Source organism: Aquibium sp. ELW1220 (assembly GCF_030398385.1).
In the GTDB taxonomy this organism is placed as follows: domain Bacteria; phylum Pseudomonadota; class Alphaproteobacteria; order Rhizobiales; family Rhizobiaceae; genus Aquibium.
In genome coordinates, this window is the sequence record NZ_JAOAOQ010000027.1 from 2,501 (window position 1) to 85,201 (window position 82,701).

Consider the following 82,701-nt stretch of genomic DNA (forward strand, 5'->3'; position numbering starts at 1 on the left):
TCGACGACACAACCGTTGCCGGCGTTGTGACCGTCGACGATCTCGCCAGGCTCTTGCTGTCGCCCTGACAAGCGGGCGGAGCTTCAACGCTTGATCCCGCGGCCCAGAGGGACCGGCGGCTGCGGCCGGGGACCTGGCAGCGTCGATTGCCGCCTTTTCCTGGTTGAGTGGAGCCTGGTCCGGGCAACAAAAAACCCCCGGCTTTTGGCTCGGGGGTTTTTTTATCTGGTTGCGGGGGCAGGATTTGAACCTGCGACCTTCAGGTTATGAGCCATGTCGAACAGATCATGAACAACTGCGCTGGACTGCGTTTTCTTTCGACATTTCCGCCACTTCGCGGCGCTTGCCCTCTGACCATCTTGCGCAGGAACTCGCAAGAAACCGCCGCGAACCTCTCCCTCTTGCTTCCACCATGCTTCCACACGCCGGAGGGTTGATGCATTGGTAGCAGCATGATCTCGGAAAGGCAGCGAGTAGATTTTTGCGAAAACACTCTCGCCCTGGTCTATTGCGTGGCGTGCAACAGCCCGCGGGTAGTAACACCATCAGTTTCAGGATGGAGCGTCGACTTTTCCACGTCGCCCTGCTCGTGTGTCAATCGCCCGACGTCTTTCATTCTCGCCAGGTCAACAGACAGGTCGGATTGCAGCACGCCTTCAATGAGGTATGATGGCCGCATCAGGGGGCTTTGCAAATGTCGAGAGTGGTTTTCGCCGGGCTCGGGGTGGTGACCATGCTCGTAGGAACCGCTGTTGCGGGACCCTTCGAAGATGGTTTTCTTGCTTACGAACGTGGTGACTACACGGATGCAGCGATGTGGTATCGTATTGCAGCCAATCAGGGTGACGCGATTGCTCAATATCATCTCGGTGTGATGTATGAAAATGGGCGTGGCGTCCCTCAAGATTTTCCCGAAGCAATAAAGTGGTATCGCTTATCAGCACAACAAGGCATTGGCCGCGCCCAATATAACCTGGGCATAATGTATGCCAATGGCCAAGGGGTACCATTGGACGATGCTGCTGCATCGAAATGGAAACGCCTGTCCTCTGACCAAAGCGACGCCGAAAACCAGCTTCATCTAGCGTTGATGTATGAAGAGGGGCAGGAAGTTCCACAAGACTACGAACAAGCCGCCAAGTGGTACCGCTTAGCCGCCGATCAAGGGAATGCACTCGCCCAATATAAAGTCGGCTTTATGTATGAGACTGGCCGAGGTGTCCCTCAAAACCATGACGAGGCGGCAAGATGGTATAGGCTATCGGCTGACCAGGGCAATGCACTCGCCCAGTACAACATGGCCCTCTTGTACGAAACCGGGACAGGCGTTCCTCGGGATTATGCCGAAGCAGTGAGGTGGTATCGCTTAGCAGCGGATCAAGGCGATATCTTCGCGCAGTATAATCTCGGTACCAAATATGAAGCAGGCCAAGGCGTTGAAAGAAACGATGTCCTCGCGCACATGTGGTTCAGCTTAGCAGCCGCTCAGGGCGATGCGGATGCGGCTGGGAAGATGTTGATGCTTGCCAGGTGGATGACGCTTGATGAGGTCGCCGAGGCAGAGCGCATGGCCCACGAGTGGGAGGCCGCACGGTAGAGCAGCAGTTACCGACCGATAGCGCACTGGCACAGCAACGGTCTGCCGCCTTCATTTGAATATCGATCCGCCTATGAATTTCTTGCCCGCGTGAACATAGCCAATCTGTTCGTTGCTGCACCGGTTGGGGCACGCCAGTTCCAGCGCCGTTCCCCTGCACGCGGAGAAGATCGCCACCCCTCCAGCGGCAGCCGAACCGGCTTCAACCAGTAGCACTGCCTCCCTGTCGGCGTCCTGCTCACGGCGTTACCAGGACCTCACTTGACGAGCCCCGCCTTTTCCAGCGCCGCGCCCCAGACGGCGCTATCCTTGGTAATGCGGTCGGACAAACTGTCCGGCGAACCACCCTCCGCGCGCCAACCGACTTCCAGCATCTTCTGCTACACCTCGTCGGACCCCAGAATTTTTACAATCTCAGCGTTCAAGCGCGCGATCACATCCGGCTGTGCGTCGGAACTGCCCACCGCGGCGATCCACAGTTCAGCGCGGAAAGTCTCAGGCAATCCCGCATTGCCGGCGATTGTCGGCACCTCTGGCGCCAGCGGAGAGGGCTCGGCGGCGGTAATGCCAAGGATCTTCAGATTACCTGCGCGATACGCTGCGAGGGCGCCGGAGGGCGCCATGAAAGCCATGTCGATTTCCTGCCCCAGGATCGAGTTCGTCGTAAGCGCGATCAGCGCCACACGGTTTTTCCGAGTTGACAGGATCGCCCGCTCACCAGCGAGCCGCCTTGACGCGGTTCGGCATGAAGTGCGATCGGATTGCTACAACGGCCCTGGCGATNGAGTTTTTTGAACTTTTTGCGACGCCGTATGATGATCTAATGAATCGCGCGCGGGTCCGCGAAGCCACGCACCGGCCCCATTGACGCCACACTGCGCGGGGATTGTCCGCACCGAGCGAGGGGGCTCGTTTCGAATCGGGCAGTCACGACCGCGGTCGTTCGGCGGCCTTTCATTGACAGGATGGCTTGTGGCAGGCACTTTCGCTCGCCACGCCATAAGCACTTGAACCGGGGCTCGGGGACAACGCCTGCAGCGATGCATGATTTCAAACAGGCCATCGCCAAGCTCGGCAACGAGCCGCCGCTGACGACCGGCGGCCGTGCGGGTCCGCCCGACCGGCGCGAAATCTCGGCGCGCTGGCTGTCGGGTACCTTCCTGACCGGCGTGACCTCGGCCGTCCTGATGGGCGTGGCGCTGCTGGCCGCGCTCGACGGTCGCGAGCAGTTGGCGACACCTCCGGAGATCGCCGAGGTGGAAGCCATGGCCCGCCCCGGCGCCGGCGACACCGCCAAGGCCGCGCGCGTCGTTCCGACCTCTGCTGTCAACCGGGCGCGCGACAGGCGGCGCATGGAGCTGCCGACCGTCAGCCGGGTCGGCGACCGCGAGGTCGTCCGCACCATGCCTTTCGTGGAACTGCGCATGCCGCTCGCGGCCGCCTATACCACCACGCGCAACTATCCGGCCTTCGATCCGCTGTCGGTCTTCGCGGAAGGTCCAGAACCCCAGGCCCAGCCTGCACTGGCCACGTCGATCGTCTATGACGCCAAGGTCGAGAGCGAGGTGAGCCTCGAGACGGTCGATTTCCCGATCGAGACCGCTGCCTTCGACGAGACGAGCAGCCTGTCGCCGGACGAGGTCGAGGAGGTCGTGCGCACGACCGGTGCCATCCTCACCGACGGAGAAGTGCAGCTCGCCGCGCTGCACTATGTCGATCCGCTGCGTTTCGGCGAATCGGCGGCCACCGCCACGCTCACACAGTCGTACGGCGTGCGCATCGTCCAGGAAAACGTCTCGGTGGCGCATCGCAACGACGACGTCACTGCCGCGCCGAGCTTCGCGGAGGAGATTCTGATCGTCCGCAACGACCGTCCGACGGTCGACGTGCTGGCCGACGCCGGTTTCTCGGGCGACGACGCGGTCGGTATGGCCGAGGCGATCGGCAGGATGATGAACGCTCCGGCGCTGAAACCGGGCACCGTGCTCCGCCTCGGCATCGAAGCGGCCGGCGAGGAGCCGCACATCGTGCGCGCCAGCCTCTATGACCGCCAGACGCACCTCGTCACCATCGCGGTCGACGATCGGATGCAGTTTGTCCCCGCCGACGAGCCGGACAAGAGCGCCGCCGTCATCGCCGCCTTCGACGACGACAGGCCGCCGGTGCGCATGCGCGGCGAGCTCCCGCGCGTCTATGACGGCATCTACCGCGCGGCCTATTCCTACGGCATGTCGAGCGACATGACCAAGCAACTGATACGGCTGGTCGCAGCCGACGTCGACTTCCAGTCGCGGATCAACCCGACCGACGCCATCGACGTCTTCTTCTCGCAGCCGAGCGACGACGATACCGCCTCGGCGGAATCCGAACTCCTTTACGTGCGGGCGAACTTCGGCGGCAACGAGCGCGCCTTCTACCGCTTCCGGATGGCCGACGGCACGGTGGACTATTTCGACGCCGATGGCCGCAGCGCACGCCAGTTCCTGCTGCGCAACCCGCTGCCGAACGGCAAGTTCCGCTCCGGCTTCGGCAAGCGCCGGCACCCGATCCTGGGCTACGTGAAGATGCACACCGGCGTCGACTGGGCCGCACCGACGGGCACGCCGATCATCGCGGCCGGCTCGGGCGTGGTGAAGAAGGCCGGATGGGCCGGCGGATATGGACGCCAGACCATCATCCGCCACGCCAATGGCTACGAGAGCTCCTACAATCACCAGAGCCGCTTCGCCAAGGGCGTCGTCGCCGGTGCGCGCGTCCGCCAGGGTCAGGTCATCGGCTATGTCGGCTCGACCGGCATGTCGACCGGACCGCACCTGCACTACGAACTGCTGGTGAACGGCGCCAAGGTCGATCCGATGCGCGTGCGCCTGCCCAACGGCCGCGCCCTGAAGGACGATGAACTGGTCGCGTTCCAGGCCGAGCGGGAGCGTATCGACGCCCTGCTCTCCACCGGCGTGGGCGGTTCGCTGCGGCTGGCCAGCGCCGCGCGCTGAGCGGGGCGGCCGGACGCGAAAGGGCGGCCGCGAGGCCGCCCCTGTCTCTGCCCGACCCGGCCGCGTCCCGCCGCCCGGTCGATCGGCCGCCGCGGCGGCCGGCACCCGTCAGTCGATGAACTGCACGAAGATCCCGGGCTTGACCATCCTGGCGAGTTCGGTCGCGTCCCAGTTGGTGAGCCGCACGCAGCCATGGCTGTTCGTCTTGCCGATGCGCGACGGCTCCGGCGTGCCGTGGATGCCGTAGGTGGGCTTCGACAGCGCGATCCAGACGGTGCCGACCGGCCCGTTGGGACCGGGCGGAATGGTCAGGACCTTGTCGTTCTCGCCCTGCTTGAAGTTGATCTTCGGATTGTAGGTGTACTGCGGATCGAGCGCGATGCGCTCGACCTTGACCGTGCCGGACGGCGACGGCGTGTCGGTGGAGCCGATCGTCGCCGGATAGGCGGCAACCAGATTGCCGTCGACGTCATAGGCCCGCACTTGCTTGCGCGTCTTGTCGGCGACGATGCGATCGACCGAACCCGCCTTCGGCTTGCCGGGGTTGGCGACCCTGACCAGCATGCCCGGGCGGTTGAAGTCGACGCTCGGATTGATCGCCTTCAGATAGTCCTCGTCCATGTGGAAGCGCTCGGCCAGCATTTCGGAGGTCGAGGTGAAGGCCAGGCGGTCGAGCGTGGCTTTCTGGCCGTAATCCTCCGGGATCGACGCCACGAAAGGTCCGGCGACGTCCTCGGGCGTCAGCTCGTAGGTCACGAAGGCCGGGCCGCCGGTATCGGCGAGCGAGGCCTCGACCGTGGCGGCGTCCGTCGGATCGAGCCGGTCACCGGTCATCTCGGCCAGCGCGTCGAGCGCCTTCTGGACGTTGGAACCCATCTTGCCGTCGATGACCCCCGGCGACACGCCCGCGCGGTCGAGCAGGATCTGTAGCCGTGCGACCTGTTCGGTCTCGATTTTGGTCGGCTGGACGACGGTGGGCAGGCCTTCGCCGGACCCGGTGGCCGGCGCGCCGGCCCGCGGCGGGGTCGACCCGGTGACCGGATTGTCCGGCAGGGGCTGGCGTTCCACCGGTTCGCCGCGCGCGAACTGGCCGTCGGGATAGACAGGCAGGGCGCGGCGTTCGACCGGCCGGTTGCGCTCGCGATAGACGCGGTAGTCGTCGTCGCCGAACGGCCGGTCGCCGAAATCGTCATAGCCATCGTCACGACCGTAGCGTCGGTCGTCGGAGCGCGGAGCGCCATAGTCCGGCTCCGGCGGCTCGCGCAGCCCGAGCTGCTGCTCGCGGAACCGGCGATACCGCTCGACGGCGGCCGGATCGCCGGGAATGGACGACAGGATGCCGGCGTCGCGCAGCCGGTCGATGCCGGAGCCGCGCCGATCACGCTCCTCGATCGCGATCACCTCGCCGGTCTGCACGTCGACCAGCACGCGCCGCCCCCGCGCGTCGATGTAGACGTCGACGCCGTCGCTCTGGGCAAGCTGCAGCCCGGACGCCGCCGGCCGCGCCATGGCAGGCGCGCCGTTCTCCGATACTGCCGCCGATGCGATGGATGCGAAGCCGGCCGTCACGGCGGTTGCGGCGGAAAAGAGCAGGTGTCGTCCGATCATGTCCCTCGTCTCGGTCTGCGGCCGCGTCGCGCATTGTGCGTCCAGCCTGGAATGCGTTTTCACGATGCAGGGTTCCACATGAACGGGACATGAAGATGGCGAATAGGGAATGGCGAATGGCGAATGGCGAGTGGGCTGGAGCGCGTGAAGTGCAAGGCGTGCGCCGGCGCCCGCGCGGAGCGTCGCTCCGCACGGCCGGTCAGGTCGTCGCGTCCAGGTTTCCCTCGGGGCGGCGTCAGGAGGTGTCGGGGGCGGGAAAGGCGCAGACGGTGGGTATGGCCCAGGACAGCCTTCGCTGGCAGACGAGACGGCGCAACGCTTCGACCAGTGGGCTCTCCGCCGAGACCGGATTATCCGCGGGTGACAGGAGGGCGCGAAGAAGGGCTGCGAGCGCGCGCAGGCGCCAGGCCAGCATCGCAGCGTCGGCCGGGCCGCTGCCCGAGCCGGGCCGACCGTCCGGATCGATGCCGAAGCCGAGCGCCTGCCCGACATCGGACGGGTTCCATCCGGTCTCGTCGATCAGGGCATTGCGGACGACGCGCTCGGCATGGCGCAGCAGGGCGAGCACGAACCAGCGGACGGGGAGCGACCGGCCGGCAGCGGCCTCGGCGAGCACGGCCAGCCCGGCGAGCATCCTCGCCGCCTGCCGCAATCCCCGTTCGCTGACCAACCCGCCGTCCATTCCCTCACCTCGCATGAAATCCGCAGACAGTGTGGGGCGGGAGGCGGAGACGTGGACAGATTTTTGATAAGATGTTGATTTCTTTGGCGCGGGCGGTCGCGGCGAGGGAAATGCTTCGTGCTGCCACACGGAAGGAGAAGCGCCTGCGGTCGCCGCTCCCCTTCTCCGCCCCGGTACGGCCCGTCCTCCGGCCCCATTTTCATGAGGCAGAGGACGGGCGGGTGGGTCAGGCGGCTTCGGCTTCGCTCACCACCTGCGCCCGCGGGCGGAACAGCAGGCGGTCGGAGCCGGACGCGATGCCGACGGTCTGGCCGTCGCGGATGTCGCCCATCAGGATCTTCTCGGCGAGCGGATCCTGCAGTTCCTTCTGCATCACGCGCTTGAGCGGGCGGGCGCCGTAGGCCGGGTCGTAGCCCTTCTCGGCCAGCCACTCGATGGCGGTCTCGTCGAGATCGAGCACGATCTTGCGGTCGACGAGCAGCTTTTCGAGCCGCCTGAGCTGGATGCGCACGATCTTGCCCATGTCGGCGCGGCGCAGCCTGTGGAACAGGATGACCTCGTCGATACGGTTCAGGAACTCGGGCCGGAACGAGGACCGCACCACGCCCATGACCTCGGAGCGCACCGCGTCGACGTCCTGGTCGTCGCGCAGCGAGACCAGATATTCGGCGCCGAGATTCGACGTCATGATGATCAGCGTGTTGCGGAAATCGACGGTGCGGCCCTGGCCGTCGGTGAGGCGGCCATCGTCGAGCACCTGTAAGAGCACGTTGAAGACATCCGGGTGCGCCTTCTCGATCTCGTCGAACAGCACCACCTGGTAGGGCCGCCGCCGCACGGCTTCCGTCAGCGCCCCGCCCTCCTCGTAGCCGACATAGCCGGGAGGCGCGCCGATGAGCCGCGACACGGAGTGCTTTTCCATGAACTCCGACATGTCGATGCGCACCATGGCGTTCTCGTCGTCGAAAAGGAACGAGGCAAGCGCCTTGGTGAGCTCGGTCTTGCCGACGCCGGTGGGGCCGAGGAACATGAACGAGCCGATCGGCCGGTTCGGGTCCTGCAGCCCGGCGCGGGCGCGCCGCACCGCCTTGGACACGGCCTGCACGGCCTCGCCCTGGCCGACGACGCGGCGGGCGATCTCGTCTTCCATGCGCAGGAGCTTGTCGCGCTCGCCCTCCAGCATCCGGTCGACCGGAATGCCGGTCCAGCGCGAGACGACCTGCGCGATGTTGTCGGGCGTGACCTCCTCCTGCACCATGGAGGAACGGCCATCCTGCGCCTCGGCCTCGACGAGCTTCTTCTCGAGCTCGGGGATGCGGCCATAGGCGAGTTCGCCGGCCCGCTGGAACTCGCCCTTGCGCTGGGCGATGGCGAGTTCGTTGCGGGCCTCGTCGAGCTCGCCCTTCAGGTCGGCGGCAAGCCCGAGCTTCTGCTTCTCGGCCTGCCACTTCGCGGTGATTTCGGCCGAATCCTCCTCGAGGCCGGTCAGTTCCTGCTCGAGCCGGACGAGCCGGTCCTTCGAGGCCTCGTCCTTCTCGGCCTTCAGCGCCTCGCGCTCGATCTTCAGCTGCATGATGCGGCGGTCGATCTCGTCGAGTTCCTCGGGCTTGGAATCGATCTGCATGCGCACGCGCGAAGAAGCCTCGTCGACGAGGTCGATGGCCTTGTCGGGCAGGAAGCGGTCGGCGATGTAGCGATTGGACAGGGTGGCGGCGGCGACCAGTGCGCTGTCGGAGATGCGCACCTTGTGGTGCTGCTCGTACTTCTCCTTCAGGCCGCGCAGGATGGAGACGGTGTCCTCCACGGTCGGCTCGTTGACGAAGACCGGCTGGAAGCGGCGGGCAAGGGCTGCGTCCTTCTCGACATGCTTGCGGTACTCGTCGAGCGTGGTGGCTCCGACGCAGTGCAGCTCGCCGCGCGCCAGCGCGGGCTTGAGCAGGTTGGACGCATCCATCGCGCCTTCAGCCTTGCCGGCGCCGACCAGCGTGTGCATTTCGTCGATGAACAGGATGATCTCGCCCTCGGCGGTGGTGACCTCCGACAGCACGGCCTTCAGCCGTTCCTCGAACTCGCCGCGATACTTGGCGCCGGCGATCAGCGAACCCATGTCGAGCGCCATCAGGCGCTTGTCCTTCAGGCTCTCGGGCACGTCGCCGTTGACGATGCGCAGCGCGAGACCCTCGGCGATGGCGGTCTTGCCGACGCCCGGCTCGCCGATCAGCACGGGATTGTTCTTGGTGCGGCGCGACAGGACCTGGATGGTGCGGCGAATCTCGTCGTCGCGGCCGATCACCGGATCGAGCTTGCCTGCGCGGGCATCGGCGGTGAGGTCTCGCGCATACTTCTTCATCGCCTCGAAGCCCTGCTCGGCATTGGCCGAATCGGCCGTGCGGCCCTTGCGGATGTCGTTGATGACGGCATTGAGCGACTGCGCCGTGACGCCGGCCTTGGCCAGGATGTCGGACGTCTTGGCCGACTTCTCGACGGCGAGCGCGGTGAGCAGGCGCTCGACCGTGACGAAACTGTCGCCGGCCTTTTTCGCCAGTTCCTCGGCGGTGGAAAAGACCTTGGCGATCGGCTGCGACAGATAGAGCTGGCCGTTGCCGCCCTCGACCTGCGGCAGCGCCTTGAGCGCTGCCTCAACGCCCAGCTGGACATCCTTCGGCCGGCCGCCGGCGCGCTCGATCAGGTTGGCCGCGAGGCCCTCCTCGTCGTCGACGAGGACCTTCAGCACGTGCTCGGGGACGAACTGCTGGTGATTGCGCGACAGCGCCATGGTCTGCGCGGACTGGATGAAGCCCCGGACGCGCTCGGAGTATTTCTCGACGTTCATGCTCTTGTCTCCATTCCCTGGCCGGCCCGCTTGGCGGCACCGGCTCGGCTCGAGGTGACGGGCCGCTCGTCAGCGAGCCGGCCCAACTCGGGCTGATATGGAGATTAGGACAGGGTTCCTCAAGATGGCTTGATGCGGGTCAAACGGGGGGCGCCCGGAGCGGTGCTGCCCCATGCACGGTCGCGCGCGAAGACGCCCGCCCGGCTGCGACCCGGCGTCCGGCGCGACACGGCGTCCGGACGCGTCAGCGCGCCAGCACGTCGTCCCAGTCGGGCGCGTGGCGGGCGATTTCGTCGGCGACGTACCAGCAGGCGGGCGTGATGGTGAGCCCCTGGGCGCGCGCGTCCGCCACCAGCCGCTCGACCAGCGCCTCGGCGATGCCGTCGCCGCGATAGGGCACCGGCACGAAGGTGTGATCGGCGACGATGCGCCCCTCGCCCGCCCGCACGAAGGTGAGGCGCGAGTCCTCGCCGTTCGGCATCGGCACGAAGTAGCGGCCGCCCTTGGCGGTTTCCTCGAACTGGATGGCGGGGGTGGTCATCGGCGACTCTCCGGGAAGGCGTGCGGGACAGGCTGTCATTTCGACGATGCAAACAGGAATCAGCAATGGTCACGTCATTCGGAAAGCCCAGAATCAGTTAGGTTGCAGTCCGTCACCTTGCAACCTGCATCGCCATTTTGGGAGACGATCAGCATGCTGAAGATGAGTTTCGAACGGGGGAGCGTGACGTTCGTTCCCGAGAGCCATGTCTGGACGGACGGCGTGGAAGCACGAGATCCTGATTCAAGCGACAACACCGCATGAGTAGATGTTCCTGCCCATTTCAGAGTTTATTACAACTTGAGATTCCATGAGGACGACGATGTTTTCTGCAACCACAATTCAATCATGTTGACGATTGTGGTCGCTGTTTCCGATGAAAGCACTCCTTATGGCGTCATCGAAAAGAGCGCAGCAAGGGGCGTACCGCTTCTGCTGCGCAAGGTCGCCGATGAGTTCGAAAGGAAGCCCCTCGAGGAAGCGGCAAGAACCGGCTAGCCGCGCACGCAGAGGAAGCCGAGGCGGCCGGAGCCCATGTCGCCGCCATTGCATTGCATGAAGGGCGCCTCGGGCCGGCGGTGGATCCAGTAGTCGCCGCCGAACATGCGGTAGACGCAGACGAGCGACGGCTGGCCGCCGATCATCTCGACGCGCGCGCCGGTGACGCGGCTGGACTGGTTGGTGGCCGTCCAGGCCGCGTCGCCCGTGTGGCTGACGACGCCGCGCGCCTCGGGCGGACAGTAGTGGACCTGCGAGGCCGCGGACGCGGGAAGACCGGAGGCGGCGATGGCAGAGGCGCTGAAGGCGGCGAGGACGAGAAGGCGACGCATGTGAACTCCCCCTTTGGCGGCGGGCGACGGCCCGGCGCGAACGGGGGAAGAATCCATCCCGCGCGATGAACACGGCATGAATGCGCGGATGTCGGCGCGACGGGTGGTTAACGTCCGCTTGCCCGGCCTGCCGGGGCAGGCCGCCTGGCGGCCCGGCGCCCGCAGCCGTGCCGGGCACCTGTCGGCGCCGACTAACCCTTCAGCACGTCGGCCCATTCGCGGTGGCGGCGGAACTGTTCGCGGGCGAAGGGGCAGAGCGGGATGATGGTCTTGCCGGCGGCGCGGGCGTCTTCCACCGCGCGGGTGACGAGCTTCAGGCCGATGCCCTGGCCCCGGAAGACGTCCGGGACCTCGGTGTGGTCGATGATGATCTGGCGCTCGCCGATCTTGGAGAAAGTCGATTCGGCGACCTCGCCGTTCGCGCCGCGGATGAAGTAGCGGCCCTTGGAGCCGTAATCCTCGAATTCGACGGTGACGGGTGCGTCGGTCATGACGGGCTCCTTTCCGTTTCGACGCCGGCGAAATGCCGGGCCGCGGCCGCAACCTCGTCGGGCCGCAGCTCGTGGCCGCCGGGATGCCAGTGCATGGTAACGGCGGCGCCCGCGTCCGTCAGCCAGCTTTCCAGCCGATGGGTCAGGTTGGGCGGGCAGATCGGATCGCGCTGGCCGGCGGTGACGAGGATCGGCCGGCCCGCGAGCGAGCCTTCAATGTGCGGCTGGAACGGGATCAGCGGGTGCATCAGTACCACCGCGTCGAAGAGATCCGGATGTGCGAAAAGCACCGTGGCGAGGATGTTGGCGCCGTTGGAATAGCCGAAGGCCAGCACGCGGGACGGCTTTTCGGCCGCGACCTGCGCCTTCACGAAGCCAGCCATCTTCGCCGTCGCCCGGGCGAGGTCGTCCATGTCGTAGACGCCCTCCCCCGTGCGACGGAAGAAGCGCGCCGCGCCGGACTCGGAGACGTCGCCGCGCGGCGACACGATGGTGGCGCCGGGAACGAGCTCGCCGGCGAGATCGACGAGCTGGTTCTCGTCGCCGCCGGTGCCGTGGAAGGCAAAGACCAGCGGTGAGCCGGGAGCACCTTGCTCCCGGCGGTGGACGTAGCTGTCGGTGGACATCGGATCGGTCCTTTCTGCGGTCAGTCGGCGATCGGCTGGAGATGGCTCTCCAGGATCCTGCGCAGGTGCTCGTGCTGCGTGGGCAGCTTGAGCGCCTCGCCGAGATGCGCGGTGTCCTCGTCGCGGTCGAAGCCTGGCTCGTTGGTGGCGACCTCGAACAGGATGCCGCCCGGCGTGCGGAAGTAGATCGCCCAGAAATAGTCGCGGTCGATCACCGGGGTCACCTGATAGCCCGTGTCCATCAGCGCCTTGCGCACCTCGAGCTGACGGGCGCGGTTCTCGACCGCGAAGGCGACGTGGTGGACCGAGCCGGCGCCGAGATCGGCGCGGTTGCCGGCGATGGTCTCGATGTCGATGACGTCAGCGCCATTGCCGCCAGGAACCGCGAGCCGCGTGACGGCGCCCGACTTGTCGACGGGCTGGTAGCCCATGAACGTCAGCAGTTCCTCGGTCGCGCCGCCATCGCGCAGCCGAAGCGACACGGAATGGAAGCCGCGGATCGCCTCGTCGCCGGCCACGGCGCCCTTCGTCCAGGGCTGGCGGCCATCATCCTTCGCCTCGACCAGCGCGAACTCGTCATGGTCGGGCCCGGTGAAGACGAGCCGCTTCTCGCCGAAGCTCTCGGACTCGGAGAGGCCAGCGACGCCCTCGGCGGCCAGACGGTCGCGCCAGAAGGACAGCGCCCCCTCGGGAACGGCAAAGACGGTGGTGCCCACTTCGCCGGCACCGCCGCGGCGGGGGCCGATGTTGGGGAACGGGAAGTAGGTCATCACCGATCCCGGCGTTCCCTGCTCGTCGCCATAATAGAGATGGTAGACGTCGGGCGCGTCGAAGTTGACCGTCTTCTTGACCCGGCGCAGGCCGAGCTTGTGGGTGAAGAAGGAATTGTTTTCCTGGGCATCGCGCGCCATCGAGGTCACGTGATGCAGGCCCTTGATCTGGTCGAGCATGGTTCTCGTCCTTTCGCTCACTGCGGACTGAGCCGCTTGCTTCTGTCTGAAGCGATATTTCGGCTTTTGTCCGGGAATTGAAAGGCGAGGAAAGCAGAATGCATTGTCTACTGATTGTGAACGATAAACGCGCCACTGTTTATAAATGGCGCTAACGCAAATGAAAAAAGCCCCGCCGCTCGCGCGACGGGGCCGTTTTTCGATTGAGGCTCGCAGGGAGCCGTACGTCGTCGGATCAGTTGGGGACAACCATCCGCATGCCGTCACGACCCGTGGCGTAGTTTGCCTCGTCGTAAGCCGGCTGGGCCTCGAGCTGTTCCTGCGTGAACGGCGTGTAGAGGTAGCGGTTGCCGTTCTCGTCGAGCATGAACTCGAGATTGTCCATGCCGACCGCGACTTCCTTCTCGCCGATGCCGAGGAAACCACCGACGTCGATGATGACGGCGTCGATCTGTCCGTCCTGGCTCATGACGAGATCGCCGACTTCGCCGACATTCTCCTCGTTGTTGCCGTAGACGGTGCTGCCGATGATGTTCTCGGCGGTCAGCTCCTCAGCGGCCATCGGCTGAAGCGTCGTACGGTCGATGGCAGCCGTGCGGGTCTGGTCGGTGCCAGCCGCCGGAGCAACCTGCTCGCCGGCTGCCGGCTGCTGCGTGCCGTTGGGCTCGACGACGACGACGTCGACATCGGAGTCCTGCTCGGCGGCCATGGTCTGGTTGGCCTGGCCGTCGGTCGCCGGAGCGGCGGTCGTGGCCTGGCCGTCCGCTGCGGGAGCGATGACGTCGGCATCACCCTCGACAGGCGCAGCGGCGAGATCCTCGGCCGTGGCCGGCTGGGTCTGGCCGACATTGGTGCCTTCCGGCATCGGCTGGTAGGCGAGGCGGTCGAACTCGGGCTGCGCCTTCAGGGCGTCCGCCGTCGTCTCGACCACGATCCAGCGGTCGTCGTTGCGCTCGACCCATTCGGCCAGGTCGTACTCGATGGCCACGTCCTTCTCGCCGATGCCGAGGAAGCCGCCGACACCGATCACCAGTGCCTCGATCGAGCCGTCGGCACCGATGACGATGTCGTTGACTTCGCCGATGCTCTCGGCGTTGTCGGCGGTGCTGTTGTAGACGGTCTCACCGATGATGTTGGACGCGAGGTTGCCGTCGGCCTGCGTGACCATGCGGCTCTCGCCGGCGACGTTGTTCTGCATGGCCGGATCCTGCACCGCAGTGCCCGGCTGGGTGGTGGTCGGAGCGGTGGTCTGCGCCAAGGCGCCGGTGGACATCAGGGCTGCGACGGCAGTGGTCGCCAAAAGCTTGCGGATCATGTTAGTCTCTCCTTGTGCATTTTTGATGCATGGGCCGCGCGTCTGTCAGAACTTGCAGGTGACGTCAGACGCGTGGCCCTTTCACCCGCTCACAACGCCGTGACTTTGAAGTGGTTCCGCACGGCGGAGGCGAGATGGTCGACGTTGCGTTTCGCCGCAAAGCAGGCGGAACCGGCCTGCAATCACGACGTTGTGCCGCCGCGCGCGTGCCCACGCGCACGTACACTATGCCCCACCGGGACCCTCTCACCGGAATCTTGAACCTCATGCAGTTTCTCGCGATCCTGAACCGCGACGGCGGAACCTTGCGCACCACCGATCTGGCTGCGCTGTCGGACTTTCTAACTCGGACGATGGAAGCGGCCGGTCATCGTATCGACGTCGAGATCGTCCGCGGCCGCGAGATCGTGGCAGCGCTGGACCGGGCGGTCGCGCGCGACGATGTCGAGGTGGTCCTGGCCGGCGGGGGCGACGGGACGATCTCGGCGGCGGCCGCCGTGCTCATGGACACGGACAAGGCGCTGGCGATCCTGCCGGCCGGGACGATGAACCTGTTCGCCCGCGGCCTCGGCATCTCTCTGACGCTGGAGCAGGCGATCGAAGGCTATGCCCATGGACACGTCAAGGCCGTGGACATCGCCACCGCCAATGGTCGTCCCTTCATCCACCAGTTCTCGATCGGGCTGCACGCGCGCATGGTGCAATTGCGCTCACGCTTCGAATACGGTTCGCGAATCGGCAAGATCTGGGCGTCGGTACGGGCCGCCTTCGCCGTGCTGCGCCACCCCCCCGCCATCGATATCGCACTGGACGTGGGCGAGGCGGAAATCAGGACGACGACGACGGGGCTCGGCATCTCGAACAACCTGTTCGGCCAGGGCCACCTGCCCTTTGCCGACACGCCCGACGGTGGGGTGCTCGGCATCTATGTCGCCGGCGCCGCCAACCGGCTGCAACTCGCCTGGCTGTTCCTGGCGATGACGCTCGGCCGGTGGCAGGAAACCGAGATCGTGGAGATCCACGAATGCGAGACGGCGACGCTGAAGATCCTGTCGCCGACCCGCCGCTACCGCTGCGTGATCGACGGCGAACTGGCAGCCTTGGAAAAGGAGACGGTTCTGAAGATCCACCCGAAGGCGCTGAAGGTGCTCGTGGCGGATGTGGAGGCCACCACGACGGCGTGAGCCTCAGTCGAGGTCGTCGCCGTCGCGGGAGCGGTTTTCCCGCCAGATGGCATAGGCCGCCAGGCCGGCGAGCGGCAAAGCGAGAGATCCGACCACGCCGATCTGCCGGATGACGGCCGGAAGCGCGGCGACCGCCGCCGCGGTGGCAAAGGAGCGGAGCTGATCCGACTTTTCCGCCTCGGCGCGAATCCGGGCCCGCCGGGAGGCCACGGAACGATGCACCATCATGGTGACCGCGGCGATCGCCATGAAACCGACGCCAAATCCAAGCGCGGCCTCCATTGGGCCCCATCGATCCGCCGCCCAGATGAAGGCGGCGATGACGAGGAAGCAGAGACCGAGCAGTAAGGCTGTGCCGGCGATCGCGTAGTCGATCGCCGCGCGCCTGAACCGCCGCTTGGCGCGCGACGGATCGAGCGAAGAAAGCAGCAGGATAAGCGTTCGCAGCACGCGCGGCCCTCTAGCGGCGCGCGATCAGGGCGAACAGGAAGCCGACGCAGGCCGCCATGGCAAGCGACGTGACCGGCTTCTCGCGCACGGTGGCCATGAGCTGCGCCTCGACGTCGCGTGCACCGGCGCGCAATTCGTCGAGAGCGGCCTCGCCATGCTCGCGAAGATTCTCCGCGCCGCTCTGCGCCGCCTTGCGCGCGGCCGATGCCGAACGCTCCGACGAGCGGGCCAGCTGGGCCTTCAGCAACTCCATCTCTTCCTTGAGGATGGCGATCTGCTGCTCGAACTCCTCGCGCGACGCGGATTTCGACTGCGCGGCACCGGTTGTGGCATCGTCGGGCGTGGCTTGGCTTGGGCTCATGAAGGTTCTTCCTCTTCTGCTGGAACCGTTCAACGCGGCCGCCGGCCCACGGTTCCGTTTTCCCTTCGCGGCGAAGGAACCCGAACGCATGAAACGGCGTTTCCACCACCAAGTCCAGCCGGAAAACACACAACACCATGCAGCAGCGGGCCTTCAAGAAGCCGCCCATCGTGCGGCTGCCGCCGCGCTCGAATGTCGAAGTCCTTCTGTCGAAGGGCGCCCAGCTCGGCACCATCGCGGTCGGGCTGGTCGCCGTCGTCTTTGCGCTGGACACCGCCGAATTCGTGCTGTCGCCCGTGCTGATGGCCGTCGTCATCGGCCTGATGTTCGGCCCGGTCGCCACCGTGATCGAGCGACGCGGCGTCCCCCCAGCGATCTCGGCGGCGGCAGTGGTGCTGCTTTTCCTGCTGATCCTGGCGCTGGGCATGCTGGCGCTGGCCGCGCCGCTGTCCACCTGGATCGACCGGGCGCCCCAGATCTGGAGCCAGCTGCAGTTCCACCTGGCACAATTCCGCGAGCCCATGAACGTTCTGGAAGATCTGCGCGAGGAATTGCGCTCGTTTTCCGGCGACAGCGTCACGGTGTCGGTCGAAGAGGGGACCGCGGTGGAAAGCGTCGCGGTGCTGGCGCCGGCGATCATCGGCCAGGTCCTGCTCTTCCTGGCCAGCCTCTACTTCTTCGTGGCGACACGCCAGCAGAGCCGCAACGCCGTCCTGCGCGTCTGCACAACACGAAAGATCCGCTGGCGGGTCGGCCACATCTTCCGAGATGTGGAGCACCGGGTTTCACGCTATCTTCTGTCGATCACCGTGATCAATCTCGGACTCGGCGGCGCCGTTGCTCTGGCGATGCTGGCCATCGGCATGCCGTCGGCGGCCCTCTGGGGCGCGCTGGCGGCGATCCTCAACTTCGTCGTCTACCTTGGACCGGCGGTCATGGCGGCGATCCTCTTCGCCGTCGGGCTCACGCAATACGATACTCTCGGTGGAAGCCTGCTTCCGCCCCTCGTCTACCTGGCGGTCAACCTCGTCGAGGCGCAGTTCGTGACGCCGCAGGTGATCGGCCGCACCATGCTGATGAACCCCTTCGTGGTGATCCTTGCCATTGCCTTCTGGATCTGGCTGTGGGGGCCGCTCGGCGGCTTCATCGCCATTCCGATGCTGCTCATCTTCTACGCCATCGCCGGCAACATCGTGCCCGGCATGGACTGGAGCGACAGCCACTGACGGGGCCGGCTTGCCAAGCGGGCCGCGCATGATAAGCGTGGCGCGACACCCAGGGACCGGAGAGGCCCGCAGGAACGCCCGGAACACGCCAATGACCCGACCGCTCGACGGCCTGCTGGTCGTCTCCCTCGAACAGGCCATCGCCGCGCCCTACTGCACGCGCCAGCTCGCCGACCTCGGCGCCCGCGTCATCAAGGTGGAGCGGCCGGACGGCGGGGACTTTGCGCGCGCCTATGACGGCCGGGCGCGCGGGCTTTCCAGCCATTTCGTCTGGACGAACCGGTCCAAGGAGAGCCTCGCGCTCGACCTGAAGCAGGAGGCGGACCGCGCTGTCCTGCTGCGCTTGGTAGCCAGGGCCGACGTGTTCGTGCAGAACCTGGCGCCAGGCGCGGCGGACCGGCTGGGGCTCGACCATGCGACGCTGCGCGGCGCGCAGCCGCGGCTGATCACCTGCTCCATCTCCGGTTACGGCACCGGCGGACCCTATGAGACACGCAAGGCCTACGACCTGCTGATCCAGGCGGAGGCGGGCTTCCTGTCGGTGACCGGCACGCCCGACCATATGGCGAAGGCCGGCATCTCGGTTGCCGACATCGCCGCCGGCACCATGGCCTATCAGGGCATCCTTGCGGCGCTGCTGCAGCGCGGCCGCACCGGCGCCGGCGATCATGTCGAGGTGTCGATGCTGGAGGCGATGGCGGAATGGATGGGTTTCCCGATGTATTTCGCCACCGACGGAGCGACGCCACCGACCCGCGCCGGCGCGGGGCATGCGACGATCTTCCCCTATGGCCCTTTCGCGACCGCCGACTGCACGGTGCTGTTCGGCCTGCAGAACGACCGCGAGTGGAGAGCCTTCGCCACGGTCGTGCTGGGACGCGACGATCTTGCCTCCGATCCGCGCTTCAACGGCAATGACGGGCGCGCCGCGCATCGGGATGAACTGCAGACGGCGATCGACGCAGTGCTGTCCCGCCTGTCGACGGCCGAGGCGATCGAGCGGCTGGAGCGCGCCGGCATCGGGATGGCGCGGGTCAACGACATGGAAGGCCTGTGGCACCACCCGCAGCTCGCCGCGCGCGAACGCTGGACGAGCGTCGAGACGCCGCAGGGGCCGGTTCCCGCCCTGAAGCCGATCGCCGGCAGCTGGGAGCCGCGGATGGATCCGGTTCCGGCGCTGGGCGAGCACACCGCCGCCATCCTGGCGGAACTGGGAGTGGAACGGGAGGGTTCCGGAAAGATGGTTGGCTGAGCGACAAGCCTGCTGCGGACGTCATATTTAAATGACACCGCAACGGGGCAGTGCAACAAATGACACTGCAACCCCAACCGGAGTCGTATCCCTTGGACGAATATCGACTTGACGGTCGCTCGATCCTCATCCTGGAAGATGAGTACCTCATCGCCATGGACGTCGAGCAGTCCTGCCTGGAATGGGGGGCGAGCGAGGTGACGATCCTGCGAAGCCTCGATCAGATGCGCGATCAGCCCCTGGACCAGCCGCGCTTCGACGCGGCGATCGTCGACCTCCGCCTGGGCGGAGAATCGACGACCTATTTCGCCCGGGAACTGGCGAGGCGCCGCATACCCTTCGTCTTCGCGACCGGCCTGAGCGACGTCGGGGAACTCGCGGAAAGTTTCCCCGACGTGCCGGTGATCGGCAAGCCCTATTCCGGCGACGAACTCGTTCGCATCCTCGCCGCAGTCATCGCGCGGAGCCGGTCAAGCTGCAGCGCCTGACCCCATGACCTGCGCGGCGATCGCGTCCGGGCCGTAGTCGCCCTCGCCCTCGATCGAGAGGAGTTCCTGCAGGCGCACCCGCGCGCGGCTGACGCGGCTCTTGATGGTGCCGACGGCGCAGCCGCAGATCTCGGCTGCCTCCTCGTAGGAGAAGCCCGACGCACCGATAAGGATCACCGCTTCCCGCTGGTCTTCCGGCAGCCGCTCGAGCGCGGCGCGGAAGTCCTTGAGGTCGAGCGAGCCGTGCTGGCTCGGGTGAACGGCGAGCCTCGCCGTCATGGTCCCCTCGCTGTCCTGCACCTCGCGGCCGCGCTTGCGCATCTGCGAGTAGAATTCGTTGCGCAGGATGGTGAAGAGCCAGGCCTTGAGGTTCGTGCCGGGCTGGAAGCTCATCTGCTTGTCCCAGGCCTTGACCAGCGTCTCCTGGACGAGGTCGTCGGCCTTGTCGCTGTTGTGCGACAGCGAGACCGCGAATGCCCGCAGACTGGGAATGGCTCCGAGCAGCCCGGTCTTGAAATCGGCCCCGTGGCTCATTCGGCGTCTCCAGCCTTCTTGCGTTGGCTTTCTGCGGTTTCGAGCTGGCTGAGGAGGTCTGTGAACCGATCGGGGACTTCCGGAGACATCAACCCGTCGTAGTATTCGCGCAGCTTGCGGCCGATCTCGGAATTGGCGCCGAGCGGATCTTCACGACGCGGCTTGCCACCGGCCGAGCGCGTTTCTTTTTCGTTCATATGCTGTCTAACCCCTGCCTTGGCCAGCCACACCGTGCCCGGCGCCACGCCTATGTCGAGAGACCCGCCGCATGACGGACCTCGTTCGGTGCTGTAATGTGAGACCGGCAAAAAAGTTCCGGCCAAGGGAACTCTTTTCCACAGGACCCGTTTATCGGCATCGAACGCGCGGGCACCCGCGCGTTCACTCATGAGGGAGACACCGACATTATGAGCCTTTCCGCCAGTATCGCGCCCCATCTGCCCTATCTGCGTCGTTTCTCCAGAGCGGTGTCCGGGTCGCAGGCGAGCGGCGATGCGCTGGTAGCCGCCGTCCTGGAGGCGATCATCGCCGACATCAGCATCTTTCCGGATGCGTCCAATCCCAAGGTCGGGCTCTACAAGATTTTCGCCAAGCTGTTTTCTTCTATCGACGTCAAGGTTCCGACGAGCGCGCCGACTTCACCGTGGGAAGTTCGCGCCGCCGCCAGCCTCTCGTCGATTGCGCCACGCCCGCGGCAGGCCTTCGTGCTCGTCGCGGTGGAAGGCTTCAGCGACCGCGAGGGCGCCGAAATCCTGGACGTGAGCGAAGAGGAATTCTCCGACCTCCTCAACGAGGCTTCTTCGGAGATTTCCCGTCAGGTTGCCACCGACATCCTCATCATCGAGGACGAACCGCTGATCGCCATGGACATCGAGGAGATGGTCGAAAGCCTCGGCCACCGCGTCGTGGGGACCGCCCGCACCCACTCGGAAGCGACCGCGCTGTTCCGCAAGACGCAGCCGCGGATGGTGCTGGCCGACATCCAGCTGGCGGACGGCAGCTCGGGCATCGACGCCGTCAACGAGATTCTGGCGAACACGCCCGTTCCGGTGATCTTCATCACCGCATTTCCAGAGCGCCTGCTGACCGGCGAACGTCCCGAGCCGGCTTTCCTCGTGACCAAGCCGTTCAACCCCGACATGGTGAAGGCGCTGATCAGCCAGGCGTTGTTCTTCGACCGGCAGGCCAAGGCGGCCGCCTGACGGTCCGACACACATGCTCCACGGAGAGGCCGCCGCCCGGGCGGCCTTTTTGTTGGAACCACCCGAGACGAAGGCGCGTTGTCCCGATGTCGTGAAGGATGCAGTTCGAAACGGGAACGACCATCATGCTCTACTGGACATTGATCTTTCTCGTTCTCGCGCTCCTGGCGGGTGCCATGGGCTTCGGCGGCGTGGCGAGTGCGGCGGCCGTTATCGCGCAGGTCATGTTCTTCGTGTTCATGGGGTTGCTCGTGTGGTCGCTGGTGGCCGGAATGCGGCGCTCCGCGAGGTAAGCGAAGAGGTTCGGTGACCGGCTTTTCCCCCTCAGCCGGGTGCCGTGCGCCGGTTCGTGGATCGTCCATGGACCGGCGTCTTCGTTTCCCGGGGAACCTGATGCTGTCTGCTTCGTTGCGAAAAAAACAAGAATAACACGCTGTTGGCAGGGCGATCGACAACATGACCACACCCGGCGAGGATCAGAAGGGAACGACCCAGAGTCGGGTACGGGCGGGTAGCCCTGCAGGTTTCGACCGCGGGCTGCTCAGAGCGCTGCACAACACCAGCATTTCCGTCCTCTACCTCGATCGAAGCCTGCAATGCGTCTGGACGGAGAACAAGCCGGAAGGGTGGATCGGCGATGTCCTTTGCGGCAGCGAGGACGGCAAGGGACTGCTTGCGCTCGACGATGCGGACCGGCTGCGGAACGCACGCGAGGCGGCGCTTTCCGGCGACGAATGCAGCCATCTCGAGATCCGTTTTCCGGATGCGGCAGGGGTGCGCTGGTTCGAGATCTGGATCGACTCCGACCTTGATGGCCGCGAGGTGCGCGGCGTCATCACGACAGCTGTGGAGATCACCGAGCGGCGTCGCCGGGAAGACGCGCTGCGGATGCTGCTGCGCGAGGTAAGTCATCGGTCGAAGAACCTGCTGGCCATCATTCAGTCCATCGCCAACCAGACCGGGCGGTATTCCGGAACGGTCAGCGATTTCCTGCAGCGGTTTCGGGGGCGGCTCCAGTCTCTGGCGGCCTCGCAGGATCTGGTTACGTCGTCCAACTGGCGCGGTGCGGACCTGCACGAGCTGATCGCCGGGCAGGTGATCCGCTTCTGCCCGGATCCTGTCCGGAACCTCCGGCTGGAGGGCGGCAATCCCTATCTGAATCCGAACGCGGCGCTTCATGTCGGGCTTGCCTTGCACGAACTGGCCGTCAACGCGGTGAGCCATGGTGCCCTGTCGCGGCCGGACGGGATGGTGACGATCGCCGCACGGCCTCTCGCCGACGAGGGCGACGGCGAGGCGATGGAACTGATCTGGCGCGAAACGCTGGCGCCCAGTCAGGCTGCGACATCGCCGAACGGCCGGTTCGGCAGTCTCGCGCTCGAGCGCGTGGTTCCGGCCTCGCTGAACGGAACCGCGACGCTGACGATCGGATCGGGTGAACTGGTGTATCGCCTCGTCATGCCGCCCGAGAACTATGAACTCGGTTGACGGCGCGCGACAAAAGAAAGCCGGCCCGAAGGCCGGCAGGATTGGCGACGGAGACATGGGCGGGGGGCGTGTGTCTCCGTCGCCCGCCTTGCGATGGGGGATATCACAAGACGCTCCGCACAAACGGCCTGCACGGCGACTGGTTCCAGGGTTCCTGAACTTTTTTCTCCGAAGAGAGATTTTTCGCAGTCAGCACCGGTGACGGGCGTACTGCTGACGAGCGCTCCGGAACCTCCGGCTCCTTCCGGAGTTCAGGTAGCGCCGGTGATGCGCCGGGTTGGCCGAATTCTGCCGCGATCGTGGTTCTCGGACAAAATTGGGGCAAATTCTTCGGCGAAGCCTGTCGCGGGACGGGCAACCGGTCAATAATCAGGAGAACGGGAAATGATGAAGATTGTCTACGCAGCGTTCACGGCCCTCATGCTGGCCATCACGGGCTGCACCACGGCCGAGCAGGCGGGAACGGTCGGCGCGGTCGGCGGCGGCCTCATCGGCGCAGCCGCAGGCGGCACCCAGGGCGCGCTGATCGGCGCGGTTGCCGGCGGCGTCGGCGGCTATCTCATCGGCCGCACGGCCGACGGACGCTGCCGCTACCGCACCCGCGACGGCCGCACGGTCTACGACCGCTGCTACTGAGCATCCGGTCTTCCGGACGACGAGAAGGCCCGGCGGCGACGCCGGGCTTTTTTCATGGTCGTTGAAACGAGGCCTGCGGCGGTCAGGCGGCCTCGGCCGGCATCGCGCCGGGTCCGGGCGTGGCGCCGGGCGGGCATTTGCCGAGGATGATCATGCCGAGCACCTCGTCCTTGGTGACGTCCTGCGTCCGGGCGGTGCCGACCACCTGGCCGTTCTTCATGACGCAGACGCGGTCGGCGAGATCGAACACGTCGTGGATGTCGTGGCTGATCAGGAAGATGCCGATTCCGTCGGCCTTGAGCTGCTTGACGAGTTCGCCGACCTGCGCGGTTTCCTGCGGCCCGAGCGCTGCGGTCGGCTCGTCCATGATGAGGATGCGCGCATTGAACAGGATGGCGCGCGCGATGGCCACCGACTGGCGCTGGCCGCCCGACAGCTTCACCACCGGCTCCTTGAACCGCACGAAGCGCGGGTTGAGCCGGCCCATGACCTTGCGCGCCTCGGCTTCCATGGCGACATCGTCGAGCGTGCCCCAGGCGGTGACGATCTCGCGGCCGAGGAAGAGGTTGGCCGCGGCATCGACATTGTCGGCCAGCGCCAGCGTCTGGTAGATCGTCTCGATGCCGTAGGCCTTGGCGTCGCGCGGATTGGCGATGGTTGCTGCCTCGCCATTCACGCGGATTTCCCCGGCATCGCGCTTGTAAGCACCCGACAGGATCTTGATCAGCGTCGACTTGCCGGCACCGTTATGGCCGAGCAGCGCCACGACCTCACCCGGATAGAGATCGACGGAGGCATCGTCGACGGCACGGATGCCGCCGAAGGCGATGGAAATGTTCTTCAGTTCGACGAGCGGCGGACCCTTGCGTTCCATGATGGTCCCTCTCCTACTGCATCCGCTTGCGGTACATGGTGTCGAGCCAGACGGCCACCACCAGGACGAGGCCGACGACGATGTTCTGCAGCGGCGTGTCGACACCGAGCAGGATCATGCCGGTCGACAGCGACTGCATCAGCACAGCACCGATCATCGCGCCGGCGACCGTGCCGGCGCCGCCGGCGAGCGAAGTGCCGCCGATGACGGCTGCGGCGATGACGAGCAGCTCGTCCAGCGTGCCCTGCGCGTTGGTGGCGGCGTTGAGGCGGGCAGTGGAAATGGCGGCGCCGATGGCGGCGAGCGCGCCCATGACCATGAAGATCTTCATCGTCACCCAGCGGGTGTTGATGCCGGCGAGTTCGGCCGCCTCGGGATTGCCGCCGATGGCGAAGACGTAGCGGCCGAAGCGCGTGCGGGTGGAGACGAAGGACATGACGACGCCGACGCCGATGGCGATCAGCACCGGAATGGCGATGCCGTGGGCGATGAACAGCCCGCCCTCGGGAAGGGTGATGTTGTTGTCGCGCGCGTAGTTGCGCACGATGCCGATGGGCCAGGGATAGGAATTGGCGATCCACACGGCGCCGAGAATGGCAGCGCAGGCGACGCCGCCGAGGAAGAACTCGGCCCAGACCGGCCGCAGCGGGAAGCGGAAGCGCTTGCGCTGGCTGCGACCGTTGAACAGCATGAACACGACGGCCGCGCAGGCGATGAGACCGACGATCCAGCTCGCGGTCGCGCCGATGGAGCCCGCCGGGCCGCCGCCCATCAGGCGGAAGGTCTCGTCCATGGGCGCCACCGTGCGGCCCGAAGTGACCCACCAGGCCGCCCCGCGCCAGACCAGCAGGCCGCCGAGCGTGACGATGAAGGCCGGTACGCCGAGGAAGGCGATGACGTAACCCTGCGCTGCGCCGATGAGAATGCCGACCAGGAGGCCGACGAGAAGCGCGATGACCCAGATGGCCGGATGGCCGAAATCGAGGTAGCGCGGCAGGATCTCGGCCTGCGTGACGCCGATGATCATGCCGACGAAGCCGAGCACCGAACCGACCGACAGGTCGATGTTGCGGGTGACGATGACGAGCACCATGCCGGTGGCCATGACCGCCACCGAAGACGACTGCACCGACAGGTTCCAGAGGTTGCGCGGCGTGAGAAACAGGCCGTCGGAGAAGATGTGGAAGCCGAGCCAGATGACGAGCAGCGCGCCGATCATGCCCAGCATGCGCGTGTCGAGCTCGGTGGCCTTCAGGAAGGCGGCCATCGGGCCGAGTTCCGTCGACCGGGCGCGATCCGGGGATGCCGTCGAGGTCGCGTCGGACATGGTTTCCTCCCCGTGGGGCTGCTTCGCCGGACCGTCTTGCGCGGCTGTCGGCGCGGATGTTCCAAGGTCAGATTAGGCTTGCGCCGCGGCTTTCGTCAAACCGCGGCGCAATCCAGGTCGGGTCGTTCAGATCAGTTGCAGGCTGCGACGCTGCCGGCCGAAACGCCCTGGCAGAGCGCTTCCTTGGAGATCCAGCCGGCATCGACCACCGTGGCGAGGTTGTCCTTGGTGATCGGGACGGGGGTCAGGAACACCGCGTCGACTTCCTTGCCGCCGGGGGTGGTGAACTTCACCGCATTTGCGATGGCGCTCATCTCGGTGCCGTCGGCCAGTGCCGAAGCGATCTCGGCTGCGTTCTTGCCGAGTTCGCGCGCGTCCTTCCAGACCGACACGGTCTGGGTGCCGAGCGCGACGCGGTTGAGCGCCGCATGGTCGCCGTCCTGGCCCGAGACCGGGATGCCCTGCAGGCCCTGCGCCGTGAGCGCCGCGACGACGCCGCCGGCCGTGCCGTCGTTGGACGCAACGACCGCATCGACGGCGTTGTTGTTGGCCGTCAGGATCTGCTCCATGTTCTTCTGGGCATTGGCCGGCAGCCAGCCGTCGGTATAGGCCTCGCCGACATTCTTGACCTTGCCGGAATCGATGGCTTCCTTGAGCACTTCCATCTGGCCGGAGAAGAGGAAGTCGGCGTTCGGGTCGGACGACGAACCCTTGATGAAGGCGTAGTTGCCCTCGGGCTTGACCTTGAATACCTCGCGGGCCTGCATGCGGCCCACTTCCTTGTTGTCGAAGGTCAGGTAGAAGGCGTTCTCGTTCTCGATCAGACGGTCGTAGCCGACCACCGGGATGCCTTCGTTGACGGCCTTCTCGACCGCCGGGCCGATGGCCGAGGCGTCCTGGGCAAGGATGATCAGGGCATCGGCACCCTGGGCGATCAGCGCCTCGACGTCGGTGAGCTGCTTGGCGGCCGACGACTGGGCGTCGGCGGAAATGTACTTGTCGCCGGCGGCCTCGATGGCGGCCTTCATCGCGGCTTCGTCGGTCTTCCAGCGCTCCTCCTGGAAGTTGGACCACGAAACGCCGATGGTCTTGTCCTTGGCGAGCGCGCCGCCAGCAAACGACAGGCTGAATACGGCGCAGCTGAGCGCCAAAATCGTCTTCTTCATGCTATCCTCCCGGTGCATCGTTGCACATGCAGAACCGGCACGGGTCCCTGCACGGCGGGACCGTCCGGCAACCAGCCTCTTTAATTCGAGGCTCGAAAAAAATAGTGACTTACCGCGCAAGCCGTGTCAACATGAATCTGGAGCGACCTAACTTATTGCAATGCAACATTCTTTCTGCTGCAGTGCAGTCATGTGGTTCGCGAAGGAGGAAACGGCCGCAATGACGGCGATCACGCGATCCGACGACGTGCGGCGGCAGAACCGGCGCGTGGTGATTTCGGTACTGCGGCGCCACGGGCGCCTGTCGCGCACGGACATCTGTGCCTCGACCGGACTGTCGGCCTCCACGGTCTCGGCCATCACCGCCGACCTGATCGGTGAGACCATCCTGCGCGAGGTGCGCGACGCAGAAGCGACGGGCGCGCGCCGCGGGCGCCCCCAGGTGGCGCTGGGCCTCAACCCGGAGGCGGCGACGGTGATCGCGGTCGTCCTGTCGATGAATTCGCTGTCGGCGGCGCTGATCAACTATGCGGGCGACGTGGTGGCGACGGTGCAGCGCAGGCTGCCGACGCTGACCTTGCCGCGCGACGAACTGGTGCATGCGGCCGTCGCCATCACCGGCGACATGATCGCGCGGTCCGCGAAGGCCGGCACGCGGGTACGCCGCATCGTCTTCGGCGTGCAGGGCATCACGGATTCGCAGTCGCGCATGCTGTTGTGGTCGCCGATCACCCAGCACACCGACCTCGGTTTCGCCGACGCGGTGGAGGACGCCTTCGGCATCCCGACCACCATCGAGAACGACTGCAACATGATCGCGCTGGCACTGCGCGAGCACAGGCCGGACCAGACCCGCGACAATTTCATCGCCGTCATGCTGTCGCACGGCATCGGCATGGGACTGGTGCTGAAGGGCCAGCTGTTCATGGGCACGACCTCCTCGGGCGCCGAGTTCGGCCACATGAACCACGTTCCGGAGGGCGCGCTCTGCCGCTGCGGCAAGCGCGGCTGCGTGGAGGCCTATGCCGGCAACTATGCCATCTGGCGCAGCGCCAGGGGCCTGCCGGAGGAGGACGCGCCGGCGATCGACATCGGCGACGAGGAAATGCAGGCGCTGGCCGACCTGGCGCGCGACCATGACGGGCCGGAGCGCGAGGCCTACCGCCGCGCCGGCGAGGCGCTGGGCTACGGGCTGGGCTCATTGTTCTCGCTGATCGACCCGGCGCCGGTGATCTTCATCGGCCAGGGCGCGCGGGCCTACGACCTGATCGAGGCGCCGATGCGCGAGGCGATGGCCAAGACGGCGGGCGGCCAGCACCACCGGTTGCCGCGCTTCGAGACCGAACCGGACGAGCGGCCGCTGATCCGCGAGGGCTGCGCCAGCCTGGCGCTGACCTTCGTCGACCGCGACATCTTTGCGGCGGGCGCGGCCGGGCCGCAGGACCTCCAGCGCGAGATCGCCTGAAAGGCGGCGATGCGCCTCAGCCCGGCGTCCAGGCCACGGCCGGGCGGCCGCGCTCGACGATGTAGAAACCATCGGCGTCGAGCCGCTGCCAGGCGCCGGCCTCGCCGTCGGGCCAGAGCACGCGCAGCTCGGCGGACGTCGCCTCGCCCAACCCGAAATGCCGCCATCCGGCCTGGCCGGACGCATGCCCCCCGCCGACCGTCACCTCGCGCCGCTGGACGCGATCGCCCGTGCGGACCTCGATCCAGGCGCCGATCGCATCGCGGTTGCCGCCCGGCTGTCGCAGTTCAAGCTGGAGCCAGCGGCCCGGCAGAGCCTCGGCGCTGCGCCAGACCTGCGCGGACGTCCAGCGGTTCACCACCAGCATGTCGAGCCGTCCGTCGAGGTTGAAGTCGGCGAGCGCCCCGCCGCGGCCGATCGCGGTGCTGGCGACGCCGGCCGTGTCACCGGCTTCGAGGAAGGTGCCGTCCGGCTTCTGCAGCAGGAGATTGTTGGGGTCCTCAGCCGCGAAATCGGGCATTTCGGCGACATTGCCCTTGACGACGAAGAGATCCGCCCGGCCGTCATTGTTGACGTCGTCGAACTGCGCATGCCAGGCGGTCGACGGCTTGACCATGTCCCCGACATAGGGGCGGTGGGCGGTGACGCCGCGCGCGAAGGCGACGTCCTTGAAATCCGGCAGCGGCCCGCCGGCCGCAACGGGATCGGAAAGCGCCTGCAGCTTGTTGTCGGCCATGCTGGTCAGGAAATATTCGGGGTAGCCGTCGAGATCGACATCGTGGCTGGCGATGCCCATGCCCCAGATCTTGAGCGACTTCCACCCGTCGGAGGGTCCGTAGACGGTCGCGGCCTCGCCCGGCGCCAGACGCCAGAGCTGCTCCTGGCCACCCTTGTAGTACTCGCGGTCGTTGGAGACACGCAGGTCGGGCCTGCCCGACCGGTTCCAGTCGGTGAACAGGATGGAGAGCGCGCAGTAGCTGGGCACCAGCGGCTGCGGCGGGGCGAACGCCATCGCTGCGGCACCGGCCGGTCGGTGCAGCGAGTTGTCGGTGCAGGAGCCCCAGGGAAACGCCTCCTCCTTGCGGTCGATGTAGTTGCCGACGGCGAGCGTCGGCAAGGCCATGCCACGCTCCCAGGTCGCAGCGAAAGCCGTCGACCAGGCGTCGCCGCCGTCGAAGCCCCAGGCCTCGTTGGCGCGCTCGAACCGGCATTGGCCCAGCCCGCGCATGGCGAGGTTCTCGCCGACGCGCAGCAGCACGACGTCCTGGATGCCGTCGCCGTCGACGTCGAGCGGCCAGGCTCCGGAGACGCCCTCGACTTCGAGGCCGCTTTCCAACCGCTCGAAGCGCAGCGTGCCGCCGACGTCGCTCGCGTTGCGGTACAGGGACGCCACCCCTGCCCCGCCCGCAATCAGTGCATCGGCCTTGCGGTCGCCGTCGCAGTCGAACACGGCCGTGCCGCCGCCGACCATGTATTCCCATTCGCCGGCATAGACGGTGTCAATGCCGGACGACGCCGTCTCCTCGACGAAACGGGGGACGACGACCGCCTCCTGCGCCGCGGCTTGCGCCGCCGCGAGCAGGGACGCGGCCGCCAGCAGCGGCAGGAGCCGACGGGTGTGGCGAGCGGTCAATTCCGGGTCCTCAGGGCCGTCACGTAGGCGCCGATGCAGCGGCCCTGCTCGAGCCCGCGCTCGATGGCGGCGCGGAAATGAATGCCGCCATAGAGACGCGACAGCGCGGCTTCCTCCGCCGCCGCCCAGAAACTCGCATAGGAGCGCGCCGGCAGTCCGTCGTCGACATGGGTGGCGTCCTCAAACGCGCGATCGGCGCCGAAGAGCCCGGCGAGAACCGCCGCTGCGGCACCGGACTGCGTGCTGTGGCCGCTCGGATATTCCGGGAAGGGCGGGGTGATGAGGATCGGCTCCCATTTCGGATCGATGACGCGGTGGATGTAGGTGACCGGGCGGATCAGGTCATATTCGAACTTGGCGTGCCAGCAGCCGATGAAGGCATCGGCCATGCCGGTGCCGAGCAGCGCGAGAGCCTCGGCCGTTCGGGCCGCGTCGGCGCCGTCATCCTCCAGGACCTGCAGCGCGATCGAGATCCAGTGGCCGGGCGGCGTGGGCGAGAGCATGGGATCGTCGGACCAGAAGCGCGCGATTTCCCGCTGCTCGGGCGTGAGATCGCGCACGGTGCGGTATACCTCCGCCGCCTCGCGGTAGAACGCGCTGCCGGGGTCTTCCGAATAGGCGGGGGGCGCAGGGATGCCGCAGGCGCTTCCGTCGGGCATCGCGAAGGTCCGGTTCGATCCCCAGCCGGGCAGGAGCGGCGCCTGCTGCTGGGCGACGAGGCTTGTGGGAACCCAGGCGTCCGGCGCGGCGCGCGGCCGGTAGGTCGCCGGAAACCCCATGTTCTCGACGACCGCGCCGCCATCGCCGCGCGACCAGGCGAGGATGTGGGCGGCGATCGCCTGCCCGTGCGCTTCGCTGCGCGCGACGGTTCCGGCGGGAAGGCCCGCGGCTGCCTTTGCCTGCAGCTTCTTGCCGAAGGACGAGATGGCGCGCTGGCCTGTCGGCCCGGTGTTGGAAAAGAGCTCGCGGACCACGTCGGCCATCGCTGCCTGGACGACGACCGCATCGGCATAGTCCCGTCCGCCTTCGCGCGACGGCAGGGGCTCAAGGCCGTTGAGCTGGCCGGCGAGCGAGTTCAGCCGCGCGTCGCCGGTGGCGAGCGCCTCGAAGGCGGCGATGCCGAGATAGGCGAAGGCACGGCTGGCGACCGGCGGCGAATAGGTCGGCGTGTGCCGGACGAGCTCGAGGGTGAGGCGGTACCAGTCGCGGATCGGCTCGACCGCGGCGCGGTCGTCCGCTCGGGCGGCCGACGCGACGCCGAACAGGGCCAGAACGAGGATGACGAACGGGGCGACGATCCTGCCAAGCAAAGCCATCGATGATCCTCCCCACCGGCCCGAACGGCCGCGCGGGGAAGAAAGCACAGCCGGGAGGGAAAGGACAAGGGCGGGCGGGGGCAAGCGCCGCTCCGGCACCTCCGGCTCCGCCCATCACCCCGCGGCGCGGTCGATCACTTCCTCCGCCCACTGGTTGAGGCTCTTTCCGGAAAGCTCGGCCGCGAGGGCTGCCTTGCGGTGCACCTCCGGGCTGACGCGGAACATCATCTTGCCCGAATAGGGCTTCTGCGGTTCCTTTCCGATCCTGGCGCAGGTTTCGAGATAGTCGTCCACGGCTTCGTGGAAGGCTGTCCGCAACGCCTCGACGTTGTCTGCATGAAAACCAACGCCGTCCCGGATGCCCGCGATCTGGCCGAACAGGATCCCGTCCTCGTCGTCATACTCAATGCGGGCAGAATAGCCCTTGAAGGTCATCACGTTGTTCATGGCTTGATTCCCAACCTGATCAGGAACGCCCGGGCGGCACGCACCTGATAGCGCTTTGCTTCCTTGGCCGGATGGGGACGATGAAAGCTCTCGACCTCACCATCCTTCTCGAAACGAACACGAGAGCCGTTTCCCTCGACGATCCGGCATCCGACCGCAACGAGCAGGCTTTCCACGGCAGTCCATTCTAAGGCGCCCGATACCGGGTCCTTGAAAAGCGTCGCGAGGGTCTTCCGCTGCTTTCCGTTCATGGCAGCAATATACCGGCTGCTAGCACTTCGTGCAAGCATCTGCGGTTCGTGCTCGCGTCACGCCGATGGCGTAGCCGGAGCGGAGGATGGTACGGATGACGTCGGGCATGCGGCCGTTGTTGACAGACTTGCGCGGGCGCCCGAAAGGCTCAGCGAGCGGGATGCTGGTGACCGGGAATGATCAATACCAGGAGAGCTGGTTCTTCGGCAGGCGTCCGCTCGGATCGAAGACCTCGACGCGGTGGGGACACCAGAGCGCCCGTGGGCGGCGAAACCGAAACGACATTCATTGCCCGACTCCCTGCCCCGACTTGAGACAAAACTGCCCCGATTTGAGACAAAACATAGGGCAGTACGGTTAGGACTCCAAGGGTCCGCCCCCTCACGCCTCGCGGATGGCGTAGCCGGCGCCGCGGATGGTGCGGATGACGTCGGGCATGCGGCCGTTGTTGACGGCCTTGCGCAGGCGCCCGACATGGACGTCGACGGTGCGCTCGTCGATGTAGATCGTCTCGCCCCAGACATTGTCGAGAAGCTGGCCGCGCGAAAAGACGCGACCGGGATGCTGCATCAGGAATTCGAGCAGGCGGAACTCGGTCGGGCCGAGCTTGATCTCGGCCTTGCGGCGGTAGACCCGGTGCGCCTCGCGGTCGAGCACGATGTCGCCGACCTTGAGCACGGAAGACAGCACTTCGGGCTTGGCACGGCGCAGCAGCGCCCGGACGCGGGCGACGAATTCGGGCGTCGAGAAGGGCTTGACCAGATAGTCGTCGGCGCCGGTGGACAGGCCGCGGACGCGGTCGCTCTCCTCGCCGCGGGCCGTCAGCATGATGATCGGGAGGCGCTCCGTCTCGGGCCGCATCCGCAGGCGGCGGCACAGCTCGATGCCGGAAATGCCGGGCACCATCCAGTCGAGGACGAGCAGATCCGGCACGCTCTCCTGCAGCCGGATCTCGGCCTCGTCGCCCCGGGTGATGATCTCGACCTGGTAGCCCTCGGCCTCGAGGTTGTATTTCAGGAGGACGCAGAGCGGCTCCTCGTCCTCCACGACCATCACCTTGGCGGCGATCATCTATCCGTCGTCCTTCAGGCAGTGGCGTCGGAGACGGCGGTCTCGTCGACGCGCGGACGGGACATCGGCAGCTGCCGGCCCGTCATGACGTAGTAGGCGTTCTCGGCGATGTTGGTGACGTGGTCGCCGATGCGCTCGAGGTTCTTGGCGCAGAACAGGAGGTGCGTGCAGGCGGTGATGTTGCGCGGATCCTCCATCATGTAGGTGAGGAGTTCGCGGAAGATCGCCGTGTACTGGATGTCGATCTTCTCGTCGTCGGCACGCAGCGCGGGCAGTTCCTCGGCGCGGCGCTCGGCATAGAGCGCCACGACGCCGCTGACCTGGTCGTGCACCAGCGAGGCCATCGAATCGATCGAGTGCGACAGCGGCTTGGGCGTCGCCGACTGGCCGACAGCGCCGACCCGCTTGGCGATGTTCTTGGCGAGATCGCCGACGCGCTCGAGGTCGGCGGCCATGCGGATGGCCGAGACGACGGCGCGCAGATCCTGCGCCATCGGCTGGCGCCGGGCGATCAGCGTGATCGCCTGCTCGTCGAGCTCGCGCTGCTTGGCGTCCATGATGGCGTCGTCGGAGATGATGCGCTGCGCCAGCGCATTGTCCGACGACAGGAGCGCACGGGTGGCGTCGGCGACCATCGAGGCCGACAGCGCGCCCATCTCGCGGATCAGCCTGTCGATGGATTCGAGTTCCTGGTCGAAGGAGGCAACGGTGTGCTCACCCATGGTCTGTCCTCGTCTTTCTGGACCGGCGTCAGCCGAAGCGGCCGGTGATGTAGTCCTGGGTGCGCTTGTCGTCGGGGTTGGTGAACATCTTGTCGGTCGGCCCCTCCTCGACGAGGTAGCCGATGTGGAACATGGCGGTGCGCTGCGACACGCGCGCCGCCTGCTGCATCGAGTGCGTCACGATCACGATGGTGTAGTTCTGGCGCAGTTCGTCGATCAGCTCCTCCACCTTGGCGGTGGCGATCGGATCGAGCGCCGAGCAGGGCTCGTCCATCAGGATCACCTCGGGCGACACCGCGATGGCGCGGGCGATGCACAGGCGCTGCTGCTGGCCGCCGGACAGGCCGGTGCCGGATTCCTGCAGGCGGTCCTTCACCTCGTCCCAGATCGCGGCCTTGCGCAGGCTCTTCTCGACCACCTCGTCCATCTCGGCCTTCGACTTGGTCAGGCCGTGGATGCGTGGGCCGTAGGCGATGTTCTCGTAGATCGACTTCGGGAACGGATTCGGCTTCTGGAACACCATGCCGACGCGGGCGCGAAGCTCGACGACGTCGATGGAGGGATCGTAGACGTCCTCCTGGTCGAGCGTGATCTTGCCGCCGACGCGGCAGCCGTCGATCGTGTCGTTCATGCGGTTGAGGCAGCGCAGGAAGGTTGACTTGCCGCAGCCCGACGGGCCGATCAGCGCGGTCACCTGGCGCTCGGGCACCGCGAGATCGACGCCGTACAGCGCCTGCTTCTCGCCGTAGTGCACGGTGACCTTGTCACCGCGAATCTTGATCCTGGGTTCGTTCGTCATGGGCGACAGCTTCTGCTCGATGGAGGCTTCGTTCAGCATGTTCATGTCTTTCTACTCCATTACCAGCGGCGCTCGAAGCGCTGCCTCAGGAAGATGGCGATCCCGTTCATCACGACGAGGAAACCGAGCAGCACCAGAATGGCGGCCGAGGTTCGCGCCACGAAGCCGCGCTCGGGGCTGTCGGCCCAGATGTAGATCTGCGTCGGCAGGGCGGTCGAAGCTTCGAACACGCCCTCGGGCGGGCTGGTGATGAAGGCGTTCATGCCGATGAGCAGCAGCGGCGCCGTCTCGCCGAGCGCCTGGGCAAGACCGATGATCGTGCCGGTCATGATCGAGGGCATGGCGAGCGGCAGGATGTGGTGGAAGATCGCCTCGTGCTTCGATGCGCCGACGCCCAGCGCGGCTTCGCGGATCGACGAGGGAACCGAGGTCAGCGCGGCGCGCGTCACGATGATGATGGTCGGCAGCGTCATCAGCGCGAGCACCATGCCGCCGACGATCGGCGCCGAGCGCGGCAGGCCGAACGTGCCCAGGAACACGGCGAGGCCGAGGAGACCGAAAACCACGGAGGGCACCGCCGCGAGATTGTTGATGTTGATCTCGATCAGGTCGGTGATGCGGTTCTTCGGCGCGAACTCCTCGAGATAGATCGCGGCGGCGATGCCGACCGGGAAAGAGATGAGGAAGCAGACCAGAAGCAGCCAGAAGGAGCCGGAGATGGCGCCGGCCAGGCCGGCCAGCTCGGGGAAGCGGCTGTCCGAATTGAAGAGAAGGGCCCAGTTGAAGGGACGCGAGATCGCACCCTGCTGCTCCAGCGCATTGTAGAACTCGATCTGCTTGTCTGTAACCCGGCGCTGGTCTTCGGGCAGGTCGGTGTTCACGAGCCCCTTGGCCAGCTGGTCGAACGGATCCGACAGCGGCACCACGAAGGTGGCCCTGCCGTCGAGCAGAGCCGGCTCGGCCAGGATCCGGTCACGGATCAGGAACGGCGCCGACGAGGTGAACAGCGAGAAGTAGTCGCGCTCGTCCGAACGCGAGAGTTCGCCGATGTCGTCACGCACGGCATCGCGGAAGATGTTGCGCCAGTTCGCTTCCATCGGGTTCTGGCGGTCGAACTCGGCGGCGCTGAAATCGATGTCGATCGTCACCATCGACTGCCTGAAGGCATTCGAGCCGGTGTAGATCAGGGTCCCGACCAGCGTGGCCAGGAAGCCGAGGGCGAAGGCGATGGCGACCATGCCGTAGATCTGCAGCCGGCGGTCGGCCGCGTAGCGGGCCTTGCGGCGCGCCGCCATGGCGTCCGACTTCCAGGCGACCAGACCGCCGGTGCCTGCCGGGGTGGCGTCCGAGATTGCCATCAGTACTTCTCCCGGTATTTGCGCACGGTGCGCAGTGCAATCAGGTTGAGGCCGAGGGTGATGATGAACAGCATCAACCCGAGTGCGAAGGCGGCGAGCGTCTTCGGATTGTCGAACTCGCTGTCGCCGATCAGCAGCGTCACGATCTGCACGGTCACCGTCGTCACCGAGTCGAAGGGATTGAGCGTCATCTTGGCGATGAGACCGGCGGCCATCACGACGATCATGGTCTCGCCGACGGCACGGCTGAGCGCCAGCAGAACGCCGCCGACGATGCCCGGCAGAGCGGCCGGCAGCAGCACCTTGCGGATGGTCTCGCCCTTGGTGGCGCCGAGGGCATAGGAGCCGTCGCGCATCGCCCGCGGCACCGCGGCGAAGGCGTCGTCGGAAAGCGAGGAGATGAAGGGAATGAGCATGACGCCCATGACACCGCCCGCGGCGAGCGCGCTGTTGGGCGCCGCGTCGATGCCGAGGCTCAGGCCAAGGGAGCGGATGGCGGGGGCGACCGTGAGCACGGCGAAGAAGCCGTAGACGATGGTCGGGATGCCGGCGAGGATTTCGAGCAGCGGCTTGACGGCGGCGCGGAAGCGATGGTCGGCATACTCGGTCAGGTAGATCGCCGAGAGGATGCCGGTCGGCACCGCCACCGCCATGGCGAGCGCCGAGATGACGAGGGTGCCGAACAGCACCGGGATCATGCCGAAGGCGCCCTGCCCGGCCACCTGGTCGGCGCGGATGGCGATCTGGGGCTCCCAGCGAAGACCGAACAGGAACTCGGTGACTGGGACGCGGGCGAAGAACAGCAGCGCCTCGTAGACGAGCGAACCGACGATGCCCGCCGTGGTCAGGATGGCGACCAGCGACGAGAACATCATGAACCAGGTGACCGACCGCTCGACGCTGTGGCGCGCGCGGAACCTGTGTTCGATCGCCCGATAGCCGAGGAAGGCGCCGATCGCGACCAGGGCGGCGACGAGTGCCACCATGGCCCAGGTCGCCAGTACTTCCAGAGACCGCAGGTGTTCGACCGCAGCCAGAACCTCGGCCGACGGCTCCTTGAAGATGGTGCCGGAGGCGACCTGACGGATCTCGCTGATCAGCAGGTCCTGCTGCGGACCGCTCAGCTGGTCGGAGCCCGGGAAGGAGGCGATCACCAGGGCATCGACGATGCCGTTCTGGAACAGCAGCCAGATCAGGATGAAGACGAATGCGGGGACGCCGGTCCAGATGGCCGCGTTGAGGCCGTGGTAGATCGGCCGTGAATGAGACTTGGAGCCGCGCGCCGCATCACGCTTCTGGCGGGCGCGCCACGAACCGACGAATGCGGAAACCAGCGCGGCAAGCGCCATCAACCCGATCAGATAGCCCGCCATGATGTCCCCGCTACCCCAGCATTACGCAGATGCAAACCGACCGCCCCGGTGGGGGCGGTCGGGTCTGTCGGTTCCGATCAGGAGCCGAGCTTCTTGGCTTCGGCCACGGCCTGCTGAAGCTCCTTGAGCTTCGCTTCCGAGAGCGGGGTCAGGCCGCGCTCCGGGAGATAGCCGTCGGCGCCGAGAGCGCCATCCGACACGTATTCCATCAGGAAGTCGTTCATCCCGGGGATGACGTCGCGGTGCGCGTTCTTCACGTAGAAGAAGATCGGACGCGAGACCGGGTAGGAACCGTCGGCGATGGTGTCGAAGTCGGGCGCGACGCCGTTCACTTCGACGGCCTTCAGCTTGTCGGAATTCTCGTAGAGGAACGAGTAGCCGAAGATGCCGATGGCGTTCGGGTCGGACTCGAGGCGCTGCACGATCAGGTTGTCGTTCTCGCCGGCTTCGACGAACGGGCCGTCCTGGCGCATGCGCGAGCAGACCTCGTTCCACTTGTCGGCATTGGCCTTCTTGAGGTCGGCCATGCCCGGCAGGTCGGCGCAGCCGTCATGCATGACCAGCTCGACGAAGGCGTCGCGGGTGCCGGACGTGGGCGGAGGGCCGAAGGCGATGATGTCGAAGGCCGGCAGCGAGGCGTCGATGTCGGACCACTTCTTGTTCGGGTTGGCGACGAAGCCGCCATTGCCGTCCGGAAGCTCGGCGGCGAGCGCCTTGAAGATCTGCTCTTCGGTCAGGTCCATGTCGGGAGCCGAACGGGCATGAGCGATCGAGAGGCCGTCATAGCCGATGAGCGCCTCGGTGATGTCGGTCACGCCGTTGGCGGCGCAGAGTTCGACTTCCGAGGACTTGATGGCGCGCGAGGCGCCGGTGATGTCGGCGAAGTCGGGGCCGATGCCGCCGCAGAACGCCTTGAAGCCGCCGCCCGTGCCGGTGGACTCGACGACCGGAGCCGGCTTGCCGGACTTGTTGGCATACTCTTCGGCGGCTGCCTGGGAGTACGGGAAGACGGTCGACGAGCCGACGACCTTCACCTGGTCGCGCGCAGCGGCGATGCCGGCAGACGCGGTCAGGGCGATGGCCACGGCCGACGCCGAGACGAGAAATTTCTTCATTGGGCCTACTCCTCTTGGGAATTCCTGTGACGCCAAAGTCTGGTGTCGCGGCCCGATTAGACCCGCCATGTTACAGTTCGATGACACATTTGTGTCGTGTCGATTAAGGTTCGCAGCGACTGCGCCGGGCGAGGTCTGCGGCATCGGCGATTCCTCTCCGCGAATCAGAAACTTGCCGCCTGCCGGACGAACCTGCGCGATGTCTCCGGCGCCGCGCGGAAAAAACGCTCGCCGCGCCGGGCCGATGGCGAAGGATCAGGCGGTCGCCGCCTGCGCCTGTCGCGAATGCTCGACCCAGCGGCCGATCTTCTCGCGCAGGGTCCTCGGGCTGATCGGCTTGGACAGGTAGTCGTCCATGCCGGCTTCCAGGCACCGGTCGCGGTCGCCCTTCAGGGCATGCGCGGTGACGCCGACGATGGGAATGCGCTCGCCCTCGCCTTCTTCCGCGCGAATGGCCTGCGTGGCCTCCAGCCCGCTCATCTGCGGCATGGACACGTCCATCAGGATCATCGACGGGCGCTGGCTGCGCCAGGTCTGAAGCGCCAGTTCGCCGTTGCCGACGATCTCGAAGGTAAAGCCGGTCTCGCCCAGGATCTGCGCGAAGACCAGCTGGTTCACCTCGTTGTCCTCGGCGACGAGAATGTCGAGATGGCTCGTCCAGCCGAGGGAATCGGGGTCGGGCTCGCTCACCGGCAGGAATGGAGACACCGTCCGCTCGGGAAGCCGGGCGATCTCGTGCGGCTCCGCGGCGACGGCCTCGCCCTTCTGCGTGACCGGGGCGGGCGGAGCGACGCCGCGCGCGATCCGCCGACGCTGGATCTCCGCCTGCAGCGCCTCGTGCAGCGCATTCGAGCGGACCGGCTTGATGATCTGCATGGCGATGCCGAGGTCGCGGTTCTGCTTGCCGCTCAGGGGCTGGTCGACCGAGGTGAGCATGATCACCGGCGTGTCGTCGATCATGGGCGTCTGGCGGATGCGCGCGGCGACGTCGGCACCGTTCATGCCCGGCATCTGGTAGTCGAGCACGACGCAATCGACCGCGAGTCCCAGGCGTGCGGTCTCGGCCAGCACCGCCAGCGCCTCACCCCCATTGCTGACCGCGCAGGCATCGAAGCCCCAGGCCGACATCTGCTCCATGAGGATGGAACGGTTCACCGCATTGTCGTCCACGACGAGGATGCGGGCGCCCGTGACGTCCATCGGCGGCGTGCGCGGGGCTTCCAGCGCCGCCCCGACCGGGAGGTCGAGCTCGAACCAGAAGGTGGATCCCTTGCCCACCTGGCTCTCGACGCCGATGCGCCCTCCCATCAGGGCGACCAGGCGCGACGTGATGGCCAGGCCGAGCCCGGTGCCTTCATGGCGGCGGGTCGAGCTGGAATCGACCTGGCTGAACTTCTCGAACACCTGCGCGATCATGTCCTCGGGGATGCCGATGCCGGTATCCTCGATCTCGACCCTGAGGCTCGCCGCTCCGTTCGCCACCGTCCCGGAGACGTCGACGAGCACATGACCGGTATCGGTGAACTTGACGGCGTTGCCGACGAGATTGGTGACGATCTGGCGCAGGCGTCCGACGTCGCCCACCACGACGGGTGGCAATGCGGGGTCGACCCGCACGACGAGTTCGAGGTCCTTCTCGTTGGCGCGCGTCGACATCAGCGTGGCGACGTCCTCGACCGATTCCGCGAGGTTGAAAGGCAACGGATCGAGCACGAGCTGGCCCGCATCGATCTTGGAGAAGTCGAGAATGTCGTTGATGATGGTCAGAAGCGCGTTGCCTGACTTCACGATGATGTCGGTGAAGGTCTTTTGCTTCACGTCCAGCTGGGTCCGCGCCAGGAGTTCGGCCATGCCGAGGACACCGTTCATCGGCGTGCGGATCTCGTGGCTCATGTTGGCGAGGAATTCCGACTTGGCGCGGTCCGCCAGCACGGCACGCTGCTCGGCGCGCCGCAGCTCGTCCTCGCGATGCTTCAACTCCGTGATGTCGACACGGACGCCGACGAAATAGCCGTCGCTGGTCCGTTCGTCATAGACCTGCAGCCAGGTGCCGTCGGCGTTCTGCTGTTCCCGCACGGCATGCGTATCGTGATAGCGGCGCAGGCAGGTCTCGACCCAGCCGCGCGGATCGTCGGTATGGAGCCGTTCCATCTCCGGCTCGTTGGGGAAGCGGAAATAGCCGGCCGCATGGCCAGCCTCCAGGACGTCCCGCAAATGAACTCCGGGCACGAGCAGATGCGCGATCTTCGGCAGTCGGCTGACGATATGCTCGTTGCACAGCACGAACCGGTCCTTGTCGTCATAGATGACGACCCCGGCCGGAAGCGTCTTGAGGACATGCGCGAGCCGGCGCCTTGCCTCCTCCGCTTCCTGCTCGCGCCGACGGATGTCTGTGATGTCGAAGAGGAACCCGGACACGAAGCGCTTGCCGCCGTCGATGGTGACGAGCTGCTTGCGCAGGATGCGGAACCGGCCGTCGCCGTGTCGGCTGGGGTCGTCTTCCACCTCTATTGGGACGCCGGTTTCGAGGATCTGTCTCTCATCCGCCTCGGCCGGAATGGCCCAGCGGACATCGAAGACCTCCTTCGACCGCTTGCCGAGCAACGTCCTGGCCTCTTCTCCGACGAGACGGGCAAAGGCTTCGTTGACGAAGACGTAGCGCAGCTCGGTGTCCTTGACGAAAACCGGATCGCTGACGGCATTGAGCGCCGCCTCGACCAGTCCGGCCCGCTCGAGAGCACTTTCGAGCTCTGCCTCGCGCTGCTTCAGCGGCGTGATGTCGTAGTGGACGAGAAACGTCTTGCCGGCCGACAATGGCGTGATCGAGTAGACCAGCGTCGATCCGTCGGCGCGATTGATCTCGCCTGTGACGATCCGACCAGACTTCATGCCGGCGATGCGCTCGTCGAAATAGGCGTCCTGCTGGTCGCGGGGAACGGCATAGAGGGCCCGCACCGAATCCAGGTCGAAGACCTTGCGCAGCGGCGTGCCGACCGGCACCGCTTGCTCGTCGATGCGCCAGAGGTCGCGGAAGGCACAATTTACCGATTCAATCCGCAGTTCCGGATCGAGGAGCATCACGCCCATGTTCATGGCATCGAGCGCAGTCTTGAAGTCGCCGACCACGCCCTGCATCGCAGCGTTGGCACGGGCGAGTTCGTCCTCGCGCTGCTTCGCCGCCGTGATGTCGTTGCAGATGCCGATGCGGCCACCTCCCATGGTCGCGTATTCGCGATGGAGGATCCAGCGGCCGTCGGCGAAGCGCAGGATCATCGGTTCCGGCGCGTCGCCAGCGCGGTTGCGCAGGAAGGCCTGCAGCCACTCCGCCGGGGTATCGCCGCCGAGATCGAAGATGCCCCTCTCCAGCCCTGCGCGGAGAAAATCGGCGACATGGATGCCGGGACGAACGACATCGGAGAGGCCGTCATAGAGCGTCAGCAGCGCCTCGTTGTAGAGCACGATCCGGTTGTCGGTGTCGTATATGGCGACCGCATCCTGGATCACGTTCATCGCCGCGCGAAGCGTCTCGGCGTCGGTGCTGGCCGAACGGGCCGACGCCACGGGCCGGAGTGGCTCCTCTTCTTCGTCCCGCAAGCGCTGCGTTGCGGCGTCGATCAGCGCGGTGACGTCGCGCGAGGCGCCACGGTAGCCGCGGAAAGTCCCGCTCTCGTCGAGGATCGGCACGCCGGAAACCGAGATCCAGCGGCAGCCCGCGTTCCCCGCCGGCAGTTCCAGCAGGAAGTCGCGGAAGGGCTTTTGCTCCGCGATCAGCGCCAGATGGGCCGCGACCCGCGGATCGTCGAGCGCCTTGCGGGAAAACCCCTGCATGGCCGATCGACCGATGATCTCCGAGCGCGACAGACCGGTAAAGTCCGCACAGCGGTCGCTGACCCAGGACCAGCGATGGAATTCGTCCGTCTCCCACAGCCAGTCGGCCGACAGTTCGAGGAGGGTCGCGAAACCGTGCGCCCCGAACTGCGCGTCGATCTCGCGGAAGACGCCGGCCGCTCCTGCCGCAGGGGTCGACGAAGGCCAGGCACCTGCCGCGATCCGCGGCATGTCCGGCGAAGCCCTGCCATTGACACCTTCCACCCGCAATCCCCCGACAGCGTACGTGAGGACAGTCATGCCGCAGAAGTTTTAAGGATTGACTAACCATTCGCGGACCAACGGTCCGCGAATGGCATGACGGCGTCGATCAGAACGCGTTGACGTCGAAACGCAGCGGCTTGGCCGAATCGATCTTGGGATTGGCGCGCAGCTCGGCCAGCACGTCCTGCGGGAACGGCTCGTCGAGATAGAGCAGCGCGATGGCATCGCCGCCCGGCCGGTCGCGACCGAGCTGGAAGTTGGCGATGTTGACGCCGTTGCCGCCGCAGATCGAGCCGAGCAGGCCGATGATGCCCGGCGCGTCGGCATTGGTGGTGTAGAGCATGTGCTGGCCAACCTCGGCGTCGAGATTGATGCCCTTGATCTGGATGAAGCGCGGCTTGCCGTCCGAGAAGCAGGTGCCGGCGATCGAGCGCGTCATGTGCTCGGTCTTCACCGTGAGCTTGATGTAGCCGTCGAACACGCCCGACTTGTCGCGGCGGACCTCCGACAGGATGATGCCGCGCTCCTTCACCATGATCGGCGCCGACACCATGTTGACGTCGGAGACCTGCGGCCGGATCAGGCCGGCGAGTGCAGCACTCGTCAGCGCCCTGGTGTTCATCGTCGCGGTGGCACCGTCGAACAGGATCTCGACCTCCTTGATCGGATCGTCCGTGACCTGGCCGACGAAGGCGCCGAGCACCTCGGCCAGCTTGACGAAGGGCTTGAGCCGCGGCGCTTCCTCGGCGGTGATCGAGGGCATGTTGATGGCGTTCGATACGGCGCCCTTGATCAGGTAGTCCGCCATCTGCTCGGCCACCTGCAGCGCCACGTTCTCCTGCGCTTCCGACGTGGAGGCGCCGAGATGCGGCGTGCAGACGACGTTGGGCATGTCGAACAGCGCGTTCTGCGTGGCCGGCTCGACCTCGAAGACGTCGATGCCTGCGCCGGCGACCTTGCCCGACTTCAGCGCCTCGACGAGGTCGGCCTCGACGATCAGCCCGCCGCGGGCGCAGTTGATGATGCGCACGCCGTCCTTCATCTTCGCGATGGCGGCCTTGTTGATGATGTTGCGCGTCTTGTCGGTCAGCGGCGTGTGCAGCGTGATGAAGTCGGCGCGGGCGAAGAGCTCGTCGAGTTCCACCTTCTCGATGCCGAGTTCGGAGGCGCGGCTCTCCGACAGGAACGGATCGAAGCCGACGACGTGCATCTTCAGACCGATGCCGCGGGTGGCCACGATCGAGCCGATGTTGCCGCAGCCGATCACGCCCAGCGTCTTGCCGGTGATCTCGACGCCCATGAACTTGTTCTTCTCCCACTTGCCGGCGTGGGTAGAGGCGTTGGCCTCCGGTATCTGGCGGGCGACGGCGAACATCAGCGCCACCGCGTGCTCGGCGGTGGTGATGGAGTTGCCGAAGGGCGTGTTCATCACGATGATGCCCTTGCGCGACGCGGCCGGGATGTCGACGTTGTCGACGCCGATGCCGGCCCGGCCGATCACCTTGAGGTTCTCGGCCGCCGCGATCAGCTTCTCGGTGACCTTGGTGGCCGAGCGGATGGCCAGACCGTCATACTGGCCGATGATCTCGGCGAGCTTGTCCTTGTCCTTGCCGATCTCCGGCAGGTAGTCGACCTCCACGCCGCGATCCTTGAAGATCTGCACGGCGGTGGTGGAAAGGGCGTCGGAAACGAGAACGCGGGGCATGGGTGTTGTCCTTCGGAAGTTTGCTTCCCCCTCCCCCTTGCGGGGAGGGTGTCGGCGGAGCCGACGGGTGGGGTGGTCATGCTTGGCTGGCGGATGCGGGAGGGCGACCTGGACCTGCCCGGTCCAGCGCGTCGCCGCCACCCCCACACGGCCATTCGGGCGATCCTCCCCGCAAGGGGGAGGGCAAGGGGCTCAGGCCGCAGCCTTGAGCGCGGCCTTCTGCGTGGCGAAGGCCCAGTCGAGCCAGGGCAGCAGCGCCTCGAGGTCGGCGGTCTCGACGGTCGCGCCGGCCCAGATGCGCAGGCCAGGAGGCGCGTCGCGATAGGCGCCGATGTCGTAGGCGGCACCCTCCTTCTCGAGCAGGGCTGCGAGGTTCTTGGCGAAGACCGCCTGCGCGTCGCCGTCGAGAGCTGCGATGTCGGGATCGACGATCGTCAGGCAGACCGAGGTGTTGGACCGCGTCGCCGGGTCGACGGCGAGGTGGCCGAGCCAGGACGAGGCCGAGACGAAGCGGTCGAGCACGGCGAAATTGGCGTCGGCGCGGGCGACGAGCCCGTCGAGCCCGCCCACCGACTTCGCCCATTCGAGCGCGTCGATGTAGTCCTCCACGCAGAGCATCGAGGGCGTATTGATGGTCTCGCCCTTGAAGATGCCCTCGATCAGCTTGCCGCCCGAGGTGAGGCGGAAGATCTTGGGCAGCGGCCAGGCCGGCTTGTAGGTTTCCAGCCGCTCGACGGCGCGGGGGCTGAGGATCAGCATGCCGTGCGCGCCCTCGCCGCCCAGCACCTTCTGCCAGGAGAAAGTGACGACGTCGAGCTTCGAAAAATCGAGCCGCTGCGCGAAGGCCGCCGAGGTGGCGTCGCAGATCGTCAGGCCCTTCCGGTCGGCGGGGATGAAGTCGCCGTTCGGCACGCGCACGCCGGACGTGGTGCCGTTCCAGGTGAAGACAACGTCGCGATCGAAATCGATGCTCGCGAGGTCGGGCAGCTCGCCGTAGGCCGCCTCGATGGTGCGGGCGTCCTTGAGCTTCAGCTGCTTGACGACGTCGGTGACCCAGCCCGCGCCGAAGCTCTCCCAGGCGACCATGTCGACGCCGCGCTCGCCGAGCAGCGACCACATCGCCATCTCGACAGCACCGGTGTCGGAGGCCGGAACGATGCCGATGCGGTAGTCGGCGGGAACGTTCAGCATTTCACGCGTGAGGTCGATGGCGCGCTCGAGGCGGGCCTTGCCGACCTTGGCGCGGTGGGAGCGGCCGAGCGGTGCATTGGCGAGCGCCTCGGGCGACCAGCCGGGACGTTTCGCGCAGGGACCGGATGAAAAATTGGGGGATGCCGGACGCAGTCCGGGCTTGGAGATCGTCATCGTGGTCTATCCTTCCAGATAGTAAGCCCGCTCGTTGGGGAGGGGTGGCCCACGGACGGCGATAGTCCCTTCGCCCCCGTGGCGTCAAGGGCAAAGTTTTCGTCGCTGAAAGGATGGTTGGCCCGGGTTCGGGAGCCGGCAAACGAAAAGACGGCGGACTGGCCGCCGTCTCTTCGGGAGTGTCATGGGTAGACCGGGGATTACCAGAGATCGTAGCGCAGGCCGACCTTGACCTGGTGGATGTTCATGCCCTTGGCGATGACGACGTCGTCGTTGCGGATCGTCACGTATTCGGCGCCGGGCGCCGTGATCCAGTGATAGCCCACGTCGAGAGAGGCGTTCTGGGACATCTGGTAGCTGACGCCGGCCCCGAGGGAATAGAGCAGGCTGACCTTGTTGCGGTCGATCGAGGTGCCGGGATAATCGACGTCCTCGTCGTTCACGCTCGTCTGGCCTTCGCAGAGTTGAGTGGTGGTAGTCTGCGAAACGCCGGCGACGCTCTCGATCTCTTCGAATGCGCTGCATGTGCGATCGTTCAGGTTCAGCTTGACCGGCGTATAGACGAGCCCGAGACCAGCGCCGACATAGGGCGTGAAGCCCGCCACTGTGCCGAGGTCGGCATAGACGTTGGCCATGCCGGTCCAGGCCGTGCTCTCCGCCGTCGTCTTGGAGTAACAGTCGACGTCCACGTTGCTGACGTCGACATCCGGCGGATCGATCGGGTCTCCATTGATGTCGTAGGTCACCGTCGTCACGGTCTGCGTCACGGCGCAGCCGTCATCGCGGCTTCCGAAGACGTTCGCCTTGCTCGACGACAGCATTCCGAAGTTCATGTCGGTGCGGAAGATGTCGTTGAAATGATAGCCGAAGCCGACCGTGCCGCCGACCACCGTATGGGTCTCGCCGAGCCCCTCCAACTCAAATCCCGTGGGCGGAACGGGCTCCGCGATTTCGTAGTTGGTGTAGTCCCTGGCGAAATTGTAGCTGACGTCGCCGCGCAGATACCAGCCGGAGCCGATCTCGACCGGCACGTATTCCGGCGCCTCCTCGATGTAGAGGGGGGCGTCGTAGTCGGCCGCGATGGACTGCGACAGCGGCCATGCCACCAGGACAGCGCTCGACAGCAGGAGACGGGTCAAGAGTTTCATGGGCCTCACTCCGGAATCACGCGACCGGGCGGAGGATGCGCTTCGCGCCGGTTCATGAGGCACTATTAACCATAGTGGTTAAATGCGGGTTAAGCATAACCGCGCACCGGCGGCAGAGTTTTCAAGGACTTCGCAAGGCCGGCCGCGCCGCGCCCAAAGCGAAGGGCCGCCCGGCTCGACGCCGGACGGCCCTACGGAATACGCTGGGAAGAAGCGATTATTTGTAGACCGGCTGGTAGACGGGCTCGGGCTGGAAAGCGATCTGCTCGGGGGCGCAGTTCTCGTTGCCGCCGAAGCTCCAGCGCAGGCCGCCGCGAACCTCGTGGGCATTGATGCCCTTGTCCGTGCCAGGGCCGGTCACGACGGCGAGGCCGAACATCGGGCCGCCTTCGATGTGGGTGTAGCGGTAGCCGACGTCGAGGTTGAGGTTCTCGGTCAGGCAGTAGGAGGCGCCCGCCATCAGCGCGTAGGCAAACCGCCAGCCGGAGCCGCCCTCGTGCACGGTCACGCCGCCATCGGTGTTGCGCAGGTCGTCCCACTTCAGGTAGGCGCCGCCAAGGCCAGCACCGATGTAGGGCGTCACGCCATAATAGGTACCGAGGTCGGCATAGGCGTTGGCAAGCAGCAGGAAGGCCGAGTAGCTGGATTCGTCATAGGACGTGCCGCAGGCGGAGGTGCAGCCCTGGCTGTAGCCGCGGAAATGCGACTTCGACCAGTAGTCGCCGGTGAGGTCCGTACGCAGATAGCGGTTGATCTGGTAGCCGACGCCTGCGCCGAGCGACCATGCCGCGTCCAGTTCGCCGTAGAGCGTATTGTAGCCGGGATCGACCACGCCGCCCGCGCCGTAGGTGATGTATTCGGCGCGGTCGAACTTCGACCAGTGATAGTCGATGTCGCCGCGAATGTACCATCCACCGACCTCCTGGTAGATCGGCGCCGGCGGCTGGTATTCGACGACCGGCGGCTCGTAGATGTCCGCGGCGAGGGCTTGTGAAACGCCGCCGAGCGCGAGCGCTGCGATGATCAGCCTGACGGGCTTCAGCATGAGGGTTATCCTTGCAAGTCCCGGATTCGTCGCGGCCGGGATGTGGTTGAACTCGCCAAGGATAATGAAACCCAAAGGTTAAATAGGATTTAACCGTGTTCGTTTACCGTGATTGAAGGTCCGGCCCATGCCGGGTCCTGTTCTCCCAGGCCGACGGCGGACGCGGTTGTCGAAAAGAAGGAACCGCGCCGAGCGCGGTCCGATGCAGCAATTTGATCGCGACAGCTCAGGCGGCGGTCTTGATGCTGCCGATAGCGCCGACGATGTCGTCGACGACGGTCTCGACCAGCGAGGGATCGTCGCCCTCGGCCATGACCCGGATCAGCGGCTCGGTGCCCGACGGACGGATCACGAGGCGGCCGGCGGCGCCCAGACGCTGGCGGGCTTCCTCGATCATCGCCCGCACCGGCTCGCTCTCCAGCGGGCGGCCGCCGGTGAAGCGGACGTTCTTCAGCACCTGCGGCACCGGCTCGAACTTGCGGCAGACCTCGCTCGCCGGACGGTTGGACCGCTTGATGCAGGCCAGCACCTGCAAGGCGGCGACCAGTCCGTCGCCGGTGGTGGCGAAATCGGACAGGACGATGTGACCTGACTGTTCGCCGCCGACGTTGAAACCGTGTGCGCGCATGTGCTCGACCACGTAACGGTCGCCGACCTTGGTGCGCTGCAGGGTGAGGCCGAGTGTGCCGAGATGGCGCTCGAGGCCGAGATTGGACATGACGGTGGCGACCACGCCGCCGCCCGCAAGGCGGCCGGCCTGGTGCCACGACTCGGCGATGACGGCCATGACCTGGTCGCCGTCGACGATCTCGCCGTTCTGGTCGACGATGATCATGCGGTCGGCGTCGCCGTCGAGCGCGATGCCGATGTCGGCCCTGACCTCGCGGACCTTGTCGCAGAGGCTCTGCGGCGCGGTGGAGCCGCAATTGTCGTTGATGTTGAAGCCGTTCGGCTCGTCGTGGATGGCGAAGACTTCGGCGCCGAGTTCCCACAGCGCGGCCGGCGCCACCTTGTAGGCGGCACCATTCGCGCAGTCGATGACGACGCGCAGGCCCGCGAGCGACATGGAACGCGGCAGCGTGCGCTTGGCGAACTCGATATAGCGGTCGTGCACGCCGTCGATGCGCTTGGCTCGGCCGAGTCCCTCGGAACTGGCGAGCTGGCGCGACAGATCCTTGTCCAGCATCCCTTCGATACGCGTCTCGATCTCGTCGGAAAGCTTGTAGCCGTCCGGCCCGAACAGCTTGATGCCGTTGTCGTAATAGGGGTTGTGCGAGGCCGAGATCATGACGCCGATATCGGCGCGCAGCGACCGCGACAGCATGGCGACGGCGGGCGTCGGGATCGGGCCGAGCAGGAAGACGTCCATGCCCGCCGCACAAAAGCCTGCCACCATGGCGTTTTCGATCATGTAGCCCGACAGCCGCGTGTCCTTGCCGATGACCACCCTGTGGCGGTGACTGCCGCGCTGGAAGGACAGGCCGGCAGCCATGCCCACCTTCATTGCCACTTCGGCGGTCATGGGAAAGGAATTGGCCCGTCCCCGGATTCCGTCCGTTCCGAAATATTGCTTGGACATGCGCGTCGGTTTCCTCACCGCGTCTGGATTCCCCGGCACCGCGGGTGTGCCATAGCGGACATTCTTCCCGTAATCACAATATGTGAGGTTGTGTAACCGAACGGTTGAACCGCAGGCGGCGGAGCGCAGGCCGGCTCCTGCCGCCGCCGCACCCCGCGACGCCTTGTGCCCTGCGATACAACCCGATCCACCGTTCAGCGTCTAGTCTCCCGCCATCTCCGTCGGGGCCCTTTCCCGGCGGTCTTCAGAGGCATGAACAGAAGAGGATCGATCCCATGGACGCAGGACAGACCATCCGCACGCTCGCAACCAAGCTCGGGCTGAACGACACCGCCTTCGATGCCGACGGGCGGCTGACGATCGAACTCGGACGCGGCGCCGTCATCCATGCCGCGCGCCTGGACGACCACACCGTGGAATGGAGCGTGCCGCTGCCCGACGTCGACTTCGCCGATCCGGCGATGATGCGGGTGATGCTGGAGGCGAACTGCCTCGGCGCCGGCACCGGCGCGGGCCGGCTCGCCGTGGACGGCGACCTCGCCGCCTATTTCTGCGAGCGCTGGGTGGTGCGCGGGATGGACGAGAAGGAGACGGAGCGCCGTTTCGACGAGATGGCGGCGGTTGCGGCCTACTGGCTCGGCGACGGCGCGGACCTGCTGATGGAGAGGGCGCAGGCCAGCCGCCACAACGGCCGAGACCACGTTCCGCCCCCCGCAGACGAGGACATGCTGGTCATGCGCGCCTGACGCGCGCCGGTCTGCCTGTGTCGGGCGACACCCGAACGCGGAGCAGACAGAATGGTGCGTGACGTCCGGCACGCAGCATGGCGCGAGCCGGACGCAGGATGCGGGAACGGGCAGCCAACGGAGAAGATCGATGGTCAGCGGAGTGAGCGGCAACTACAGCGTCACGCAGACATACACGCGCAACGTCGAGGAGGCGGACTTCAAGAACGCCCAGAAGACCGGGTTCGCCCTCCCGAAGGCACCGAACCAGAACGTCCAGGAGGGCAGTTTCGGCGCGTTCAAGAGCAGCCTCTCCTATTTCACGGAGAGCCTGAAGGGATTCTTCGAAGCGCCGCTGGGGAAGAAGATCGAGTTCCTGAAGGACCGCATCGAACTGCGGGCGATCCAGAAGAACGAGGCGGGGCAGATCGCGCCGCTGGACCGCAAGGACGTCGCCACGATGAGCGGCATGAGGATCGAGCACCACGCCCTGCAGAGCGGATCGGCGAGTTCGATGCTGAGAAGCAACAGCGACAGGGAGATCGCCCAGCTGAGCATTTCCCTCGGCGACTGGCTGAAGGAGATCGACGGCAACGTCAAGGCCAGCGGGAAGTCGTACGGGGTCGAGCTGGAACGCGCGGCCGGCCACGTGACCGCCAACCTGACCGAACAGGACTGGGCGCATGTCGACGTGGCGGGGCTGAAGAAGCTCGAAGGCCAGTTCCGCTCCGAGGGACGGGTCGCCAAGGCAGACCTGCTGAAGGCGATCATCGGAAATCTGGAGAAGGAGTTCACGCCCGAGAAGGCCGAAGCCCTGTTCGGCGGTAAGGCGCGCAGCTACGTTTCCGAGTATGAGGGAGAAGTCCATTCGTTCTGGCGCAACTCCACCGAGGGATCGAACGCGCTGTCGTCGCTGGTGGCGCAGAGCTTCAAGAACCCGCTCAAGCACGAAGCCTACGGCAAGATGACGCCACATCTCGACAAGGCTGCCACGCTCGAATCCATGAAGGATCTGGGGGGTACGAAGAGTTTGACCAAGGAACAGGCGGCGACCCTGGGCAAGCTCGCAGAGCAGCTTTTCGGCGTGCTCGAGGAGATCAAGGTCACGGACGGCATGAAGTCCCCGATGGAGAAGATCGCCAAGGACATCCAGACACTCCGCACCGACGACAAGAACAGCGTGACGCAGAAATTTTTCGTCAACGGCATTCTCCTGAAGGCGCTGGCCCCCGAGTTTTCCGTCCGGAGCGGTGATCTGGGAAAACTGACGGTCGCTCTGCTGTACGACGCCGTCGTCGGGTCCCGCGCCGACACGACCTCCCCTTACGGCAAGGAAATGCTGGCGCTGAAGGAGCGGATCGGCGGGAAGGTGGACGACATGCTGCAGCGTTTCGGCATGCCCGCCAGCGGGCGGACCGAGGCCGTGGTGCTGGAGGGCGTTTCCAGGAAGGAGAAGCAGATCGACTCGATCGCGGGACAGCTCAAGGAGGTCGATCTCTACCTCGCCGAGAACCCGATCGAAGAGCGGAAGATCGAACCGGAGCGGAAGCCCGTCGACCTGGAGAAGATCCAGCAGCGCAACCGCCAGATCCTCGACAAGTTCAAGCTCTGAGGCGCCCGCCCGCTGCGGGGCGACGTTCGAACGCCACGCCACCCCGGCGTGGCGTTCTGCGTTCGGGCCTGCTCGTGGCGGTGGCACCGACACCTGTGTCGGTCGTCACCCGCGCTCGGGCTCTGCACGCGGGAGGTGACGCCCGGCACGCGGCACGCCCGCATTCCGCGACAGAATGCACCCGACGGCACCGGATGGGAGAAAATCGATGGTGGGCGGAGTTGGCGGCAACTACAGCGTTACAAAGACCTTCACGCGGAATGTCGAGCAGGCCGATGTCAGATACGCGAAGAAGCACGATGGCGAGAAGCTCGCCAAGGCGCCGAACCAGAACATCGAGACCGGCACGCGCGGTGCCTTCAAGAACAGCTTCTCCTTCTTCGCGGACAGCTTCAAGGGGTTCTTGGAAACGCCCTTCGGCAAGAAGCTCGACTTCCTGAAGGACCGCATCGAACTCCGCTCGATCCAGAAGGGCGAGGTCGCGGAGCAGAAGACGGCGCAAAGGAGCGATCGTCGGGACGCAGCTCTGGCAGGCGGAAAGACCATCAAGTTCGAACCGCCGAGTTCGAAGGACTCGGCCAAGGCCCTCGAGATGCTGAAGGATCGCGGCAGTGGCAACGAAAGGCTTCTCGCGCAGCTCACCGTCTCGCTCGGCAAGTGGGTGGGCGAGGCGGAGGCGAAGGCCAAGGAGAACGACACGGACCTCAAGACGGAGATGAGGCGCATCGCCGCCTCGCTGGCATCCAATATCGGCGACGAGGATTTCAAGATCCTGCACCTGCCCCAACTGCGCGACATCGCCGCGCAGCTACGCAGCGAGTTCCGCCACGAAAAGGCGGAGATGCTGGAGGAGATCGTCGGGGCCTTCAGCCAGGTGGTCACGCATGACAAGGCGGTGGAGAAGTATCACGACACGGCCAGAACCTACATCAGCGACTTCCGGGGCGAGCCGAAGATGTTCTGGCGCAACAACCAAAATGATGGCGAGAAGGCGCTCAAGTCGCTGGTCTCGCACGGCTTCACGAACGAACTCGGCAACAGGATCGGCAACGACATGAAGCCGATGCGCCAGACCGAAACCTTCCGCTCCATCGACATCAAGCCGCCGACGCATCTCGACTTGTCCGAAACGCAGGCCAAGGACATCGGTCGCTTCGCCGAGAGCATCCTGCAGAAGCTGGAATCCTTCACGCTCACCGAACAGATGAAGGACACGCTGCGCCTGGTCTCGAACGATATCGCCGAACTCCGCCCGAACGAGAAAGGTCCGATGACGCGGCAGTTCTTTCTGAACGCCATCTTCCTGAAGAGCGTGGCGAGCGCCCAGGCGGGCAGCCAGACCTTCCAGCTGGCGATGCGGATGGTGACCGACGCGCTGAATGCCCAAGGCGGCTCGGACACACCCTTCGCCAAGGAGACGAATGCCTTCCGCCAGACCTTCGGCCAGCGCATGGAAGAGGTGCTGGTGCATTTCGGCATGCCGGAATATGCGCGGCGGTGAGCTCCGCGCGACGACAGATCCTGCCGGACGTGGCCTCGAAAGGAGTCCTTCGGGCGTCGAGGCGGACTCCGGCCATTCCATGTCCGAGTCCCGCCCCGCTGCGTCGGCGATACCGTCGCCATTCGCGGGCCCACGGATGATCCCAGAGATCCAGTCCGGAGCGCGGGACATGTCGGACGTCACACCAGGCGGGTATCGCCCGTCACCTGCGACGCCCCGCGAACCGGTCAGAGTGCCGGTCACGCATCGAGAGGAGCACTTCCATGGGCGATCCCGTCGTCACCGGCAGCAGCAGAACCAGCGTCATCATCGACACCGACCTGAAAACGGACGGCGGCAAGATGGACAAGGGCGACATGACGACGCCGCCCAACAAGGCCTCCTTCATGAAGTCGGGCCTCGAGTTCTTCAAGGAGACGATGAGCGGCCTGAAGGGCAAGAGCTTCATGGAGAAAATCGAGTTCATCGGCGAGCGCATCGCGCTGCGCAAGGAGCAGAAGGCCGAGTTCAAGGAGAAGATGGCCGACTACAATCTCTCCCTCGAGAAGAAGGCCTACATGGAATCGCTGGACCGGCGGGACGCTGAGGTCGCGGGTGTCAAAGACCTGAACAAATTCGATAAGAAGGATCAAATTGCGTGGCTGATCAAGGACTCGAAAACGCCGGCCGGGTTCGGCGAGCGGGTCAGCACCGCCATGGGCTCGCTCCTCCTGGAGGTGGACAAGCTCATCGAGAAAGAGACTACGGGCGAGAATGAGGGAAAGACGTTTACCCGCGAACAGGCCTTCGTCAAGATCGCCGACAGATTGGTTCTCGAATGCACCGCTTCCCAGCTCGGCGAGATCAAGCCGAACGTGCTGAAATACATCGCGAGGGAAATGGCCGACGAAGGCCGCACCGACAAGGCAAACTTTCTCAAGATCATCGCTGACAAGTTTGGTGATGCGACGAAGCCGGAGAACGCCGTCAGGCTGTTCAAGAACACGGCACTGGAACATGCAAGGACCGCGGGCGAGATGTCGTTCCTGCGACAGGCGGGGGGAAATGATGGCATTACGCAGAAATTCCTCGCCTTCGGTGTGAATGCGAGCGAACTCATGGACTCCTCGTTGGCCATTTGGGACAAGACGAAGGAGAAAGAGGCGTACAAGACACTCGAGACGGATCTCCGGTCGATCATCCGGGTGGCCGTCGATAAAAAATCGATAGAAAGCTTCAATCTCACCTCTGTCTACCCCCAACTTTCTGAAGAAGGAAAGAAGGCGGTTGCCTCGTTGGTGAAGGATTTCGTCGCGGACTTGAAAGCCAACGGCTTCCCGGAAACCTTCAGAATCGCGCTGAACGAAATCCAGTCTAAAGTGGTCGAAGGAGGTGTCGACGTCGGATCCAAAATATCCAGCCTCTTCGTTTCATCCTTGCTCAAGAACGCGACGCCAAGCATCACCAACAATATTGGACTACACACCGGCCCCGAATCAAAAAAGGAAGACAAGAAGGAAGAATTAACGAAGGAACAGATCCTCAAGGAAGCGATCATAAACGAGAAGGTCGCGAATACTTTGGCAACATTGATCTCGGGGGCACTCACCGGCGCGGTGAACGGCGGCATCGCCGATGCCAGACTCAATACGATGGACCTCGCGAACCTTCAGAAGGACGTCCTGATCCCGCTCGGTCGTGAGGTTTCGGTGATTTTCACGACCGCCGGCATGAACGAGGAAGGGCTGAAAGCTCGAACCAATCTGATCGACAGGCATGAAAAATACATCGAAGACGGGAAGCACTTGAACGTGATCGCCAGTCATTCGTCCCCTCCTCCGGAGACGGGCGATCTCAAGAACAAGTAGGCGAGCAGAGCAAGGACAGGCGCAGAACCCATGAGCAACGCACATCACCTCTTCTCGATCCTGGCGCAGGCGGCCGGCGCCGCTTCGCTGTCGCTCGGCCGGGATGGACAGACCTCGATCCCGATCGGCCGCGAGCTGACGATCCACGTGACGCAGGCCGACGACCGGGCGCTGGAACTGAGCTTCCGGATCCCGCAGCTCGACCGGCCGGACCGCGCCGTCATGCTTGAGATGCTCGAAGCCAACGCCGCCGCCGCCGCCGGAGAAACCGGCTCTCTGGGGCTCGACGGCACCGAGGCCCTCTACCGCGAACGCTGGCTCGCTTCCGAAACGGTTCAGCATTCCGTGAAGCCCCGGTTCGATGCGCTCCTCGCACTTTCCCGACGCTGGCGCGGGGGCGATGCCGCGGCCCTGCTCGAACGGGCCCGCCTGCGCCGCGAGGCGGACGCCCGTCCCCCCGCCTTGAGCGAGGATCCCCCGCTCGACGAGGATGCAGATATAGAAGCCGCCGAGCCCGTCATGATCCGCATCTGATCCGATCCACAAGACCGCGGCATGCAGGCCGCGACGGATGGGCGGACCCGGAAAGACCCGCCGCAGCAGAAGGACGCAGACACATGTCGCAGCTCGACACGCTCGTTGGGGCGATCGGTTCGCTGCTCGACCAGCCGGGGCTGGGACTGGGCGAAGACGGCAAGACAATACTGACGCGGCTCGGCGAACGGGTCGTGGAAGCGAGGCGCCTCGACGGGGAGACCCTGGAGCTCGCCGTCGCCCTGCCGGACCTCGATTATCCGAGCGAGGCGATGATGACCGAAATCCTCCAGGCCAATTCTCTCGGCGCGGCGACCGGCTGCGGGTACCTGGCGCTGGAGGAGCACCGCGTCTCGCTGCGCGAGCGCTGGCACACCGCCACGGTCACGGCAGACGGCGCACCGGGACGCTTCGAGGGCTTCGTGGAATGCGCCGGCTACTGGCTCGCCGTCGGCTGCGACCAGTTGCTGGAACGGGCCGCGGCTGCCACGCCGCCCGCCGAATACTCCGGCGAAGAGTTGCACCGGATGGGCGGCGACATGGTCCTGATGCGCGTCTGAACCACACCTACACCAGTGAAAGAAGCCGCTGCGCCTGCGCGAGGTGCAGGAGTTCGACCATGCGGCCGCCGATCTGGATGACGCCCTTGCCGGCGTTGTCCGGCAGCGCGAAGGCGGCGACGATGGCGCGGGCCTCGGCGATCTCGTCGGGCGAGGGCGAGAAGGCGCGGTTGGCGGGCTCGATCTGGGCGGGATGGATCAGCGTCTTGCCGTCGAAGCCCATGGCCCGGCCGTCGTCGCACTCGCGGGCGAAGGCGTCGAGGTCGCGGAAATCGTTGCAGACGCCGTCGAGCGCGTCGAGGCCGCCGGCCCGCGCCGAAAGCACGATCTGCTGCAGCCACGGGATCAGCCAGCGGCGATCGGGCGTCATGCGCACGCCCGTCTCCTTGGCGAGATCGTTGGTGCCGGCGACGAGACAGGCGAGCCGGGCGGCGCGGTCGCGGCCGAGTTCGGCGATGGGGCCGAGATTGAGCATGCCCTTCGGCGTCTCGATCATCGCCCAGAGCCGGATCGCAGGATCGGCGTAGAGCGAATCCAGGGTATCGTCGGCCGCCAGCACGTCCTTTGGCCCGTCGACCTTGGGCAGGAGGATGCCGTCGGGCACGCAGGCGGCGGCGGCGGCGAGATCGTCGGCGCCCCAAGGGCTCGACAGAGCGTTGACGCGGACGACGAGGTCGGGTCCGCCTGCTGTCCGCCCGGCGAAGACAGCCGGGAGGCGCGCACGGGCGTCGTCCTTGGCGGACGGCGCGACTGCATCCTCGAGATCGATGACCACGACGTCGCAGGCGAGCAGAGGCGCCTTGGCGAGCGCCTTCTGGTTCGAAGCGGGGACGTAGAGGACGGAACGGCGCGGGCGGAACGACTTGCTCATAGACGAGTCATGGCAAGGCGAGAGGCCCCTTGCAAGAGCGCGGAGGTTCCGGCAGAGCGAGCGCCATCCGCATCGGCAGGAGCCAGGAGACCGCCATGGCCGGCTACGACATCGTCATCATCGGCGGCGCCATCGTCGGCGCCTCGCTGGCCTGGCAGCTGCGCGAGGAGGGCTTCGGCGGCACCATCGCGCTGATCGAGCGCGACCCGCGCTTCGAGCACGCGGCGACGACCCTGTCCTGCGCCTCGATCCGCCAGCAGTTCTCGATCCCCGAAAACATCCGCCTGTCACGCTATACGCTCGACCTGTTCCGGCGGCTGAAGGAGGAGTTCGGGACCGACGCCGACATCGGCTTCCGCGAGAAGGGCTACCTGATCCTCGCTTCCGAGGAAGGCCGGTCCGTGCTCGAGGCCAACCACCGCGTGCAGGCGGCGGAGGGCGCCGACATCCTGCTGGAGGACGCAGCGGCGCTGGAGAAGCGCTTCTCCTGGCTGTCGACCGAGGGCATCGCCGCTGGCGCCTTCGGGCGCAGCGGCGAAGGCTGGTTCGACGCCCATGCGCTGCTGTCGCTGTTCCGCAAGGCGCTGAAGACGCGGTCGGTGGACCTGATCGAGGCCTCCGTGACCGCCATAGCGCGCGATGGCGACAAGGTGACGGCGGTCACGCTGGACAAGGGCGAGACGCTGGCCGCAGGCATCGTCGTCAACGCGGCCGGACCGAACGCCGGCAAAGTGGCGGCGATGGCCGGCCTGGCGCTGCCGGTGGAGCCGCGCAAGCGTTCGGTCTTCGTGTTCGAGGCGCGCGACCGCTTCGACGACATGCCGCTGCTGGTCGATCCGTCCGGCGTCTACGTGCGCCCGGAAGGCTCGGTCTACATCACCGGCGGTGCAGAGCCCTACGCGACCGACGCGGCGGCCGACCCGGCCGACTTCGAGCCGGACTGGCCGCTGTTCGAGGAGACGATCTGGCCGGTTCTGGCCACCCGGATCCCGGCCTTCGAGGCGATCAAGGCCACCCGCGCCTGGGCCGGCCACTACGACTACAACACGCTCGACCAGAACGCCGTGATCGGCCCGCACCCGCAGGTGACGAACTTCCTCTTCGCCAACGGCTTCTCCGGCCACGGCCTGCAGCAGGCGCCCGCCGTCGGCAAGGCACTGGCCGAATGGATCGTCCACGGCGGCTGGCGGACGATCGACTGCTCGGTGTTCGGCTACGCACGCGTGGCGGCCGGGCGGGCCTATCGCGAGTTGAACGTGATCTGAGGCATCCGGAGAGCGGCGCCCGGCCGCCGGACGATCGAGCGGGGCGAGAAATCCCGACGGAAACGCCGGCAGCCTACGTCCGGGGCCTGGTGTTCGGCGTCATGACTTCGTCCTTGTAGGGGAACCCTGCCCACTCGGCCGTCACGAAGTCGATCAGGCGCGCGAATGAGAAGTCCTTTCCGCCACCGAACGTCGGCATCCAGTCCGGATGGTGCCAGACCGACATCGCATCCTCGCGCAGGATACGCATGAGGACGGTGGCCACGAGAGTCCCGCCGACCGCGCCAAGCTTGCCGTTCGACTGTTCCGCACCTTCCTGGAGCAGGTAGTACCAGAGCGGCGTCTTCTCGATGTCCAGCTTCTCCATCACCTTTGTCCGCGCCAGCGGCTTCAGCCCCATCGCGCTTGCGACCTGTTGCCCGGACGGCAGTTCGAACGTGAACCGGTCCCGGAAGATGTTGCGCGCCGGCAGCATCTTCAGCTGTTCCGCGGTAAAGGTGAGATCGCCCGCCTCGATCGGCTTTGCCATGACGAAGGGCAGATCGAAGATTTCGGGGGTGAGGTCGAGGCCGACGGGCCGCGCACGTTGCGGCGCCTTCCCGCCCGGACGATCGAACATGGTCGCGAGATCGAAGTCCAGGGCCGCTTCCTTCCATCCGAAATGGGGAAGCCCCGGCTGGCCGTCGTTGGCGAACAGCAGGATCGTCTGGCCATTCGCGAGCACATACTCGCTCTGCACCGTCGCATGACCGAAGCGGTACGCCGCCACGGCGAACTCGATCGGGATGATCGCGGTGTCTTTCCCGAAGGGAGCCGGCAGATCCCCGGCGCGCAGCGTTTTCTCGACCGTCGCGAGAACTCCGGCATCGACGAAGGCCGGCAGGAACTCGCGCATGATCAGCCACTGATAGTGCCAGCGCACGATCTGCCGCGCGACGTTGAACGGGCTGGCGGTGAGTTCGGCGAAGGGACCGGTATACTTGCCGGGATTGCTCCGGACCTTGTGAAGGACGATGTTGGCGAACCTGATGAACAGTCCCTGCAGCGCCGCGATGATCGCATTTTCGTCGTTGCGCGGATCGCCGATGATGGCGCGTCCCTGATGGTTGCGCGGGAGATCGTTCGGATTGAACGCGTTGCCCATGTAGAGGAATCCGTCCTTGCCCTCGGCTTCCCAATAGAGCAGCGGCGTGCCGTCGGGGCCGGCGCCATAGACGCAGTCCAGATCGAGGGCGGGGGTGCGGACATTAGCGACCGTCTCCGGCGCCGTCGCCCGGCCCAGTTCGCTGACGACGTCGAGCGTGACGTCGTGGTCGACGAACTGTCCGAAGAAGGTGAGCCCCGCAGCGGCGGGACCTGCGACGTTTCCAGCAGTTCCACACAGGGACTCTGCGAGCTTGGCCAGACGCTTCAGCGCTTCCGGCCGTGAGGGCCTGTCGACCGGGTTCTTCGGCAGAAGGCGCCCGAAGAGCGGGTCGGTGACCCTGGCCTTCGGACGCGCAAGCAGCGCAGCCATCGGCCCGACCGCCAATGTCTGCGTGTGGACCTGGTCGAACATCAGCCTTTCGAGGCGTGTAAGCGTCATGCCGTGGGGATTCATCGGACCTCTCCGTTACGTCCTGCCCCGTGTTGTTGAAGCCACCAAGTTTCTTGTTATGGTTGTATCTGACAAGATACATTACTTCAGGTAGCATTCGCAAGCAACTCCTTCTCGCTGGACGCGCAATCGCCTGCGCATCGGGATGCCATTGACGACGCCCTACCCCACGCCTATCTCCGCCGCCTCAGGGGCCGGAAGCCCCCGCCGCCCGCAGGCGAGAGCCGTGGTGAAGCTTCCGAACATCATCGTTTCCCTGTCCAGCGACGGCCGAGACGGCAATGCGGGTCCCGTGTTCAAGACGGTCAGAACCGGCTGCAAGCCGATCGCGCGATAGGAGAACGACGATGACGACCCCTAAATCCGTGGTCACCCCGCCTGGCCGCGGCACAGACACTTACAAGGTGCAGGCCCGCCGCCTGCGCGAGGCCCTGGCATCCGACGGCGTGTCGGTCAGCCATGGCCGGGCGCTCGAACTCGTCGCAAGGCTGCAGGGCCTGCGCGACTGGAACACGCTGACTGCCGCCGCCGCGGCTTCGAGCGCTCCCGCAGGCGGTCTCACGCCGGCCGGGAGGGAGGGCGGCGCGCCCTTCACCGTCGGCGAACGCGTCGAGGGAACCTTCAACGGCAAGCCGGCGCGGGGCCACGTGTTCGGCATCGAGCAGACGATCAAGCCCGACCTGTGGCGCGCCACCATCGCCTTCGACCCGCCGGTCGACGTGGTGACCTCGCCGCTGTTCTCGTCGCTGCGCCGCCGCATCACGATGGTGATCGGCGCCGACGGACGCTCGCGCCGGCTGACGGGGACGGAGACCGGCGTGATGGCACTGAAAGCGGCAGCGGCCGGCTGATACCGCATGGGGCGCTGCACGAGAGTGTAGCGCCCCTTTGATTTGTTCGGACAAGGCGTATAAAGCGATCCCAGCCAGAAAGCCGCACCAGACCACGGGCCGAAAACGATGGACAAGTTCACCAAGCTCACGGGCGTCGCCGCGCCGCTGCCGATCATCAACGTCGACACGGACATGATCATCCCGAAGGACTACCTGAAGACGATCAAGCGCACGGGGCTCGGCACCGGCCTGTTCTCGGAGATGCGCTACAACGAGGACGGCACCGAGAACCCCGCTTTCGTGCTGAACAAGCCGGCCTACCGCAATGCGCAGATCCTGGTCGCGGGCGACAATTTCGGCTGCGGCTCCTCGCGCGAGCACGCGCCCTGGGCGCTGCTCGACTTCGGCATCCGCTGCGTGATCTCGACGTCCTTCGCCGACATCTTCTACAACAACTGCTTCAAGAACGGCATCCTGCCGATCACGGTCAGCCACGAAGACCTAGACAAGCTGATGGACGACGCCTCGCGCGGCGCCAACGCCACGCTGACGATCGACCTCGAGGCCATGGAAATCCGTGGCCCCGACGGCGGCGTGATCAAATTCGACCTCGACTCGTTCCGCCGCCACTGCATGCTCAACGGCCTCGACGACATCGGCCTGACCATGGAGAAGGCGCCGGCGATCGCCACCTACGAGAAGACGCTCGCCGAAAATCGTCCCTGGGCCTGAGCCGACCGCCGATGAAGCCCTTCGTCCCGCGGCGGCTCGAACCCATCGCCTTCGGTTTTCTTCTGTCGGGGATGATGTCCTGCGTCGTCTCCGGCCTGTCGACGGCCATCGCCTCGGGCATCCACGGCGCGTTCTTCCTGCGCTGGATGTCGGCCTGGGCCCCCTCCTGGGCCGTCGCCTTCCCCGCCGTGCTGGTGGTGGCGCCGCTGGTGCGGCGCATCCTGAAGCGCATCGTCGTCGCGTGAGCGGGCTGCGGCGCGCCACCGCGGCGCGGCTGGCGCAGCCGTTTGCGCTTGCGCGCGCGCGGACGCGGGGCTAGCAAAGCCGCGATTTCAAAGCTCAACGGAGACCTTCACCCATGGCGAAGCGCAAACTCCTCCTTCTGGCCGGCGACGGCATCGGCCCCGAGGCGATGGCGGAGGTGAAGAAGCTGATCGCGGCCATGAACGAGACGATGGGCGCCGGCTTCGAAACAGAGGAAGGCCTCGTCGGCGGCTGCGCCTACGACGCGCACGGCCAGGCGATCTCTGACGCGGACATGGCCAAGGCGATGGCGGCAGACGCGACGCTGTTCGGTGCCGTCGGCGGGCCGAAGTGGGACGGCGTTCCCTACGAGGTGCGCCCCGAGGCCGGCCTGCTGCGCCTGCGCAAGGACATGGAACTGTTCGCCAATCTGCGCCCGGCGATCTGCTATCCGGCGCTGGCGCAGTCTTCGTCGCTGAAGCCCGAGGTCGTCGAGGGTCTCGACATCCTGATCATCCGCGAGCTGACCGGCGGCGTCTATTTCGGCGAGCCGAAGACCATCACCGACCTCGGCAATGGCCAGAAACGTGCGATCGACACGCAGGTCTACGACACCTTCGAGATCGAGCGCATCGCGGGCGTCGCCTTCGAACTGGCGCGCACGCGCAGGAACAAGGTCTGCTCGATGGAAAAGCGCAACGTCATGAAATCCGGCGTGCTGTGGAACGAGGTGGTGACGGCCACCCACAAAGCGAAGTATCCCGACGTCGAACTGTCGCACATGCTGGCCGACGCCGGCGGCATGCAGCTCGTGCGCTGGCCCAAGCAGTTCGACGTGATCGTGACCGACAATCTGTTCGGCGACATGCTGTCGGACGTGGCGGCGATGCTGACCGGCTCGCTCGGCATGCTGCCGTCCGCCTCGCTCGGCGCGCCGGATGCCATGACGGGCAAGCGCAAGGCGCTCTACGAGCCCGTGCACGGCTCCGCACCCGACATCGCGGGCCAGGGCATCGCCAATCCGATCGCCATGATCGCCTCCTTCGCGATGTGCCTGCGCTACTCGTTCAACATGGTGGCCGAAGCCGACCGCCTGGAAGCGGCGATCGCCGCCGTGCTCGACGACGGCCTGCGCACGTCCGACATCATGTCCGACGGCATGACCAGGGTCGGCACCGTGCAGATGGGCGATGCGATCGTGGCGAAGTTCATGGCGCTGTCGGCCTGAGGACAGCGGAACGCTCGGCAACCAATCGAGGGCCGGCGCGGCGAAGCGCCGGCCTTTCGCGTTCCGGCGACCGACACGGCCGCCGGAGCCTCAGAGCACGCCGGGCGGCACCTCGCCCCATCTGTTGGCGTGTTTCTGCGAGGGGAACAGCGTGAAGACGAGGATGATCAGGCTGCCGACGGTCGGGATCAGCCCGAGCAGGGCGAACCAGCCGGACAGCCCGAGGTCATGGATGCGCCGTACGGTGACGGCGATGGACGGTACGATCATGGCCAGTGTGAAGAGACCGGTCAGGCTGATGAGGAAGATCGGCTCCTCGTCGTCGAGATTGCCGGTGACGCCGTCCAGGATTCCGCCGACTGCGACGAGCAGGACCATGGTGACCATGAAGAACAGGACAAAGCCCCAGTACTCCTTCCGGCGCGCGCGGCCGCGGAAGCGGGCGTAGTCGCCTGTGACGCAGGCCCTGAAATAGCCGAAGAGCGACAGGGCATCGGGCGAGGCCTCCGGACGGGGCGAGGTCGACGTCGCGGCCGTCCCGGCGGCGACGGGGGGCACGGCACCGCCGGGGCGCGTCTCGCGCGCGGCAACGGGCGCTGCGGCCGCGAACCCACCCTCGGGTTTGATGGCGCCAGCGCGGTTGCCCGTCGGCGCAAAGGCGATGCGTGTGCCCTTCTGCGGCGCGAAGCCGGGAGGCAGGTCCGCCCGGTCGAAATGATAGCGGTTGCCGTCGTCGCCACTGGCGAAGCCGATGCCGCGCTCGGCGTCGAAATAGAGAACGTCCCCCTTCACCGGCCCCTCGTCATTCCCTGATGGTCAATGCAGGATCGGGTGCGGGACGAGTCCTGTCAATCGCGCTCAGACGAAGCCGATGAAGCGGCCGGCGACGAGAACACCCGGCCACAGGATGAGCGAAGCGGCCGCGGAGAAGCGCTCGGCGCCGGAAAAACCATCGCGCCGGGCCTCGCCGTGGCCGTGCCCGGCGCGCAGGAAGAGTGCCAGGTTGAGCCCGGCCAGAACGATCAGCGCAAGCTTGAGCTGGAAGGCAGGGTTGAAGGCGTATTCGCTCGCACGGATCGAAAACAGCGCTAATCCCGTCGCGACCGTGCCGGCGAAGGCGCCGACTGCCAGCGGTCGGAGCGCGGCTACGAAGGGACGGGCGCCGAAGCGGGAAAACCGGCCAAGCACCCGCAGATCCATCAGGGCGACGACCGTCACCAGAATGCCGAGCGACAGGATGTGCAGCGCATTGACCAGCGGGTAGGCGACGAAGGAAGCGCGCAGCGCCGCCGCCGGCCGCAGGGTCTCGATCGCCTGCAGCATGTCGAGGAGCGGCTCTGTGTCCAAGTCGCGCGCGCTCTTGCCGCGGCGCCGCCGTCAGGACGGCGCGCGGTAGGGGTAGACGTCGTAGGTCTGGCCGCCGACGATGACGCGCACCGCCTTCATGCGGTTCTCGCCCTCGTCCTGCGAGCGGTTGCCGATGGCCGTCACCTCGTCGCCCACGCTCGCAACCTCCTCGGTGAAGCCGGCGGCAATGGTGCGCGAGGGCGGCGCCAGTTCGACGCGCCAGATCGTCCCCTCGACGTCGACGTCGATCGTGGCGTGCGGATTGCCGACATAGATGTCGGCGATAATGCCCTCGAGCTGGAAGAAGCCGTCCTGCGTCCACGACCAGCCATGGTGCGCCAGCGCGGCGGCGGGCGCGAGCAGGGCGAGCGTGAAACCGGCCGCGAAAGCGCGAAAGCGTCGTGATGAAATCCCGATCATTGCCATTCTCTCCAGGTACCTGTCTCGCACCAGACATGGGGCGTACGGCCGCGGGGTCAAATCACGCCGGGTTGATGTGCAGGGCCGCCGGTCGCGAGCCGTGACCGGTTTGCATCCTGATCGGCGCATGACTAGACCGGGTGCGATCGCGCGTGAAGCGCCTCGCGATCTTCCTGATTCGCTGCGCGCGCTTTGGACACGCTCTTTTTCTCGCATGCCTTCGTCCCAAAGCCGGTGCCCACGTTCGGAAGACATGCGCCAAGGAGCGGCAGGGAGCCTTCGGAGATGATTTCACGGGAGACGGCGTCGACGCAGGCGGAGCGGCTGAAGGAGGCCGCCGCGCAGCGGCTCGATCTGCTGGCCTTCAACACGCCGTCGGCCTTCCGCTTCGCCCGCCGTCGCCTCGCGGCGCGGACCGCCCTGCGGACCCGTCACGAGCCCTGGCGGCGCTTCGCGATGGTGTCGATCGCGCTCATCGCCCTGGCGGCCGCCTATTTCGATCCGGTCTTCGCCGCGCTGCCGCGGGAGTGGAGAAGTCCCGCCTACGGCTTCGGCCGGTTGATCACCGACGTCGGTCTCTCGGGGCCCTACCTGATTCCGCTCGCGCTCTTCCTGGTCTGGACCGCCACGGTCGACTGGTCGTCCTTCAGCCGCCGGTCGCGGCTGCACCTCTTCAACGGCACGGCGGCCGCCTGGTATGCCTTCGTCTCGATCGCCGGCTCAGGCCTGCTGACGACGGTGCTGAAGCAGCTGTTCGGCCGCGCGCGGCCGAAGCTCTCCGGCGAGTTCGGCGCGTTTCATTTCGATCCCTTCACGCTCGACGCGACCTATCTGAGCTTTCCGTCTGGTCACGCGACGACAGTGGGCGCCCTGTGCTTCTGCGTCGCGATCCTGTTTCCCCGCCTGCGGGTGGCCGCGATCGTCGCCGCCCTGTGGTTCGGCTTCTCGCGCGCGGTGGTCGGCGCGCACCATCCCAGCGACGTGGTGGCAGGCCTGCTGATCGGCGGGTGGTTTTCCTATTGGGTGGCGATCCGCTTCGGCAAGGCGGGGCTGGTGTTCCTCCTGCCGCAGCGGCGGATGCCGCAGCGGCGGCGCTCGTTCCACCTCCTTCCGCTCGCGGCCCACCGCTCCTTCCGGCGTCTTCTCCACCGGACGGAAGTGCAGGCGCACCGGATTGCCGGCAAGCGCATGAATGCGGTCTGATTGACTTTGCGGCACGGTTGTGGCTATGAGCGGCACGTTCTGCGGAGCATGACATGCGCGGCCTGACCATGGCTTTCCTTTCTTTCGGCCCGACCGGCTTCTTCGCCGGCTTCGGCCGCATGCGCGCGATCGTCTCCAGCACCAAAACCCCGGCCAAAACGACGACCACCACGGTCTGACCACCTCGGCCTGCTCGCCCCTCTCCCGGGTCCGGCCCGGGGAGAAACCCGCCAAGGCCGGCGGGTTCACAAATCCAGGCGAGAGGAGAGGGACAGGAGTTTCCACGATGGGTTTCAAGATCGCAGTAGCCGGCGCGACCGGCAATGTCGGGCGCGAGATGCTCAACATCCTCGAGGAGCGCGGCTTTCCGGTGGACGAGATCGTGCCGCTGGCCTCGCGCCGCTCGGTCGGCACGGAAGTGTCTTATGGCGACCGGACGCTGAAGGTGAAGGACCTCGCGACCTACGACTTTTCCGACACCGACATCTGCCTGATGTCGGCGGGCGGCAACGTCTCGAAGGAATACTCGCCGAAGATCGGCCGCCAGGGCTGCGTCGTGATCGACAATTCGAGCGCCTGGCGCTACGATCAGGACGTGCCACTGATCGTGCCGGAAGTGAACCCGGACGCGATCACCGGCTTCACCCGCAAGAACATCATCGCCAATCCGAACTGCTCGACCGCGCAGCTCGTCGTCGCGCTGAAGCCGCTGCATGACATCGCCAAGATCACGCGCGTCGTGGTGGCCACCTACCAGTCGGTATCCGGCGCGGGCAAGGACGGCATGGACGAGCTGTTCACGCAGACCCGCGCGGTCTACGTGGCCGATCCGGTGGAGAACAAGAAGTTCACCAAGCGTATCGCCTTCAACGTCATCCCCCACATCGACGTCTTCATGGAGGACGGCTACACGAAGGAAGAGTGGAAGATGATGGCCGAGACGAAGAAGATGCTCGACCCGAAGATCAAGCTCACCGCGACCTGCGTGCGCGTGCCGGTGTTCATCGGCCATTCCGAAGCGGTCAACATCGAGTTCGAGAACCCGATCTCGGCCGAGCAGGCGCGTGACATCCTGCGCGACGCCCCAGGCTGCCAGGTGATCGACAAGCACGAGGACGGCGGCTACATCACCCCGCTTGAATCGGCCGGCGAGGACGCGACCTTCATCTCGCGCATCCGCGAGGACATCACCGTCGAGAACGGCCTGTCGATGTGGATCGTTTCCGACAATCTGCGCAAGGGCGCTGCCCTCAACGCGGTTCAGATCGCCGAGCTGCTGGTCGCGCGCGGCCTGATCCAGCCGAAGAAGAAGGCGGCCTGACGCGTCGACGCGTTCGGGGACGTCTTTCGTCTCCCTCGCGTCCAAGCGGGGAGCGGAAAGGCCCGCCGGGCTACTGGCACATCCGGTAGCCGCCCCGACGCGCCGCCACGTCGAGGTGCAGATGGTCGTCGTGGAAAGGGTCCGACCCGGGGCCGAGAACCGTCGTGAAGTGCAGGCACGCGCCGGCCTGCACGGTGCGCTGGAACGCCTCCTCGATGTTGCCCTTCCCCTGGCGCGGGATGATCGCAAGAGGCTCGTGGCCCGCGAACTCGAAGCGGCTGACGTCGATGGCCCTGCCCGCGGCGTGTTCCGAGATCTTCGCTCCCGGCTGGCCGTTGCGGCCGCGGCAGACATAGGTCGACGCATGCGCGATACCTGACAGCGAAACGCCTTCGCCGAGCGCGCGGGCGGCCGGCTGCGCCACGTCGCGCACCCAGCCCGCGGTGGCGAGCGCGGCCGGGCAGGTCAGTCGCGTTTCGGGCTCCAGCGAGACGCCGGGGGCCGGTTCGGGCAGGTCGTAGGGCTGCGGCACGCCGCAGCCGCCCTCCCCCTTGACCGGATCCATGCGCATGAAGACGGCGCCGAGCCTGGTGAGTTCGGCTTCGCAGGCAGCGATCACGGCGTCGGACAGAGGCTCGGGCGGCGGCGCGACGGCGATCGGATCCGGCTTCTCTTCGGGGACTGCCGGCGCCGCGTCGTCATCCTTCGCCTGATCAGGATTCGTCGCGCTGTCGGGAACGACGGATCCGTCGGCACCTGCGGGCGACGGCGGCTTGGCGGTTTCGTCGTCGGCCCGCGCCGGCGAACGCGCCTCCGCCGGACGCGGATCGCCGGTCGGACGCGGCGCCTCGTCCGGGAGATCGACGGCGGCGGCGATGAGCAGCACCATGGGCAGCAGGAACAGTCGTCGCGGCAGTCTCATGGTCGTCGCGCCCCCTCGATCGGCTGATCGATCACAACGCGTTCGAGGCGGGATGGCTCCCCACCCTTCGCCGGCTCTCGGCCGACGATGCACGGAGCGGCGGCGTCAGAAGCCGAAGAAGGTGCTGCCGATCCAGTAGGCCGCGAAGACGAGCAGCAGCGGCAGCGACAGATCGACGATCCTGCGACCGAAGCCCTTGAGCGGCTTTTCCAGGGGCGGGGCTGATCTTGCCGGTTCCCAGCCGATGTCCTTGGTCATGCGAAGGCCTCCTCTGGCAATCATTCCCCGAGTGACCTTGCGGCAAGCGGATTAACCATTGCTTGCCGAGGACGCGCAGAATCGCGGCATCGGGCGGTTCGAGATCGAGTCGAGGCGCGGCTGACTTTTTTCGGCGTCAGACGATGCGCGAACGCTCGGAATCGTCCTGCGTCCGCCGAGCCGCGTCCGCCTTATCCAGTCAGCTGCCGATGTCGTCGTCGGTTCTGCGCTTGTGGGCGGCCAGCGCCATCAGCCGGCGGTCGCGCCAGACCTGGCGCTCCGCCAGCCGGTCGGCGGGCAGCTTCGCGCGGCGGTCGGCCTCGACCGTTTCCAGCACCGGGCCGGCCCAATCCACCCGGCGCTGCATCTGGTGGAACATGGTTTCGTAGATGCCCTGATAGCGCTCGACATAGTCCCTCACGCCTGCCGGCGCGTTGAGGTCGATCGTCTCGAACGGCCCCATGAAGGACCAGCGCAGTGCAAGCCCGTCGCGGATGCCGATGTCGACGTCCTCGATGCTGGCATAGCCGTCGGCGACCAGCCGGAACGCCTCCTCGAGCAGCGCGCCCTGGAGCCGGTTCATGATGAAACCGTCGAGCTCGCGCTTCATCACCAGCGGCGCATGTCCGGCGGCCACCAGGAGCGCGCGCGTGCGCTCGACCGTTTCGGGCGAGGTCCAGGGGGCGGGCACCACTTCCGCCGCCGGAATGAGATAGGGCGGGTTGAGCGGGTGCACGACCAGACAGCGATGGCGTCCGGCGAGATGCTCCGTGAAGCTCGACGGCAGCAGCGCCGAGGTGGAACTGGCGATGACGGCGTCGGCGTCCGCGAGGCCGTCGATGAGGGAAAACACCTCGCGCTTGACGTCGCGCTTCTCGGGCGTGTTCTCCTGGACGTGGACGGCACCGGCCAGCGCCTCGCCGATGTCGGCGGTGACGGAGATCCGCGCCAGCACTGCCTCGGGCGACTGACCGCGCAGCAGGTCGTTGGCCTCGAGGTCGCCGAGCACGCCCTCGATGAAGCCGCGGGCGCCCGCCGTCGCCGCCGCGACCTGATCCCACATCGCGACCTCGTTGCCCGCCCGCGCGAAACTGATCGCCCAGGCGCGCCCGATGAAGCCGCTGCCGATGATTGCAACCTTTGCCATGGAAATCCTCCCGAAGACCCTCCGGGTAGCGCGCGCCGGACGTCCTGTCGACGGGGAACGACAGCGAGGCTGCAAATCCATCCTTGTGATGGAGCGCGCAGGCTGACGCGTGCATGATCCGACGGACCCTGGTCACGCCCAACGCGGGTGCCATTTCATTGCCTTACGGCAACTGCGGCGATATGGGTGCGCAAGGTTTCGGTAGATCAGCACCCATTCGCCGGAGTGTCCAATGCTCGGTACACTTGCAAAGGCAGTCGTCGACACCTTGTCGGCCGATCCGGATCGACCTGTCATCTCCGGAGAGGCGGACCTGACCGCGGGCGAACTGCTGGCGCGATCGGCCGGCTTCGCGACAATGCTGAAAGCCCATGGCTGCGGCCAGGACAGCCGGGTCGCGCTCTACCTGCAGTCGAACGTCGACCTGCTCGCGGGGATGATCGGCAGCTGGATGGTCGGCGCCTGCGTGCTGATGATGGACTTTCGCACGCCGGGCGCGCAGCGATCGGCCCTGGCCGGGCGGATCGGCGCGTCGCTTTCGGTCGAAGGGCGACGCATGCCGAAGGCGCCCGATGACTATCCGTGGGCTCCCTTCGACGAGACCTGGCGCCAGCCTGCGCCTTGGGCGGACTACGCCAACGACGTCAATCCGCGAAACTCGTTCGCCGTCTGCGCCCTCTCGTCCGGGACGACCGGGCTGCCGAAGATCTACCTCCAGAGCCACGACGTCATCATGGGCCGGATGAAACACGGCGTCGCACCGCGGCGCCCCGCCGACGGTCCGTTTCTGGCACCCATGAGCCTGTCGATCTCGGCGACCCGCGCCCGGGTGCTGAACGCCCTGATCAGCGGCGGGCGTATCCACTTCACGCCGCCGATGGCTTCGGCCGGGGAACTGATAGAGACGCTGTCGGCGACACGCGCCGCGGGAACGGCGCTGCCGCCGAGTATCATCGCCACGATGGTCAAGGAGATCGGGGAGCGGTCCGAACCCTATTTCCCGCATCTGCAGCTGCTGCGCAGCAGCGGCGGGCCGGCGCGGCCGCAGGACAAGATCGCCGCCTATCGCTGCCTTTCGCCCGGCTACCGCATGGCCTATTCGTCCAACCTGACCGGGACGGCGACCATGCTGGCCGGCGAGGACGTGCTGAGGCTGCCCGAAACGGTTGGGCGGCCGATCAACGGCGTCACCATCGAGATCATCGACCCGGCAACGGGGGTCTCCCTGCCGCGCGGGGTCGCGGGCCTGATCAAGGTCGTCACGCCCTACATCAGCGACGTGACGATCGAAGCCGATACCGGCCGATCGGAAGGCCGAGAGCAGCGCGGGGCCGACTGGGGGATCGCGGGCGACATCGGGAGCCTCGACGAGGACGGCTTCCTGACGATCGTCGGGCGCGACGCGGACATGATCATCCGCGGCGGCGTCAACGTTTCGCCGCAGGAGATCGAGGCGATCCTGATCCAGCACCCCCTGATCCAGGACGCCGCCGTGGCAGGGATCGAGGATCCGGTCTATGGCCAGGAGATCGTCGCTGCCATCGTCTGCAGCGGTGGCGACGAACAGGCGTTCCGCGCCTTCTGCATCCGCAGCCTCGCCCCGGACAAGCGACCGCGCATCATCAGGATTGTCGAGAGCCTGCCATACAACGCCAGCGGCAAGCTGGTGCGTTCGGCGGTGGCCGCGATGTTTTCAAGAGAGGGCTGACAAGGCCGTCTCGAGCAGACTGCGCGGCCACGGCGTCGAGATCAGCCGGTCGAAGACCAGGTGGACGACGAGCGCCACCATGGCGCCACCCAAGGCGGAGCGCGCAAGACTTTCGCCGCCCCACCGCATCGTCGCGGCGACGAGCAGGCCGCTCGAAAGAAGGGGGCCGAACAGGAACAGACCGGCAAGGAAGGCCGGTATTCCGACGACAACCGCGCCACCGGCCCGGACAGGAACCGGATCCGCAGCCGCGCTCGCCGGGACGACACCGGAACCGCAGGCTCGCCGCTGGATAAGCACCCTGACGAGCATGGCGGCGGCGACGAGGAGGAGGAAGACGGCCGTGATCGACGGGAACAGGGCCGCCTCGGCCGGCAGGGCCCGCGCCGTGAGCAGCACAAAGCCGGCGATCGAGAACACCACGATGGCGTTCCAGACGCTTCCGGGCGGCGGCGACGGCTGCGTGTCATCCCGCCGGCCCCGGCCGGACAGATGCCAGAGGATCTGGACGGCCAGAAGCAGGACCACGAGCAGGAAGCTCGGCCGCAGGAATGTCGACCAGCCGAAGATCTGCCAGGACAGGAAGAAGTTCCGCTCCACCAGTTCACCCAGCACGAAGCCCAGCGCGAGTGCCGGCCGTGGCCATTCGCGGGCCTTCATCAGCATGCCGACGACGCCGAAGCAGGCCAGCACCACGACGTCCTGGACGCTCGCCGACGACTGGAAGGCGCCGAGGATGACGAAGACGAGGGCGATCGGCCCGATGATGTGCGAGCCGACCGTGGCGACGCGCGACAGCGGCCGGGACAGGCCCAGGCACAGGCCCGCGCCGATGACGTTCGCCATGGCGAGGCTGAAGATCATCGCCACCGTGACCGAAGCGTTGGCTTCCAGCATGTGCGGACCCGGCACGATCCCGTGCACGATCAGCGCGCCGAGCAGGAGCGCCGTGCCTGCGCCACCGGGAATCCCGAGCGCGATGGTGGGGATGAGCGAGCCGCCATCGGTGGCATTGTTGGCGCTTTCCGGTCCGATGACGCCGCGGATGTTGCCTTCCCCGAAGGCCGGGCCGTCGCCGCGACGACGCCTGGCAAAGCCGTAGGCGATCCAGCTGACGACCGAGAGCCCGACGCCGGGAAGGGCGCCGAGCAGCGCTCCGATGCCGCTGCACTGCAGCACCAGCCGCCACTCGCGAAGCGTGTCACCGATCCCTTCCCGCACCCCGGTCGTCACGCCCGTTCCGGGCTCGGCGATCGACCGCCTCGACATCATCGAAGCGACCTCAGGGATACCGAAGAGGCCGAGGAAGAGTGCGCCGAGCGGCAGGCCGTCCCAGAGGTAGACCTGGCCGAAGGTCCAGCGGTGTGCAGCGGTCTGGTCGTCGACGCCGACGAAGGAAAGGATGAGACCAGCGCCCGCGGCGGCGAAACCTTTCAGCGGGTCGCGGCCGACCAGCAGCGCGACGAGCGAAAGCCCGAGCAGCGTGATCGCCAGGAAGTCGGGCGTGCGCAGCATGAGCAGCAGCGGCTTCAGGAGCGGCAGGCTGATCGCCAGGACGAGCGCGCCGAACAGGCCGCCGAGCATGGAAGCCGAATAGGCCGCGCCCAGCGCGCGCCCAGCCTCGTTGCGCTTTGCCAGTGCATGCCCGTCGACGACCGTCGCCATCGATCCGACCGTGCCCGGAACGCCGATGAGAACGGCCGGGATGGTGTCCGACGTCGTCGTCACCGAGGACATGCCGAGAAGCAGCGCGATGGCCGAATAGGCATCGAGACCGAAGGAAAGGGGGATCAGCAGCGCCATGCCGAACAGCCCGCCGATGCCCGGGATCACGCCGATGACGAGGCCCGCGCAGACGCCGGCGAACAGCATCGCCAGCCGCAGGGGCTCGAGCATTTCGGCCAGGGCCGTCGTGATGACGTCCATCGCGGTGCTCGTGCGGGCTCTTCGCCGCTACCGGATCAGTTCCCGGGCGCGCGCGATCGTCTCCGGCGGGCTGGCATAGTAGCCCTTCACCAGTTCGTCGATCCGCGCTCCGCCGGTCGCCGAAATCTCGACCTTCAGCGCCTCCGCTTCGGCCAGGAAGGCCGGGTCGCGGACCATCCGGTCGAAGGCCGCGCGATAGGTCGCGACGATCTCCGGCGAAGCGGCCGACGGAAGCAGGAGCGGATGGTGGAAGGTCAGCGTTCCCGTGATGGCCTGTATCGCGTCCCGATCGCGCTGCGACGCGGCCAGATCGGAGAGGAGCGGAACCTTCGCCGTGTCCGTGGCCGCATCGGCCACGACCGTCAGGATGACGTTCACGCTGTCGAGTAACCCCATGGACCGAAGCGAAGAATAGGTCGCGCTACAACGCCCGGCGATCTCGCCGCGCTCGATAGCCGCATCGATGTCGTTGATGCCCTGAAAACCGGTCACGATGGTGAAGCGGGCGCCGAGGATGGCCTTGACCACTGCCGCATGCAGGTAGGTTGTACTGGCCTTGCCCGACGCCCCGATCAGGATGTCGCCGGTGCGGAAGTCGTCCACGGTCACCACGCCGCTCTTCCTCCCGGTGATGCAGACGGACGCCTCGTTTCGAAGCCCGCCGATCCAGCGGAACTCGGACACCCGCAGCTGCTGCATGGCGGGATCGAGAAGCGGTGCGGTGGCCATGGTGGGGCCGACCATGCCGATGACGGAACCGTCGCCGGGCTCGGAATCCTGCAACATCTCCGTCAGCTTCAGGCTGCCGCCGCCGGGCACGTTCTGCACGACGAAGGACGGATTTCCGTCGAGATGCTTTCCAAGATGGCGCGCCACCAGTCGCCCGGAGAGGTCGAACCCGCCGCCTGCCGGATAACCGATCTTCAGCGTTATCGTCTCGCCTGCAAGGGCCGGCACCGCGAGCAGCGCAGCCAGGCCCACGGCCACCATCACACACGAAAACCTGCGCAGCATCGCCATCGTCCCCCTGGTGCCCCGGCCTCGGCGCGCTTTCCCGTCACGACCGTGACGCGAACAAGCCGTTGGATGGCGCACGACCCCGCACACCCTAGACCGCCCTCCCCGCGTGTCGCAAGCCGCTGCTGCCGCTTGCGCGCGCAGTGACGGCGAGCGGGCGGCGTCGCAGTCACCGGCGAGGCAGGCGGATCCCGTCGGTAGGTCGCATCCTCTGCGATCGCATCACAGGGCGATTGACATGAGGTACGTACCTCATCTAGCTTCCCTTACGTCGGCGCTCGGCGCCCATACGGGAGGATCAATCATGAGACGTGCCCATCTGGCGGCCACAGCCGCCTTGTCGATAACGGCTGCCTTGTCCGCAACGAACGCGCAGGCTGCCGACCTCACTCTGTGCTGGGCTGCCTGGGACCCGGCCAACGCGCTGGTGGAACTGTCCAAGGAGTTCGAGGCGCAATCCGGCCACACGATGAAGTTCGAGTTCGTGCCCTGGCCCAACTTCGCCGACCGCATGCTCAACGAGCTCAACTCGGGCGGCAAGCTCTGCGGTCTGATGATCGGCGACAGCCAGTGGATCGGCGGTTCGGCCGAGAACGGCCACTACGTCAAGCTCAACGACTTCTTCGATGCCAACGGCATCAAGATGAGCGACTTCATCGACGCCACGGTGACCGGCTATTCGGAATGGCCGAAGAACACGCCCAACTACTGGGCCCTGCCCGCCTTCGGCGACGTCGTCGGCTGGACCTACCGCAAGGACTGGTTCGAGAAGCCGGAACTGCAGGCCGCCTTCAAGGAAAAGTACGGCCGCGACCTCGGCGTACCGGCGACCTTCGCCGAGCTGAAGGATATCGCCGAGTTCTTCCAGGGCCGCGAGGTCGACGGAAAGACGGTCTACGGCGCCTCGATCTACACCGAGCGCGGCTCCGAGGGCATCACCATGGGCGCCATGGACGTGCTCTACTCCTTCGGCTTCAGGTACGAGAACCCCGACAAGCCCTACGACATGGACGGCTTCGTCAACGGACCGGGTGCGGTCGCAGGTCTCGAGTACTACAAGGCGCTCTACGACTGCTGCACGCCGCCCGGCTCGTCCAACGGCTACATGTCGGAAGGCATCGACGCCTTCAAGTCGGGCCAGGTCGCGCTGCAGATGAACTTCGCCTTCACCTGGCCGGGCTTCGAGAGCGACGCGAACGTGGGCGGCGGCAAGACGGGCTATTTCGTCAACCCGGCCGGCCCCGACGGCGACCAGTTCGCCCAGCTCGGCGGTCAGGGCATCTCGGTCGTTTCCTACTCCGAGAAGCAGGACGCCGCGCTCGAATACATCAAGTGGTTCGCCCAGCCGGCGGTGCAGGCCAAGTGGTGGGAAATGGGCGGCTTCTCCTGCCTGAAGGCGGTGACGCTCGACCCGGCCTTCCCGCAGAGCCAGCCCTATGCGCAGACCTTCCTCGACTCGATGGCCGTGGTGAAGGATTTCTGGGCCGAGCCGAGCTATGCGACACTGCTGCAGGCCAGCCAGCGCCGCTTCCACGACTATGTCGTCGCCGGCAACGGCACGGCCAAGGAGGCGCTCGACGGGCTCGTGGCCGACTGGACCGAAACCTTCGAGGACGATGGCAAGCTCTAGCCGCCGGCCTCACCGACCATCCCGGGCGGGGCCGACCCGCTCCGCCCGGGTTCAAAGCGATCATCCAGAACGGGCCTGGCCGTCATGACCGACGACATCATCAGCCGCGAGCGGGCCGCCGCGCCGGGCGCGCTGCGGCGCCGGATAGGCGGTCTCTCCGACCGCGCGCTGGCCTGGATCTTCATCGTTCCGACGATCCTGCTGCTGCTCGCCATCAACATCTTTCCGCTGATCTGGACGATCAGGCTGAGCCTCACCAACTACCGCGCCAACCGCACCAATGCCGAACTCGAATGGGTCGGCCTGCGCAATTACGAGCGCATCCTGACAGATCCCGACATCTGGAACTCGATGCAGGCGACGGCGCATTTCCTGGTCTGGACGCTGGTCTTCCAGGTGCTGATCGGCTTTTCGCTCGCCTACCTGATCAACAAGAAGTTCAAGGGCAACGATCTCTGGACGACGATCATCGTCCTGCCCATGATGCTCTCGCCCGCGGTGGTGGGCAATTTCTGGACCTTCCTCTACCAGCCGCAGATCGGCCTGTTCAACTACGTGGTGGCCTTCGTCTCGGGCGTCGACCCGTCCTCCTTCTCGATGATCGGCGACGTCAGGCTTGCACCCTGGTCGATCGTCATCGTCGACACCTGGATGTGGACGCCCTTCGTGATGCTGATCTGCCTCGCCGGTCTGCGCTCGATCCCCGACTACATCTACGAAGCGGCCGAGGTGGATCGGGCGTCCCGGTGGCGCCAGTTCTGGACCATCACCATCCCCATGGTGCTGCCCTTCCTGATGCTCGCCGTGCTGTTTCGCGGCATCGAGAACTTCAAGATGTTCGACCTCGTGGTGCAGCTCACCGGCGGCGGCCCGGGCAGCATCACGGAGCTGACCTCGATCAACCTCAAGCGCGAGGCCTTCGAGAAGTGGCGGACAGGCTATTCCTCCGCCTATGCAATCATCCTGTTCGTGACGGTTTTCGGCCTCGCCTCGATCTACGTGAAGGCGCTGAACAAGGTGAAGGAACGATGAACCATTCCGTCACCGAGCCGTCCCGGCTGCAGAAATGGTGCGCCGGCATCCTCGTCGTCGGCTATGCGCTGGTGACGATCATGCCGCTGGCCTGGATCATCGCCACAGGCTTCAAGTCGCCCGGCGACGCCATCGCCTATCCGCCGAAGCTGATCTACGAGCCGACGCTGGAAGGCTACGTCAACCTGTTCACCACCCGCTCGCGGGCGACGCCGGAGACGCTGGCCCAGCTCGGCCCGCCGGAGACCTGGTACGACGCCATCGTGCGCCAGTACGACATGGTGATCTCAGGACCCAGCCGCTATGGCGAGCGCTTCGTCAACTCCGTCATCATCGGCTTCGGCTCCACCTTCCTGTCGATCTTCCTGGGCACGCTGGCGGCCTACGCCTTCTCGCGCTTCAAGGTGCCGCTGAAGGACGACCTGATGTTCTTCATCCTGTCGACGCGCATGATGCCGCCGATCGCGGTGGCGATCCCGATCTTCCTGATGTTCCGCCAGCTCGGCCTGTCGGACACCCATCTCGGCATGATCCTGCTCTACACGGCGGTGAACCTGTCGCTCTCGGTCTGGCTGCTCAAGGGCTTCATCGACGAGATCCCGGTCGAATACGAGGAGGCGGCGCTGATCGACGGCTACACACGCTTCCAGGCCTTCTACAAGGTGGTGCTGCCGCAGGCGACGACCGGCATCGCCTCCACCGCCATCTTCTGCCTGATCTTCGCCTGGAACGAATATGCATTCGCCGTGCTCCTGACCTCGGGCACCGCGCAGACTGCGCCACCCTTCATCCCCACCATCATCGGCGTCGGCAAGGACTGGCCGGCGGTGGCGGCGGGCGCCACGCTGTTCCTGGTGCCGGTGATGGTCTTCACCATCCTCCTGCGCAAGCACCTGTTGCGCGGCATCACCTTCGGCGCGGTGCGCAAATGAGAGGCTTCGTCAACGGCCTGATCCGCCTGCGCCGCGGCCCATGGGAAACGGTCGCGACCGTGCTGATCGCGGCGGGCGTCGTCATGCTCATGCAGCCCTTCGCGCTCGCGGCCTATACCTGGTCCTTCGCGGTGACGCTGACCGGCACGGTGATGTTCATCGTCGTCAGCCATTTTCCGGAATGACCGGCATGACCGACGTCCTCGCCCCCGAGATACCTCCCGCGGTCTGCGCCGCTTTCGATGCCTTTCCGGCGCCGGCCCGGTACCGGCTGCTGGAGCTGCGCCGGATCGTCTTCCGCGTGGCGAAGGAGAAAGGCGTCGGCCCCTTGACCGAAACGCTCAAATGGGGCGAACCCGCCTACCTCACCGAGGCCACGCGTGCAGGAACGACGATCCGTCTCGGTTGGCATCGCAACACGCCTGACCACGTCGCGATCTACGTGAACTGCCGAACCAACCTCGTGGACCGCTTCAGAGCGACCTTCTTCGATGCGGTGGAATGCGCCGGCAACCGCGCGCTGCTGCAGCGGATCGACGGCCCCACAGAGACGGGCATCCTGGCGATCTGCATCGGGATGGCGCTGACCTACCACCACGACAAGGCCGTCGAAGGCGTTTGTGCACATGGCTGAAATCGTGATCCGCAACCTGCGCAAGGAGTTCGGCAGCTTCACCGCCGTCAAGGGGTCGAGCTTCACCATCGCCGATGGCGAGTTCTTCATGCTGCTCGGCCCGTCGGGCTGCGGCAAGACGACGACGCTGCGCATGATCGCCGGGCTGGAGCTGCCGACCTCCGGGCAGATCCTTCTCGACGGCAAGGACGTTGCCAACATGCGGGCGAGCGCACGCGACATCGCCTTCGTGTTCCAGATGTTTGCGCTCTACCCGCACATGAACGTGCGCCGCAACATCTCCTACCCGCTGGTCAGCCAGGGCGTGCCGCGCGCCGAGGTCCGCACGCGGGTGGCCGAGATCGCCCGCATCCTCGGCATCGAGGCGATTCTCGACCGGCCGGTGGGCGGACTGTCGGCCGGCGACCGCCAGCGCGTCGCGCTCGGCCGCGCCATCGTGCGCCGGCCCAAGGCCTTCCTGATGGACGAGCCGCTCGGGGCGCTCGACGCGGAGTTCCGCGAGCACATGGCCGAGGAGCTGCGCGCCCTGCACGACCGCATGGGCGCCACCACCGTCTACGTCACCCACGACCAGCTCGAGGCCATGCAGATGGGCGACAAGATCGTCGTCATGAACCATGGCGTGGTCGAACAATGGGGCACGCCGCAGGACATCTACGACGAGCCGGCGACATTGTTCGTGGCCGAGTTCATCGGCTCGCCGCCGATGAATTTTCTGCGATTCGACGCGGCCGTGCCCGAAGGCGCGACCAGCGTGTGGCTGTCGGGCGTCGAGATCCCGGTGCCGCTGGCGAAGGAAGCGACCCGTGGGGCGAAGGCCGTGCTCGGCGTGCGGCCGGAGCACGTCCGGCTCGACGACTCGGCACCTTACCGCGGCGGTGTGGTGGCCGCCGAGTATCTCGGCACGACGCAGATCGTCACGCTCGACACGCCCAACGGCATCGTCAAGGCGCGCATCGCCTCGTCCGAAAGCGTGCATGTGGGCGAGCCCGTCGGCCTGACCTTCAACACGCAGACGCTGTCGCTCTTCGACGCCGGCACCGGGATTGCGCTTGCCGTCGAACGGCCGATGCGGCGCGGCGCGCAGCCGCGGGAGAACGCCCATGGCTGACGTCGTTCTCAGGGGCGTCTCCAAGGCCTTCGGCGCGACCGTCGCCGTCGACGCCATGGATCTCTCCGTGCCCGACGGCGCTTTCGTCGTGCTGCTCGGCCCCACGGGCGCGGGCAAGACCACGACGCTGCGCCTCATCGCCGGGCTGGAGAGGCCGGATTCGGGAGAGATCTCGATCGGCGGGCGCAGCGTAGTTTCCGACACGCCCGCCGAGCGCAACGTCGCGATGGTGTTCCAGCAGTATTCGCTCTATCCGCATCTGACCGTGCGCCAGAACCTCGCCTTCCCCCTCCAGTCGCCGCTGCTGCGCACGCCCCCGGACGTGATCGAGCGGCGCATCCGGGAGGTCGCGGAGGTGCTGCGGATCGCCCACAAGCTGGACAACAAGGCGACCGCACTCTCGGGCGGCGAGATGCAGCGCGTCTCGATCGGCCGCGCGCTGGTGCGCAAGCCGCAGGTCTTCCTGATGGACGAGCCGCTGTCGTCGCTGGACGCCAAGCTGCGCGCCGACCTGCGCATCGAACTGAAACGCATCCAGGCCGACCTCGGCGCAACGGTGATCTACGTCACCCACGACCAGATCGAAGCCATGACCATGGCCACCCATGTCGGCGTGCTCGATGCCGGCCGGCTGGTACAGTTCGGCACGCCGCGCGCGATCTACGAGGCGCCGGTCAGCCTCACCGTCGCGCAGCGCCTCGGCCAGCCGCGCATCAACACCCTGCCCGCCACGCTGTTTGGCCAGGCGCCGGCCGGTGCCGCCTTCATCGGCCTGCGGCCCGAGCACATCCGCCAGGACGCGGCGGACGGGCGCGAGGCCCGCGTGACGCGCGTCGAGCATCTCGGCGACCAGACGCGCCTGCATCTCGTCGTCGACGGCCACCCGGTGGTGACGCTTGCCGACCCGCACACGCCGCTGCTACCCGGCGCCACGCTGCGCATCGCGCCGAACGACCCGCTCTTTTTCGCCGCCGACGGCACCCGTATCGCTTGAGGAGAAGCCGCATGACCCAGTTTTTCAACAACAAGGACACGGTGGTCGTGGAGGCGCTCGACGGCTTCCTGCGCGGCGCGGGCGGGCGGATCGCCAGGCTCGATGGCTATCCGCACATCAAGGTCGCGGTGCGCACCGACTGGGACCGCTCCAAGGTCGCCATCGTCTCGGGCGGCGGCTCCGGCCACGAGCCCGCCCATGCCGGCTTCGTCGGCCAGGGCATGCTGACGGCCGCCGTCTGCGGCGACGTCTTCGCCTCGCCTTCGGTCGATGCCGTGCTCGCCGCCATCCTGACCGTGACCGGCAAGGCCGGCTGCCTGCTGATCGTCAAGAACTACACCGGCGACCGGCTGAACTTCGGCCTGGCTGCCGAGCGGGCGCGCACCTTCGGCCTGTCGGTCAACATGGTGATCGTCGACGACGACGTGGCGCTGCCCGACCTGCCGCAGGCGCGCGGCGTGGCCGGCACGCTGTTCGTCCACAAGATCGCCGGCGCGCTGGCAGAGGCCGGCGAGAGCCTCGAAGCCGTCACCGCGGCAGCGCGGCGCACCATCGACGGCGTCATCTCGATCGGCATGTCGCTCGACACCTGCACCATCCCGGGCTCGCCCAAGCACGACCGCATCGCGGCCGGCTTCGCCGAGCTCGGCCTCGGCATTCATGGCGAAGCCGGCGCCGAGCAGGTGGTCTTCGAGAATGCGCGCCAGGCGATGGAGATGGTGATCGACCGGCTCGCCGCGCGATTGAAGCCCGGCCCGCACGTGGCGCTGCTCAACAATCTCGGCGGCGCGACGCAGCTCGAGATGTCGGTGCTCGCCGAGGAACTCGCACGCTCGCCCATTGCCGACCAGATCCGCTTCATCGTCGGGCCGGCGGCGATGATGACATCCCTCGACATGCAGGGCTTCTCGCTCTCGCTGATGCCGCTGACCAAGGAAGCCGAAGCCGCCCTCCTGGCGAAGGTGGCGCCATGGGCCTGGCCGGGGCTCGCCCCCTTCGGCAAGGTGGAGGTGATGCCCCTGCCCGACGGGCTGACGCCGATCCAGCCGATGCCTTCGGCGCATCCGGACCGGCGGGCGCTGCTCAAGTCGTGCTGCGACATCCTGATTGCCGCCGAGGCCGACCTCAACGTGCTCGATTCGCGCGCGGGCGACGGCGACACCGGCACCACGCTCGCCACCGCCGCGCGGGCTCTGGTGGCCGCCCTCGACCGCCTGCCGCTCGCCGACCTCACCCAGCTCTACCGGGCGATCGGCATGGAACTGTCGCAGACCATGGGCGGCTCGTCGGGCGTGCTGCTCGCCATCTTCTTCACCGCCGCGGGCGATGCCTCGGCCGGCGGCAAGGACTGGATCTCGGCGCTGAAGGCGGGGCTGGCGCGGATCCGCCAGGTGGGCGGTGCCGAGCCCGGCGACCGGACGATGATCGACGCGCTGGTGCCGGCGCTCGAGACCCTGCCGGAGGGCGTCGCCGCAGCGGCGGCGGCGGCACGCGCGGGCGCCGATGCCACCGGTGGCATGCGCAAGGCCAAGGCCGGACGCGCCAGCTATATTTCCGAGGACCGCCTGAAGGGCGTCAACGATCCCGGCGCCGAGGCGGTGGCGCGGCTGCTGGAGAAGCTGCGCGACGGGACCGCCGCGACGGCCTAGCGGCAGGCCGCGGCGCCCGTTGCAACGGCCGCGGCCGGAGGACTCACACGCGCCTTCCCTGCACGTCGTCGTCCCGGACGGAGCAGTCCGACGGCCATCGCGCAGATCCGAGGATTCCCGCCGCGAGCGGGGTCGACGAGCGGGATGATGGAGAAGGGGCGGCGACCTGCAGGACTGTTCTGCATTGGATCGCCCGGCGGAAACGGCGAGGCATGGATCCCGGATACGCCGTCCTTCGCTGCGCTCGGACGTCGTTCCGGGATGACGAAGGCGGTGCGGCGCCAGGCGAAGGCGAGGGCGGTCCCGATGCCGGCCGCCACACCCGCGTCATTCCGGAAGACGAACCGCACGGAGCGGCTGTCCGGAACCTGTTCCGTGACGCGGATCGTGTCGAGGTCCCTCCCGCGGAGGTCACGGAATCGATTCCGGATCCGGCCGCCTCCGCTGCGCTCGGCATGCGGTCCGGAATGACGCGATCGCGGGGGCTGTCCAGGGTGCAGCCACTTCGGCGGGCCTGATGCTCGGGCGCGATCGCGAGCGTGCCGAAGGGGAGCCTCGACGGATTCAACGAGGTTACCGGTGCTACAGAGTTGCTGACGAAGAGAAGTGGCGCGGACCTGGCGAAGGGTGCAGCCACCCCGGGGGTCCTCATCAAGTCAGTTGCGCTTCGAGTTGTGCGAGCCTTGCGTTTGCGATGACGACGATCTTTCGCATGACGGCTGTGAGTGCGAGGCGCTTCGGTTTTCCGGCCTCGACGAGGCGC

79 protein-coding genes and 1 pseudogene (1 of these 80 running past the window's edge) are annotated in these 82,701 nt (G+C 66.5%); 36 read left to right on the forward strand and 44 right to left on the reverse strand.

All coding sequences use genetic code 11. From position 1 onward, the window contains the following. Positions 1-68 carry the final stretch of an acyl carrier protein gene (locus N1F91_RS20940; RefSeq protein ID WP_289995150.1) on the forward strand. 175 nt of this gene lie to the left of the window's left edge, so only the last 68 of its 243 coding nucleotides appear in the window; its start codon lies beyond the left edge, outside the window; it ends in the stop codon at positions 66-68. 665 nt (positions 69-733) lie between these two features. Then, the gene (locus N1F91_RS20945; RefSeq protein WP_289995151.1) at positions 734-1,597 is read left to right on the forward strand and encodes an SEL1-like repeat protein; all 864 of its coding nucleotides are present in this window, start codon (positions 734-736) and stop codon (positions 1,595-1,597) included. Positions 1,598-1,977: 380 nt separating this feature from the next. Here N1F91_RS20945 and N1F91_RS20950 read toward each other — a convergent pair whose 3' ends face one another. Then, complete coding sequence (locus N1F91_RS20950; protein ID WP_289995152.1) at positions 1,978-2,280, reverse strand: tripartite tricarboxylate transporter substrate-binding protein; 303 nt, start codon at positions 2,278-2,280, stop codon at positions 1,978-1,980. A 357-nt stretch (positions 2,281-2,637) separates the two neighbouring features. Here N1F91_RS20950 and N1F91_RS20955 point away from each other — a divergent pair, with 357 nt between their 5' ends. Continuing rightward, positions 2,638-4,590, forward strand: a complete 1,953-nt coding sequence (locus tag N1F91_RS20955; protein ID WP_289995153.1) for a M23 family metallopeptidase — start codon at positions 2,638-2,640, stop codon at positions 4,588-4,590. Positions 4,591-4,698: 108 nt separating this feature from the next. Here N1F91_RS20955 and N1F91_RS20960 read toward each other — a convergent pair whose 3' ends face one another. From N1F91_RS20960 to N1F91_RS20975, 4 genes are all read right to left on the reverse strand, one after another. After that, positions 4,699-6,198, reverse strand: a complete 1,500-nt coding sequence (locus N1F91_RS20960) for a L,D-transpeptidase (RefSeq protein WP_289995155.1) — start codon at positions 6,196-6,198, stop codon at positions 4,699-4,701. A gap of 235 nt (positions 6,199-6,433) precedes the next feature. After that, positions 6,434-6,880 carry a hypothetical protein gene (locus tag N1F91_RS20965; RefSeq protein WP_289995156.1) on the reverse strand — a complete coding sequence of 149 codons (447 nt, stop codon included), beginning with the start codon at positions 6,878-6,880 and terminating at the stop codon, positions 6,434-6,436. 226 nt (positions 6,881-7,106) lie between these two features. Then, positions 7,107-9,713 (reverse strand): ATP-dependent chaperone ClpB, encoded by a 2,607-nt coding sequence (gene clpB / locus N1F91_RS20970; RefSeq protein WP_289995157.1) that lies wholly within the window; start codon positions 9,711-9,713, stop codon positions 7,107-7,109. Between the two features lie 244 nt (positions 9,714-9,957). Then, positions 9,958-10,254, reverse strand: a complete 297-nt coding sequence (locus tag N1F91_RS20975) for a GNAT family N-acetyltransferase (protein WP_289995158.1) — start codon at positions 10,252-10,254, stop codon at positions 9,958-9,960. A 348-nt stretch (positions 10,255-10,602) separates the two neighbouring features. Here N1F91_RS20975 and N1F91_RS20980 point away from each other — a divergent pair, with 348 nt between their 5' ends. Continuing rightward, positions 10,603-10,752, forward strand: coding sequence for a hypothetical protein (locus N1F91_RS20980; RefSeq protein ID WP_289995159.1), 150 nt, complete (start codon positions 10,603-10,605; stop codon positions 10,750-10,752). Here the strand turns inward: N1F91_RS20980 and N1F91_RS20985 are convergent. The 5 genes from N1F91_RS20985 to N1F91_RS21005 form a co-directional block, all read right to left on the reverse strand. Next, positions 10,749-11,084 (reverse strand): hypothetical protein, encoded by a 336-nt coding sequence (locus tag N1F91_RS20985; RefSeq protein ID WP_289995160.1) that lies wholly within the window; start codon positions 11,082-11,084, stop codon positions 10,749-10,751. The genes N1F91_RS20980 and N1F91_RS20985 overlap by 4 nt on opposite strands. A 191-nt stretch (positions 11,085-11,275) precedes the next feature. Next, positions 11,276-11,575: a GNAT family N-acetyltransferase gene (locus N1F91_RS20990; RefSeq protein WP_289995161.1), complete on the reverse strand. Its 300-nt coding sequence runs from the start codon at positions 11,573-11,575 to the stop codon at positions 11,276-11,278. Further along, positions 11,572-12,201 carry an alpha/beta hydrolase gene (locus N1F91_RS20995; RefSeq protein ID WP_289995165.1) on the reverse strand — a complete coding sequence of 210 codons (630 nt, stop codon included), beginning with the start codon at positions 12,199-12,201 and terminating at the stop codon, positions 11,572-11,574. Before N1F91_RS20995 ends, N1F91_RS20990 begins: the two co-directional genes overlap by 4 nt. A 20-nt stretch (positions 12,202-12,221) precedes the next feature. Beyond that, on the reverse strand, positions 12,222-13,151 hold the full coding sequence (locus N1F91_RS21000) for a VOC family protein (protein WP_289995167.1): 930 nt from the start codon (positions 13,149-13,151) through the stop codon (positions 12,222-12,224). A gap of 235 nt (positions 13,152-13,386) precedes the next feature. Beyond that, complete coding sequence (locus tag N1F91_RS21005) at positions 13,387-14,466, reverse strand: PRC-barrel domain-containing protein (RefSeq protein WP_289995170.1); 1,080 nt, start codon at positions 14,464-14,466, stop codon at positions 13,387-13,389. Positions 14,467-14,732: 266 nt separating this feature from the next. On the opposite strand from N1F91_RS21005, the gene N1F91_RS21010 reads away from it, so the two are divergent. Then, positions 14,733-15,650 carry a diacylglycerol kinase family protein gene (locus N1F91_RS21010; RefSeq protein ID WP_289995173.1) on the forward strand — a complete coding sequence of 306 codons (918 nt, stop codon included), beginning with the start codon at positions 14,733-14,735 and terminating at the stop codon, positions 15,648-15,650. A gap of 3 nt (positions 15,651-15,653) precedes the next feature. Here the strand turns inward: N1F91_RS21010 and N1F91_RS21015 are convergent, their stop codons facing one another. Both N1F91_RS21015 and N1F91_RS21020 read right to left on the reverse strand, forming a co-directional pair. Continuing rightward, the gene (locus N1F91_RS21015) at positions 15,654-16,100 is read right to left on the reverse strand and encodes a hypothetical protein (protein ID WP_289995174.1); all 447 of its coding nucleotides are present in this window, start codon (positions 16,098-16,100) and stop codon (positions 15,654-15,656) included. A gap of 10 nt (positions 16,101-16,110) precedes the next feature. Next, a complete protein-coding gene (locus N1F91_RS21020; RefSeq protein WP_289995175.1) occupies positions 16,111-16,461 on the reverse strand; it encodes a hypothetical protein in 351 nt (116 codons plus the stop codon). A 137-nt stretch (positions 16,462-16,598) separates the two neighbouring features. Between N1F91_RS21020 and N1F91_RS21025 the strand changes: the two genes are divergently transcribed. The 3 genes from N1F91_RS21025 to N1F91_RS21035 all read left to right on the forward strand — a co-directional run bounded on the left by N1F91_RS21025 (position 16,599) and on the right by N1F91_RS21035 (position 19,427). After that, positions 16,599-17,687 (forward strand): AI-2E family transporter, encoded by a 1,089-nt coding sequence (locus N1F91_RS21025; RefSeq protein WP_289995176.1) that lies wholly within the window; start codon positions 16,599-16,601, stop codon positions 17,685-17,687. A gap of 91 nt (positions 17,688-17,778) precedes the next feature. Then, on the forward strand, positions 17,779-18,939 hold the full coding sequence (locus tag N1F91_RS21030; protein ID WP_289995178.1) for a CaiB/BaiF CoA-transferase family protein: 1,161 nt from the start codon (positions 17,779-17,781) through the stop codon (positions 18,937-18,939). 92 nt (positions 18,940-19,031) lie between these two features. Continuing rightward, positions 19,032-19,427, forward strand: a complete 396-nt coding sequence (locus N1F91_RS21035) for a response regulator (RefSeq protein ID WP_289995180.1) — start codon at positions 19,032-19,034, stop codon at positions 19,425-19,427. Here N1F91_RS21035 and N1F91_RS21040 read toward each other — a convergent pair. Both N1F91_RS21040 and N1F91_RS21045 read right to left on the reverse strand, forming a co-directional pair. Continuing rightward, positions 19,410-19,961, reverse strand: coding sequence for a sigma-70 family RNA polymerase sigma factor (locus N1F91_RS21040; RefSeq protein ID WP_289995182.1), 552 nt, complete (start codon positions 19,959-19,961; stop codon positions 19,410-19,412). The genes N1F91_RS21035 and N1F91_RS21040 overlap by 18 nt on opposite strands. Further along, positions 19,958-20,158, reverse strand: coding sequence for a NepR family anti-sigma factor (locus N1F91_RS21045; protein ID WP_289995267.1), 201 nt, complete (start codon positions 20,156-20,158; stop codon positions 19,958-19,960). Before N1F91_RS21045 ends, N1F91_RS21040 begins: the two co-directional genes overlap by 4 nt. A gap of 210 nt (positions 20,159-20,368) precedes the next feature. On the opposite strand from N1F91_RS21045, the gene N1F91_RS21050 reads away from it, so the two are divergent. From N1F91_RS21050 to N1F91_RS21065, 4 genes are all read left to right on the forward strand, one after another. Then, positions 20,369-21,163 (forward strand): response regulator, encoded by a 795-nt coding sequence (locus N1F91_RS21050; protein ID WP_289995184.1) that lies wholly within the window; start codon positions 20,369-20,371, stop codon positions 21,161-21,163. Between the two features lie 125 nt (positions 21,164-21,288). Beyond that, entirely contained in the window at positions 21,289-21,456 is a 168-nt protein-coding gene (locus N1F91_RS21055; RefSeq protein WP_289995268.1) for a DUF1328 domain-containing protein, read from the forward strand. A 163-nt stretch (positions 21,457-21,619) separates the two neighbouring features. Beyond that, positions 21,620-22,651, forward strand: coding sequence for a PAS domain-containing sensor histidine kinase (locus N1F91_RS21060; RefSeq protein WP_289995185.1), 1,032 nt, complete (start codon positions 21,620-21,622; stop codon positions 22,649-22,651). Between the two features lie 387 nt (positions 22,652-23,038). After that, positions 23,039-23,287: a glycine zipper domain-containing protein gene (locus N1F91_RS21065; protein ID WP_289995270.1), complete on the forward strand. Its 249-nt coding sequence runs from the start codon at positions 23,039-23,041 to the stop codon at positions 23,285-23,287. A gap of 82 nt (positions 23,288-23,369) precedes the next feature. Here N1F91_RS21065 and N1F91_RS21070 read toward each other — a convergent pair whose 3' ends face one another. From N1F91_RS21070 to xylF, 3 genes are all read right to left on the reverse strand, one after another. Beyond that, the gene (locus N1F91_RS21070) at positions 23,370-24,161 is read right to left on the reverse strand and encodes an ATP-binding cassette domain-containing protein (RefSeq protein ID WP_289995186.1); all 792 of its coding nucleotides are present in this window, start codon (positions 24,159-24,161) and stop codon (positions 23,370-23,372) included. A 13-nt stretch (positions 24,162-24,174) separates the two neighbouring features. Then, complete coding sequence (locus N1F91_RS21075; RefSeq protein ID WP_289995187.1) at positions 24,175-25,488, reverse strand: sugar ABC transporter permease; 1,314 nt, start codon at positions 25,486-25,488, stop codon at positions 24,175-24,177. Positions 25,489-25,619: 131 nt separating this feature from the next. After that, positions 25,620-26,654, reverse strand: a complete 1,035-nt coding sequence (xylF, locus tag N1F91_RS21080) for a D-xylose ABC transporter substrate-binding protein (RefSeq protein WP_289995189.1) — start codon at positions 26,652-26,654, stop codon at positions 25,620-25,622. Positions 26,655-26,874: 220 nt separating this feature from the next. Between xylF and N1F91_RS21085 the strand changes: the two genes are divergently transcribed. Continuing rightward, positions 26,875-28,119, forward strand: a complete 1,245-nt coding sequence (locus tag N1F91_RS21085) for an ROK family protein (protein WP_289995190.1) — start codon at positions 26,875-26,877, stop codon at positions 28,117-28,119. A 16-nt stretch (positions 28,120-28,135) separates the two neighbouring features. Here the strand turns inward: N1F91_RS21085 and N1F91_RS21090 are convergent, their stop codons facing one another. From N1F91_RS21090 to glmM, 16 genes are all read right to left on the reverse strand, one after another. Continuing rightward, positions 28,136-29,752 (reverse strand): CRTAC1 family protein, encoded by a 1,617-nt coding sequence (locus tag N1F91_RS21090; RefSeq protein WP_289995192.1) that lies wholly within the window; start codon positions 29,750-29,752, stop codon positions 28,136-28,138. Continuing rightward, positions 29,749-31,068 (reverse strand): vanadium-dependent haloperoxidase, encoded by a 1,320-nt coding sequence (locus N1F91_RS21095; RefSeq protein ID WP_289995193.1) that lies wholly within the window; start codon positions 31,066-31,068, stop codon positions 29,749-29,751. Before N1F91_RS21095 ends, N1F91_RS21090 begins: the two co-directional genes overlap by 4 nt. 114 nt (positions 31,069-31,182) lie before the next feature. Then, entirely contained in the window at positions 31,183-31,515 is a 333-nt protein-coding gene (locus tag N1F91_RS21100) for a type II toxin-antitoxin system HicB family antitoxin (RefSeq protein ID WP_289995194.1), read from the reverse strand. After that, on the reverse strand, positions 31,512-31,766 hold the full coding sequence (locus N1F91_RS21105) for a type II toxin-antitoxin system HicA family toxin (protein ID WP_289995196.1): 255 nt from the start codon (positions 31,764-31,766) through the stop codon (positions 31,512-31,514). The genes N1F91_RS21100 and N1F91_RS21105 overlap by 4 nt, the downstream gene beginning before the upstream one ends. Positions 31,767-32,148: 382 nt before the next feature. Continuing rightward, positions 32,149-32,838: a phosphate regulon transcriptional regulator PhoB gene (gene phoB, locus N1F91_RS21110; RefSeq protein WP_289995197.1), complete on the reverse strand. Its 690-nt coding sequence runs from the start codon at positions 32,836-32,838 to the stop codon at positions 32,149-32,151. Positions 32,839-32,852: 14 nt separating this feature from the next. After that, entirely contained in the window at positions 32,853-33,560 is a 708-nt protein-coding gene (gene phoU, locus N1F91_RS21115) for a phosphate signaling complex protein PhoU (protein ID WP_289995198.1), read from the reverse strand. A gap of 28 nt (positions 33,561-33,588) precedes the next feature. Beyond that, a complete protein-coding gene (pstB, locus tag N1F91_RS21120; RefSeq protein ID WP_289995199.1) occupies positions 33,589-34,404 on the reverse strand; it encodes a phosphate ABC transporter ATP-binding protein PstB in 816 nt (271 codons plus the stop codon). A 14-nt stretch (positions 34,405-34,418) separates the two neighbouring features. After that, complete coding sequence (pstA, locus tag N1F91_RS21125; protein ID WP_289995200.1) at positions 34,419-35,717, reverse strand: phosphate ABC transporter permease PstA; 1,299 nt, start codon at positions 35,715-35,717, stop codon at positions 34,419-34,421. Continuing rightward, positions 35,717-37,090 carry a phosphate ABC transporter permease subunit PstC gene (gene pstC / locus N1F91_RS21130; protein WP_289995202.1) on the reverse strand — a complete coding sequence of 458 codons (1,374 nt, stop codon included), beginning with the start codon at positions 37,088-37,090 and terminating at the stop codon, positions 35,717-35,719. Before pstC ends, pstA begins: the two co-directional genes overlap by 1 nt. Before the next feature lie 77 nt (positions 37,091-37,167). Next, positions 37,168-38,205: a substrate-binding domain-containing protein gene (locus N1F91_RS21135; protein WP_289995204.1), complete on the reverse strand. Its 1,038-nt coding sequence runs from the start codon at positions 38,203-38,205 to the stop codon at positions 37,168-37,170. 255 nt (positions 38,206-38,460) lie between these two features. Next, positions 38,461-42,297 (reverse strand): response regulator, encoded by a 3,837-nt coding sequence (locus N1F91_RS21140; protein ID WP_289995205.1) that lies wholly within the window; start codon positions 42,295-42,297, stop codon positions 38,461-38,463. Between the two features lie 106 nt (positions 42,298-42,403). After that, positions 42,404-44,002 carry a phosphoglycerate dehydrogenase gene (gene serA, locus N1F91_RS21145; RefSeq protein ID WP_289995206.1) on the reverse strand — a complete coding sequence of 533 codons (1,599 nt, stop codon included), beginning with the start codon at positions 44,000-44,002 and terminating at the stop codon, positions 42,404-42,406. 192 nt (positions 44,003-44,194) lie between these two features. Next, the gene (locus tag N1F91_RS21150) at positions 44,195-45,367 is read right to left on the reverse strand and encodes a phosphoserine transaminase (protein WP_289995208.1); all 1,173 of its coding nucleotides are present in this window, start codon (positions 45,365-45,367) and stop codon (positions 44,195-44,197) included. A 200-nt stretch (positions 45,368-45,567) separates the two neighbouring features. Continuing rightward, a complete protein-coding gene (locus N1F91_RS21155; RefSeq protein WP_289995210.1) occupies positions 45,568-46,515 on the reverse strand; it encodes an outer membrane beta-barrel protein in 948 nt (315 codons plus the stop codon). Positions 46,516-46,732: 217 nt separating this feature from the next. Continuing rightward, positions 46,733-47,560, reverse strand: coding sequence for an outer membrane protein (locus tag N1F91_RS21160; RefSeq protein WP_289995211.1), 828 nt, complete (start codon positions 47,558-47,560; stop codon positions 46,733-46,735). Between the two features lie 226 nt (positions 47,561-47,786). Then, complete coding sequence (glmM, locus tag N1F91_RS21165; RefSeq protein WP_289995212.1) at positions 47,787-49,139, reverse strand: phosphoglucosamine mutase; 1,353 nt, start codon at positions 49,137-49,139, stop codon at positions 47,787-47,789. A 275-nt stretch (positions 49,140-49,414) separates the two neighbouring features. On the opposite strand from glmM, the gene N1F91_RS21170 reads away from it, so the two are divergent. The 6 genes from N1F91_RS21170 to N1F91_RS21195 all read left to right on the forward strand — a co-directional run bounded on the left by N1F91_RS21170 (position 49,415) and on the right by N1F91_RS21195 (position 55,918). Beyond that, positions 49,415-49,885 (forward strand): type III secretion system chaperone, encoded by a 471-nt coding sequence (locus N1F91_RS21170; RefSeq protein ID WP_289995213.1) that lies wholly within the window; start codon positions 49,415-49,417, stop codon positions 49,883-49,885. Between the two features lie 130 nt (positions 49,886-50,015). Next, positions 50,016-51,476 (forward strand): hypothetical protein, encoded by a 1,461-nt coding sequence (locus N1F91_RS21175; protein ID WP_289995214.1) that lies wholly within the window; start codon positions 50,016-50,018, stop codon positions 51,474-51,476. 208 nt (positions 51,477-51,684) lie between these two features. Further along, a complete protein-coding gene (locus tag N1F91_RS21180; protein ID WP_289995216.1) occupies positions 51,685-52,977 on the forward strand; it encodes a hypothetical protein in 1,293 nt (430 codons plus the stop codon). A gap of 263 nt (positions 52,978-53,240) precedes the next feature. After that, on the forward strand, positions 53,241-54,824 hold the full coding sequence (locus N1F91_RS21185) for a hypothetical protein (protein WP_289995217.1): 1,584 nt from the start codon (positions 53,241-53,243) through the stop codon (positions 54,822-54,824). Positions 54,825-54,854: 30 nt separating this feature from the next. Continuing rightward, positions 54,855-55,358, forward strand: coding sequence for a CesT family type III secretion system chaperone (locus N1F91_RS21190; protein ID WP_289995218.1), 504 nt, complete (start codon positions 54,855-54,857; stop codon positions 55,356-55,358). Between the two features lie 83 nt (positions 55,359-55,441). Next, positions 55,442-55,918: a type III secretion system chaperone gene (locus tag N1F91_RS21195; protein WP_289995219.1), complete on the forward strand. Its 477-nt coding sequence runs from the start codon at positions 55,442-55,444 to the stop codon at positions 55,916-55,918. Positions 55,919-55,925: 7 nt separating this feature from the next. Here the strand turns inward: N1F91_RS21195 and N1F91_RS21200 are convergent, their stop codons facing one another. Beyond that, on the reverse strand, positions 55,926-56,789 hold the full coding sequence (locus N1F91_RS21200) for a CoA ester lyase (protein ID WP_289995224.1): 864 nt from the start codon (positions 56,787-56,789) through the stop codon (positions 55,926-55,928). Between the two features lie 95 nt (positions 56,790-56,884). Here N1F91_RS21200 and N1F91_RS21205 point away from each other — a divergent pair, with 95 nt between their 5' ends. Then, a complete protein-coding gene (locus tag N1F91_RS21205) occupies positions 56,885-58,054 on the forward strand; it encodes an FAD-binding oxidoreductase (RefSeq protein ID WP_289995226.1) in 1,170 nt (389 codons plus the stop codon). A gap of 73 nt (positions 58,055-58,127) precedes the next feature. On the opposite strand, the gene N1F91_RS21210 is transcribed toward N1F91_RS21205, so the two are convergent. Beyond that, positions 58,128-59,654: a peroxidase family protein gene (locus N1F91_RS21210; protein ID WP_289995227.1), complete on the reverse strand. Its 1,527-nt coding sequence runs from the start codon at positions 59,652-59,654 to the stop codon at positions 58,128-58,130. A gap of 344 nt (positions 59,655-59,998) precedes the next feature. On the opposite strand from N1F91_RS21210, the gene N1F91_RS21215 reads away from it, so the two are divergent. The 4 genes from N1F91_RS21215 (at position 59,999) to leuB (ending at position 62,687) form a co-directional block, all read left to right on the forward strand. Then, positions 59,999-60,502 carry a glyoxalase superfamily protein gene (locus N1F91_RS21215; protein WP_289995229.1) on the forward strand — a complete coding sequence of 168 codons (504 nt, stop codon included), beginning with the start codon at positions 59,999-60,001 and terminating at the stop codon, positions 60,500-60,502. A 108-nt stretch (positions 60,503-60,610) separates the two neighbouring features. After that, positions 60,611-61,216, forward strand: a complete 606-nt coding sequence (gene leuD / locus N1F91_RS21220; protein ID WP_289995231.1) for a 3-isopropylmalate dehydratase small subunit — start codon at positions 60,611-60,613, stop codon at positions 61,214-61,216. 11 nt (positions 61,217-61,227) lie between these two features. After that, positions 61,228-61,461 (forward strand): DUF2798 domain-containing protein, encoded by a 234-nt coding sequence (locus N1F91_RS21225; RefSeq protein ID WP_289995233.1) that lies wholly within the window; start codon positions 61,228-61,230, stop codon positions 61,459-61,461. Positions 61,462-61,574: 113 nt separating this feature from the next. Then, a complete protein-coding gene (gene leuB, locus N1F91_RS21230; RefSeq protein ID WP_289995235.1) occupies positions 61,575-62,687 on the forward strand; it encodes a 3-isopropylmalate dehydrogenase in 1,113 nt (370 codons plus the stop codon). Between the two features lie 90 nt (positions 62,688-62,777). Here the strand turns inward: leuB and N1F91_RS21235 are convergent, their stop codons facing one another. The 3 genes from N1F91_RS21235 to N1F91_RS21245 all read right to left on the reverse strand — a co-directional run bounded on the left by N1F91_RS21235 (position 62,778) and on the right by N1F91_RS21245 (position 64,454). Next, on the reverse strand, positions 62,778-63,479 hold the full coding sequence (locus N1F91_RS21235; protein WP_289995236.1) for a DUF805 domain-containing protein: 702 nt from the start codon (positions 63,477-63,479) through the stop codon (positions 62,778-62,780). A 66-nt stretch (positions 63,480-63,545) separates the two neighbouring features. Next, positions 63,546-64,034, reverse strand: a complete 489-nt coding sequence (locus N1F91_RS21240; protein ID WP_289995237.1) for a hypothetical protein — start codon at positions 64,032-64,034, stop codon at positions 63,546-63,548. Between the two features lie 30 nt (positions 64,035-64,064). Next, positions 64,065-64,454: a DUF6152 family protein gene (locus tag N1F91_RS21245; protein WP_289995238.1), complete on the reverse strand. Its 390-nt coding sequence runs from the start codon at positions 64,452-64,454 to the stop codon at positions 64,065-64,067. A 285-nt stretch (positions 64,455-64,739) separates the two neighbouring features. On the opposite strand from N1F91_RS21245, the gene N1F91_RS21250 reads away from it, so the two are divergent. The 3 genes from N1F91_RS21250 (at position 64,740) to N1F91_RS21260 (ending at position 66,978) form a co-directional block, all read left to right on the forward strand. Then, the gene (locus tag N1F91_RS21250) at positions 64,740-65,657 is read left to right on the forward strand and encodes a phosphatase PAP2 family protein (RefSeq protein WP_289995239.1); all 918 of its coding nucleotides are present in this window, start codon (positions 64,740-64,742) and stop codon (positions 65,655-65,657) included. A 53-nt stretch (positions 65,658-65,710) separates the two neighbouring features. Continuing rightward, positions 65,711-65,836 carry a hypothetical protein gene (locus N1F91_RS21255; RefSeq protein ID WP_289995240.1) on the forward strand — a complete coding sequence of 42 codons (126 nt, stop codon included), beginning with the start codon at positions 65,711-65,713 and terminating at the stop codon, positions 65,834-65,836. Between the two features lie 107 nt (positions 65,837-65,943). Beyond that, positions 65,944-66,978, forward strand: a complete 1,035-nt coding sequence (locus tag N1F91_RS21260; protein WP_289995243.1) for an aspartate-semialdehyde dehydrogenase — start codon at positions 65,944-65,946, stop codon at positions 66,976-66,978. A gap of 70 nt (positions 66,979-67,048) precedes the next feature. On the opposite strand, the gene N1F91_RS21265 is transcribed toward N1F91_RS21260, so the two are convergent. From N1F91_RS21265 to N1F91_RS21275, 3 genes are all read right to left on the reverse strand, one after another. Then, entirely contained in the window at positions 67,049-67,900 is an 852-nt protein-coding gene (locus N1F91_RS21265; protein ID WP_289995245.1) for an extensin family protein, read from the reverse strand. 105 nt (positions 67,901-68,005) lie between these two features. Next, positions 68,006-68,158 carry a hypothetical protein gene (locus N1F91_RS21270; RefSeq protein ID WP_289995246.1) on the reverse strand — a complete coding sequence of 51 codons (153 nt, stop codon included), beginning with the start codon at positions 68,156-68,158 and terminating at the stop codon, positions 68,006-68,008. 199 nt (positions 68,159-68,357) lie between these two features. Continuing rightward, positions 68,358-69,305, reverse strand: coding sequence for a 3-hydroxyacyl-CoA dehydrogenase (locus N1F91_RS21275; protein WP_289995249.1), 948 nt, complete (start codon positions 69,303-69,305; stop codon positions 68,358-68,360). Between the two features lie 232 nt (positions 69,306-69,537). Between N1F91_RS21275 and N1F91_RS21280 the strand changes: the two genes are divergently transcribed. After that, positions 69,538-71,013 (forward strand): class I adenylate-forming enzyme family protein, encoded by a 1,476-nt coding sequence (locus N1F91_RS21280; protein WP_289995251.1) that lies wholly within the window; start codon positions 69,538-69,540, stop codon positions 71,011-71,013. Here N1F91_RS21280 and N1F91_RS21285 read toward each other — a convergent pair. Both N1F91_RS21285 and N1F91_RS21290 read right to left on the reverse strand, forming a co-directional pair. Then, complete coding sequence (locus tag N1F91_RS21285) at positions 70,999-72,939, reverse strand: tripartite tricarboxylate transporter permease (RefSeq protein WP_289995252.1); 1,941 nt, start codon at positions 72,937-72,939, stop codon at positions 70,999-71,001. The two genes, N1F91_RS21280 and N1F91_RS21285, sit on opposite strands and share 15 nt — an antisense overlap. Before the next feature lie 27 nt (positions 72,940-72,966). Next, a complete protein-coding gene (locus tag N1F91_RS21290) occupies positions 72,967-73,953 on the reverse strand; it encodes a hypothetical protein (RefSeq protein WP_289995254.1) in 987 nt (328 codons plus the stop codon). A 307-nt stretch (positions 73,954-74,260) separates the two neighbouring features. On the opposite strand from N1F91_RS21290, the gene N1F91_RS21295 reads away from it, so the two are divergent. The 8 genes from N1F91_RS21295 to N1F91_RS21330 all read left to right on the forward strand — a co-directional run bounded on the left by N1F91_RS21295 (position 74,261) and on the right by N1F91_RS21330 (position 81,938). Further along, positions 74,261-75,586 carry an ABC transporter substrate-binding protein gene (locus tag N1F91_RS21295; protein WP_289995255.1) on the forward strand — a complete coding sequence of 442 codons (1,326 nt, stop codon included), beginning with the start codon at positions 74,261-74,263 and terminating at the stop codon, positions 75,584-75,586. A gap of 84 nt (positions 75,587-75,670) precedes the next feature. After that, positions 75,671-76,618, forward strand: coding sequence for a sugar ABC transporter permease (locus tag N1F91_RS21300; RefSeq protein WP_289995256.1), 948 nt, complete (start codon positions 75,671-75,673; stop codon positions 76,616-76,618). Continuing rightward, the gene (locus tag N1F91_RS21305) at positions 76,615-77,550 is read left to right on the forward strand and encodes a carbohydrate ABC transporter permease (protein WP_289995259.1); all 936 of its coding nucleotides are present in this window, start codon (positions 76,615-76,617) and stop codon (positions 77,548-77,550) included. Before N1F91_RS21300 ends, N1F91_RS21305 begins: the two co-directional genes overlap by 4 nt. After that, positions 77,547-77,735 carry a hypothetical protein gene (locus N1F91_RS21310; RefSeq protein WP_289995260.1) on the forward strand — a complete coding sequence of 63 codons (189 nt, stop codon included), beginning with the start codon at positions 77,547-77,549 and terminating at the stop codon, positions 77,733-77,735. The genes N1F91_RS21305 and N1F91_RS21310 overlap by 4 nt, the downstream gene beginning before the upstream one ends. A 5-nt stretch (positions 77,736-77,740) precedes the next feature. Beyond that, a complete protein-coding gene (locus N1F91_RS21315) occupies positions 77,741-78,184 on the forward strand; it encodes a DUF1801 domain-containing protein (RefSeq protein ID WP_289995261.1) in 444 nt (147 codons plus the stop codon). Then, on the forward strand, positions 78,177-79,295 hold the full coding sequence (locus N1F91_RS21320; RefSeq protein WP_289995263.1) for an ABC transporter ATP-binding protein: 1,119 nt from the start codon (positions 78,177-78,179) through the stop codon (positions 79,293-79,295). Before N1F91_RS21315 ends, N1F91_RS21320 begins: the two co-directional genes overlap by 8 nt. Then, entirely contained in the window at positions 79,288-80,289 is a 1,002-nt protein-coding gene (locus tag N1F91_RS21325; RefSeq protein ID WP_289995265.1) for an ABC transporter ATP-binding protein, read from the forward strand. The genes N1F91_RS21320 and N1F91_RS21325 overlap by 8 nt, the downstream gene beginning before the upstream one ends. An 11-nt stretch (positions 80,290-80,300) precedes the next feature. Further along, entirely contained in the window at positions 80,301-81,938 is a 1,638-nt protein-coding gene (locus N1F91_RS21330; protein WP_289995266.1) for a dihydroxyacetone kinase subunit DhaK, read from the forward strand. Between the two features lie 651 nt (positions 81,939-82,589). Here N1F91_RS21330 and N1F91_RS21335 read toward each other — a convergent pair. Beyond that, positions 82,590-82,701 (reverse strand): annotated as a pseudogene (locus tag N1F91_RS21335) (IS110 family transposase); the annotation flags it as partial.

Bases quoted from the DNA above. Each gene is read 5' to 3' on its own strand.
- N1F91_RS20945 (WP_289995151.1), top strand. From the start codon at position 734: ATGCTCGTAGGAACCGCTGTTGCGGGACCCTTCGAAGATGGTTTTCTT.
- N1F91_RS20955 (WP_289995153.1), top strand. From the start codon at position 2,638: ATGCATGATTTCAAACAGGCCATCGCCAAGCTCGGCAACGAGCCGCCG.
- N1F91_RS20960 (WP_289995155.1), bottom strand. From the start codon at position 6,198: ATGATCGGACGACACCTGCTCTTTTCCGCCGCAACCGCCGTGACGGCC.
- N1F91_RS20965 (WP_289995156.1), bottom strand. From the start codon at position 6,880: ATGGACGGCGGGTTGGTCAGCGAACGGGGATTGCGGCAGGCGGCGAGG.
- clpB (WP_289995157.1), bottom strand. From the start codon at position 9,713: ATGAACGTCGAGAAATACTCCGAGCGCGTCCGGGGCTTCATCCAGTCC.
- N1F91_RS20975 (WP_289995158.1), bottom strand. From the start codon at position 10,254: ATGACCACCCCCGCCATCCAGTTCGAGGAAACCGCCAAGGGCGGCCGC.
- N1F91_RS20980 (WP_289995159.1), top strand. From the start codon at position 10,603: ATGTTGACGATTGTGGTCGCTGTTTCCGATGAAAGCACTCCTTATGGC.
- N1F91_RS20985 (WP_289995160.1), bottom strand. From the start codon at position 11,084: ATGCGTCGCCTTCTCGTCCTCGCCGCCTTCAGCGCCTCTGCCATCGCC.
- N1F91_RS20990 (WP_289995161.1), bottom strand. From the start codon at position 11,575: ATGACCGACGCACCCGTCACCGTCGAATTCGAGGATTACGGCTCCAAG.
- N1F91_RS20995 (WP_289995165.1), bottom strand. From the start codon at position 12,201: ATGTCCACCGACAGCTACGTCCACCGCCGGGAGCAAGGTGCTCCCGGC.
- N1F91_RS21000 (WP_289995167.1), bottom strand. From the start codon at position 13,151: ATGCTCGACCAGATCAAGGGCCTGCATCACGTGACCTCGATGGCGCGC.
- N1F91_RS21005 (WP_289995170.1), bottom strand. From the start codon at position 14,466: ATGATCCGCAAGCTTTTGGCGACCACTGCCGTCGCAGCCCTGATGTCC.
- N1F91_RS21010 (WP_289995173.1), top strand. From the start codon at position 14,733: ATGCAGTTTCTCGCGATCCTGAACCGCGACGGCGGAACCTTGCGCACC.
- N1F91_RS21020 (WP_289995175.1), bottom strand. From the start codon at position 16,461: ATGAGCCCAAGCCAAGCCACGCCCGACGATGCCACAACCGGTGCCGCG.
- N1F91_RS21025 (WP_289995176.1), top strand. From the start codon at position 16,599: ATGCAGCAGCGGGCCTTCAAGAAGCCGCCCATCGTGCGGCTGCCGCCG.
- N1F91_RS21030 (WP_289995178.1), top strand. From the start codon at position 17,779: ATGACCCGACCGCTCGACGGCCTGCTGGTCGTCTCCCTCGAACAGGCC.
- N1F91_RS21040 (WP_289995182.1), bottom strand. From the start codon at position 19,961: ATGAGCCACGGGGCCGATTTCAAGACCGGGCTGCTCGGAGCCATTCCC.
- N1F91_RS21045 (WP_289995267.1), bottom strand. From the start codon at position 20,158: ATGAACGAAAAAGAAACGCGCTCGGCCGGTGGCAAGCCGCGTCGTGAA.
- N1F91_RS21050 (WP_289995184.1), top strand. From the start codon at position 20,369: ATGAGCCTTTCCGCCAGTATCGCGCCCCATCTGCCCTATCTGCGTCGT.
- N1F91_RS21055 (WP_289995268.1), top strand. From the start codon at position 21,289: ATGCTCTACTGGACATTGATCTTTCTCGTTCTCGCGCTCCTGGCGGGT.
- N1F91_RS21060 (WP_289995185.1), top strand. From the start codon at position 21,620: ATGACCACACCCGGCGAGGATCAGAAGGGAACGACCCAGAGTCGGGTA.
- N1F91_RS21065 (WP_289995270.1), top strand. From the start codon at position 23,039: ATGAAGATTGTCTACGCAGCGTTCACGGCCCTCATGCTGGCCATCACG.
- N1F91_RS21070 (WP_289995186.1), bottom strand. From the start codon at position 24,161: ATGGAACGCAAGGGTCCGCCGCTCGTCGAACTGAAGAACATTTCCATC.
- N1F91_RS21075 (WP_289995187.1), bottom strand. From the start codon at position 25,488: ATGTCCGACGCGACCTCGACGGCATCCCCGGATCGCGCCCGGTCGACG.
- xylF (WP_289995189.1), bottom strand. From the start codon at position 26,654: ATGAAGAAGACGATTTTGGCGCTCAGCTGCGCCGTATTCAGCCTGTCG.
- N1F91_RS21085 (WP_289995190.1), top strand. From the start codon at position 26,875: ATGACGGCGATCACGCGATCCGACGACGTGCGGCGGCAGAACCGGCGC.
- N1F91_RS21095 (WP_289995193.1), bottom strand. From the start codon at position 31,068: ATGGCTTTGCTTGGCAGGATCGTCGCCCCGTTCGTCATCCTCGTTCTG.
- N1F91_RS21100 (WP_289995194.1), bottom strand. From the start codon at position 31,515: ATGAACAACGTGATGACCTTCAAGGGCTATTCTGCCCGCATTGAGTAT.
- N1F91_RS21105 (WP_289995196.1), bottom strand. From the start codon at position 31,766: ATGAACGGAAAGCAGCGGAAGACCCTCGCGACGCTTTTCAAGGACCCG.
- phoB (WP_289995197.1), bottom strand. From the start codon at position 32,838: ATGATCGCCGCCAAGGTGATGGTCGTGGAGGACGAGGAGCCGCTCTGC.
- phoU (WP_289995198.1), bottom strand. From the start codon at position 33,560: ATGGGTGAGCACACCGTTGCCTCCTTCGACCAGGAACTCGAATCCATC.
- pstB (WP_289995199.1), bottom strand. From the start codon at position 34,404: ATGAACATGCTGAACGAAGCCTCCATCGAGCAGAAGCTGTCGCCCATG.
- pstA (WP_289995200.1), bottom strand. From the start codon at position 35,717: ATGGCAATCTCGGACGCCACCCCGGCAGGCACCGGCGGTCTGGTCGCC.
- pstC (WP_289995202.1), bottom strand. From the start codon at position 37,090: ATGGCGGGCTATCTGATCGGGTTGATGGCGCTTGCCGCGCTGGTTTCC.
- N1F91_RS21135 (WP_289995204.1), bottom strand. From the start codon at position 38,205: ATGAAGAAATTTCTCGTCTCGGCGTCGGCCGTGGCCATCGCCCTGACC.
- serA (WP_289995206.1), bottom strand. From the start codon at position 44,002: ATGCCCCGCGTTCTCGTTTCCGACGCCCTTTCCACCACCGCCGTGCAG.
- N1F91_RS21150 (WP_289995208.1), bottom strand. From the start codon at position 45,367: ATGACGATCTCCAAGCCCGGACTGCGTCCGGCATCCCCCAATTTTTCA.
- N1F91_RS21155 (WP_289995210.1), bottom strand. From the start codon at position 46,515: ATGAAACTCTTGACCCGTCTCCTGCTGTCGAGCGCTGTCCTGGTGGCA.
- N1F91_RS21160 (WP_289995211.1), bottom strand. From the start codon at position 47,560: ATGCTGAAGCCCGTCAGGCTGATCATCGCAGCGCTCGCGCTCGGCGGC.
- glmM (WP_289995212.1), bottom strand. From the start codon at position 49,139: ATGTCCAAGCAATATTTCGGAACGGACGGAATCCGGGGACGGGCCAAT.
- N1F91_RS21170 (WP_289995213.1), top strand. From the start codon at position 49,415: ATGGACGCAGGACAGACCATCCGCACGCTCGCAACCAAGCTCGGGCTG.
- N1F91_RS21175 (WP_289995214.1), top strand. From the start codon at position 50,016: ATGGTCAGCGGAGTGAGCGGCAACTACAGCGTCACGCAGACATACACG.
- N1F91_RS21180 (WP_289995216.1), top strand. From the start codon at position 51,685: ATGGTGGGCGGAGTTGGCGGCAACTACAGCGTTACAAAGACCTTCACG.
- N1F91_RS21185 (WP_289995217.1), top strand. From the start codon at position 53,241: ATGGGCGATCCCGTCGTCACCGGCAGCAGCAGAACCAGCGTCATCATC.
- N1F91_RS21190 (WP_289995218.1), top strand. From the start codon at position 54,855: ATGAGCAACGCACATCACCTCTTCTCGATCCTGGCGCAGGCGGCCGGC.
- N1F91_RS21195 (WP_289995219.1), top strand. From the start codon at position 55,442: ATGTCGCAGCTCGACACGCTCGTTGGGGCGATCGGTTCGCTGCTCGAC.
- N1F91_RS21200 (WP_289995224.1), bottom strand. From the start codon at position 56,789: ATGAGCAAGTCGTTCCGCCCGCGCCGTTCCGTCCTCTACGTCCCCGCT.
- N1F91_RS21205 (WP_289995226.1), top strand. From the start codon at position 56,885: ATGGCCGGCTACGACATCGTCATCATCGGCGGCGCCATCGTCGGCGCC.
- N1F91_RS21210 (WP_289995227.1), bottom strand. From the start codon at position 59,654: ATGAATCCCCACGGCATGACGCTTACACGCCTCGAAAGGCTGATGTTC.
- N1F91_RS21215 (WP_289995229.1), top strand. From the start codon at position 59,999: ATGACGACCCCTAAATCCGTGGTCACCCCGCCTGGCCGCGGCACAGAC.
- leuD (WP_289995231.1), top strand. From the start codon at position 60,611: ATGGACAAGTTCACCAAGCTCACGGGCGTCGCCGCGCCGCTGCCGATC.
- N1F91_RS21225 (WP_289995233.1), top strand. From the start codon at position 61,228: ATGAAGCCCTTCGTCCCGCGGCGGCTCGAACCCATCGCCTTCGGTTTT.
- leuB (WP_289995235.1), top strand. From the start codon at position 61,575: ATGGCGAAGCGCAAACTCCTCCTTCTGGCCGGCGACGGCATCGGCCCC.
- N1F91_RS21245 (WP_289995238.1), bottom strand. From the start codon at position 64,454: ATGATCGGGATTTCATCACGACGCTTTCGCGCTTTCGCGGCCGGTTTC.
- N1F91_RS21250 (WP_289995239.1), top strand. From the start codon at position 64,740: ATGATTTCACGGGAGACGGCGTCGACGCAGGCGGAGCGGCTGAAGGAG.
- N1F91_RS21255 (WP_289995240.1), top strand. From the start codon at position 65,711: ATGCGCGGCCTGACCATGGCTTTCCTTTCTTTCGGCCCGACCGGCTTC.
- N1F91_RS21260 (WP_289995243.1), top strand. From the start codon at position 65,944: ATGGGTTTCAAGATCGCAGTAGCCGGCGCGACCGGCAATGTCGGGCGC.
- N1F91_RS21265 (WP_289995245.1), bottom strand. From the start codon at position 67,900: ATGAGACTGCCGCGACGACTGTTCCTGCTGCCCATGGTGCTGCTCATC.
- N1F91_RS21270 (WP_289995246.1), bottom strand. From the start codon at position 68,158: ATGACCAAGGACATCGGCTGGGAACCGGCAAGATCAGCCCCGCCCCTG.
- N1F91_RS21275 (WP_289995249.1), bottom strand. From the start codon at position 69,305: ATGGCAAAGGTTGCAATCATCGGCAGCGGCTTCATCGGGCGCGCCTGG.
- N1F91_RS21280 (WP_289995251.1), top strand. From the start codon at position 69,538: ATGCTCGGTACACTTGCAAAGGCAGTCGTCGACACCTTGTCGGCCGAT.
- N1F91_RS21285 (WP_289995252.1), bottom strand. From the start codon at position 72,939: ATGGACGTCATCACGACGGCCCTGGCCGAAATGCTCGAGCCCCTGCGG.
- N1F91_RS21290 (WP_289995254.1), bottom strand. From the start codon at position 73,953: ATGCTGCGCAGGTTTTCGTGTGTGATGGTGGCCGTGGGCCTGGCTGCG.
- N1F91_RS21295 (WP_289995255.1), top strand. From the start codon at position 74,261: ATGAGACGTGCCCATCTGGCGGCCACAGCCGCCTTGTCGATAACGGCT.
- N1F91_RS21300 (WP_289995256.1), top strand. From the start codon at position 75,671: ATGACCGACGACATCATCAGCCGCGAGCGGGCCGCCGCGCCGGGCGCG.
- N1F91_RS21305 (WP_289995259.1), top strand. From the start codon at position 76,615: ATGAACCATTCCGTCACCGAGCCGTCCCGGCTGCAGAAATGGTGCGCC.
- N1F91_RS21310 (WP_289995260.1), top strand. From the start codon at position 77,547: ATGAGAGGCTTCGTCAACGGCCTGATCCGCCTGCGCCGCGGCCCATGG.
- N1F91_RS21315 (WP_289995261.1), top strand. From the start codon at position 77,741: ATGACCGACGTCCTCGCCCCCGAGATACCTCCCGCGGTCTGCGCCGCT.
- N1F91_RS21320 (WP_289995263.1), top strand. From the start codon at position 78,177: ATGGCTGAAATCGTGATCCGCAACCTGCGCAAGGAGTTCGGCAGCTTC.
- N1F91_RS21325 (WP_289995265.1), top strand. From the start codon at position 79,288: ATGGCTGACGTCGTTCTCAGGGGCGTCTCCAAGGCCTTCGGCGCGACC.
- N1F91_RS21330 (WP_289995266.1), top strand. From the start codon at position 80,301: ATGACCCAGTTTTTCAACAACAAGGACACGGTGGTCGTGGAGGCGCTC.